Origin of the sequence: Curtobacterium sp. PsM8 (assembly GCF_030433875.1) — a bacterium.
Classification (GTDB): Bacteria; Actinomycetota; Actinomycetes; order Actinomycetales; family Microbacteriaceae; genus Curtobacterium.
In genome coordinates, this window is record NZ_JARUXD010000005.1 from 1 (window position 1) to 84,960 (window position 84,960).

Here is an 84,960-nt window from a genome sequence, read left to right on the forward strand (position 1 = left end):
GCGGGGGGGCGCGTCTTTGTTAAAACCACCCCGCCCGGGGGGGGGGCCCCCCGGGGCCTCCCGTCCGTCCGTTGCCGGGGTCAGCCGGCGGTGCGGAACCGGTCCGGTCGCGTCTGGAACCAGCGGATCAGCTCACGGAGCGCCGGTGAGGCGTTCGAGGGCACCGCGTCCGGGGCGGGGGTCTCGGCGGAGATCGACTCGACGTCGTCGAACGTGGAGCGGTAGCCGGGGACGTCCTGCAGGTCGGTCTCGGAGGTCGGCGCGAACGCCATCGTCCACTGCGGGAATTGCCGCTCCTCGATGACGTCCTCGAGCAGCATCGTCACCTTGGTGTGCCGCGGGTCGGTCTTGATCGTGGCCATCTTGGCGCGCACGGCTGCGTCCGGGCCCTCGAGCAGCTGCAGGAAGTACCCGTTCCGGAACAGCAGCATGCCGGTCACGTCGTTCTGCTCGTTGGCGGTGCGGCTCTGCGAGAGCAGGCCGGCGAGGGCGGCGTCGTCGAACGAGTCCGTCGCGACGCTGGAGTAGATCAGCGACAGCATCAGAGGGCACCGCTTCCGGTCGGGGAGGCCCGACACACCCGCGGAGGACGGGTGAGGAACCGGATGCCAGCGAACTCCGGCGCGGCTGGGAGCCGGGCGTCGCTGTCCGCTGAGCGGCGGTGGGTCAGCTCTGTTCGGGCTCCGCCGGCTCGCCGCCGGAGTCCACGTCGCTGTCCTGCTGCGGGTCCTCGGTGGCGTTGCCCGAGGCGGACCCGTCGGGGAGCTCCTCCGTGCGTCGTGCGTCTTCTTCGCTCACGCCGTCCGGGCCGGTTCCACTCAGTGCATCACTCATGACGGGGACGCTACGCCGACCCGGTGGACGCCCGGTCAGTCCTCGCGTCGGCCGGTGCGCAGGCCGTCGAACTGGTCGTCGCGCCACTCCCCCGCGACCGGCGGACCACCGGCGGCCTCCTGCTCGCGGGCGCGGAGCTCGACCCGGCGGATCTTGCCCGACACCGTCTTCGGCAACGCGCCGAACTCCAGCCGGCGGACGCGCTGCCAGGCCGGCATCGCGGTACGGGCGTGGGCCAGGATGCTCCGCGCGGTCTCGGCCGTCGGTTCCCACCCGGCCGCGAGCGTGACGTACGCCTTGACGACGTTGAGTCGGGACTCGTGCGGAGCGGGGACGACCGCGGACTCGGCGACCGCGGGGTGCTGGAGCAGGGCGCTCTCCACCTCGAACGGCGACACCTTGTAGTCGGAGGACTTGAAGACGTCATCGGTCCGGCCGACGAAGGTCAGCGAGCCGTCCTCGTGCCGGGTCGCGACGTCACCGGTGTGGAAGTACCCACCCCGCAGGGCGTCGTCGGTCCGCTCCGGGGCGCCGAGGTACCCGGCCATCAGGTTGACGGGGCGGGTGGTCAGGTCGAGGCAGACCTCGCCCTCGGTGACGCCGGCTTCGCCCGTGACCGGGTCGAGGAGCTCGATCGCGATGCCGGGCAGCCCGTGGCCCATCGCCCCCGGACGGACGGTGTCACCCGGGGCGTTGCCGACGATCGCGGTGGTCTCGGTCTGGCCGTAGCCGTCACGGATGGTCCGACCCCAGGCCTCCTCGACCAGGCGGATCACCTCGGGGTTCAGGGGCTCGCCGGCGGAGACGACCTCGCGGAGCGCACGGGGCCGGGCGCCGAGGTCGGCCTGGATGAGCAGGCGCCACACGGTCGGCGGGGCACAGAACGAGGTGACCTCGGCCCGCTCCAGCTGGTGCAGCAGGGCGGCCGGGTCGAAGCGCTCCTGGTTGTGCACGAAGACGGTGGCCTCGGCGATCCACGGGGCGAAGAAGCAGCTCCAGGCGTGCTTGCCCCAGCCGGGCGAACTGATCGCCAGGTGCACGTCGCCGGGCTGCAGACCGATCCAGTACATCGTCGTGAGGTGCCCGACCGGGTACGAGGTCTGCGTGTGCACGACCATCTTCGGCTTGTCGGTCGTCCCCGACGTGAAGTACACCAGGCAGGGGTCGTCGGACGCGGTGACGACCTCCGGACGCCATTCGTCAGCCGGTGCCGGTTCGCCGAGGTCGTCCGGGTAGGTCGTCCAGCCGTCCGCGCTGCCGCCGACGACGATGCGCGTGAAGTCGCCCGTGACGTCGGCGTACTTCGGGGTCTCGCGGAGCGTGGTCACCACGTGGGCCACCTGACCGCGGTCGACGCGGTCCTGCAGGTCCGCGGCGCCGAGCATGGTCGAGGTCGGCAGGATCACGGCGCCGACCTTCATCACGGCGAGCATCGACTCCCAGAGCTCGAGCTGGTTGTCGAGCATGAGCAGCACGTGGTCGCCCTTGCCGACGCCCAGGTCGTGCAACCGAGCCGCCAGCCGGTCCGACCGGGCGGACATCTCGGCGTAGGTGGTGTGCGACTCGCGGCCGTCCTCCTCGACGATCACGAGTGCCTCGCTGTCGTTGCCCTGCGCGATGACGTCGAACCAGTCGATCGCCCAGTTGAACGTCTCGCCGACGTCGGGCCAGCGGAAGTCACGCCGCGCGGCCGCACTGTCGGAGCGGGCGTGCAGCAGGACGTCTCGGGCGGCGCGGAAGGCGGAGGCGGGTTCGGTGCGCATCCTCTGACCTTGCCCCATCCCGCTCGTGATGCACAGCAGGACACCTCGAATAGCGCATCGGGACGTCGTGAGTCAACCCCTCGCGGACAGACCGTCGCCATCCGTACGGTCTCCGATGGCGTGCTCCGTCTGCACGCCCGGACGGAGAGGAAGCGGATGACCACGATCGACGACACCGCGCCCGACCGTGCGGCGGACGACGACCGCAGCACCGTCCGGCTCGAGGCCGCCGGCGGGTCCCCGGCCGCGGCCGTCGTGGACCTCAGCGGCTTGTACGCCGGGCGACACTGGGCAGCGCGCAGCACCGGCCGGCCCTTCTCGTACCGCTACACCGCCGTCGGCGACGCGGACGTCACGTTGCGGCGGTCGCAGATCTCCGGCTCGATCCGCGGCCTGATCCCGGTGTCCGACGACTACGTCGTGCAGTGGCTGACGGCCGGCAACGGGATCCCCGACGTCGTCCAGGACCGCGTGCCGATGGTCGACGACGTCCCGATGCTCTTCCCGACCGCCCGCGAGTTCGTGTTCGCGTACGAGGACTACGACCAGCGTCTGGTGCACATGTCCCGCCGCCTGGTGCACGAGGTCGCCGACGAGCTCTTCCACACCGGTCCGGTCCCCGATCTCGGCATCGACCACCTGCGCACCCTCGACCCCGCCGCCGTGACGCGGTGGCGGAACAGTCTGTCGCTGCTCTCGCGTGAGTTGCGTGTCGGCGGTGTGGAGAGCCTCCTGTGGCACACGCTCACCCGTGAGACCGCCGCGGCGTTCCTCCGGATGTACCCGCCGACCGTGACCGCCCTGCCGCCGGCCGTGCTCCTGCCGAGGCGGGCGCGCCTCCGGGCCGCCGTCGAGCACGTGCACGCGCACGCGGCCGAACCCCTCACCGTCGCCGACGTCGCCGGGGCCGCGGGGCTCAGCGTCCGCGCCACCCAGGAGGCGTTCCAGCGCCACATCGGGATGACCCCGCTCCGCTACCTGCAGCACGTCCGTCTCGAGCGGGTCCGCCAGGAGCTGCTGCAGGCCGACCCGACCACCGGGTCCGTGCAGGCGATCGCACGGGCGTGGGGGTTCGCGCACCTCGGTCGGTTCTCGGCGGCCTACCGGAACGCGTACGGCGAGTACCCGCGGAACACCCTGCGCCGCTGACGACCCGTCTCAGTCGAAGTCGTCGAGCCCCTCGGCCTGCAGGTCCGGGTCCTCGTGCACCGGCCGGACGGGTCCGGCCAGCACCGCCAGACGCCGCACCTGCTCGATGAAGCCCGCGTCGTCGACCCCCGCGTCGCGCTCGTCGTCGGTCGCCGGCCCGACGGTGATCAGGCTGGCCGGGCCGAGCAGCAGCGTCTCGACGACGGGCCGGCCCTCGTCGTCGAAGGTCGGCACGTCGATGGTGTCGGTCTTCCCGTTCCCGCCGAGCACGGCGGCGTACCGGATGACGGCGTCGGCAGCGCCGTCGGTGGTCCGGATCGCCCGGCCGGCGTAGTGGATGTCCTTCACCGGCCCAGTGAACGCAGCACCGGATGCGGTCGGTCCCAGACTCGAGCCGACCCGTCGTGGAACACGCAGGGGTTCCTCGGTGTTGCACCCGGTACTGTCGCAGCCAGCGTCACGAACCACGGAGGTACCGATGACCACCACCGAGACCGCGATCCTCGCCGGCGGATGTTTCTGGGGAGCACAGCAGCTGCTCCGCCGACGCCCGGGCGTCATCAGCACACGCGTCGGCTACTCCGGCGGTGACGTCCCCAACGCCACCTACCGCAACCACGGCACGCACGCCGAGGCCGTCGAGATCGTCTTCGACCCGTCGGTGATCTCGTACCGCGAGCTGCTGGAGTTCTTCTTCCAGATCCACGACCCGTCCACCAAGGACCGGCAGGGCAACGACGTGGGCGTCAGCTACCGTTCGGCGATCTTCTTCGCCTCGGACGAGCAGCGTGACGTCGCCCTCGACACCATCGCCGACGTCGACGCCTCGGGCATCTGGCCCGGCAAGGTCGTCACCGAGGTCGCTCCGGTCGGCCCGTTCTGGAAGGCCGAGGAAGAGCACCAGGACTACCTCGAGAAGGACCCCTACGGGTACACGTGCCACTTCGTGCGTCCGAACTGGGTGCTCCCGAAGCGCAGCGAGACGGCCGCCACGGCCTGACGCCCAGCGCGAGCACGGACGAGACGGGAGGCCCGGTACCAGCTGGTACCGGGCCTCCCGTCCGTCGTCCTGCCCAGGGTGAAGCTGGCAGAGTGCCCGGCTGGAGGCTGCAGTCCGCACAGAGGCGATTCCCATGTCATACTCAGCGAAGCAGCCCGATCGGCCGTCCGGCCGACCACTGCTCGCAGGGATTCGTCTCCTGCACTTGCCGCTCCCAGCAGGTCGAGCACCACGTCCACCGGTCGATGCGCCGGTCCCGCAACCACGGGACCAGGCTGCCGTCAGCTCCTCGAGCTGTCAGACCCGGACGCGGTCGACGCAGATCGACGTTCGACGTCGTAGAGGGCACACCATGAAGAAGATCATCACCGCCACCGTCATCGGCGCCGCCGGCGTCGCACTCCTCCTGGGCGGCGCGGGCACCTTCGCGCTCTGGAACTCCAGCGCCGAGACCGCCGGGGGCACGATCGTCGCCGGCGCACTCGCCATCAAGCCCACCACCCAGGCCGCATCGTGGACCGTGAACGGCGGCTCCCCGCTGTCGACGCTCGACGGGTACCCGATCGTCCCCGGCGACGTCGTCACCTACTCGCAGGACATGATCGTGTCAGCGAACGGCAAGGGGCTGACCGCGAAGCTCGCCGTCGACCCGGCCTCGGTCGAGGCGACCTCCACGAGCGCACCCGCCGACGTCGCCCTGGCGAAGTACCTGTCGACGAACGCCGTCCTCACGGCGACCGGTGACGGCGTCTCCGGGACGTCGGCGCCGTACACGGTGACCGGGCAGACCGGCCACGAGCAGGACGTCCGCGTCGGCGTCACCATCACCTTCCCGAAGAGCGACACCGCCGGGGTCGAGGACGGCACGCAGAACGGTTCCGTCGACCTCGACGCCATCGCCGTCACCCTGACCCAGGCGTGAAGCGCGGGCGCCGAGGTGCCGCGATGACCAGCTGGCCGGCGGCGACACTGCTCGCCGCCAGCGTGGTCGGCGTCGCGGCCCTGGTCGCGGTCGCCACCGACGGTGGGACCTTCGCACTCCTCAGCGCCCAGGCCTCGACCGACCCGGTGACCATCACCGCCGGGTCGGCCGACCTGTCCCTGAGCGACATCGCGCTGCCGACCACGGCGCTCTGGCCCGGTGACACCGAGTTCGGGGTGCTGACCGCGCGCAACACCGGGGACGTGCCGCTCGACCTGAGCATCGCGACCGCTCGTGGGACCGCGCCGGCGAGCGGGACCGCTGTGGCCGACCTGCGGGTCGCGATCGGGACGTCCGCCTCGGCGGCCGCCTGCCGCTCCGGTGCCATGCACACCACGTGGACCGGCACCCTCGACTCGAACACCGCGACGACGGCCGGCATCTCCGTCCGCCCGGGCGCCGCCGTGGTCCTCTGCGTCGGGCTCACGATGCCGTCGAGTGCTCCCGCATCCCAGCAGGGCCTCGGCACCGACTTCACCGCGACGATCACCGGGACGCAGGCGAGCTCATGACCGCACGCAGACACCGTGCCCCCACCGATCGTCGACGCCTGGTGCTCCTCGGCTCGACCGCCGTCGCGCTCCTCGCCCTCGGGATCGGCACCGCCGGCACCGCCCGGGCGTCGTGGACCGCGCCCGCCCAGACCGTCGGTGCGCACGCGTCGACCGGTTCGGTCGCCGTCACGATCACCGGCGTCCAGGACCTCGCGAGCACCTACACCTCGAGTGCCCTGGCCCACGCCGCGACGGTCACGATCGTCAACTCCGGGACGGTCCCCGCCGACGTCCGGCTCGCCCTGACCGCTTCCGTCGGCGCGTCCCTGTCCACCGCACAGCGCGTCGACGTGTGGCAGCCGACGGCCGGCAACCCCTGCACGGGCGCCCCGTCCAGCACCGCCCGCTCGGGCTCCGGCTCGTCGATCCCCGACGTCACCGCGAGCCTGGCCGCCGGCGCGAGCACGACCTCCTGCGTGCGGACGTCCGTCACCCAGGGGCAGCGCTTCGACCTGTCGGGAGGCGCGACCACCCTCGACGCGCTCGTCACCGCTCGCCAGGGATCCTGGACCGGCACCGCGCACGCCCAGGCGACCCAGGCCGTCGCCGCCACCGTGACACCGGGCATGCCCACGAAGACCAGCGAGACCGACAGCAGCATCGCGCTCACGTGGAACGCCCCCGCGGACACCAGCGGCATCGGCTCCTACGTGGTCACCCGCGACGGCGTCACGATCGCCACGCTGCCCGCGTCGACCCGCTCGTTCACCGACACCGGCCTGCAGGTCTCCACCTACTACGCGTACGCCGTCCGGGCCGTGCCCACCGGCCCCGCCGGACACTCCTCCCCCGTCTCGACGACCGTCCAGCACGCCACCGGCTGGTTCACCACCACCGGCCGCTACGCGCTGCGGAACCCCGCCACCGGGACATGTGTGACGGCGGGCGGCACGACCTCCGGCAGCCCGATCGCCGCCGCCGGGTGCACCACGAGCACCGCGCAGACCTGGCAGTTCAGCGTCGACGGCGACTGGTTGCGCATCGCGTCGCCGTCGGCCCCGCAGCTGTACTGGGACGCACCGAGCGACCGCTCCGCGGTGCTGCGGACGCTCAACGACATCAGCGCGCAGAAGTGGTCCGCCGAGGCCGTCGGTGCCGGCTCCGGCCTGTTCCGACTGCACAACAAGAACGACCTGTGCCTGACGGCGGCAGCGTCGTCGTCCGCGTCCGCGAGCACCGCGATGAGCGTGGCCGACTGCAGCTCGTCCACGCTGCAGCTGTTCACCCTGCGGGCGACCTCGTGACGAAGGCGAGCACGGCCCCAGCCCACACGCGTGTCTCGGCGGTCGCCCGCCTGCTGGGGCAGACCGCCGCCGTCCTGGTGCTGCTCGCCGTGATCGCCGTCGCCGCCCTGGCGATCGTCGTGCCGAGGCTGACCGGTTCCGTCCCGCTCACCGTGCTCACCAGCTCGATGGAGCCCGGCATGCCGCCCGGCACCCTGGCCGTCGTCCGCCCGGTCGACCCCGACGACATCGGCGTCGGCGACATCGTCACCTACCAGATCCGAGTCGACCGGCCGGGCGTCATCTCGCACCGCGTCATCGCGATCGCGGTCGGCGCCGACGGCCGACGCCTCTTCACCTTCAAGGGCGACAACAACACGGACGCCGACCCGGACCGTGTGGTCGCGGCGCAGATCATGGGGCGCGTCTGGTACTCGATCCCCGGACTGGGCTTCGTCAACACCTCGGTCGCAGGGCACGCCAAGGCCTGGCTCGTGCCGACGCTGGGCATCGCCATGATCGCGTACGCCCTGCTGCTCGTGGTCCGTGCGCTGATCGGCGCGCGACGTGCGCACGCGACGGACGGGAGGCACGGCACCAGCCGGCACCGCGCCTCCCGTCCGTCACCGGTCGCGCCTACCGCGCCCGCGTCGCCCCGATCGCCCACACACGTGGCGGCTGCGCGCCGTTGACGGCGTGGTCCCCGACGATCCGCGCCTTGAACACCCACGGGTTGTGACTGCCCGCGGTCCGGGCGTTCCGCCAGTGCCGGTCCAGGTTCTTCGTCGTGCTGACGCCGGAGGCGGCGAGCGCGTCGAACAGGTGCGAGGTCGCCTGGGTCGCCAGTGACGTCAGCGCGACCTGCGCCTGCGCGGTCGCGAGTTCGGCCCGGTCGTTGCGGCGTTCGTCCTCGGCCTCGTCGAGGGCGGCCCCCTCGTACGCGGCCTGCAGCGCCTCAGCTGCCCGGTCCACGATCGCGGCGGCGGCGAAGCCGGCGGACGAGACCTCGCCCACGACCTGCAGGATCTGCGGATCGGCGGCGAAGGTGTCGGCGTTGCCGTGCGAGAAGACGCGGTTGCGGGTGCGGACGGCGAGCGCGACCTCCCGTTCGGCGGCCAGGACCGAGCCGGCCAGGACCGCCAGCAGCACCCCCTGGTAGAACGCGGTCTGGTACTTGAACCGGTCGTCGAACAGGGTCACCGCGTCCGCCGCGACGCGCGCGTCGACGAAGGTGCTCGTGCCGGAGCCGGTGGTCTGCTGGCCGAAGCCGTCCCAGTCGTCACCGTGCGTGACGCCGTCCTGGTGGGCGTCGACGATCGCGATCACCCGCTCGCCGGTGTCGGTGCGCTCGGCGTAGGTGTCGATCCAGTCCGCGAAGACGCTGCCGGTCGAGTAGTACTTCTGCCCGCTGATCCGGAACGTGCCGTCGGGCTGCGGGGTGACCTTCGTGATGACGTCACCGATCTGCACGGCGCCGACCTCGGTCCACGAGTTGCCGGCGATCTCGCCGCGGCCGAAGCGGTCGAGCCAGCGCGTCCGCTCCCCGGACCGGCCGACCAGGCGGTCCTCGACCAGGGCGAAGTGGCCGCGGAGGGCCTGCGGGATGTTGCTGTCGGCGGCGGCGAGCTCGGTCAGCAGCCGGAACAGCTGCGGCAGGGTCGCGCCGGCACCGCCGTGCTCGACCGGCACCCGCAAGGCCCCGAAGCCGGCGTCGGCGAGTTCGCGGATCTCGGCGGCGGGGAGGGTGTGGGTGCGCTCACGTTCGGAGGCGCCGGCGGCGATCCGGTCGAAGAGCGGGCGGAAGCGGGCGGCGAGGGTCTCGTAGTCCGGTGCGGTGTGCGTGGCGGTGTTCGTCGTCATGGTGCGTCCGTTCTCGTGTGGCGGGCGGTCGGTCAGGAGGCTGTGGTCGCGGCGGGCGCGGGAGCGGCGGTGGGCGAGGTGGCTGCGGCGGGCGCGGGAGCGGCCGCGGGCGAGGTGGCCGGGTTCCGGGGGCTGCGGCGGGTCAGGGCGGCTGCGCCGCCGAACACGACCACCTCGCCCAGGGCCGCGATGCCGGCCCCGGCCGGTCCGGTCGGCCAGTGGCCGGTGAGGGCGAGCAGCGCCGGCACGAGTGCGGTCAGCGGACTCGCCAGCACGAGCGCCCAGCCGGTGTACGTGGCGATCGAGGTCCGGCCGAGGGCCAGGAGCACGAAGAACAGCGACCAGAGCACCGCCCACCCGACCCACAGCACCGCGAGCACCGGGTCGTCCGCGACGTGCACCCCGGCGAACGCCACCGCGGCGACGGCGACCAGGCCGCAGAACCAGCCGAGCCCCGCCGATCCCAGGCCGGCGAGCGCGTCCACCCCGACGTAGAGGTACGTCAGGCCGAACAGGAACGTCCCGGTGATCGCGAACAGCGCCGGGAGGGACCCGTCGGCCGAGATCGCGACGGCGGTGCAGAGCAGCAGTTGCAGCCCGCCGATGAGGACGTTGGAGACCCCGCTGTCACGTCCGGGGACGCGTCCGAGCAGGGTGAGGCCGTTGAGGAGCAGCGCGGCCGCGGACAGGATCAAGCAGATGGAGGCCATGCCGAGAAGGTGCCACGCAGCGTCGACGTGATGGGGAAGATGACCGCCCCTTACGGAATGCTGCGCTCCGTGACGGCGGACGGGACGCAGGACCGTGCACGCCGCTGTGCGAAGATCGTCCGGTGGATGCCCCCCGACGACCCGTAGCCGTCGTCATCGCCGCCATGAGCGAAGAGGTCGCGGCGTTCACCGACCTGCTCGGTGGCGAGCCGGTCCTCGACGGACCGACCGGCGGTCACGACGAGCACCATCTGCTCGACGTCGGCGGTTCCGCGGTCGCCGTCCGCCGGAGCGGCATCGGCTTCACGAACGCCACCGCTGCCGTCGCCCACGCCTTCCACGACTTCGGCTCCGGCATCCCCGTCATCAGCGTCGGGACCGCGGGCGGACTCGCCCGGCACATCCAGCTCGGCGACGTCGTCATCGGCGACTGGTACGTCAACCTCAACGCCGACGCCACCGCCTTCGGGTACGCGCTCGGCCAGGTGCCGGGCATGCCCGCCGGGTTCACCGGTGACGTCGACCTGGTCCGCCGTGCGCAGGCGGTCCCGACCCCCGACGTGGTCCGGCTCGAGCCGATCGGCTCGAGCGAGGTCTTCGTGACCGAGGGACGCGCCCGCGACTTCCGTCAGGCCTTCCCGACCGTCGCGGCGGTCGACATGGAGTCGGCAGCGATCGCCCAGTTCGCGCACGTGCACGCGATGCCGTTCGTGTCGGTCCGGGGCATCAGCGACCTGTGCGCGCCGGACGGGGACGAGTTCCGGCAGCACCTCGACGACGCGGCCGCACGTGCTGCCCGGGTCGTGCACGGGCTCGTCGTGGGGTTGGCGACGGGGGCTGGTTCGCTGCCCGCTGCGTGAGCGGCTACTGCCGCTGCATCCGGGCACGGGTGCGGCGTCAGGACGGGTGGGCGGACCCGTTCACGTCCGTGCTGGTGTCTCGGCAAGCGGAACGCGGTTCGGCGAGCAGCACGTGACCGACCGCTCGTGCCTCAGGCGCCGTGGCCCCGGTGGTGCCCACGTCCCGTCGCGTCGGCGTTGACCAGGTGCAGTTCGTTGCCGTGGCGCTGCAGCACGGGCTTGTACCCGGCGGGCAGGCCGTCGACACGGACCGTGCGGAAGCTCGTCCCCGTGGCGATCCGGTCGGCCCTGATCAGGACGACGTCGTTCGCCAGCGCCGTGCCCTTGGTGACGTGCACCTGCAGCGTCCCGCCGAGCGACGCGGTGCCGGCGACGCGCAGGGCTGGCTGACGACCCTCGACGCTCAACGACAACGTGGCGTGCGAGCGCTGCGTCAGGTCGCCGCCGATGCGGACCGTCCTCGTGCTCGCGTCGGCGAGCGTCCCGGACGCGGTCGTCACCGATCCCTTGCCGAGGGCGGCAGCGGAGTCCGCGGTCAGCGTTCCCCCGCGGACGGTGGTGCCACCGGTGTAGCGGTTCGTGCCGGCGAGTGCGAGGGCGCCGGTGCCCCGCTTGGTCAACGACCCGGTTCCGCCGATGTCGTTGCGCCAGGTGTCTGCAGCGTCCAGGCCCTGCTCGGCGGCGTCCATCGAGACCGTCACCGGGCCGTCGAAGGCTCCGTAGCCCGAGGCTGCCGAGAAGAGGTCGAGTCGCCCCCACCCTTCCGCGTCGTCCAGGAGCGGGTAGCCCGACGGCAGTGCGGTCGTCCGGAGCACCTCCCGGATCTGGTCGTCGCTGAGGTACGGCAGGCGGGTACGGAGGAGCGCTTCGGCGCCCTTCGGCACGGCGGCGGGGATCGCCTTCCCGCCGGACCGGGTAAACCCGTACGTCAACCGCTTGCGGTACTCCGCCTTGTCCGCCGCGTAGTCGGCGTCCTCAGCGACCGCGGTCGGGGTGCCGGCGGCGGCGAGCACCTTCTCCGCCTCCTGGTGGGCCTGCTGCTCGAGCTGCGTGTTGGCCGGGTCGTTCAGTACCGCTGCCGCCAGCGCGGTCGCGAGGACCCGCCCTCCCATGACGTCGAGGGGCGAGTGCATCCCCGCGACGATCCGGCTGTTGCCGATCTCCGACCCCTCGGTGAGGAGCTCGGTGTACTTCTCCGGGTACGCGTACGCGAAGGCCAGGGACGACAGGTAGCCGGCGTTGGTGTGCCCGCTGGGGAACCCGCCGTCGGTCGCGGGGGTCGGCGACTCTTCCGGGACGAGCTGCGGGAGGACCTGCACATCGCCGCTCTGCCGGTACGGCCGCGCGTACTGGTAGTACTTCTTCGCGTTGCTCGCCGACGAATAGTCGCCGCGCAGCGTGTTCACCAGCTGCACGACGTCGCCGAGGTCCGAATCGGTGTCCGCCCACGCGCCGTTCGCGTTGCCCTGGTCGACGTACTGCTTCGTCGTGGCGTCCGCAGGGATCTCGTCGGGGATCGTGGTACCTGCGTTCGTCGCGGTCTTCACCGCGTCGGACAGGTCACCGAACCCCGCGATGGCCGAGTAGCTCTGGTTCCGTCGGTCGATCAGGTACGCCTCGTGCCCCTGCGCCTCCGTGCGGGTGCGCGTGGTCTTCGCTGCCTGTGCGATGTTCGAGTCCAGGATCCGCTGGGCTGCGGCGTCGACGGCGACCCCGTTGTCCCACGAGGATCCAGGGCGCCACAGCTTCCCGAACTGCGACAGCACCCCGATCGCGGCGTTCCCCTCCGGCGTGGTGGCAGCCGGGGTGTTCGTCTTGTAGGTGTCGACGAAGTACCCGTAGGCGCCGGGGTGCGGCGCGGTCCGCGATGGTGCCGCCGACGCTCCCGCGGGAGCGATCAAGGACACGGCGCAGGCCACGGCCAGGACGCCCAGCACCGTACGGGCTCGACGTCTCGGGACAGCGATCAGGAACGGGCGCATAGGTACCTCTCCGCTCGGAGCGTGGTCACCCGGACCGGTGACACAGAGAGGAAGGGTTGCCGAGGCTCGTGAACCCGAGGTGGCACGGACGTGAACCGCTGCCGTACGCCCTACTGCGGGTCTCTCAGCCGAGAGCGACGGGAAGCAGAAGAGGCCTAGTCATCAGAGCTCTCCCGCGGCTCCCGGGAACTCCAACACAGCTCGTCTCAGGAGTTCCCATATGAGAGGCACCGGCACGGAAACCCCATCCGGCATCGCGAACATGCACACGCCGCTTTCAGCGTCCTCGAACACCTCTGCAACGACCTCGTCATCGCTGCCGTGCAGTTCCACTGCCATACCGTCTCGCTCTCCGACGAAGCTCGCGAGGAAGAATGAGTAGTCAGTCATCTTCTTCATTCCTTTGGCTCAGAGAAGCCCGGGTTGATCGGGGCGTCGTGTTCATCGACAAGCTCCGGTTGGGCGAGTCACGCGAAGCGCGCTCGCGCGGCCTCCGCAACGAGGTCATCCTCGCCGAAGAGGAAGTGCTCGCGCCGCAGATTGCACCACCGGTGCGTCGCGCGGAGGTTGTCGAGTTCGTCGCCCCCACCGTCGGTCACGCGAACGATGTGGTCGACCGCCGGCGCGCGATCGTCGAACGGCGGCGCTTGGCGGTCGAGCGGGATCTCGCAGATCTGGCACACCCAGCCGTCCCGCTCAAGAACAGGTCTCGCGGTGTGTACGTCATCGCCGGTCGCTTTCTGAGCCGCGCCCGAACAGCCGCCGAAGCCAGCCGGAGCGCGTCGCGGTCGCGGTACCTGCCTGGGATGAGGTCTCCCCCGATCCCGGAACGGACCGAGGCGCGGGCGCCGGCGCCGGCAAGCCCGGCGAGCTGCAGACGATTTTCAACGCGGAGCTGCGCCTGTTCCCCATCTTCGAGGAAGGTGGGTACGAGGCGTCGTGGTTCTCCGCAGCGCAGGGTGCCAAGGACGCCCAGCGTGCCTACGATGCTGCGAACGGGTTCGGCATCCCCGCCGGCACAATCATCTACTTCGCGGTCGACGTCGATGTCACGGACGACCAGACCAACGCGACTGTCATCCCGTACTTCCGGGGCATCGCGCAGCGGATGGCCCAGCTTGGTGGGAAGTACGCGGTTGGCATCTACGGTGCCCGCCACGTGTGCTCCCTGATTAGTGCTGCCGGCCTGGGCCGCGCTAGCTTCATCGCCGGTCTCTCAACAGGCTTCGCTGGGAACCTCGGCTTCGCGCTGCCGTCGAACTGGGCGTTCAACCAGATCCAGACACTCACCGTCGGCTCTGGGAGCGGGGCCGTCGAGGTCGACAAGAACGTCGCCTCGGGGCGGGACGTCGGTGTCAGCTCGGCTCCACAGCCAAGCGGGCCGTTGGCACCCTTTTTTGCGTGGCTCGATGCCATTCAAGCCCTCGCAGAAGAGTGGGTGGCGTCCGGCCAGGGCAGCCTGGATTTGCCCACAGGTCAGCTGGTGCTGCAGTACATGCGATTCCCGAGCTACGGAGCCGGAGACTCCGTCGGCGGCAACGACGGTGGCGTGGTGAAAGCGCTTGAATGGGATTTGGTTGCTGGAGTCAGCGATGTGCAGTGGATCGAATTCGCCTCGAACCAGGGCGTGGGAAGAATCGACTCCTTCATTGAGCCAAGTCATTTTGGTGCGAAGCTGGATCCGCAGCACCTCGCCGCATCGACCGACTCAGCGCGCAAGTTTGGCATTGAAGAGCACCTGACGCCGAATATCGGCGACGGCGGAGGGTGGGCTGGCGACCTCTACTCCATCGTCGGCCAGTGGCAGAAGGAGACCGGCTCTGTGGGGGACCCCTACGACTGGGCAGTGTCCCAAATTGGAACGCCCGACTCTCGGAACTTCAAGACCGATGACTTTTTTGAGGACATCGATGCCCTTGTTCTCGGAGCACGAATTCGATCTGCACCGGCGTCGCGCACGAGTGACTTGTTCCGCGACTATTACTCGAGCGACGCATCACATCGATTCGCGGCTGCTTACCAGCTGCGCTTCGGGGGTACCCCGACGGTACTGCAGCAGGTGGCTGAATCCGCGATGCTCGACACGTCCAACGCAGTTCTGGTTGGGTTCCGCGAACTGCTTATTGCAAAGTTCCTGGGCAGCTATTCGAAGCTTACGCAGGCGCAGGCTCAGCGTTTTGCGAAAGCCTTCGCTGATGTTTTCTCATCGTTTCTCTCGAAGGAGTAAAACCCAGCCCTAAGATCGATGACGGGACGGCATCAAGCGAGGAGACTCGGGTGATGCCGTTCCGTCATCACGTGAGCGCACGCTGGCAGTCTGTCTTGCCGGGCGTGCTCGTGGCAGCCCTTCTTGCTGTCCTCATCCTCCTCTTCGCTCTCGGCGTCCGCCGATTGGGCGAGACCGTCGCTGACGGTGCACACGCCATCGCGAGCCCGAGTAGTCAACAGTTCGGGCAGTGCGGATACCACCTGCCATGGCCGTGCAAGGACGTTCCCTCGGCAACGATCGCGCAGCACTTCGGGCGGAGCATCCCGCCCGGCGTTGACCTCCTTGCGGCCGAGGCGAACCCGTCCACTCAAATCGGCGCTCACGCGGCTGTGCAAGCGGTGCTCGACTTCCCGCCGGGATCGTCTCCGTCCGACTGGCTTTCACTCGCGGGGGCGGACGCAGCCCGTCCAGCGTCGGACTCCGAGGCATCCGAGTTGACGAACCGGGGAGCAACGCGCATCGTCGGCGGCACGGCCGGCAATCGGTCTGTCTTCGCGGGAACGAGAGGCGGTCACGTGCTGGTTTGGGTCTACGAACGCTTATGAGATTCGGGTGCTGGCGACCACTCCTCAACGGCGAACGGCCCTCCCGCAGTCCTGCGGAAGGGCCGTTGTCGGTCCTCGCATCACATCAACTCGACGTTCCCTGCCGGCATGACGGGAACGTTCGCCAGTGGCTCGCCCTTGCTATCCGCGAGATGGCCAGCTGAGTTGCAGGCATGGGACGCAAGAAAACCCCCGCTTAAACGGGGGTTTTCTGTGGCGGTACCGGTGGGATTTGAACCCACGGTGGAGTTGCCCCCACACATGTTTTCGAGACATGATCCTTCGGCCGCTCGGACACGGTACCGGGAGAGAGTTTACACGATCCGGGAGGCCCCCGGCGACACCCAGCACACCTCCCCCTCCACAGGTGGGCACGTCCGGCGCTCCGTCCACAGAACGCCACGCTGGTGACCTCGATCCGAGGGTCCGCGCGTACCGTCTCCGGCATGAGAACGCGCACCCTCGTCGCCCTGCTGTCCTCCCTCGCCGGCGCCGCCGTCGTCAGCGGAGCAGCGGGCTTCGGCGCGCGGGCAGGGATACGGGGCCAGCGGGCCGCGTCGCAGCGTGTGGTCGACATGCTCCCGGTGCACGCCGACTGGTGGCGCGAGCGGCTGCACCACGAGGGGCAGTTGACCTACGTGGCGATCGGCGACTCGGCCGCGCAGGGCGTCGGTGCGACGGCTCCGGGGCGTGGGTACGTGGGGCTGCTCGCTCGTCGGATTCGGCACCGCTCGCGGATGACCGTGCGGGTCGTGAACCTCAGCGTCTCCGGATCGACGACCTGGGGTGCGAAGAAGGACCAGCTGCCGAAGCTGCAGCACTTCACGCCGGACATCTGCACGGTGTCGATCGGGGCGAACGACATCGCCGACTTCCACCCGGACAAGTTCGAGCGGAACATCCGGGCGATCTACGGCGCGGTGCCCTCCCACGCGGTGGTCGCCGAGCTGCCGTGCATGTTCGTGCCGGACCGCGAGCGCAAGGTCGCCGTCGCGAACGAGATCGTGCACCGGGTCGCCGCCGAACTCGGGCTGACCGTGGCTCCGCTGCACGAGATCACGAAGCGCGTCGGGATCCGGCGGACCTTCTTCAACACGTACGGCGACCTCTTCCACCCGAACGACCGCGGGTACGAGATCTGGGCGAGCGCGTTCGAGCCGGCGGTCGACAACCGCGTGGACACCGTCGCCGCGATCCGGCGCTACCTCTCTGCGCGGGAAGCCGAGGACCTCGGACGCCAGGCCGGTGACGTCGCCCACGCCCGGGCAGAGCAGGACACCGAGGGTGCCGAGACGATCGACACCGCGAACCGCCCGAGCTCGCTCGACCGCCTGCGCCAGCGCGTCACCGGGTCGCTCCCGCTGCCCGGTCGGACCGACGACGGCGAGCCGACCGATGTCGGCGGAGCGGCCTAACCTCGACCCATGGCCCGCCCCCAGTCGTCCTACCGCTGCTCCGAGTGCGGTTGGACCAGCATCAAGTGGGTCGGCCGCTGCGGTGAGTGCCAGTCCTGGGGAACGGTGGAGGACGCCTCCGCTGCGACGGCGAGCACCCGTGGCACCGCATCGATCGCCGTCACCGGCAACCGCATCGCCCGTCCGATCACCGAAGCCCGCAGCGGCTCTTTCCAGCGCTGGCAGACCGGAATCGGTGAGTTCGACCGTGTCCTCGGCGGCGGCATCGTCCCCGGCGCGGCCGTGCTGCTGAGCGGTGAGCCCGGGGTCGGCAAGTCCACCCTGTTGCTCGAGGTGGCCTCGCGGGCAGCCGCGATGGGCAAGCGGGTCCTCTACGTCAGCGCCGAAGAGTCGGTCGACCAGGTCCGGCTCCGCGCCGAGCGCACCGGGGCGATGCACGACGACCTGTACCTGGCGAGCGAGGTCGACCTCGGCGTCATCCTCGGCCAGATCGAGCAGGTGCAGCCGGACCTGCTCATCGCCGACTCGGTGCAGACCATCTCCTCCGCCTCGGTCGACGGCATCGCGGGCGGCACGTCACAGGTGCGCGAGGTCGCCTCGACGCTGATCCGGGTCGCCAAGCAGGCTGCACTGCCGGTCCTCATCGTCGGACACGTCACGAAGGACGGCACCATCGCCGGCCCACGCCTGCTCGAGCACCTGGTCGACGTCGTCTGTCACTTCGAGGGCGACCGGCAGACCGCCCTCCGCTTCGTCCGCGCCCTGAAGAACCGCTTCGGTCCCACCGATGAAGTCGGCTGCTTCGACATGGCCGGCGACGGCATCCACGAGGTCCCCGACCCCAGCGGCCTGTTCATGTCCCGCAACGGCGCCCCGGTGTCGGGCACCTGCATCACCGTTGCGATGGAAGGCCGCCGAGCCCTACCGGTGGAGATCCAGGCTCTCGTCGTCCCGAGCTCGGCACCGCAGCCGCGCCGGGTCGTCAACGGGGTCGACGCGTCGCGGGTGGCGATGCTCCTCGCGGTGCTGGAACGCCGTGCCGGCATCAAGCTGTCCGACGCCGACGTCTACGTGTCGACGGTCGGCGGCATGAAGCTGACCGAACCGGGCGCCGACCTGGCGATCGTGCTCGCCCTCGCCAGTGCCGCACGAGACCGGCCGTACCCGCACACCCTCGCCGCGATCGGGGAGATCAGTCTGGCCGGGGAGATCCGTGCGGCGACCGGGGCGAAGCAGCGGGCCAACGAAGCCGGACGCCTGGGGTTCACGACCGTCCTCGGCGCCGACGCCGAGCACCTGCGCGAAGCGCTGCGGGTCGCGTTCTCGATGACGAGGTCACCACGAGAGCGCGAGCTCGACGCCGCCTTCTGACGGAGGCACCGACACCCCGGAGAACCGGACACAGCCTCCAGGCCGGTCGGTGCCGGTCAGCACCAGACAGCACAGGTCAGCGCCGGTCAGGCGCGCAGCGCCGCCAGCAGGTCCGCCGGCTCCGACTGCATGGTGTGCGGACCGGCGATGTCGAAGAACACACCCTCGAGCGAGTCCAGGTGCGCAGCCAGGAACTCCTCCAGCCGCGCGGCGTCGTAGACCATCACCTGCCGGAGCTTCTCGCCCGGCACCATCGCCGTGTACGCGTCCGCCGACGAGAACAGCAGCAGGATGCGCTTGTCCGAGCCCTCACGGCCGAACACCCGGACCTGCATGTCCTTCTTCCCGGTGACGAGCCGCGGGACGATCACGATGTCGTTGCGCAGCGCGTAGGCCACTGCAGCGACGTCCTGCTTCGCGAGGGCTTCCTCGAGCTGCTCGCTCCGGAAGCGCTGTTCCTTGTCTGCCATCGCCCCTAGTCAAGCAGCACGCGCGTGCGTGCGGCTCCGGTCAGGTGACGAGACGGGAGGCACGGTGCCGGTCAGTGGACCCGGCCGGCCTGGACGGCGTGGGTGCGGATGCGGAGGTCGGCGGCGAACTGGGTGGTCTCCGGACCGAGCTCGTCGTCCGGAGCGGACTGCACCAGGACGCCGATCGCCGGGGCGAGGATGAAGCTCGACGTCGCGGCCATGCCGTAGTCGTCGACCGAGGGGACGTCCACGCGGTCAGCGAGTCCGGACTGTGCCAGTGCCGTTGCGTAGTCGAGCACGGCGTAGGCCGCTTCGTCGCTCGTCATGACCGAGGCGACCCCGTAGATGAGGTACTTCATGGCCCAGCCTTCCGTCGATGTCCGTGACGCTACGCCGCGGTCGCCGTGCCGGAGTCGCATGTCGTCCTGTAGACGCACTCAGCGGGCGCACCTCTGAGCGATGTCCCAGACAACGTCACCAGGGGTGACCGCGTGTGCGATCCGGTCGGTGCCGAGGGCCTCCGCGGGCTGCTCCACCGTCGCCGCTATGCCTCTGGGGCAGCGGTTCTGCCTTCCGCCCGGGCCGGACGGTGGCCGCGCGGGGCCCGTCCGGAGGCTCATCCACACCCGCCGATGAGGGGATTCCGGCGGTCGTCGAGGAGGTCGAGACGGATTCGCTCTCGCGTCAGGACCGATCTTCGCGTAGCATCGCTGGTGGCGTGTGGGTGGACCACCTGCTGGGCGGTCTCGACCACCAGGCAGAACTCCACCTGTTCCCGAGCATGGCGTGGCCAATCCTGCGTTGTGCGAAGGCCCTCGTGTGTGAGCATTGCGAACAACACGGGGTCCCGTACACGAAGACTCCAATCTTCCGCACCTACGGGATCGTCGCCTGGTTTCACAACCGGGTCGATCTCGAAGCGTGCGACCCGTTCACCTGCCCGATGGTGAGTGCACTTCCGATTGCGCTGAACCTCTGATCTCCGTCGCCCCGCTCGATGCCGGGTGCCGCACAAAGCTCGACGGCCATGCCGTCGAAACCCGCGGTGGTGGAATTCTCTCGCCGCGCACGTAAGAAAGTAAGGAACGCCGAAATGGCAACTGGGACTGTCAAGTGGTTCAACAACGAAAAGGGCTTCGGCTTCATTGCGCCGGACGACGGCAGCGCTGACGTCTTCGCCCACTTCTCCGCGATCGGTGGCAACGGCTACAAGTCGCTCGAGGAGAACCAGAAGGTCGAATTCGAGATCACCGAGGGCCGCAAGGGCCCGCAGGCGGAGAACATCACCGTCATCGGCTAACACCGGTCTTCGCGAGCGCCGGGTCTGAGGAGCAATCCTCGGCCCCGGCGCTTCGTCGTTCCCGGGGTCGGACAGCCACCACCGACGGATGCGCACCCGACGGCAGCGCACCCTCAGCTCAGGACGAACTGCACCGACTCCGCCGACGTGATCTCCCCCACCGCGACCTGCAGGTGGTAGCTCGCGCCCCCAGCCGTCACCGAGGCGCGTGCGGCGTCGCACGTCGTCGCGGAGGACCGGGTGCGGTCCCAGGCGATGGCGGGCGTGGTGAGCTGCTGGCCGGCCTTCAGCGTGACGTCCTGGTCGGTGCCGCCGGTCTGGCAGTCCTTCGACGACCAGTACTGCTCCTTGCCGGACGTGATGGTCAGCACCTGTTGGGCGGACCCGAGGTCCATGTGGCAGGAGTTCGACCCGGTGTTCTTGATCGACATCGCGATCTTCGGGTCCTCGCCAGCGGCGTAGACGCGCTTGTCGAGGACCGGCGTCAGTGCGATCTGGTCCGTGGCGCAGGCCGCGCCGTCCTTGCGTGCGGCGGCCGACGGTGTGGGTGAGCTCGACGGCGCGCCCGAGGCAGACCCCGACGCGCCGGAGCTCGCAGACCCCGAGCCCGAACCAGCACCGGCATCGGCAGCTGCCGACGACGCCCCACCACCGGGAGTCGGACCGGCCGCAGGAGCGCCGTTGCCCCGGCCGACGACGATGAGCACGACGACGACCACGACGAGCAGGACCACCCCGAGCACCAGGGCTCGGCGGCGCCAGTAGGTCCCCGGACGCTCGGGGCCGACGGGATGGCGGAACGACGACATGCGCACAGGCTAGACACCCGCGCGGGACCGGCCGAGGTCCCTCGCCGGGCGGCCGGGCAACCCGTCAGAGGATCTTCAGCATGCGGGTGTTGCCGAGGGTGTTCGGCTTGACCCGGGCGAGGTCCAGGAACTCCGCGACCCCTTCGTCCGACGACCGCACCAGTTCGGCGTACACCTCGGGCGGGACGACGGTCTCCCCGATCTCGAGGTACCCGTGCTTGGCGAAGAAGTCGACCTCGAACGTCAGGCAGAAGATGCGGGCGACGCCGAGTTCGCGGGCGTCGTGCTCGAGTGCCTCGAGCATCCGGTGCCCGACGCGCTTGTGGATCCAGTCCTGGTCGAGTGCCAGGGTCCGGACCTCGGCGATGTCGTCCCAGAACACGGCGAGAGCGCCACAGCCGATCGGCGTCCCGTCCGGTCCTTCGGCGATCCGGAACTGCTGGATCGACCCGTACAGAACGACGTTCTCCTTGCCGAGCAGGATCCGCCGGTCGACGTACGGGGCGATGAGCCGCTGGATGTGCGGCACGTCGGACGCCAGCGCCGGACGCACCAGGATCCCGTGGTCGTCGCGTTCCGAGAAGGCGTGCCGTCCGTGCTCAGTCATCCGCCCCAGCCTACGTCGCCGCCGTCACACGGCGTCACGGGGGACATCAGCCAGGACACTGCACAGGCGCACCGGCCTACCGTCCGAGACACACCAGCACGACGAGCAGGAGGAGCAACCATGCCCCAGATCATCGAGACCGTCGACGTCAGCGTCCCCGTCCGCGCCGCCTACGACCAGTGGACCCGCTTCGAGGAGTTCCCCACGTTCCTCGACGAGGTCGAGAAGATCGTCCAGGTCGACGACACCACGACCGACTGGACCGTGAAGGTCGCCGGCCAGGAGCGTTCGTTCCGTGCCCTCATCACCGAGCAGCACCCGGACGAGCGCGTCGCGTGGACCGTCAAGGACGGCGACACCGAGCACGCCGGCGTGGTCACCTTCCACAAGCTCGCTGACGCGGAGACCCGTGTCACCGTGCAGATCGACTGGGAGCCTTCCGGCTTCCTCGAGAAGCTCGGCTCCGCGGTGGGCGTCGGCGGGCACGCCGTCAAGAAGGACCTGCAGAACTACAAGGAGCGCGTCGAGGCGGCCCCCACGGCCGACGGCTGGCGCGGTGACGTCCAGGCCTGATCCGCCGGACCGCACACAGACGGGAGGCCCGGTACCAGCTGGTACCGGGCCTCCCGTCTGTGGTGTGGCTGGCTGACTAGCCCTCGATCTCGCCGGTGGGCGCCTCGGGCGCCTTCTCGAGCGAGGGAGCGCCGGTGAGGACCTCTTCGCGGCCCGGCTGACGCCCGGTCTCGAAGGTGAACGCACCGTCCACGAAGTCGACCTTCACGTGGTCGCCCGCGGTGAGCTCACCCTGCAGGATGTGCTCGGACAGCTGGTCCTCGACCTCGTGCTGCATCGCGCGGCGCAGCGGTCGAGCACCGAGGGACGGGTCGAACCCGACCTTGATGAGCTGCTCCTTGGCCGGCAGCGACAGCTCGACGGTCATGTCGCGGTCGAGCAGACGGTCGGCCAGACGCTTCACGAACAGGTCCACGATCTGCAGCAGCTCGGGCTGCGACAGCTGCGGGAACACGATCGTGTCGTCGACGCGGTTCAGGAACTCGGGCTTGAAGTGCTTCTTCAGCTCCTCGTTCACCTTGCCGCGCATGCGGTCGTAGCCGACGGCCGAGTTGCCCTCGACCTGGAAGCCCACCGGGCCACCCGCGATGCCCTGCGAACCGAGGTTCGTGGTCATGATGATGACGGTGTTCTTGAAGTCGACCACGCGGCCCTGACCATCGGTCAGACGCCCCTCTTCGAGGACCTGCAGCAGCGAGTTGAAGATGTCCGGGTGGGCCTTCTCGATCTCGTCGAACAGGACCACGGAGAACGGCTTGCGGCGCACCTTCTCGGTGAGCTGGCCGCCCTCTTCGAACCCGACGAACCCGGGAGGGGCACCGAACAGACGCGAGACGGTGTGCTTCTCGCCGAACTCCGACATGTCGAGGGAGATCAGTGCGCCCTCGTCGTCGAACAGGAACTCGGCCAGGGCCTTGGCGAGCTCGGTCTTCCCGACGCCCGTGGGGCCGGCGAAGATGAACGAGCCGGAGGGACGGTTCGGGTCCTTCAGGCCGGCACGGGTGCGTCGGATGGTCTTGGAGAGGGCCGAGATGGCCTCTTCCTGACCGATGACGCGCTGGTGCAGCGCCTTCTCCATGAAGACGAGACGCGAGGTCTCCTCTTCGGTGAGCTTGAACACCGGGATGCCCGTGGCCTGGGCCAGGACCTCGGCGATGATGCCCTCGTCGACGGTGCCGGACGCGGCGACGTCACCGGCACGCCACTGCTTCTCGAGTCGGAGACGCTCGCCGAGGAGCTTCTTCTCCTCGTCGCGCAGGCTGGCGGCCTTCTCGAAGTCCTGCTCCTCGATGGCGGCTTCCTTCGACCCGCGAACGGTCGAGATCTTCTCGTCGAACTCGCGGAGCTCGGGCGGCGCCGACAGGATCGACAGACGCAGGCGGGCGCCGGCCTCGTCGATCAGGTCGATGGCCTTGTCGGGCAGGAAGCGGTCCTGCACGTAGCGGTCCGCCAGGTTCGCCGCGGAGACGATCGCCCCGTCGGTGATGGACACCTTGTGGAACGCCTCGTACTTGTCGCGGAGGCCCTTGAGGATGTTGATCGTGTGCGGCAGCGACGGCTCGTTGACCTGCACCGACTGGAAGCGACGCTCGAGGGCTGCGTCCTTCTCGAAGTGCTTGCGGTACTCGTCGAGCGTGGTGGCACCGATGGTCTGGAGCTCACCGCGGGCGAGGAGCGGCTTGAGGATCGAGGCCGCGTCGATCGCGCCCTCGGCAGCGCCGGCACCGACGAGCGTGTGGATCTCGTCGATGAAGACGATGATGTCGCCGCGGGTACGGATCTCCTTCGTGACCTTCTTGAGGCGCTCCTCGAAGTCACCGCGGTAGCGGGACCCGGCGATGAGCGACCCGAGGTCGAGGGAGTAGAGCTGCTTGTCCTTCAGCGTCTCGGGCACGTCGCCCTTGACGATCGCCTGGGCGAGGCCCTCGACGACGGCGGTCTTGCCGACGCCGGGCTCACCGATCAGGACGGGGTTGTTCTTGGAGCGACGGGAGAGGATCTGCATGACCCGCTCCATCTCCTTCTCGCGCCCGATGACCGGGTCGAGCTTGCCGTCGCGCGCTGCCTGGGTGAGGTTCCGACCGAACTGGTCGAGGACCTGCGAACCCTGCTGCGCGTTCTGCTGCTGCTCGCCGCCGACGGCGACCGCTTCCTTGCCCTGGTAGCCGGACAGGAGCTGGATGACCTGCTGGCGGACCCGGTTGAGGTCGGCGCCGAGCTTCACGAGGACCTGGGCTGCGACACCCTCGCCCTCGCGGATGAGGCCGAGCAGGATGTGCTCGGTCCCGATGTAGTTGTGGCCGAGCTGCAGCGCTTCGCGCAGGGACAGCTCGAGGACCTTCTTGGCGCGCGGCGTGAACGGGATGTGCCCGGTCGGCTGCTGCTGGCCCTGCCCGATGATGTCCTGCACCTGCTCGCGGACGGCATCGAGGGAGATACCGAGCGACTCCAGCGCCTTGGCGGCGACGCCCTCGCCCTCGTGGATGAGGCCGAGGAGGATGTGCTCCGTACCGATGTAGTTGTGGTTGAGCATCTTCGCTTCTTCTTGAGCGAGGACGACAACACGACGGGCCCGGTCGGTGAATCTCTCGAACATGTGCTCTCCCTTGGCCCCGAACGAACGGGGGCCGACAGCCGGACTCGTGTGAGTCCGGTCACGTACATCGAGACTAACCAGCGCTCCCCGTCAGGGCTGCCCCTGTTCGCCGTGGGCGTGACCTCGGGTCGTCCGGCGCACTGCGCGGATCGTCACGCCCGTCGCCCGGCTCGGCGGACCGCCCGACGGAGGCGCCGCGGATCGGCTCCGACCGCCTCGAGGACCTCGTGGGCACCACCGAGCAGCGGGTCGTCGACACCGTCCAGGACGGCGAGCAGGACGTGGTGCGGTCGGACCCGCTCGTGGGGTCCGGCGATCTGGGCGGCGTGCGCGAGGATCCGGGCCACGGCGGGCGTGCAACTGATCCGGTCCTCGTGACGGTCGCCCGGCGGCGGCCCGACGATCGCGCGTGCGGCACAGCGCACGGCGTCGACGGACAGCCCGTGGTCGGCCAGCACCGTGCCGAACCGCGGCATGCCGGTACACAGGGCGACGGCGGCGAGGAGCAGGTGCTCGGCGTCGACGAAGCCGTACCCGATGGCGCGGGCTTCGTGCTCGGCCAGCAGGGCGATCTCCCGCCCGCGTCGGACTTCGGGCACGGCGACGGAGAGCACGGCAGTCTGCATCCATGCAGAATACGAGATATGAGTACGAAACGGAAGGGCGGTGAGAGCATCCGCCGACGCCGAGGGGCCACCGGTACGATCCGGTGCATGGAGCAGCCCGTCGTCGGCCTCGTCGTCCACCCGTCGAAGAACGTGCAGGAGTCCGTCGAGGTCCTGGACCGTTGGAACGCGTCCGGTGCCGGCCGTCTGGTCGCCCGGCGGATCGACGCAGCACGCCTGGGCAGCGCGATCGACGCCGTCGACGACGACGAGTTCACCGACACCGTCGACCTGGTCGTGGCACTGGGTGGCGACGGCACGATGCTCGGCGCCATGCGACTCGTGGCCCGCCGCCCGGTGCCGGTGCTCGGGGTCAACTACGGCAACGTCGGCTTCCTGGTCGAGATCGAACCGCCCGAGCTCGAGTCCGCGCTCGAACGGCTCTCCGCCGGCGAGTACCAGCTCGAACCGCACCACGCGCTGGAGGCCCGGCTCTCGTGGGGTGGATCCCGCACGGACTACCTGGCCTTCAACGACATCACGATCGTCCGACGCCCGGGCGCCGGCCAGGTCTCCGCCGACCTCAGCGTCGGCGGGCTCGGGTACGGCTACTACCGCGCGGACGCCATCGTCGCCTCGACCCCGGCGGGCTCCACCGCGTACAACTACGCCGCTGGCGGCCCAGTGCTCTCCCCCGCGCTGTCCGGCTCGGTCGTGACCCCGGTCGCGCCGATGGCCGGGATCGACCGCTCCGTGGTCCTCGCCGCCCGGGAGCGCTACCGCTTCGACATCGCCGAGGGCACCCGCAGCGCCGCCCTCGAGGTCGACGGGCTCGTCGTCGGCGAGGTCGCCACCGGCGCGCAGCTCGAGGTCCGGCTCCGGAAGGACGCCGGCAGCGTGGTCCGCCTGGACGCCGAACGCCACGGCCGGACCGGCCGCCTCAAGCTCGGCCTCCTGGACCTGCCGCTCCGTCCGGACCAGCTCATCGAGCTGATCCCGCACGACCTGCGGCAGAAGCTGCACCGCGAGACCGAGGACTGACGCGATCCGCGCCTCCCGTCCGACGCGTCGCGCGCACCGCCGGACGGGAGGCCCGTGGAACGACGGAAGGCCCGCCCGGTTCACACCGGACGGGCCTTCGCATGTGACCTACTCGGTCAGGTACAGCTGCATGTCCTGCGAGACGGCCTTCGCGAACAGGCGGAGCTTCGCACGCGACTCGACGCGGCTGACGGCCTGACGCGTGGTGTGCACGATCTTCGAGATCTCGTCGAGCGTCATCGGCTTGTCGTCGTCCAGGCCGTAGCGCATGCGGATCACGTTGGCTTCGTCGCTCGGCAGCTCGGCGACGATGGAGCGGATGTCGCGGTGCAGCAGCGTCGTCTCGGTGAGCTCGTTGGGGCTCGCGGCGTCCTCGTCCTCGATGAAGTCACCGAGTTCGCTGTCGTCCGAGTCGCCCACGACCGTGTGGATCGAGACCGGCTCGTGCGAGCGGCCCTTGAGGTCGACGAGTTCCTCGACGCTCATGCTCAGCTCGGCGGCCACTTCCTCCGGCATCGGCGCACGGCCGAGGTCGACGGTGAGGTCACGCTCGGTGCGCGAGATCTTGTTGATCAGCTCGACCGTGTGCACCGGGATGCGGATCGTGCGTGCCTTGTCGGCGAGACCACGCGAGATCGCCTGGCGGATCCACCAGGTGGCGTAGGTCGAGAACTTGTAGCCCTGGGTGAAGTCGAACTTCTCGACCGCACGGACCAGACCGAGGTTGCCCTCCTGGATGACGTCCATGAACGGCAGGCCGCGCTGGGAGTAGCGCTTGGCGATGCTCACGACCAGGCGGAGGTTCGAGGTGATCATGCGCTCCTTGGCACGCTCACCGTCGCGGACGAGCCAGCGGAGTTCGCGCTCGAGCGACTTCTCGAGGCCGGTCTCGGTGTGGAGCTTCTCCTCGGCGAACAGCCCGACCTCGATGCGGCGGGCGATGTCGGCCTCTTCCTCAGCCGTGAGGAGGGCGAGCCGGCCGATGTGACGCAGGTAGTCGCCGACCTGGTCGACGGACGCACCGCGGACACCGGCGAGCTGCTCGTCGGCCTCGACCTCGGCGACGGTGTCGAGCGTGGTGGCCTCGGCGGAGGTGGTCTTGGGCGCTGCCTTCTTGGTGCGGCGCGAGGTGGTGCTGGGTGCGGCCGTTGCGATCGCCATGGTGACTCTCCCTGCCTGTGACGGTGTTGTCCTTCGTGGGCTGAGACCGAGTTTGGCGGGCCGGGGGTGTACCCCACAAACCACCACGATCGATTCTCAGGCTTCTCCGTGCTTCGTCATCGGGGGACATCGGTGCGGGGTACAGCTCGCCCGGGCTGCTCTCACGCTCGATCCGCGCTGTGCTGCCGATCGGCGAGGAATCACAACGGTGTGACTCGTGCTGCGCGCCGAGGGGGACACGTGTACCCCGGGGTGCAACGCGTTCCGGACAACGAAAAAGGGGTACGTCGCACCGGATCCGACGATCCAGCTGACGTACCCCGAAGGAGTACCCGTGCGGGGGTCATGACCCCGCTGTCACCACGACGGCTCGAGCCATCCGTCGCGGTTCTTCGAGACCTCGAGGTCCGGGTCGCGGTCGAACTCGTCGTACTCGCTCTCGATGTCACCGACGAGGCTGCGGGACGCGGTGGGATGCAGGATGGACATGCCGACGATGGTCACACCGTCGGGCGTCGGCGGGGTGAACACGGGCTGTCGGCTCGGTGTCGGCCCCTCCCGGGTCAGCCCCACCCGGGACGGCGTCGGCCGGCAGCCCGGTCCGTCAGGCCGGCGGGTGCAGGACCGCGAACGACGGGGTGCGGTCGCGCTCGATGTGCGAGTAGGCCAGCGCCTCGGCCATCCGCTCGTCGCCCCGGGCGATCGCGGCGGCGAGCTCGACGTGGTCGTGGAAGGCGTCGTGCACGTCGAGCGCACTGGTCAGGTAGAAGAGCCACTGCACGCGGCCGGAGACGGAGCGCATCGAGGCCTGCAGCAGGCTGTTGCCGGTCATCGCGACGATCGCCTCGTGGAACCGGGTGCTCGCCTCTGCGATGCGGTACGGGTCCCCGTCCTCGACGACGCTCTGCGACCAGGCGAGCGCCGCCTCCAATTCGTCTGTCGGGACTCCCCGACCGACCGCACGGGCGGCGTGCCCGGCGGCCCCGACCTCGAGCACCTCACGCAGGTCGAACAGCTCGTGGATGAGCCGGGAGGTCCATGTCGACACCACGGCCCCACGACGCGGTGTGCTGGTGACGAAGCCCTCGACCTCGAGCATCGGCACGGCCTCGCGCAGGGGCACGCGGGACACCGCGAGCTCCTCGGCGATCCGCGTCTCGGCGAGCTTGTGCCCCTGGGGGTACTCGCCGCGGATGATCGCTTCGCGGAGGCGCGCGTGGATCTGCCGCGGCAGCGACAGTGCGGGCTCGGTGGTGGTCATCGGGTCAACCTTCGCAGACTCGGGCGGCGGTCCACCGGGGTTCACGGGGACCAGACGGGGCACCGGGGCTGCTCCCCGGTGCCCCGCGTGTCACTTCTGGAGCCCGAGCTTGCTGAAGTCGAGCTCGTTGGCGCCGATGTTGTGCGCTGCCGCGACGCCGGTCAGCCACTTCTGCGAGACGACCCAGTCCTTGTTGTAGGACAGGTTGTAGTAGCAGCCGGTCGCGGCGTACTGCTGCGCTGCCTTGCCGTAGAGCGACTCGTCGCCGGTCTGCAGCGCCTGGTCCAGGGTCTTGTCGACCGCGGGCACGTCGCACCCGAAGTAGTTGATGCCGCCGGACTTGTCCCAGAACACGTGCCCCCACATGTACGGGGAGCCGCCGTCCGGGCCGTTGTTGCCGTCGAAGAACGCATCCGGTCCGCTCGTCGGGTCGTTGATCCACCCGAAGACCTGCGAGGTCGGGTACGACTTCGCGGTGGCCTTGATCCCGAGACCCTGCAGTGCCGCCGCCTGGATGTTCGCCATCTGCTGCGCGTTGGTGTTGCCGCTGGCGTAGCCGATCGTCATCGTGGTGCCGGCGGGCAGCCCCTTGGCGTAGGCCTTCATCGCCCCGGGCTCGTACGTGGTCTCCTGCTTGTCCGAGCCGTCGGAGAGCATGCCCTTGGCGTACAGGGTGGTCGCCGGCTCGGAGCGGCTGCCGAGGACCTGCTGCACCATCTTCTTCTGGTCGATGCTCTGCAGGAAGGCGATCCGGGCCTCCTTCGTGGCGAAGAACGACTTGGTCGGGTTCACCGTGACCAGCGCGGACTGCAGCGTCGGCAGCATCGTGCTCGAGAACTGCTTGCTGTCCTGGTACTTCGACAGGCTCGACGACGGCAGCGCCGCGACGATGGTCGACACGTCGCCGCGGTCGAACGCGAGCTGCAGCGCGGACACGTCCGAGTAGATCGGCAGCTTGATGGTGGTGAACGGCGACTTGGTGCCCCAGTAGCCGTCGTACCGCTTCATCGTCCACGAGCTTCCGGGGTCCGCGGCGATGATCTCGTAGGGGCCGGTGCCGGCGTCGTGGGTCTGCAGCCAGGTCTGCGCGTCGTCGGAGCCGGCGTGTGCACGGAGCGCGGTCGGCGACTCCATCTTCGGGCCGAACGGTGACGCCAGGTAGTCCAGGAAGGCCGAGTTCGGGCTCTTCAGGGTGACGACCGCGGTCTGCGCATCCGGGGTCGCGACGCTCTTGACGCCCTCGACCATGTAGGCCGCGCCGCCCTTGACGGCGATGCGGCGGTCGAACGCCGTCTGCACGGCCGCCGAGGTGAACGGGGTCCCGTCGTGGAAGGTGACGCCCTTCCGCAGGTGGAACGTGTACTCGGTGTTGTCGTCGCTGACCTGCCACGAGGTCGCGAGCCGCGGCGCGATCTGCACCTTGTCCGTGTCGTTCGCGTACTGCACGAGTCCCTCGTACGCGTTGAGCACGATGGCCAGGCCGTTGTTCGCGTAGTAGATGTCGGGGTCCGGCGGCTGACCGATGTCGCCGAGCAGGCCGACGGTCAGGGTGCCGTCGGTCGGGGCGGCGTTCGGGGCCGCGGCACCGGCACCGGAGCAGGCGGTGAGGACGAGCAACGGCACGGCGGCCGCGGCGACCAGGGCGGCGCGGGTGCGACGCCGGAGGGTGGTGAGCTGCACGGGGGATCTCCTTCAGGGCGGTGGGGCACAGGTGGAGCAGGTGAGGGTGCGGGGTGGTGGGGGGGAGGTCAGGCGAGGCGCGGGTCGGCGGCGGTCTGCAGGAGGTCCGCGACGGTGTTCACGACGACGTAGACCGCGCCGAGCACGAGGGTCACCGCGGCGATCGCCGGGTAGTCCGACGTCGGGATGCTGTTCGCCAGGTAACTGCCCATGCCGGGCCAGCTGAAGACCTGCTCGACGACGACGTCGCCGGCGAACATGAACCCGAGCTGCAGGCCGGACATCGCCAGGGCCGGGCCGACGGCGTTCCGGACGACGTGGCGCGCCAGGATCGTCTCCTCGCCCAGCCCCTTCGACCGGGCGGTGCGGACGTGGTCGGCGACCAGGGTGGTCTCGAAGCCGGAGCGCAGGATCCGCCCGATGGCCAGGGCCGGCGCGATCGCCAGCACGGTGGCCGGCAGGACCAGGTGCGACAGCTCCGACAAGACTCCGCCGTCGCCCTGCCCGGAGGCCGGCAGCCACCCGAGCTGCGCGTAGAACAGGATGATGCCGCCGAGGGCGAGCAGGAACGGCGGCGCGGTCGCCCCGACGAGCAGCACACCGCGGTACACGCCGGAGAACGGCCAGCGCAGGGCACCCGACGCGGCGAACAGCCCGGCGAGCACGAGGGCGATCGCGAACGCCGCGAGCACGAGCTGCACGGTGGCGGGCACCGCCGACGCCAGATCGGTGGCGACCGGGCGGTGCGTCCGGAACGAGGTGCCGAAGTCGCCGTGCAGGGCGCCCCCGACGAACCGCAGGAACTGCACGGGCAGCGGGTCGTCGAGCCCGAGCCGCTGCCGCTCGGCGTCGACGGCGGACCGGGAGGCGTTGGCGCCGAGCGCGGCCCGGGCCGGGTCCCCGGGTGAGACCTGCTGGAGCAGGAACACCACGACGCTGAGGACGAGCAGCACGACGACGAGCGAGCCGATGCGGCGGAGGACGTACGAGACCACGGCGCTACCTCCGGGCGATCAGGGTGCGGACGCCGTCACCGGCGAGGTTGGACACGAGGCTCAGGAGGAGCACGGCGGCACCCGGCACGACCGGGACCCACCAGGCGCTGAGCAGCAGTTGCGTGTTGGCGGCCGTGTCCGCGCCGAGCTCAGCCGCGGGTGCGGGCTGCCCGAGGCCCAGGAACGACAGCCCGGCGAGCAGCAGCACGACGTTGCCGATGTCCAGGCTCGCCGTCACGATCGCGGTCGGGACCGCGCCGGGCAGCACGTGCCGGAGGACGAGCCGGGCACGCCCGACACCGGCGAGCCGGGCGGCCTCGACGTGCGGGCGGGTGACGGTGGCGCGGACCTCGGACCGGATGATCCGGGCGTAGTACGGCCACCAGACGACCGAGATGCCGACGAGGGTGTTCGTCAGACCCGGGCCGAGGGCCGCGACGATCGCGATCGCCACGAGGGTCGACGGCAGCGCGAGGAACAGGTCGGTGACCCGCATGAGCACGCTGTCCAGCCAGCCGCCGGCGACCCCCGCGGTGGCGCCGACGACCCCGCCGACGACGAGCCCGACGGCCACCACGGCGAGCGCCGACAGCCACGACGTCTGCAGGCCGAACAACGTGCGGGAGAGCACGTCCCGCCCGATCGAGTCGGTGCCGAACAGGTGCCCGGGGGTGCCGATCGGCAGCTGGGCCATCGCGACGGGCTGGATGGGGTCGTCGGGTGCGATCAGCCGGGCGACGAGCGCCAGGACGGTGAGCGCGACGAGGAGCCCGACGAGCGCCTTGGCCGTGCGCCGACCGGCGTGCACGCCCGAGGTCGGCCGGAGCGTCCAGCGCGGGGCGACGACGGCGGCGCTCATGCGGGCACCGCGATCTCGGGCACGGACGCGACGAGCGTCCGGGTGTACTGCTCCTGCGGGTCGTGGATCACCGTGTCGGCGGGTCCGGCCTCGATGACCCGGCCGCGTTCGACGACGGCGATGTGGTCGCCCATCAGCCGGGCGACGGCCAGGTCGTGGGTGACGAACAGGACGGTCATGGCGAGCTCCCGACGCATGTCACGGATGGTGTTGAGGGTCACGGCGGCCAGCGAGGCGTCGAGGGCGCTCGTCGGTTCGTCGCAGAGCAGGACCGCGGGCCGGACGATGGTCGCGCGGGCGAGGGCCACCCGCTGCCGCTGGCCGCCGGACAGGTCGGCGGGGCGCAGGCGGGCGACGGTGGCGGGCAGGCCGATCGCGTCGAGCGCCTCGGCGACGCGTCGGTCGGTCTCGGTGCGGCCGAGGCGGGCGGGGACGAGTCGTTCGCGGAGGGTCTCGCCGACCGTCATCCACGGGGTGAGCGAGGACCCGGCGTCCTGGAAGACCATCTGCGCGCCGCCCTCGGCGACGGTGATGCGTCCGGACCGGGCCGGGACGAGTCCGGCGACGGCGCGGAGGACGGTGGACTTGCCCGATCCGCTCTCGCCGACGATCGCGAGGGACCGGCCGGCTGGCACCCGGAAGCTGACGCCGCGGACGGCCTCCACGGTGCGGGCGCGGCGTCCGCGGCCGGTCGTGTAGGTGCAGACGAGGTCCTCGACGACGACCCCGTCCGCGGGCGTGGACGCGGCGGTCGCGCCGGGTGCGACGGTTGCGCCGGTGGTGGATCGGTCTGCCTGCGTGGGCCGGTCCTCCACTGTCGGCCGGGAGGCCCGCCCCGCGTCGTCCGCGCCGGTCACCCCGGGTGCGCTGGCCGCGTCCGGCAGGGCCCCGGTCGCGCGGACCGTGTCGGCGTCCCGCCAGCACGCGGCGGCGTGGTCGGGCGCCGGGACGGAGGCGTCGAGGCCGGGCATCTCGGTGGCGCACCGGGCGACGGCGAGCGGGCACCGGGCGCGGTACGGGCAGCCGACCAGGCGCTCGGCCGGGTCGAGGGTGTCGGCCGGCAGTGCGGGGAGCCGGGCGTCCCGGTCGAGTGCGAGGGACAGCCGCGAGCGGAGCAGACCCGCCGTGTACGAGTGGGCCGGGGTGCCGAGGACCGCGGCAGTGGGTCCGACCTCGGCGAGACGGCCGGCGTACATGACGGCGATCCGGTCGGCGATGCGCGAGGCGACACCGAGGTCGTGGGTGATGAGCAGGACGCTGCAGCCGTGGTCGTCGCGGAGTTCCTGCAGCAGGTCGAGCAGCTGCGCCTGCACGGTGACGTCGAGCGCGGTCGTGGGTTCGTCCGCGACGATCAGGGCCGGGCGACCGGCCATCGCGATCGCGGCCATGACGCGCTGCCGGAGTCCGCCGGAGAGTTCGTGCGGGTAGACGCTGAACCGCAGGTCGGGGTCCGGGACGCCCATGCTGTCGAGGAGCGCGACCGCACCGGCACGGTCGGGGCCGGCCTCGGTGATCTGCCGACCGATCCGCATCGTCGGGTTGAGCGAGGTCATCGGGTCCTGGAACACGGCGCCGAGCGAGGACCGTCGTGCTGCCCGGCGTTCGGCGTCGGTGCCGCGCACCATGTCGGTGCCCTGCACGGTGACCTCGCCGGTGACCTCGGGTCGGGCGGCGTCCGGCAGCAGGCCGAGCAGGCTCATCGCGAGCATGCTCTTGCCGGAGCCGGACTCCCCCACCAGCCCGACGATCTCGCCCGGGGCGACGTCCAGGTCGATGCCGCGGAGCACCTCGGACCGTGCCCCGTCCCGCTCGAGCGAGACGTGCAGGTCGCGGATCGTCGCGGTCGTCATGCGGTCGGCTCCCTGGTCTGGGCGACGGATCCGGCTGCTGTCTCGGCTGCGGCGAGGTGCGCGGCGATCGCCCGGGGCTGGGTGAACCAGACCCGGTCGGCGTGCGCCGTCATGTGCCGGAGCGCCCGGTCGAGGGCCCGCAGCCGGAACGGAGCGCCGGAGATGAAGGAGTGCACGACGACGCTCATCACGAGCGGCTGGTCGGCGGAGCGGTCGAGCAGCTCGTCGAACTCGTCGACCACCATGTCGGCGAACTCGGTGGCCGACGCACCTCGACCGACGACGGTCGTGCTGTCGTTCACCTCGAGCGCGTACGGCAGCACGAGCAGGTCGCCGTTGCGGGTCGGGACGGTGACGGGCCGGTCGTCGAGCCGGAGGTCGAGCAGGTACCGGTACCCGGTGCCGGCCAGGCTGTCGAGCGTGGACGTGGTGTGGCTGAGCCAGGGGCTCGACCACCCGCCCGGGGCGGCGCCCTCCTCGGCGGTGATGCGGGCGGCGACCCCGGCGAGGTACGCGGCCTCGCCGGCTGCGGACATGCCGACCAGGGAGTCCGAGTTCGACGTGCCGTGCCCGATGAACTCGGCGCCGACCTCCCGCGCGGCCCGGATCAGTTCGGGTGCGGTGTCGTAGACGGCGGTGTTGAGGAGCACGGTCGGCGGGATGCCGGCGCGGTCCAGTCGCTCGAGCAGCCGGAACGCCCCGACGCGGTTGCCGTAGTCGCGCCACGAGGTGTTGACGAGGTCGGGGGCGGCGACGTCGGGCACGATGTCCTCGGTCCGGCCGACGCCGAACCGGTACTCCTCGAGCCCGACCGCGACGTAGACGGCCAGGCGCTTGCCGTCCGGCCAGGCCGGTCCGCCGGGAGCGGTGATCGGCCGGTAGGGCCAGAGGTCGTGCCCCGGCGCGGTGGCCCGGAGGGTGTCGTCGGCGCTCATGCGGTCATCCCGTTCGTGGTGGTCCGGTGTGCGGGTGCGATGCCGCGGTCGGGCAGGCCGAGGTCGGTCGTGGCGGCACGGCGGACGACGGCGGCGTAGGCGGGGCGGAGCCGGTCGGCGTCGGCCCAGGTGCGCTCGAGGGCGGGGCGGCGGGCGGCGTGGAGTTCGCGGGCCTCTGCGAGCAGGGCGTCCTCGTCGACCGAGGTGACCCGGCCTCCCTCGGCGACGACCGTCCCGGCGACGACCGTCATCCGGACGCTGGTGCCGGACTCGCAGTACACGAGCTGGCCCCGCAGGTCGTTGAACGGGGTGAAGGCGGGCGCATGCAGGTCGAGGAGCGCGAGGTCGGCCTCCGCCCCGACCGCGATCCGGCCGACCGTGCCGAGCGCGGTCCGGCCGTCACGGCGCATGGCCGCGGCCCCGCCGTCCCACAGTGCCTCGAGCACCTCGGCCGGTCGTGGCCAGCGGTCCGGGTCGTCGCCGGTGACGGTGTGGATGAGACCGGCCTGCTTGACGACGCCCCAGGTGTTCACGGTGTCGTCGCAGATCGCCTCGTCGACGCCGAGTGCCACCCGGATGCCGCGGTCCCGCATCGCGCGGAACGGCATCACGCCGCTGCCGAGCCGCAGGTTCGACACCGGGTTGTGCGCCACGACCGCGTCCGCCGCGGCGATCAGGTCGAGGTCGTCGTCGTCGACCCAGACCGCGTGGATGACGTTCACCCGGTCGCTGAGCAGCCCGAGGTCCGCCGTGTAGCGGACCAGGCTCCGTCCGGCGAACCGCGGCTGGCCGCTCGACGGGTGCGAGAGGGCACGCTGCGTGCGGGTCTCGAGCATGTGGGCGAAGAGCGGCACGTCGTGGGTGCGGCTGAGGTCGTCGAGTGCGCCGAAGTACTCCGGCGAGACCCGCTGCGGAGCGGAGATCGACACGGCCGCGGTGAGTCGACCGTCGGCCGCCCCGTGCCAGGTCCGGAACAGGTGGTCGTAGGCGTCGAGCAGGTCCGCGGCCGATGCGGCGGCGGGGGCGTGCAGCGCGCGGGTCGTCGCCTCGTCGGCGCCGAGGCCGTCGAGCCCGATGTCGTCGAGGAACGGCAGCTTCTCGACGTCGGGCAGCTCCGGCTGGTCGAGCGCGACGGAGGCCCGGATCCCGCTGTCCGCGTACGCCTGCATCACGGCGTCGATGACCTCTGGGTCGGGCGTCGGCATGAGGAACGCGTCGTCCTGCACGCTGGTCGTCCCGGTGCGGAGCATCTCGAGCGCGCCGAGCATCGTCCGGAGGTACGCCTCCCGCGGGGTCGGCGTCAGGGCAGGGTCCGACGGGGACTCGTAGAGCATGAAGGTCTCGAGCGGCCGGCTCGGGAACGCACCCTTGAGGTGGTTCGCCGGCGAGTGGAAGTGCGCGTTGACGAGCCCGGGCAGCACGATGTGGTGCCCGCGGCCGTCCACCACCCGGACGTCGGCGGGCGCCGCGGCCCGCGCGGTCGGCCCCACCACCGCGATGGTCGTGCCGGTGACCAGCAGGTCGGTCGGACCGGTCATGCCGGAGGGTTCCTCGGGCGCCCACAGCAGGACGTCGGTGAACAGGACGCTCATCCCCAGACCTCCCGGGTGGTGGCGGAGCCGACGGGCTCGGCGAAGGTGCCGGCGCGGGACGTCGTGATGCCCTGCGCCAGGAGTCCCTCGACGGCGACGGTCGCCGCGGCCACACCGTCGATCACCGGTACCCCGAGCGAGGTGCGGAGCGCACCGACGAGATCGGTGAGGCCGGCGCACCCGAGCACCACGGCCTCCGCACCGTCCGTCGCCAGGGCGGTGCGGGCCTCCTCGGCGAACGCGGCGTAGGCCGGGCCGGCACCGGACTCGATGTCCGCGACCGCGACGTCGACGGCCCGCACGGTGCAGCGGTGGCCGAGCCCGAGGGCGCGGACGACGCGGTCGGTCATCGCGATCGTCCGCGGCGGCATCGTGATCACGGTGAAGCGGTGGGCGACGAGCGCGGCGGCCTGCAGTGCGGCCTCCGTCATGCCGACGACGGGGCCGGCGGCGCGTTCGCGGGCGGCGTCGATGCCGGTGTCGCCGAAGCAGGCGATGACGTACCCGTCGACGCCGTCCGCCTCGCCGCGCTCGACCTGGGCGAGGACGCCGGCGGCGCCGAAGACCTCGTCGACGGCGGTCTCGACGGACGCGGGGGCGGTGGTCGAGCAGCTGGCGGTGACGGTGGTACCGGGGCGGGCGACGGCGCGGGCCGCGGCCGCGACGGCGTCCGTCATCGGCTGACTCGTGTTCGGGTTGACGATGCGCACCTCGGTCACCGGACCGCTCCCGTCGTCGATGTGGCTGTTGCTGGCGCCGGCGTCGTCGCCGCGCCCGCTCGGGTCGGTTCGGTGTCGGCGAGCAGCCCCGCCACCCCGTGTGCCCCGATCGCGACGCGCGCTGCGGCCGCACCGGCCCGCGCGGCCTCGACCGGGTCGGCGCCACGGACGGTCGCGGCGGCGAAGGCCCCGCAGAACGCGTCCCCGGCGCCGGTGGAGTCGACGGGCTCGACGGCGTCGGTCGGCACCGTGACCACACCGGCGGCGGTCGCGACCAGGCATCCGCGCTCGGCGGTCTTCACGACGACGACGTCGGGGCCGGCCTCGAGGAACCGCCGAGCCGCGGCCTCCAGGTCGGTGGTGCCGGCGAGCCGGACGGCCTCCACCTCGCTCGGCAGGAACACGTCACAGGTGGCGAGCAGCGCGAGCAGCTCGTCCTCGTGGCCGAGCACGTAGTCCTCCTGCAGGTCGAGCAGGACGGTGGCGTCGGTCCGCTCGCGGAGCCACGGCCCCAGCGCCAGCTGCGCGCCGAGCGACATCGCGGAGACCAGGACGCCGTTCGCGGTCAGGGCGTCGGCTCCGACGTCCGCCGGGTACACCGACATGGCGTCGAACGCGGCCTCGCCGTCGAGCAGGTCCCACGTGCGGCTGCCGTCGGGTGCGTAGGTCACGCGGTTCCGGACCGTACGGCCGGCACGCGGGCGGCTCGGTTCGACGCGGATGCCGCGGTCGACGACGGCCTGGAGGAGCGTGGCCGGCAGGTCCGTCCCCACCGGTGCGAGCATGCGGACGTCCGTCAGCTCGCGACGGGCGGCCAGGGCGGCGAAGAGCGCGTCGCCACCGAGTGCGGTCGTCGTCGCCCCACCGACCACGAGGTCGTCGATGGTCAGGTTCCCGATGCAGAGCAGCGAGTCAGCCATGCCGGGCCTCGGCGGTGGTGAACTGCGCCATCGCGAGCAGGTACCCGGTCAGCTGTGCGGGCAGGACGGTGAGCAGCGGGCTGAGTGCCTCGGCGATCGCCGGGACCACGACGACCTCGTCCGCGATCGCGTCGAAGGCGTCGACACCCTCGGTCGTGACGACGTACACCGCACCGCCGAACCGCTTCGCCTCGCTGGCGGTGTGCACGGCCCGGGGCACGGACGGCCCGGCCGGCGCGATGACCCAGATCGGTTCGCCGCGCTTCAGCGAGTTGTAGTGGTGGAACTCCTCGACCTGGATCGCCTCGGCGTGGTCGGGCGTGCACTCCTTGACCTTCGCGGCGCCGATGATCGCGCTGCCCCAGCTCGGGCCGGCGCCGGAGAACAGGAAGGTGCCCGCGCTCTGCTCCCGCTCGGCGATCGCGCGGAGGCGGGGCTCGGTGGTCGCGATGACGTGCTCCATCAGCTCCGGCACCGCCGCCAGCTCACGGCGGAGCCCCTCGGCCGCCGGCACCCCGGCGAGCACACCGACCCGCGTGGCGAGGTCGAGCAGCAGCGCGAGGGCGGTCGTCGAGGACTGGGTCGGCCAGCCCACGCGGGTGGCCCGGAGCCGCAGGGTGCGTGCGGACTCGACGTCCAGGGTCGAGCCCGTCGTGTTCGTGATCGCGACGACGAGGGCACCGGCGTGCTGAGCCATCAGCGCGGCCTCGACGGTGCGGGTGGTCTCCCCCGAGCTCGACAGGGCGATGACGACGCTGCGCTCGGTGACGAGCGGGGCGCCGTAGTAGGCGAGCTCCAGGCTCTGCACCGGCTCGACGGGCACCCGGAGCATCTGCTCGAGCACCTGCCGGGCCGCGATCGCGACGGCGAGCGAGTCCCCGGCGCCGGTCACGAACACGCGGTCGACCTCGGATCGGGCGATGAGGGCGGCGAGTTCGTCCAGGTCCTCGTCGTTCGCGGCGAGGGTCTCGCGGATCCGGTCCGGCTGGGCGATCAGTTCCGGGAGGGTCGCCTCGTCCCGGGCACGACGCTTCGGGTCGAGGGGGTGGTCGGTGGGCAGGGCGACGATCGAAGCGTGCTCGGCGGCGGAGACGCGTTCGACGACCTGCTGCTGCCGGGCGTCGAGCGGGCTGTCGACACCGATGAACGGGCTCGGCGGGGTGGCGGTCATGCGCGGTGTCCTGTCGTGTCGAGGGCCCGGCCGAAGCGGGCGGCGGTCTCCGGGTCGATGCGGGCGTCCGGGGCACTCGAGCGCTTGATGGCGCTGCCGAGCACCACGCCGTCGGACCGGCGGACGGCGTCGTCGATGGTGTCGAGCGTCACCCGGCCACCGACGACGAACGGCACGTCGGCGACGGCTCGCAGTCGTTCGATGTCGTCCAGGGCGTCGGCGACCCCGCTGTCCCGGGTGACGACGAGTACGTCTGCGAGGCCGAAGTCGTGCGCCTCCTTGGCGGCCCACGCAGGGCTGCCGGCCAGGGCGAGACTCGTGGCCTCGTGCACGTCCGCCCAGACCTCGACGTCCGCTCCGAGTCGGCGGCGCATCGTCGCGACGTCGTGGGCGCACCCCTCGATCCAGCCGGTCGGGCCGACCGAGACGCCGGTGAGGACCTTGACCCGCACGAACGTCGCACCGATGGCGTGGGCGATCGCGACCGCGCTCGGGCCGTCGTTGTGGCCGACGACCACGCCGACCGGGACGTCCACGGCCCGGGTGACAGCAGCGCCGACGACCGCGAGGGCGGCGACCGTGGGGGCGTCGACGCGGACCGCCTGGGGCATGTCGCTGGCGTCCTGCACCATCACGTGCGTGAAGCCCGCGGCGACGAGCGCGGCGGCGTCCTCAGCGGCCCGTTCGGCGATCGCGGAGACGGGGACGCCGGCGTAGTTCACGGCGCCGGGCAGGGGCGGGAGGTGGAGGACTCCGACGAGGCGGAACGGGGCGAGAGGCACGAGCGAAACGGTATACAGTTCCGCGTTTCGGTCGCATGAACGCGTGTTTCAGCCAGATGAAGCGCGGCCGTGGACTCTAGTCCAGCAGAGAAAAGCCCTGCTCAGGAGCCGTGTGGCTTGTTCCGGGCTGCGAGCAGTCTCGCCTGGATCAGTCGGGGCAGAACAGCCTGTATACGGTCAGTCCGCAGTCGGAGGTGCGGTCGACGTCACGCCACGCTCACGCTCGAACCGGGCACGCTCTTCGGCCTCGATCTTCGTGTACGCGGCCCGCTCGGTCCGGTCGGCACGGATGATCGCGCGCATGATGAACCAGAAGATGACACCCAGCAGGATCGTCGGGGTCAGGGCGAAGACGACTCCGGAGACGATTCCATGCGGCATGGTCCCATCGTACGTCGCCCCGCTGGGCCCTCCGTGACGAGGGCCCTCCTTCATGAGGGTCCCTACTTGACCAGGGGGAAGAGGATCGTCTCGCGGATGCCCAGGCCGGTGATCGCCATGAGCAGCCGGTCGACACCCATGCCCATGCCACCCGACGGCGGCATCGCGTGCTCGAGGGCCCGCAGGAACTCCTCGTCGACGCGCATCGCCTCGGGGTCGCCACCGGCAGCCAGCGTGGCCTGCTCGACGAAGCGCTCACGCTGCACGACCGGGTCGACGAGCTCCGAGTACGCCGTGGCGAGCTCGAAGCCGCGGACGTAGAGGTCCCACTTCTCGACGACGCCCGGCCGGGTGCGGTGCTGCCGGGTCAGGGGCGAGGTGTCGACCGGGAAGTTCATCACGAACGTCGGGGCGTACAGCTTGTCCCCGTTGAAGTGCTCCCACAGCTCTTCGACGTACTTGCCGTGCGTGGCGTGTGCGACCTCGACACCCTCGGCGTCGGCGAGCGCCTGCAGCGCGGACAGCGGCGTCTCGGGGGTGACCTCGTGACCGGACGCCTCCGACAGGGACTCGTACATGTCGAGTCGTGCCCACTCGCCGCCGAGGTCGTAGTCGCTGCCGTCGGGCAGGGTGACGACCAGGGAGCCGCCGGTGACCGCACGGGCGGCGTTCTGCACGAGCTCCTGGGTCAGGGTGGCCATCTGCTCGTAGTTGCCGTACGCCTGGTACGCCTCGACCATCGCGAACTCGGGCGAGTGCGACGAGTCGGCACCCTCGTTGCGGAAGTTCCGGTTGATCTCGAACACCCGGTCGATGCCCCCGACGACGGCCCGCTTGAGGAACAGCTCGGGTGCGATGCGCAGGAACAGCTCGGTGTCGAACGCGTTCGAGTGCGTGACGAACGGGCGGGCGGAGGCGCCACCGTGCTGGGTCTGCAGCATCGGGGTCTCGACCTCGAGGTACTCGTGCGACGTGAAGGTGTCGCGGAGCGAGGACATCACGGCAGCGCGGGCCCGGACGGTCTTGCGGGCGTCCTCGCGCACGATGAGGTCGAGGTACCGCTGGCGGACCCGGGTCTCCTCGTTGAGCTCGTTGTGCAGGTTCGGCAGCGGCAGGATCGCCTTCGCCGCGATCGCCCAGTCGTCGACCATGATGCTCAGCTCGCCGCGGCGGGAGGAGATCACCCGGCCGTGCACGAACACGTGGTCGCCCAGGTCGACGAACTCCTTCCAGCGGGCCAGGGACTCGTCGCCGACCTCGGCCAGGGACACCATCGCCTGGATGCGTGAGCCGTCGCCGGACTGCAGCGAGGCGAAGCAGAGCTTGCCGGTGTTGCGCGAGAACACGATGCGGCCGGCGACGCCGACGACGTCCTGCGTCTCCTCGCCGGTCTCGAGGTGCTCGTACTGCGCGCGGACCGCGGGGATCGTCGTGGTGATCGGGAGTTCGGCCGGGTAGGCCTCGATCCCGGACTCCAGCAGGCGCGCGCGCTTGTCCAGCCGGACCTGACGCTGCTCGCTGGTCTCCTGCTCGGCCAGTGCGGCGGCGTCGGCGACCGCGGTCTCGGTGGTGGCGGGGGCGGTCTCGTCGGTCATGCGGGTGCGGCTCCGGAGGTCGTGGGGGATCGCGTCGATGCTACCGGTCCGGCCCCGCCCGCCGCCTCCGGCCCACGATCGGTCGCAGAACGTCGGTTCAGCCCGTCCCGAGCGACAGATGGTGACCACTCGACGGACGTGAGCGGGGAGTTGCGACCGGTCGGCCTCGCGGCCGTCGGCGGTGACCGCGGAGCGGGCGCCGCAGCCCGACTCCCCGCGTCAGATCACGGACTGGCCGTCGGCCGCCGTCAGCGCGTTGTCGACGGCGGAGCGGACGAGTGCCCCGAGCACCCGCCCCGGGTGCTCCACGCCGATGCCCGACAGCGTGCCGGCGGACTGGTCGACGATCGCCGTCGAGAAGCTCACCGCCGCCCGGACCGCGTCGGCGTAGGCGGGCCGGTCCCGCTCGGCGACGACGAACGGCTCTGCCCCCATCTCGACCACCAGGGCCTGGGCGATCGGCAGCACCGGCCCGGGCGCGGTCACGGCGCAGTACGCGTCCCGCAGCCGGGACAGGTCGATGCTCGTGCCGGTGAAGGCCATCGCCGGGTGGATCGCGAGCGGGATCGCCCCGGCACGCATCGCCGGCGCCAGGACGTCGACCCCGTGGTCCGGGCTGGTGTGCACGACGAGCTGCCCCGGCTGCCAGATCCCCGCGTCCGACAGCCCCTGCACGAGCGACGGCAGCTGGTCGTCCGGCACGGCCAGGAGCACGAGTTCGCTCCGCTCCACCAGCTCCGGCGTGCCGAGGACCGGCGCACCGGGGAGCATCGCCTCGGCGCGGTCGCGTCCGGCATCGGAGACGGCGGTGATCCCGACGACGGCGTGTTCGGCGTTCGCGAGCGCGGCACCGAGCACGGGGCCGACGCGTCCGGCGCCGATGATCCCGATGCCGAGCCGGCCGGCCCTCATCGCACGGCCTCCGGTGCCGGCACACCGGTCCAGACGGGAGGCCCGTCCTGCGTCAACCACGCCGGTGCGGCGGGCGCGGCACCGGTCCACTGCCCGGGTGCCGACGTGGGCGCCTGCGCGTGGCGACCCGGCGTACCGGCGGTGGGTCGGGCCTCCTGGCCGTCACGCCAGCGGTGCGACGTGTCGGTCGCGGCAGCCTCGACGGCCCGCTCGGTGGTGCCGGACCAGAGGCGCTGCGCGTCCCCGGCGTCGAGCGCCCCGACGCGCGCGGAGACCGGACCGCTGACGGTGTGCACGTGGACCGAGGCCAGGCGGAGCGCGCGCTCCAGCGGACCCTGCGTCACCTTGACGCTCTGCACGCGCGGCAGCGGCACGACCACGAGCGAGCGCCAGACGGCTCCGAGCCGGAGCAGCACGGCGCCCGGCACGAAGCGGTAGCCGTTGCGGGACGCCGACAGCGGGCGCAGCCAGCGGCCCCGACGGGGTGAGTGCACGAAGCCGCCGCGGTCACCGCTCGTGGTGAGGCTGTCGTCGACGACCCCGACCGCTTCGGCGGAGCCCTCGCGCATCCGTTCCATCGACGCCTCCGGGCCGACGACGGCCGATCCGACCAGCTCGGGCAGGATGATCTCGAGGACCTGCCGGACCTCGGCGGCGGTGCCGACCGGCAGCACGATCGACGAGACCTGCTGGTTCGTGGAGGCCCCGTTGCCGGCGTTCGTCGCCCGGTTGATGCGGATGTCCCACCAGCCGAACGGACGCCAGAGCAGCGGCTGCGCGACGCTCACGGCGTGGATGCGGCCGGGCGGCAGGGTCTCGTTCGACGTCGAGAACAGGCCGAAGCCGATCCGGATGCCGTCCCGGGTGTCGGCGATCGTGTACCGCAGCGATTTCGAGAACTTGCGGACGTAGTAGCCGCCGGCGCCGATGACGGCCGGGAACAGCGAGACGAGCAGGAAGTACTGCCCGGTCAGGCTGATGCTGACGATGATCGCGACGACGAGCAGCAGGATCACCACGGTCGTGCCGGAGAGCAGCATCGACCCGATCAGCCGGCCGGGGTGGACGCGGACGACGCGGGTGGCGTGCACCGCGTCCGGGTCGAGCTCGGGTGCCAGGAACTCGTCCACGCGGTCCTGCAGGAGGCCACCGCTCGCACCGGCGTACCGGGGTCGGTCGGTGTCCTTCGCGCCCGAGGCGAGCACCAGGATGCGCTGCCGCAGGTCGTCCGCGGCCTTGGCCCCGAGGTAGGCGAGTTGCACGTTGGCGTCGTTGCCGGCCTGCGCGACCTCGAGCTTGGCGGTGCCGAAGAGCCGCGGGATCAGCGGCCGCGAGATGTTGATGCCCTGGATCCGGTCCAGCCGGGCCTTGCGGTGCGTGCGGAAGACGACGCCCGAGCGGACCTCGACGATCTCGCCCGTGACCCGGAACTCGTGCATCCGCCAGGACAGGTAGAACAAGCCGATCAGCACCAGGAGCAGCACCACGATGCCGAGCAGGACCCAACCGACGACGCCGTGCTCGTACACGTAGCGGACCGGGTCGCCCTCTTCCTGCGGCCCGCCCTCGCCCGGGATGAAGACCTCGACGATCTGGTCACGGAGGTTGTTGAGCACGTAGCCCAGGATCACGACGAGGAAGATGCCGCCCTTGAGCAGCGGCGTCAGCGGGTGCAGCCGGTGCCACTCGCCGTCGGTCAGGGGCGCGGCCGCGGCGGCGTCGCCCTTCCGCGGCGGCGCGGGCATCGAGGCGTCCGGTCGGAACGACACGTGCGGCCTACAGTCCGGCGCGACGGGACTCGGCGAGCTCGACGAGTCGGTCGCGCAACTCGTCGGCCTGGGCGGCGGGGATGCCGGGGATGCGGATGTTCGAGGACGCGGCCGCGGTGACGAACTTCAGTTCGCTCATGCCCAGGACCCGGTCGAGCGGCCCCCGGTTGACGTCCACGAGCTGCAGGCGGCCGTACGGCACCGCGGTGAAGCGCTGCCACATCAGTCCGCGGCGGAGCACCAGGTCGTCGTCGCGCAGGGCGTACCCGATCGACCGGATGCGGCGCGGGGTGAGTGCTGCGGTGACGATCGCGATGACGGCCACCACCGCGGCGATCACGAACCAGACGAGCCCGGCCGAGCCACCCGTCCCACCGCTGGCGACGCCGATGAGCACCAGGCCCGCGGTGACGACGCCGCCGATGACGATCGCCGCGATGAGGTCGGTCCAGACGAGCTTCGCCGAGACCCGCGTCCACGTGATGTCGCGCAGGCCGAGACCTGGTTCGTCGAGTCGGCGGCCACCGCCGGGCCGGCTGTCGGCGGGCCCGTCGTCGATCCGGCCGGGTTCGTCCAGTTGGGTCGGCATCGGGTCTCCTGGTCTGCGCTGCTCGGTCGGCCTGCGCTGCTCGGTCATCGTCGACCGACCAGGCCGGTCACGCCGTGGTGGTGCCCCGTCCGTCGTGGTCGTCGTCGTCCGGCGGCGGCGCGATGCACATCCGCTCGGCGACGAGGGCGCACACGGTGAGCACGATCCCGCCGCCGAACGCCACCGCGTTCGGCAGGGTCGAGCCTAGCGAAGGCAGGACGGACCGGGACAGGAGGTACACGAGCAACCCGAGCGCGAACGCCCCGAACAGCGCCCCGCAGATGCTCGACGCCTTCGCGAGGAACACGACCCGCGTGGCGTACATCGGGTCCACCCGGCGACCGTCGTTCCGACCTCGGGTCTGGCGGCGGATCGGCGAGGCCATGAACAGCAGCGCGATGCCGATGAAGACCAGCGTCAGCCCGAGCGGCACCGACATCAGGAGCGTCGGGGACTGGCGTGCGGTCAGGGCGGTGTCGAGGGCGAACCCGGCGACGGCCGCGACGACCGCGACGCCGATCAGGGTGGAGGCCCGGGTCGGCTTCACGGCGTGGGCTCCGGCTCGGCGGTCTCGAACAGTCGCGGTTCGTCGACCCGCTCGGTGTCGTCGCCCAACGTCTGGAGCAGGGTGGCGACGGACCCGTGGCCCGGCAGCACCGCCTCCGGGTCGGCGTCCGCCCAGGGCGCGAGCACGAAGGCCCGCTCGTGGGCCCGCGGGTGCGGGACGGTCAGCGTGGCGGTGTCGATGCGGCGGTCGTCGACGGCGATCACGTCGAGGTCGAGCGTCCGGTCGCCCCAGCGGACCTCGCGGGTGCGGCCGTGCTCGTCCTCGATGCCGTGCAGGGCGTCGAGCAACTCCTGCGGCTCCAGGTCGGTCTCGACGACCACGACACCGTTCCGGTAGCGCGGCTTCGTCGTGTCGAGGCCGTCCAGGGTCAGGGCGACGGACTCGACCTCACGGCTGGACGCCACCGGTCGGACCCCGGGCAGCGCGGCGACGGCGGCCGCGGCGGCGCGGAGGGTGCTCCCCCGGTCACCGAGGTTCGCACCGAGGGCGATGACGGCGCGCGTCACTCTTCTTCCTCGAGCGGGTCGCTCTCGTCGTCCGTCGTCGGGTCGTCGGTCGGCACCGGGGACTCGCGTCGGATGGTGATCGACACGTCGGTGAACGGCACGGTGATCGGGGCCTGCGGCTTGTGCACCGTGACCTCGGTCGCCAGCGCGGCCCGGTGCGTCAGGACCGCCGCGGCGATCCGTTCGGCCAGGGTCTCGATCAGGTCGACCGGGTCGCGTTCGATCTCGGCGACGACCTGCTCGGCGAGCACGCCGTAGTGCACGGTCTCCGCCAGGTCGTCGGAGTCGGAGGCGGCGGTCGCGTCGACCTCGACGGCCACGTCGACGACGAAGTCCTGTCCGTCGGCGCGTTCGTGGTCGAAGACCCCGTGGTGTCCGCGTGCGCGGACTCCGACGAGGCGGATGGTGTCCCTCATGATCGAGCTGCCCTCCAGGCGTCCCAGACGTCGAGTACGGCGCGGGTCGGCGCCGGGTCGTGCACGCGGACGCCCCAGGCGCCGCGTTCGGCCGCGAGCAGGCTGATCGCCGCCGTGGCCAGGTCTCGTTCGACCGGGGGTGCCCCGGCCGTGCTGCCGACGCCGTCGAGGAACCGCTTCCGAGAGGCGGCGACCAGGACGGGCAGGCCGATCGAGGCGAAGCGTTCGTAGCCCGCCAGGATCTCCCAGTTCTGCTGTCCCCGCTTGGCGAACCCCAGGCCCGGGTCGATGACGACCTGTTCCTGGCGCACGCCGAGGACGATGAGTTCCGCGACCCGGAGTTCGACCTCGCGCCGGACCTCCTCCACCGCGTGGGTGTACTCGGCGTTGCGGTACATCCGGTCGCTGTGGCCGCGCCAGTGCATGACGACGAAGCCGACTCCGGTCTCGGCGACGACCCGCGACATGTCGGGGTCGACGAGCCCACCGGAGACGTCGTTGACGATCACGGCGCCCAGCTCGACGGCACGTTCGGCGGTGCTGGCGTTCATCGTGTCGACGCTCACCGCGATGCCCTCGGACGCCAGCTGCGCCACGACCGGCAGGACCCGCTGCTGCTCGACGTCCACGGGGACCCGCTCGGCACCGGGCCGGGTGGACTCCCCGCCGACGTCGACCAGGTCGGCTCCGGCCGCGACCAGGTGCCGCGCGTGCTCGAGGGCGGCGTCGACGGCCAGGTGCAACCCGCCGTCACTGAACGAGTCGGGCGTGACGTTGAGGATCCCCATCACGCGGGTGCCCTCGGGGGTGGAGCGACCGCGGCGACGGCCGGTCACGATCTCCGGCACCGGTGCGGGTGCTCGGAGGTCGATCGCGACCGTCGCCGGCGCTGCTGCTGCTTCGCGGGCCCGGCTCACCTCGGCGAGCCGACGCGACCGTCTCGTCGGCAGGTCGGTCATGCCGGCCTACGCGGGGGCGATACCGGGGTTGCCGAACGGACGGTGACGACGCGGCTTGGAGGCGTCGATCCCGACGGGCTCCTCGGCCATCGCGGCGGCCTTGCCCGGCACCTCGATCGCCGGCAGGTCGCTCACCGGACGCTTGTCGCTCGAGAGCCACTGCGGGCGCTCGGGCAGCTTGCGGACGTCCTTGAAGATCTCCACGAGCTCCGGGGCGTCGAGCGTCTCCTTCTCGAGGAGCTCGCCGGCCAGGCGGTCGAGGATGTCGCGGTTGGCGTTGAGCACCTGGTAGGCCTCGTCGTGGGCGGCTTCGAGCAGGGCGCGGGTCTCGGCGTCGACGGTCTCGGCGATGTTCTCCGAGTAGTCGCGACCGGTGCCGCCGCTCATGTCACGACCGACGAACGGCTCGCTGGATCCGGAACCGAGCTTGACGGAACCGACGGCCTGGCTCATGCCGTACTCGGTCACCATCTTGCGGGCGGTGCCGGTGGCCTTCTCGATGTCGTTCGACGCACCCGTGGTCGGGTCGTGGAAGACGATCTCCTCGGCGACACGGCCACCCATGGCGTAGGTCAACTGGTCGAGCAGTTCGTTGCGCGTGACGGAGTACTTGTCCTCGAGCGGCAGGACCATCGTGTAGCCGAGGGCCCGACCACGCGGCAGGATCGTGATCTTCGTCACCGGGTCGGTGTGGCGCATCGCGGCGGCCGCCAGGGCGTGTCCACCCTCGTGGTACGCGGTGATCAGACGTTCCTGGTCGGACATGATGCGGGTCCGTCGCTGCGGGCCGGCCATCACGCGGTCGACGGCCTCGTCCAGGGCACGGTTGTCGATGAGCTGCGCGTTCGACCGGGCGGTCAGCAGCGCGGCCTCGTTGAGGACGTTCGCCAGGTCGGCGCCGGTGAAGCCCGGCGTCTTGCGGGCCAGGAGCTCGAGGTCGACGCTCGCGGCGAGCGGCTTGCCCTTCGCGTGCACCTCGAGGATCTGCTTGCGACCCTGCAGGCCGGGCGCGTCGACGCCGATCTGCCGGTCGAAGCGGCCCGGGCGGAGCAGTGCGGGGTCGAGCACGTCGGGACGGTTCGTCGCGGCGATGAGGATGACGTTCGTCTTGCCGTCGAAGCCGTCCATCTCGACGAGGAGCTGGTTCAGCGTCTGCTCGCGCTCGTCGTTGCCACCGCCGATGCCGGCACCACGGTGGCGGCCCACGGCGTCGATCTCGTCGATGAAGACGATGGCGGGCGAGTTCTGCTTCGCCTGGTCGAAGAGGTCGCGGACACGGCTGGCGCCGACACCGACGAACATCTCGACGAAGTCCGAACCGGAGATCGAGTAGAACGGCACGCCGGCCTCACCGGCGACGGCACGGGCGAGCAGGGTCTTGCCGGTTCCGGGAGGGCCGTACAGCAGCACGCCCTTCGGGATCCGGGCGCCGACGGCCTGGAACTTCGCGGGCTCCTTGAGGAACTCCTTGATCTCGTGCAGTTCCTCGATGGCCTCGTCGGCGCCGGCGACGTCAGCGAAGGAGACCTGCGGGTTCTCCTTGTTGTTCATCTTGGCCTTGGACTTGCCGAACTGCATGACCTTCGAGCCGCCACCCTGGGCGCTCGAGAGCAGGAACCAGAACAGGGCGCCGATGAGCAGGAACGGCAGCAGCGTCAGCAGGAGCGACACGAGGACGTTCGACTGCTGGACGTGGTCGTTGTAGCCCTTGGGCAGGTCGGCCTGCGAGACCGCCTCGACGACCTCGGTGCCACGGGGGGTCGAGTAGTAGAACTGCTCGGTGCCGCCGTCGTTGCGGAGGGTCAGGTCGACGCGCTGCTCGGTGGAGTTGACGACGGCCGAGGAGACCTTGCCGTCCGAGAGCTGCTCGAGACCCTTCTGGGTGGAGATCTCCTGGGTGCCGGACTGGGCGATGAACGTCCATCCGACGAAGATCCCCACGACTGCGAGCAGTATCCAGATGTACGGCCCGCGGAGGATGCGCTTGAAGTCCATGTGATCCGGGCCCGACGGCCCGACACCTTTCTGCTGCCTGAAGTGCGTGCCGCTCAGCATACGGCCGCGACTCTGTGGCGAGAATGGGTGTCCTCTGCGGGCGAACTCCACAGATCAGCAGTGACGCCTGGTGGACGACGCCCGTCGCCGCCGGTCAGGGCCGATGCCGGCCCCGGTGGATCAGGAGTAGACGTGCGGCGCGAGGACGCCGATGCCGCGCAGGTTGCGGTAGCGCTCGTCGTAGTCCAGGCCGAACCCGACGACGAACGCGTCCGGGATCTCGAAGCCGGCGTACTTGACGTCGACCTCGACCTTGGCGGCCTCGGGCTTGCGCAGCAGGGCGACGATCTCGACGCTCGCGGCCCCGCGGGACTGCAGGTTCTGCTTGAGCCAGGACAGCGTCAGGCCGGAGTCGATGATGTCCTCGACGATGATGACGTCGCGGTCGTGCAGGTCGGTGTCGAGGTCCTTGAGGATCCGCACCACACCGGACGACTTCGTGCCGGAGCCGTAGGACGACACCGCCATCCAGTCCATCCGCGCCTGCATCTTCAGGTGGCGGGAGAAGTCGGCCATGACCATGACCGCGCCCTTCAGCACGCCGACCAGGAGCGGGTCACGCCCGGCGTAGTCACGGTCCACCGCCGCGGCGAGTTCGGCGATCTTGTCGTCGATCTGCTCGGGGGTGAAGAGCACTTCGGAGAGGTCGGCCTGCACGTCGGAGAGTTCCACCGCTCCAGCCTAACCGCCCGCGTGCGGCTCCCTGGCGGCGAAGGACACCCGTTCACCCGTCCGCGTGGCCCGGACACCGGGCAGGTCGATCGGCCCCTGCCCCCGCCAGTCGGTGACGAGCCGGCAGACCTCGAGCGTCTGCAGCCGGGACAGCGTCACGCCGAACTCGCTCTCGACCGCCAGTCGGACCAGTCGCTGCCGGAGCGCCGGCGGGTTCGCGGCCAGCTGCGGCACGGACAGCGAGATGCCGGCCTCGGAGTGTTCGGCGAGGTCCTCGGCCATCTCCTCGGCGAAGTGGTCGAGCGCCGCGGAGTCCTCGCGGAGCTGGTCGGCAGTCCGGGCCAGTGCCTCGGGGACGCCGGGTCCGAGCTCGCGCTCGAGGACCGGCATCAGCGCGTTCCGCACCCGCACCCGCGTGTACGCCGGGTCGTCGTTCTGCGGGTCGTCCCACGGCACGAGTCCGGAGGCGGCGCACGCCTGCCGCGTGGTCGCGCGCCGGAGCGCGAGCATCGGCCGACCCAGGGACGGCCCCGGCCGGTCCGGTCGCACGAGCGACGCCATCCCCGTCAGGCTGTCCGGCCCGCTCCCCCGGAGCAGTCCGAGCAACACCGTCTCGGCCTGGTCGTCGAGCGTGTGTCCGAGGAGCACGAGGGGTGACCACTCGGCGGCCGCGACCGACGTGACGGAGGCGTAGCGGGCCTCCCGGGCGGCGGCCTCCGGCCCACCGGCGGTGCCGACGTCGACACGGTCCACGACGACGGGTGCCAGTCCCAGCTCGGCGGCCTGCCGGGAGGCCCGTGCCGCGACCGCCTCGGAGCCCGCCTGGAGCGCGTGGTCGACGACGACCGCGCCGGCGCGCAGGCCCTGCTTCGGCGCCTCGAACGCGGTGGCCGCCGCGAGGGCCAGCGAGTCGGCCCCGCCGCTCAGCGCGACGAGGACGAGGTTGCCCGGGCCGACGACCTGTTCGTCGAGCGCACGGGCGAGCATGGTGCGGACCGCCAGACGGACGGCAGCGACGGCGGGGTCCAGCCGGGGACGCTCGGTGTTCACCCGGTAACGTTAGCCGGGCCGTCCCGACGGCCGACAGACCCACCACCTGAGGAAACTAGGAGTGCACATGGCCGCGTACGACGTCGTCGTCGAGATCCCCAAGGGCAGCCGCAACAAGTACGAGGTCGACCACGAGACCGGTCGCGTGTACCTGGACCGCGTGCTCTTCACCTCGTTCGTCTACCCGACGGACTACGGCTTCTTCGAGAAGACCCTGGCCGATGACGGCGACCCCGTCGACGCGCTGCTGCTCCTCGAGTACCCGACCTTCCCCGGCGTGGGCGTCAAGGTCCGCCCGGTCGGCGTCTTCAAGATGAGCGACGAGGCCGGCATCGACGCCAAGGTCCTCGTCGTCCCGGCGAAGGACCCGCGCTGGGCCCACATCCAGGACATCTCGGACGTGGACGACCAGACGAAGGCCGAGATCGCGCACTTCTTCGAGCGCTACAAGGACCTCGAGCCGAACAAGTGGGTCAAGGCCGAGGGCTGGGGCGACGCCGCCGAGGCCGAGGCGATCGTCACGGCCGGCCAGGCCGCGTACGTGCCCGGCGGCCACTGACGCTCGTCTGTTGACGCGCGTCTGCTGACGCGCTCTCGCTGACGCAGAACGGCCCGGTCCCCTCGCGGGGGCCGGGCCGTTCTGCTGCGTCCGGGGCTACATCGAGCCGCTCGGGCGGGCGACGTAGGGCAGGAGCTGGCTCGGCGTCCACACCGCACGCTCGACGACGCCGACGCCCGGACGTGCGGCCTCGACCATCATCCCGTTGCCGGTGTAGATCGAGTCGTGGTACCCACCTGAGGCGGCTCCGTTGCTCGAGTAGAACAGGATGTCGCCGGGCTGACGCTGCGACAGCGGCACCAGACGGCCGATGGAGCCGAAGTAGTTGTACTGCCAGACCACGTTGTGTCCGCCGGTCGTGATGCCCTGGGAGTTGTAGGCCATCATCACCAGGCCGGAGCAGTCCCAGACGTTCGGGCCGGCACCGCCCAGGACGTACGCCTTGCCGAGCTGTCCGCGCGCGTAGGAGATCGCGCCGGCGGCTTTGGACGGGCTGCTGACCACCGGGGCCGGAGCGGGCGCGGGGGCCGGAGCGGGCTTCGGCGTCGAGGGCTTCGGGGCGGGGGCGGCCGGCTGGGGAGCGGGCTGCGGGGCTGCGGGCCTCGGCGCGGACGGCTTCGGCGCTGCCGGGGTGCTGCCCGACGGCGTGGAGTTCGACGGCGTCGACGCGACGGGGTTCGACGCGGGCGGGTCGTCGCTCGTCGAGCCGCCGGAGTCGTCCCCGCCACCGGAACTGCCACCGCTGCCGGAGTCGTCGCTGCCACCCGTCGCGCTGCCGTCGTCGGCCGATGCCGGATGTGCCGCATCGCGCTTCGCCTGCGCCGCGAGCTGGATCTCGGCCTGCTTCGCCTGCTGCGCCGACCAGTACGCCTGCTCGGTGGCGACCGAGGTGCCCTTGAGGAACGCGAGCTGCCTGAGGACCTCGTCCTGCTTCGCCTGCCCGGACGCCAGCGCGGACTCCGCGTTCGCCGCGACGTCGTTGGCGCTGTCGAGCGCGTCCTTCGTCTTGGTGGTCGCGGCGGTCAGGGCCTTCGTCGCCTGGCGCTGCTGGGCGGCGAGGGCGTCGACGGTGCGCTGGTCCGACTGCGCCTTGTCGAGCACGGTCGCGGAGCGCTCCGAGAGGTGCGTCATCGTGCCGACCTGGTAGAGCAGGTCCTTCGCGTCGCGGGAGTCGACGAGCATCGACGTGGACAGGTCACCACCGCCGGAGCGCGAGAGCTCCACGACGAGGGCTGCGACCTGGCCGGCGGACTGCTTCGCCGCCGCCTTGGCACGCTTCGCCTGGCCGGTGAGGGCGTCGAGCGCGTCCTTGGCCTCCTGCTGCTGCGACGCCGCCAGCGAGTACTGCTGGCCGGCTTCCTGCACGGTGGCCCCGGTCCGGTCCACGGCGGACTGGAGGCTCGACATGCGGGCCGTCAGGGCGTCGACGGTCCGCTGCTTGTCGGCCTGGTCGTCCTTCGCCGCCTGCACGTCCTTCCACGACGGGGCGGACGGTGCCGCCTGCGCCGGGACGGCCACCACGAGCGAGAGCCCGAGGCTGAGCATCGAGACGGTGGCGAGACCGCAGACGAGGGAACGTGCAGGCTTCTTCATGCGGGTCAGTGCCTCCTGGCAGTGCTCGTGCTCATACCGAGATCCCCCGCGCTGCCATGAAGGGGACGGGATCGACGGCGGCGCCGTTCACCCGGGTCTCGAAGTGCAGGTGGCAGCCCGTCGACCAGCCGGTGGAACCGACCTGGGCGATCTGCTGTCCGGCGGTGACGTGCTGGCCGGCACCGACCATGATGCCGCCGTTGACGATGTGCCCGTAGGCCGTCGAGATGCCGCCACCGTTGTCGATGATGACCTCGTTGCCGTAGCCGCCGCCGTTGCCCGCGAAGGTCACGGTGCCGGACGCTGCGGCGTAGATCGGCGAGTAGCAGGCCGGGGCGAGGTCCACGCCGGCGTGCAGTGTGTAGACGTGCGTGTACGGGTCGACGCGGAGGCCGTAGGGGCTCGACTGGAAGCCGGCTGCCGGGCGCACCCAACCGGACGCGTTCGCAGCGCCGCCGCCGGAGGCCCCGCCACCACCGGAGGCGGGGACACCCGCGGTCGCTGCCGGCGGGAGCGCACGCGCGGCGGCCGCTGCTGCGGCAGCTGCGGCGGCGGCCCGCTCGCGAGCGAGCCGCGCCTGGCGCGCCTTCTCGACCTGGACACCCTTCTCGTACTGGGCCTCGGTCGTCTTCGTCTTCGACGTCAGGAGGTCGAGCTGGGCCTCCAGACGGTCCTGGTTGTCGGCCTGGGCGGACACGGCGGCCTGGGCCTGATCCGCTGCGCTCTGTGCGGCGCGCATCTTCGTCTGGGCCTGGGCGGCGAGCTTGCCCAGGGCGTCCTCGGCGGTCTTCGACTTGTCGGCGAGGGCCTGGGCGGTCCCGCGGTCCTGGCTCGCCTCGGAGTAGATGCCGTCGGCCTGCTCGGACAGCTTCGACATCGCGCCGAGCTCGTACAGCAGGTCACCGGAGGCCGAGGGCTTGGTGAGGAGGTCCGTGGTGACGTCCTCGGAGCTGGAGCGCCCGAGCTGGGCGGCGAGCTGGCCGGCCTGCGCCTCGGAGGCCCGCGCGGTCTTCTCGGCGTCGTCGGCCTGCGACTGGAGCTTGCGCTGCTCGAGTGCCTTGCGGTCGTAGTCCGTCTGGGCGGTCTGGTACGCGGTACCGGCTGCGGCGGCGGCCTTCTCCTTCGCGGCGGACTGCGACTGCAGCTGCGCGATGAGGCCCTTGATCTCGGTGACCTTGGCGGCCTGGGCGGACTGCGACTGCTTGGCGGCCTGCACGTCGTCCCAGCTCGGGTAGCTGGCGGCTGAGGCGGCACCCGACGGCACGAGGGCGACGAGGGCCCCGGCGGCGAGTACGACAGCGACCCCGGCGGCCAGGAAGCGGCGGCGGGGGCGAGCGGGGAGGAGGGAAGGAGTCGACATGAGTCTCGTTTTCGTCACAGTCCGGCGTGGCGCACGTCACACTGTCAACAGACGTAACAGTAACAACATGGGTCAGCCCAGGAACACCCCGTTCGAGGGTGAGAGGTCAGCAGCGATGCTCCCATCGGTGTCGACCGCCCCTCGGGAGCCCGCTCCGGTCACTCCCTGAGGGTCCGTCGAGGTGGCGCGACACGCCCAAGCGGAGCGTTCGGCGGGCTCGATTTGGCAAGAGGGCCGACCGTCCGTATGCTTGTCCATCGGTAGCGCGATGCACTGCTTGCGGCCCCATCGTTTAGTGGCCTAGGACACCGCCCTTTCACGGCGGCAGCACGGGTTCGAATCCCGTTGGGGTCACTCCTCATCGGGGGACAGCAAGCAGAACAGAACGACACCGAAGCAACACAAGCAATTCCATATGGCCCTGTAGCGCAGTTGGTTAGCGTGCCGCCCTGTCACGGCGGAGGTCGCGGGTTCAAGTCCCGTCAGGGTCGCCACGGCTGGGTAGCTCAGTTGGTAGAGCGTTCGACTGAAAATCGAAAGGTCCGCGGATCGACGCCGCGTCCAGCCACGGTGAAGAGCCCCTTACTTCGGTAGGGGGCTCTTTTGCGTTGCGCCGGCGGGGTCCGCGCGCGGATCCGCGGCGCGGCTCCGCGGCACGGATCGTCCACGCACAACAGGAAGCGGCTCGAACCACGCACTCCCGTGGTTCGAGCCGCTTCCTGTTGTGCGGCAGCCAGCCGGGAGGCTCGTCCCGGCTGGGCAGCGCGGCCTACGCCTCGCGGGTCTTCGGGCTGCTGTCGTTCGTCTTCGCCGGGTCACGCTCGACGACAGCCCCGAGGGCGTCGTCGATGCGGGACATCAGCTCGGCGGGGATCTGCACTCCGGCAGCGCCGGCGTTGTCGTGCACCTGCTCCGGTCGCGAGGCACCGATGATCGCGGACGCCACGTTCTCGTTCTGCAGCACCCAGGCGACGGCGAGCTGCGCCATCGACAGGCTGAGCTCGTCGGCGATCGGCTTGAGCTCCTGCACGGCGGTGAGCACCTCGTCGTTCATGAAGCGGGAGATCATCTTCGCGCCGCCCTTGTCGTCGGTCGCGCGGGACCCCTCGGGCAGCGGCTGACCGGGCTGGTACTTGCCGGTGAGCACACCCTGCGCGATCGGGGACCAGACGATCTGAGAGATGCCGAGTTCCTTCGAGGTGGGGACGACCTCTTCCTCGATGACCCGCCAGAGCGCCGAGTACTGCGGCTGGTTCGAGATGAGCTGGAAGCCGAGGTCCTTCGCCAGTGCCGCACCGGCGCGGAGCTGGTCCGCGGTCCACTCCGACACGCCGACGTACAGGACCTTGCCCGCACGGACCACGTCGGCGAACGCCTGCATGGTCTCTTCGAGCGGGGTCTCGTGGTCGTAGCGGTGCGCCTGGTACAGGTCGACGTAGTCGGTCTGCAGGCGGCCGAGCGAGCCGTCGATGGACTCGAGGATGTGCTTGCGCGACAGCCCGGTGTCGTTGTGGCCCTTGGGACCGGTCGGACCGAAGACCTTCGTCGCGATCTCGAGGGACTGGCGACGCTCGCCCTTCAGCGCTTCGCCGAGGACTGTCTCGGCACCGGTGTTCGCGTACACGTCGGCGGTGTCGAACGTCGAGATGCCGACCTCGAGGGCGGCCTTGACGCAGGCGATCGCCGCGTCGTTCTCGACCTGGGAGGCGTGGGTGAGCCAGTTGCCGTAGGTGATCTCGGAGACCTTGAGGCCCGAGTTGCCAAGGTAGCGGTACTCCATGTGTCTGTCACTCCTGTCGTGGCCGCGTCGATGCGGCACGCCCGTGACGGTAGTCCCCTGACCGCTCGCACTGCCCCAGCCCACCAGCAGCCGAGGGCGTCGGTACTCTGATGTATCAGACTGCACTCGGCAAAGACGAAACCCCGGCGATGTGGCCGTGGCCAGTGATCGTTCCGGGGTCTTCGGGTCCATCTTGCCACGGACGCATCACTCCGCCGCCGACGCGCGGCGAGACCGGGACGCGGTGCATAGGTACTCTGTGTGGACCTGACAGCGCATGTACTATCTGCAATATTGACCGCAGCGACCAATGAAGCTGCGAACGCGATCGTCGCCGAACTCTTCGGCATACTCCGGCGCCGACGCCGCGACATCGCGCATCGCCGCCACGGAAGCCTTGCCGCCGCTACCGCCCGTGACGGTACGCGGCCCCGACGGTGCAGGATCGCAAGAGGCGCGGTGCGCGGACGCACCGCCGGGAGCAAGGGAGCATCCATGACCGGATCCAGCGTGCTGTTCATCGGCGGGAGCGGCATCATCAGCGCCGCCTGCGTGCGCGAGGCGGTGGACCAGGGCTTCGACGTCGCGGTGCTCAACCGGGGCACGACGGAGAAGCGGGCGTTGCCGGATGCGGTGACGCGCCTCCAGGCCGACGTCGCGGACCGGGACGCCCTGGCGGCGGCGATCGGCGACCGCACCTTCGACGTGGTCATCGACTTCGTCGCGTTCACCCCGGACCAGGTGCAGGCCGACATCGACTTCTTCACCGGCAAGACCCGCCAGTACGTTTTCATCAGCTCGGCCTCGGCGTACCAGACCCCGCCGACGCACCTGCCGGTGACGGAGTCGACGCCGCTGAAGAACCCGTACTGGCAGTACTCGCGGGACAAGATCGCGTGTGAGGACCTGCTGGTCGCCGCCTACCGGCAGGACGACTTCCCGATGACGATCATCCGGCCGTCGCACACCTACGACGAGACGCTGCTGCCGTTCGACGGCGGCTGGACGGTCGTCGCGCGGCTCCGTGCGGGCAAGCCCGTCATCGTGCCGGGCGACGGGACCTCGCTGTGGACGATCACGCACGCGCGGGACTTCGCGGTCGCGTTCGTCGGGGTGCTGGACCGGGCCGAGGCGATCGGCGAGGCGTTCCACATCACCGGCCAGGAGTCGCCGACGTGGGACCGCATCCACCAGGAGGTCGCCGCCGCCGCGGGCGCTCCGGAACCCCGGATCGTGCACGTGCCGGCGGACGCGATCATGGCCGCGGACCCGGAGTGGGGCGCCGGCGTGGTCGGCGACAAGGCGAACAGCATGGTGTTCGACAACAGCAAGGTGCGGACGCTCGTGCCGGGTTGGGCGGCGCGCACCTCGTTCCGCGAGGGCGCCCGCGAACTGGTCGCCTGGTACGACGCGCACCCGGAGGCGCAGGTCGTCGACGAGGAGAAGGACGCCCTGATGGACCGGCTCGCCGAGGCGTACGCGCCGGGTCGCGTCTAGCACCGCCTGTCGGACGGGAGGCGCGGGGCGGCCCCGCCACGAGCCTCCCGTCCGCCCCGCCGTGCGGCTGGCCGCCGCGTGGCGCCGTCGGGACGGGCACAACAGGAACCGGCCCGAACCACGGGAGTCCGTGGTTCGGGCCGGTTCCTGTTGTGCGCAGGCGGCTCGCGCCGGCCGACGGCCGGCGCGCCGCCGCGCGGCGCGCCGCCGCGCCTACGCCAGGTCGCGGAGGACCGCGCCGAGGGCCTGCATCGCGGTGGCGATCTCCTCGTCCGTGACGACGAGCGGCGGCGCGAAGCGGATCGTCGACCCGTGCGTGTCCTTCACGAGGACCCCGCGCGCGGCGAGCTCCTTCGCGACCTGCTTGCCGGTGCCGAGCGCGGGGTCGATGTCGATCCCGGCCCAGAGTCCGGCGACCCGGTGGGTGAGGACGCCGTGCCCGACGAGCTCGTCGAGGAACCCGCGGAGGACCGGTTCGCCGTCGAGTGCCCGCTGCTGGAACGTGCCCTCGGCGAGCATCGAGACGACCTCGGACCCGACGGCCGCGGCGAGCGGGTTGCCGCCGAAGGTCGAGCCGTGCTCCCCGGGGCGCAGGACGCCGAGCACGTCCGCACGACCGACGACGGCCGACACGGGGACGATCCCGCCGCCGAGCGCCTTGCCGAGCGTGATGAGGTCCGGCGTCACGCCGACCCGCTGCACCGCCAGGGTGTGGCCGGTGCGACCGAGGCCGGACTGGATCTCGTCGGCGATGAACAGCGCGCCGAACTCGTCGCAGACCTCGCGGACGGCGGGCAGGTAGTCGGCCGGTGGGATGACGACGCCGCCCTCGCCCTGGATGGGCTCGAGCAGGACGGCCACGACGGTGTCGTCCATCGCCTCCCGCAGTGCCGCTGCGTCGCCGTACGGCACGGTGCGGAACCCGGGCGTGTACGGCCCGAAGTCGTTGCGCGCGTCGGGGTCGTCTGAGAACGAGATGATCGTCGTCGTGCGGCCGTGGAAGTTCCCGCTCGCGACGATGACCGTCGCCTGTCCGGCGGGGACGCCCTTGACGCGGTAGCCCCAGGCGCGGGCGACCTTGATCGCCGACTCGACCGCCTCGGCGCCGGTGTTCATCGGCAGCATCATCTCGGTGCCGGTGAGCTCGGTCAGACCGGTGGCGAACGGGCCGAGGCGGTCGTTGACGAACGCCCGGCTCGTCAAGGTCACGCGGTCGAGCTGGTCGCGGGCCGCGGTCAGGAGGCGCGGGTTGCCGTGTCCGAAGTTGACCGCCGAGTAGGCGGCGAGTCCGTCCAGGTAGGTGCGGCCGTCGACGTCGGTGACGGTCGCCCCGTGGCCCGAGGCGATGACCACCGGGAGCGGGCTGTAGTTGTGGGCGAGGGCACGGTCCTCCACGGCGAGCGCCGCAGCCGTGGCCACCCCGAGCGTGGCGGTCATCAGGAGCGCGCCACGGAGGTGCCGGTGCCGATCGGGTGCAGGTCGAGCGTGCAGCACTTCACGCCGCCGCCGCCCAGGAGCAGCTCGGACAGGTCGACGCCGATCGGGTTGTAGCCCTTCTCGCGCAGCTGCTCGGCGAACGTGGTGGCACGTGCGGCGATCACGACGTTGTACCCGTCGGAGTACGAGTTCAGGCCGAGGATGGCGGCGTCCTCCTCGGTCGCGATGATCGCGTCCGGGAAGCGCTCGCGGAGGATGGCCAGGGACGGCTCGTCGAAGGCGCTCTCGAGGTAGGCGATGTTGGAGCGACCGGACGCGTCGGGCACCGGGTCGAGGGCCGCGATGGCGGTGTCCAGGTGGTAGAAGTTCGGGTTGATCAGCTTCAGCGTGACGACCTCGCGGCCGTACACGCGGGCGAGCTCCTCGTGCGAGGTGCTGTCGGAGCGGAACCCGGTGCCGGCGTAGATCGTGTCGCCGATGAGCAGGAAGTCGCCCTCGCCCTCGTTCGTCTCCTCGGGCTCGGCGACGGTCAGGCCGGCCTGGCGGAACCAGTCCATGTACGCGGGGCCCTCGGGCTGGCGCTCCGGGTACTGGAACTTGGCGCCGTACGCGACTCCGTCGAGGACGAAGCCGCCGTTGGCCGCGTAGACCATGTCCGGCAGGCCCTCGATGGGCTCGATCTGGTGGATCGCGAAGCCGAGCTGCTCGTAGACGTCGACCAGGCTCTGCCACTGCGCGACGGCCTTCGCGGTGTCGGTCGGCTCCTCCGGGTGCATCCAGGGGTTGATCCGGTAGCTGACCGTGTAGTGGGTCGGCTTGCACATCAGGACGGTGCGGTGTGTGGCCGTGCGCTGCAGGGCGGTGGTGGGCTGGGGTGCGGTGTTCGACACGAGGTCCTCCAGGACCGGGGCCCGAGCCTGCCAGGAACCACCACGGTGAGAGCTCCGACGAGATGCAGGCTCACTCGCCGGAGGCGGACCAGGTCGACGCCTGAGCGAGAGTCAACCACAGGATGGGAACGGAGCACAGCACCGCACCCCCGCACTGGGCGCACGTTTCATGCGTCGAGCCGGGTCTGCTCGCAACGACCACGCGTAAGATCGGCACAATGGATTCGCTCGACCACCGCATCCTCGACCAGCTGCGGGAGAACGCCCGCGCCGGCTACGGCGACATCGGCTCGGTCGTCGGGCTCTCCGCCTCCGCCGTGAAGCGCCGCGTCGACCGACTCGTGGCCGACGGCGTGATCCAGGGCTTCACGATCAAGGTCGACCCGGCCGTCGACGACCGCGGCACCGAGGCCTGGGTCGAGCTGTACTGCCGCGGCACGGTCTCCCCCGACGAACTGCGCACCCTGCTCGACGCCGTGCCCGAGGTGGTCGACGCCGGCACGGTCACCGGCAGCGCCGACGCGGTCGTGCACATGCGGTCACGGGACCTGCCCGCGCTCGAGGAGGCACTGGACCGCGTCCGCCTCGCCCCGCAGGTCGACCACACCCGCTCCGCGATCGTGCTGTCGAAGCTCGTCAGCCGCGGCTCCGACTGACCTCCTCTCCCGCGGAACGCAACGTGGGCGTCATCGCACAGCGGTGTCCCCGTGCGCGCAGCCGCCCGGGTTGCGTGTCGCGGGCGGGTAGGTTCGCGTGCATGGCACGTGGGACGACGGCCGGGAGGCGCGGCGGGCCTCCCGGGTCGGTGGCCGCCCGGCGGCTGGTCACCGCTGCGACCGCGTCGTACGTCGTCAACTGCCTGTGGGGTACCGCGGTCGCGGTGCGCCTGATCCGCACCCGCAAGCTGCGCGTCGTGCACCACGGCCTGTTCGTGACGACCGCCGTCCTCACCGGAGCAGCGGCGACCACCCCGCTCTGGACGCGGTCCCGCGACGCCCTGTTCCTGCTGCCGGCACTGGTCCCGCTGGCCCTTGCTCCACGGACGAACCCCCGCACCGGAGCACACTGGAAGACCGCGGTCGCCGCAGCGCCGTCCTACCTGGGGGCGGTCCTGGCCCGGCGCTGACCGCTCGACGCCGAGGCGGAAGGACACCCGTGGAACTCATCGAGGCCATCCGGCGCCGACGCACCACGAACGGGGCGTTCCTGCCGGACCCGGTGTCCGAGGAGCACCAGCGTCTGCTGGTCGAGCTGGCCGGTCGGGCGCCCTCGCAGCTGAACAGCCAGCCGTGGCGCTTCGTCCTGGTCGAGGAGCGGGAGACGATCGACCGCGTCGCGGACATCAGCGGACGGGCGATGACGCAGACCATGGCGGCGGGCAGCTTCTTCGAGCGGTACCGGCCGTACTTCCGGTTCTCGCAGGCCGAGATGGACGAGCGCCGGGACGGCATGCTGTTCGACAAGCTGCCGAAGCCGCTGCGGCCGTTCACGAACCAGGTGTTCACGAAGCGGGGGCAGTTCCTCATGAACGCCCTGCGGGTGCCGCAGACCCTGGGCGAGGAGAACCGGAAGCTCGTCGCCGGGTCACCCCTGCTGCTCGGCGTGATGCTCGACCGCGACGAGTACCGGAAGGAGGCCCGCAACGCCTTCTACTCGGTGTTCAGCATGGGTGCCGCGATGGAGAACATCTGGCTGACCACGACGGAGCTCGGCCTCGGCATCCAGTTCGTGTCCTTCCCGATGGAGATCGAGGAGTCGTGGCACGAGGTCGAACGGCTGCTCGAGGTCCCGCCGGAGCTGGAGCTGATGGCCGTGTACCGGATCGGGTACCTGCCGCCGGAACGACGACGACCCGCGATCGACTGGGTGTCGAACGAGCGGAAACGACCCTCGCAGTACGTGTTCCGCGGCACGTGCGCGACGCCGCAGCAGGGCTGGGACGACCAGCCCGCGGTCGGGTCGGCGGGGTCGACGGGGTCGGGCACAGCGGGGTAGGACCCAGCTGGGTAGGACCCAGCGGGGCAGGGCACAGCGGGAGCAGGGCACGATGGACCGGACCACGACGACGGACGGGACCACCTGATGACCGCGACGCTGCCCGACGGGGGTGCTCCGAGCCTCCAGGCTGTGACGCCCACCGCGCCCGCCCTGCCGGGGCGACCCTGGATCGAACAGGCCTGGCGCGACGTCGTCTTCGTGCACTGGCGGGTGGACGTGTCCGCGGTGGCGCCGCTGTTGCCCACCGGCACCCGGCCCGACACGATGGCGCCCGACGGCACCGACGACGGCGTGACCACGTGGGTGGGCCTCATCGCGTTCAGCTTCGAGGACACCCGGTTCCCGCCGTTCGGCCCGCTCGGCCGGACCGGCAGCGTCGGCGACTTCCTCGAGGTCAACGTCCGCGTCTACACCCGCGACGACGCCGGCCGTCGCGGGGTGGTGTTCCTGTCGCTCGACGCCGGGAAGTTCCTGCCCGCCGCCGCTGCCCGTGTCGTGACCGGCACGCCGTACCACTGGGCGCGGGTCGCCCGGCGGCAGCACGGCGACCGGATGGCGTACGCCGTGCACCGGCACGGCTCCCGCCTGCGGTCCCTGCTCGAGGTCGAGGTCGGCGAGCCGATCACGGAACCGACACCGCTCGAGTCGTTCCTCACCGCACGGTGGGGCATGCACGTGGGGCGGGTCGGTCGGACCTCGTGGTGGCCGAACGAGCACGACTCGTGGGTGGTGCACCGGGCGTCCCTGACCCGGCTGCGGGACGACCTGATCGGTGCGGCGGGGCTGCCCCTGGCGTTGACGGAGCTCGAGCCGGACTCGGTGCTGTACTCCCCCGGTGTCGTGACGCGCTTCGCGGGCCCGCGCGCCTGACGGCAACGGCCTGCAGGCCCGAGGCCTCCCGTCTCGGACCGAGGCGGGGCCGAGGCTCGGCTCTGGGGACACTCTGCGGCCGCGGGACGCCGCGAACTGTCCGCCCAGCCGAGGCTCGGCCCCGGCCCCGTCCGCCCGGCACGGCCGCCGCCGGCCGCCCGGCGGGGGACAGCGGCTGACCGCCGGGGCACCCGCACCGCGTAGAAGGGGTGCATGACTCGTGTGGCTGTGGTGACCGGTGGTTCGGCTGGACTGGGACGGGCGACGGTCCGTGAACTGGCGTCCCGCGGCTGGGACGTGGCCGTCCTGGCACGTGGTGCGGACGGCGTGCACGCGGCCGTCGCCGAGGTCGAGGCCGCCGGTCGTCGTGGCCTGGCCCTCGTCGCGGACGTGTCCGACCGCCAGGCCGTCGAGGACGCCGCCGACCGCGTCGAGGCCGAGCTCGGCCCGATCGACCTGTGGGTGAACGGCGTCATGGTCGGGGTGTTCGGCAAGTTCCTCGACACCGCGCCGGAGGACTTCGAGCGCGCGACGCAGGTCGACTACCTCGGGGTCGTGAACGGCACGCGTGCAGCACTGTCGCGCATGGTGTCGCGGGACTCCGGGCACGTGATCCAGGTCGGTTCGGCGTTGGGCTCGCGGGGCATCCCGCTGCAGGGCGCCTACTGCGGGTCGAAGCACGCGATCGTCGGGTTCACCGAGTCGGTCGTCTCGGAGCTCATCGAGCAGGGCAGCAAGGTCCGGATCAGTCGGGTCGACATGCCCGCGCTCAACACGATCCAGTTCGGCTGGGTCAAGTCGACGCTCCCCCACCACGCGCAGCCCGTCGCGCCGATCTACCAGCCCGAGGTCGGCGCCCGCGCGATCGCGGCCACCGCGGAGCACCCCCGCCGTCGGACCTGGGTCGGTGAGTCGACGGTGTACACGATCCTCGGCAACCGGATCAGCGGCCGGTTCGCGGACTGGTACGCCGCGAAGACCCTGGTCGGCGGGCAGCAGATCCCGGAGAAGGACGGCGAGGAGATCGGCGTCAACCTGTACGAGCCGGTCCCCGGGGACCACGGCGCGCACGGTGCGTTCGACGAGCAGGCCCACGAGTGGTCGCCGCAGACCTGGTGGGTGGAGCACCGTCGACTGGGCAACGGGATCATCGGCGCGGCGCTCGGCGTCGCCGGGCTCGCGGTCGCCACGGCTGCCGGCCGCCGCCGATGAGCCGCGGGAGCCGCAGCGGCCGGCAGCAGCGGGCGCTGGCCGTCGAACTGCTGCGCGCCGGCATCGGGGTCGCCCACCTGCTCGGATCCCGACGCGCGCTCGGCCGTCCGGCCGTGCTGGCACGGGTCCTCGGCGTCCGACAGCTCACCCAGGCGGGCCTCGTGCTCCGCGCGAGCACGGCGGACGCCAACACGGTGAGCGCCCTGGTCGACGCCACCCACGGCGTGACGATGGTGCCGCTGGCCCTGGTCGACCGGCAGTCCCGTCGGTTCGCGGTCCGCCAGCTCTTGATCGCGATGCTCCTCACCGTGCTCGAGGTCGCCCTCGTCGGCCGGGGCGGGAAGCGCTGACCAGCAGGAACACTGACCAGCAGGAACGACGAACGCCCCCGCTGACCGGATGGTCGGCGGGGGCGTTCGTCGTGCTGCTGCTACTCGACCTCGGAGGCCGGGTCCTCGGCCTCGACACCGGTCTCGTCGAGACGGTCACGGAGGTGGTCGGCCATCACGCCGGCACCCTCGTCGCCGTGGTCGTGCTGGACCTGCTGCACGAGACCGTGCAGCTTCTCCTCGTTGGTCGCGTCGGTCGCACCGTCCATGACCGGCTCGGACTGGACCCCGTTGTCACGCTCTGCTGCACTCATGTCCGGAACGCTACGCCGCGCACCGGGTCGCCTCACGGGTGCACCCCAGGTCGTGCGGAGAACGGACGGGAGGCCCGCATCACGTCGGCCGCACACCGGACGCGGGCAGAGCCTCCTGTCCGGCACGCCGGCCCGGCGTCAGAGGCGCAGGCGCGCGAACTCGGGGTCGAGGTCCCCGTGCCGGTGCGCCGTGACGACGACGGTCTGCTCTCGGAGGTAGTGCGCCATCTCGACGACACCGGCCTCGACGACGGGGGCGTCGTGGATGGCGGTGTCGATGCCGGCGCCGAGCGCCTCCTCGAGTGCGAGCGGGTCACCGCCGAGCAGGCGGATCCGCGAGCCCGGGCCGCCGAAGGCGCTGTGCGGCCGGGGCTCGAAGCCCTGCGACAGCACCAGGTCGATGGCGTCCTGCGGTTCCGCAGTGCCGCCCGACCACTGCTCGTGCAGGAGCGCACCGGACGCCGCACGGTCGAGGAACTCGGCGTCGGTCTCCACCAGGTGGTCGACGACGTCGAGGGGGGAGCGGCCGCTGGCGAGCAGCTGCGTCAGGGGGCCGGGCAGCGCCCGGGCGGTGCTGAGCAGCACGTGGGCACGTGCTGCGGTCGCCGCGACGAGGGTGCGGACGAGGTCCCCGGTGCTGACGTCGGCGGACTGTCGGACCACGACGGACTGCGGTCGGTACCGGAGCACGTTGCGCTCGACGCCGAGCTCTGCGGTGTCGCGGGACCGGCCGAAGCGCTCCTCCCGAGCCTGCGCGTCGCTCGTGGCGCCGGCCCGGACCTGGTCGAACTCCTCGAAGGACAGCCCGCTACGGGACGCCTCGATGAGCGCGGTGACCCGCGGCGGCAACCCGTGCAGCTGGATGCTCTTGTGCACGGTGCGCGGGACGGGTTCCCAGTGCCCGAGCATCGCGACCGAGTCGGGGCCGCCACGCTTGGCCCCGGCGCCGACCGCGGAGCTCCCCCAGCCGCCGGCGGGCTGCCGGACGACCGTGGTTTCCGTGGTGGCCCGGTTCACCACGAGGGTGCCGGCGGCGACCTGGTCGGTCCAGCGGGCGACCTCGTCGACGTCGAGGGTGTGCAGCGCCTCGACCAACCCGTGGTCGCCGCCGTTCTGGAGCGCGATCGCCTGCTCGAGCGTCTCGACCTGCACCACCCCGAGGACCGGGACGCCGGCCTCCGGGTGGGTGGACGCGCTGCCGGGACGGACGCCGACGCGGACGCCCGGGGTCCAGAGGCGGCCGGACTCGTCGAGCAGCCGCGGTTCGACGAGCCAGGACTCCCCCGGTGCCAGCTCGGTCAGGGCTGCGCGTGCGGCCCCGGTCGGCTCGACGACCAGCGGCCCGACCTGCGCCGCGGGGTCGGTGGGCCAGGCGACCCGGAGTGCTCGGGTGGCGTCGGCGAGCTGGCGGAGGAAGCGGCTGTCGGCACCGTCCTCGCCGACCGAGCCGACGAGCACGACGAGCGAGATCGCCGCGCCCGCCTGCCCGGACTGCGTGAACGCCGAGGCGACGACGTCGCGGACGGCCTGGTCGACGTCGGCCGCGGGGGTGACGACGGCGGCCGAGACCGCACCGGTGTCGGCGAGGAGGGGCAGGCCGGCCCGCCACCACCGGAACGACCGAGCGGTGTCGGGCGAACCGGTGAGCAGCACCCGGTCGACGGCCGGGTGGGCCACCAGGTCGCGGCCGAGTTCGCTGACGTCGAGGTCGACGAGCTGGAGCAGCGAGTGCGGGACCCCGGCGTTCCACAGGACGTCGGCGAGCACCGCACCGGACCGCTTGGCGAGCGGCGACGGCTTGAGGACGACCCCGCTGCCGGCGGCGAGCGCCGAGAGCACGCCGTCCGCCGGGGTGGTGAGCGGCGAGTTCCACGGGGCGACGACGACGGTCAGTCGTGGCGGGACGAAGGTGGCCCCGGCGACGTCGACCAGGTGACGTGCCCGATCGGCGGCGTGGTGGGCGGCGTCGACGGCACCGCTGACCTGACGGTCCGCCTCGGTCAGGGTCATCGCGGTCTCGGCGACGACGACCTCGACCAGGTCGGCACGGCGGACCTCGAGCTCGTGCGCGACGAGGTCGAGCAGTTCGGCGCGGTCCTGCGGGTCCTGCCGACCCCAGTTGACGCCGGCCTGCGCGGTGCGGGCGATGGTGCGTTCGAGGCGGGGACGGTCGGTGACCCGGGCACCGCGGATGGTGGCGGTGCCGAGCTGCGAACGGGGCACGCGACGGAGCAGGTCCGCGGCCCACTGCCGGTTCGCGTCGACCCCGGCGTCGGTGTCCACGGCGGGCGGGTGCACGGCCCGGATCTCCGGGGCGCCGAGGGGTGCCCGGCGGTCCTGGGAGCGGAGGGTGACCGGCGCGGGGTCGTCGAGCACGGCGACGGCGACGGCGAGCCGGTCGCGTGCGCGCTGCACGGCGGCGGACCGGTCGTCGTCGCTGCCGCCCGGAGTGGTCGGCGACGCTGCCGCACCCTCGCGCAGCCGACGGGCGAGGTACGGGATCGCGGCGTCGAACTGGTCGGGGTGCACGACCGGGGTGAGGAGGGTGACCGTGCCGGCGTCGGCGCGGACGGCGTCGAGGAGGGTGCCCGTCATGCCGAGGAGCATCTCGACCTCGAGCGCCTCGGTCACCCCGCGGCGGTCGGCGAGCACGCGGGCGGCGGCGAGCAGCACTGGGTCGAGTCCGGCGAGCGCGATCCGGACGGCGTCGGTGTGCTCCGGCGTGAGCGCGGCGTCGAGCAGGCGGAGGATCGCGGTGTCGATCTGCTGGCGGGTGGCGAGGAGGGCCGACGGGCGGGCGTGCACGAGGGCGTCGGCGCGTTCCTCGGCCAGGTGGGCGCCGTCGACGAGCCGGACCCGGATGGGTGCGCCGCCGCGGAACCGTCGCGCGGCCGCCCACTCGGTCAGGGACGCCAGGACGCCGAGGCTGTCCGGCAGCGACGCGGGCAGCGTGATGCCGGCGGTGGTGTGGGCGAACTCGTCCGCATCGAGCAGCGTCCGGAACACCGCGACGCTCAGGTCGAGGTCGTCCGGGCCGTCGACGAGCAGCGTGACGGCGCTGCCCCCGGCGACGGCTGCGCGGAACACCGGGACGAGTCGGTCGACCGCCTGCACAGTGGCGTCCTCGAGCGACCACGGCGAGGTGGGCGGGACGACGTCCGCGACCGCGAAGGACACCGCGGGCACGTCGTCGCGTCCGACCAGGTCGGTGATCCACGCCAGTCGACGATCGCTCTCGGCGGGACCGAACACGGTCGGGCCGAGGGGCAGGACGTCGAGGCGGGTGCCCGTGCCGGCGAGCTTGCCGAGCGCGGAGCCGAGTCGGGCCTGCGGGGCGTCGACCACCAGGTGTCCGGCGAGTCGGCGGAGCACCCGCCGCGCGGACGGGATGACCGCCCAGGGCGCCATCGTGGCGAAGCCCCCACCGACGGTGACCGCTCCGCGGAGGTACCAGGCGAGGAAGTCCGGCACGGCACGGCTGGCCTTCTCGAGGTTGCGGGCGGCGACCTTCGGGTCGTCGGGTCGGATCACCTTGTCGATGAACCCGCGGGCGAAGTCGAGGCCGCGCTCGTCACGCAGGACCTCGGCGAGCCGGGCCGCTCCGGCGTCGGGCTTCACCCCGCGGGAGGCGTCCAGCCAGCGTCCGACGAGGGCAGATGCGTCGTCGGTGCAGTCCTGGAGGCGTGCGGGCGGCATGGACTCGATCGTAGGCCGCTCCCCCGACGTCTCCTCGGAGGCGGCGGTGTGCCGTCCAGGAGTCAGCCGAACGGATGATCCCGAGCCGACGAGCTGTGCTCACGGATACGCTGGCCGGATGGTGGAGCACGGCGCTGACGGCCACGACTGGGCCACGTGGGACGCGTTCCACGACGTCTGGCGCGGGCTGGACCGGGCGCTGGACGTGGCCGTGCAGCGGGACGCCGGCATCTCCATCCCCGAGTTCGAGATCCTGATCGGCCTGCACCGCGACCCCGACCACCGGCTGCGCGTCCGCGACATGGCCGCCGGGATCGGCTGGGAGAAGTCCCGCGTCAGCCACCAGGTCACCCGCATGGTCTCCCGGGGGCTGGTCGCGCGTGCCGACTGCCCCAGTGACGGCCGCGGCAGTTGGATCGTGATGACCGCGGACGGTCGCCGCGCGGTCCTCGCCGGCATCCGAGCACACACGGCGGCGCTGGAACAGCTGTTCTGGAGGCCCGTGGCCGGTGACGCGGACACCCTGCGGGCCGTCTCGCACCGGGTCCTCGACGCCCTCGGTCCGGTGGACACGGGCGCGGACGTTGTCCAGGGGGACGCCTGACCTGACAGCCGCGCCGCCCGTCGTGGGAGGATGCCGAGGACCGATCTGTGGGGGGAGAGCGCATGGACACCGACGGTTCACGCTCGGCGCGGGCGGCCCTCGTCGCCGCGCTCGACATCGTCGGACTCGCGCCGTCCGAGCGCTTTGACCGGATCGTCCGCATCGCCCGCGAGGTCTTCGACGTCCCGTTCGCGTACGTCAACCTGCTCGACGACACCCTGCTGCACACGCTGACGCCGAACCTGGCCGGCGAGCCGACGTCCGGGCCGCTCGAGTGGTCGTTCTGCCAGCTCACCGTCCAGCGCCCCGGGCCCACGGTCGTGCCGGACACGCTCGCCGACCCGCGCACCGCCGACCTGCCCGGCGTCACCAGCCGCGGCATCCGCTCCTACGCCGGTGTCCCCCTGACCATGCCGGGCGAGCTGACGATCGGCAGCCTGTGCCTGATGGACGTCCGGCCGCGGGAGTTCACTCCGCAGGACGAGGCCGCACTGATCGACCTGGGGCGGTGGACGGAGCAGGCCCTGGCGAAGGGGCTGCAGCACGACCGGCTGCTCGAGGTCGTCGAGGCCCTCACCCCGCCACCCGTCCACGTCCCCGGCTACACGCTGGCCGGACTGAGCGTGCCGTACGGCGACCTCAGCGGTGACGTCCACGACTGGACGGTCGCCGACGACGCCGTGACCTTCACCCTCGCCGACATCATGGGGAAGGAGCAGCCCGCCGCGCTGCTCGCGGCCGGACTGCGGGCCGCGCTCCGGCAGCACGAGGACCTGCCACCGGTCGCGGCCGTCGGGGCCGTCGAGCCGCGGATGAGCGAGGACCTCGGTCGGGCCTCCGCGTTCGCGACGCTCTTCCACTCGCGCCTGACGCCGAGCACCGGGCGGCTCGACTTCGTGGACGCCGGACACGGGCTCGTCGTGCACCTGCACGCGGACGGCACGTCGGAGATCCGGCGCTCGCGGGACCTGCCGCTCGGCCTGCACCCGCAGGGGGTCCCCTTCCGCCTCGGGTCCCTGGTGCTCGAACCGGGTGCCGCACTGCTCGTGGCCAGCGACGGCGCACTCGACCTGGGCGACGGGACGATCGACACCCTGACGGACATCGGGCGGACCTACCGTCGGGCGCCGAGCACGGCCGCGTTCCTCGAGACGGTCCGACTGCGGGCAGCCGAGCAGGCGGAGGACGACGTCACCGTGACCGTCCTGGCACGCGACGCGCCCTGACCGTCCTGGCTCGCGACGCACACTGACCGGCCGACGTGCAGGTGCTGGTACCCGAGACCAGGCACCAGCACCAACGCTCGTGCTCCTGACCCGAACAGGTACAACGAACTGGCGTCAGCCTGCCCCGCTCAGCTGGGAGGCGTGGTGTCCGTCCACGATCAGGCCCCGAACTGTCCGCGGAACGCGTTGGTCGTCCCCGCCCGGGTCAGCGCACCTCGAACGCGAAGAGCGAGTAGCCGTACCCGGTCGCCCGGTGCACGCCCTGGAGGCGCACGTGCCGCCAGGTGCCGGACAGGTCGACCGTGTCGGTCCCGCCGTCGCCGTCGCTGACGGTCGCGATCGTGGTCCAGGCGTCGTCGGCGCTGTTCCGCGCCTCGATCCGGTAGGCCGAGCCGTACGCGTCCTCCCACTGCAGGGTCGCGCGGTGCAGGGACTCCGCCGAGCCGAGGTCGACGTCCAGCCACTGGTCGTCGGTGTGACCGCTCGCCCAGCGGGAGCCCGGGTCCCCGTCCGTGGCGTTCCGCGCGGTGACACCGACCGCCTCGTCCGCCGACGAGGTCGTCGGGGCGTTCCGCGCCAGGTCGGGGGTCGGCACGCCCTCGGTCGAGTCCACGCGGAACTCGTGGAGCGAGTACCCGAACTCCGTGTGCCGTTGCACGCCGAGCATCCGCACGTACCGCGCCCGGACGCCGTCGAGCTGGTGGACCGCGGTCCCGCCGGCCCCGTGGTCCTCGGTGGCGACGGTGCGCCAGACCTCGTCGGTCGTGGAGCGCACCTGGACCTGGTAGCGGTCGGCGTACGCGGCCTCCCAGTCGAGTTCCACCCGGTCGACGGGGACCACGGCGCCCAGGTCGACCGCGATCCACTGGTCGTCGGAGGCGCGGCTGGCCCACCGGGTGGTCCGGCTGCCGTCGACCGCCTGGTCACCGGACAGGTCACCGCGCTCGTCGGAGGACGTCGTCACCGGCTTGCCGACCGCGATGTCCCGCGAGGCGTGCCCACCGTCGCCGGGCTCCGTTCCAGGGTCGGAGGCGCCGGGGTCGGAGGCACCGGCGTCACCGTCCGCCACGGTCGTGACCGTCGCCTGACCGGACGCGCCGCCGAGCGTGGCGTGCACGGTGGCGGTGACACCGTCGGCCGCAGCGGCCGTGACCGTGCCGTCGCCCGCGACCGAGCCGCCGCCGTCGATCGTCCACGTCGGCGCACCGTCGGTGCCGGCTGCCGCCGTCACCGGTCCGCCGTTGCCGTCCGCGTCGAACGCGTACGCCGTCAACGTGGTGCTGCCGCCGGCCGGGAGGCGCGTGGCACGCGGTCCGACCAGCACCGTCGACGGGGTGATCGCCGAGACCGACGGGGTGCCGTGGACCTCGAACGACCAGATCGAGTAGCCGTACTGCGTGAGTCGGTGGAGGCCGTGCACCCGCACGAACCGGGCGGTGCTGCCGACCGTGACGTGGTCGGCTGCCGCCGTCGTCTTCGTCACGTCCCGCACGGTGTGCCAGGGGCCGTCGGCGGAGTCGGCGACCTGCAGGTCGTACTCCGCCGCGGCGGCGCCCTCCCACGTGACGTCGACGTCGGTGACGTCGGTCGCACGGCCGAGGTCGACGGTGTAGTCGACGGCGTCCTGCCCGTGCGCGCTCTCCCACCGGGTCGTCGGGTCGCCGTCGAGCGCCTTGCCCGGGGTGTTCCCCCCGTCGCTCGACGTCGCGGTGGCGGTGGCGTGGAGCGCCTGGTCCGGGACCGTGGTGACCGCCGAGACCACGGCGCTGCCCTCCACCCCGCCGCTCGTGGCGGTGACGTGGCCGGCCCCGCTGCCGGCCGCGCGGACGCTGCCGGCGTCCGTCGTGCCTCCCGGCAGGGTCGTGGCCCAGGTGACCGGACCCGACAGCTCGATCGGGTCGCCGTACTGGTCGCGGCCGGTGGCTGCGAACTCGGCCGGGGTGCCGACCACCAGCTGCTCGAACCCGGGCGTCACCGCGATCGACGTGAGCTCGGGAGCGGGCGCGACCCGGAACCGGTACGTGTCACGGACCGACCCGACCGAGGCGGTGACCGTGGCACTGGCGGCGCGTTCCGTGGCCTCGTACGTGCCGTCGGCCGCGATCCTGCCGGTGCTGGCGTCCCAGGTCAGTCCGTCGAGCGGCATGGTCGCGCCGTACTGGTCGTACCCGGTGGCCGTGAACCGCGTGGTGGAACCGGGGACGAGCGTCGTCGGGCTGTCCGCCGTGTCGACGACGATCTCGGCCAGGTGGGCGTCGAGGTGGGACGTGATCTGGGTGTGCGCGGGGACGGCGATCTGGCCGATGACCCGCTGGCCGTCGTACACGTCGTACGAGTGCTGGACGTCGTCGGTGTTGTCGAGCACGTACGAGTAGGTGCCGTCCGCCGCGCGGAACACCTGGCTGAGCGGGTCGGAGGTGTGCCGGTCGGTGACCTCGGTGCCCACCGTTCGGTTCGACACGGCCTGGTGGTAGACCAGTCCGGCCATCGACTGGCCGGTGACCGCCGGGTCATCCGCGGCCCAGAGCGCCTGGTGGATGTCGAGGTACGTGTCCGGGTCGTACTGGGCGAGGAAGCCGAGCACGACGTTGCCGAGGGCGTCCCCCATGTCGCTGAACACGGCGGCCGCGTGGGCGGTGTCCGTGCCGGGCCGGTAGTGGGTCAGGTCGACCGAGTACAGCCGGTCGATCGTCGTCGTGTCCGCCGTGTAGTCCGTGGACAGGAACGACAGGAGCGGCGACTTCGTCGGCCAGTCCTTCGGCTGCTCGTCCGCGGTCGGCCCGTCGAGCTCCGCGGGGACGAGGGACGCGGGCAGGGTCGTCGGTGTCCAGTACTCCGCCGGGAAGACGACCCCACCGTCCGCGTCGGTGCTGACGACGAGCGTGCCGGTCGCCGGGTCGTACAGCGGGTTGGCGGCCGTCTTCGCCGTGACGTAGCCGGGGTGGTTCCGCTCGGCGGCGCGAATCGCGTCCTCGAGCTCGCCGATGGCGGCGTTCCGGTCCTGCGCGATCGCGTCGTTGCCGTAGGTCCCGACGCCCCACCACTTCTTGGTGAGCATCTGGATGTGCGCGGCGTTGCCGCCCACGACGCCGTCCTGCCCGACGACCTCCGGGCGCGCCTGCATCATCTGCCGCATGATGGCCTTCGAGAAGTCCGGGTCCCAGCCGAAGTAGTCGAACCAGGGAGCGGTCGGCATCCACTGGATGCCGTAGATCCACGCCGGGTCGCCGGAGAAGTACGTGGCCTCGGCCTGGCCGGAGTCGAACAGGATGCCCGCCTGGCCGTGCCGGTAGGCGTCCGGGAAGGCGCCGTTGCCGTCGTACGCCTTCGAAGCCGGGTTGCCGTGGGCGTTCTGGTAGTAGTCGCGGACCGCGGCCCGTTCGGTGACGTACTCCATCGCGCCGGTGGCCTGCATCTCCTCGTTGCCGAGGACGGTGCCGAGCAGGAACAGCCCCGCCTCGGACTGGATCGCCTCGGAGGACGACTCCTGGTTGTTGCCGCCCGGGGACGAGACACCGCCGGCGTTCGAGTGCCCCTCCCACACGCCGAAGGTGCGCAGGTGCGGGAACCGGTCGTCGTCGCGGTCCCAGTTGGCGTACTGCTTCGTCACCAGGGTGGCCATGCCCTCGTACCGCTTCGCCCAACCGGGATCGACCGCCCCGAGGAGCGCCGTGGCGACGGCGAAGTACCCGTAGTGGAAGTGGTTGTCGTTGAACTGCGCGGACCCGTACGAGTCGCCGAAGCCGATCAGAGCCTTCCACGTCGGGTACATCGCGAAGAAGTGCTCGCTCTCCCCCGATGAGTAGGTGTACCAGTCGGTGAGTGCCTTCGTGAGCGTGGCCTGAAGCTCCTGCTCGTCGGCGGTGTCGCCGATCTGCTGCGCCACGGTCATGTACTCGGCGAGCTGCTGGAGGTCCTTGCCGCCCCAGTAGGTGTCGCCGCCGTACGTGGTCTTCTCCGCGTAGTCGGAGAGGTACTGCCGGAGCACGTCCCGTTCGTCCTGACCCTGCGGCGGCGCACCGGTCGGGGTGAGGCCGGTGAAGGCGTAGTCGAGGGTCCAGCCGTCGTGCCCGATCGTGGTCTGCATCGTGCCGCGCGGGGTGGGGTAGGTCGCTCCGGTGAAGTGCAGGTCGTTCGTCGACTCCGCGTACTGGTGCTGCAGCCAGCCCTGCACGGTGTCGTGGTCCGAGCCCTGCAGCGTGTCCGTCTGCACGGACCACCGCTGCTCGACCTGCCCCGCCGCGGGGTCGTACGAGTAGTCCATCGTGGTGTTCCGTGGCACGGCGAACGCGGTCCGCTGTAGGTCGTCGAGGCTCAGCCCGCTCTCCGGCACTGCACTGAGCACGAGGTACCGGGTCCCGGCGGAGGCGTCGATGGCGGTGCCGCTCCGCGTGAAGGTGGTCTCGTCCGGTGCGTGCACGCCGTACACGTGGTCGCCCTGCCGGATCTCGAACCGGTCGCCCGTGAACGGGAAGCTGATCGGCTCCCCGTCACCGTCGGTGATCGTCGCGCCCGACTGCACCGTCAGGCGTGGGGTCATGCCGTGGTACTCGAACCACTCGTACGGGTTGCCCTGCACGCTCGTGACGTCCATGTACTGGCCGCCCGATCCGGCCTGCGGCATCCGCCAGCTGACGTTCCAGTCACCCCAGCGGAGCGCGTCCGCCTCGGTCGCGGAGAACGCCGTCGAGAACCGCTGCGCGACCCCGTCCGGCTCGTCCGTCAGGAGCACCTGGTCGACCATCACGTGCGCCCAGCCGGCGCTCAACGAGTCGACGACCCGGAGCTGCGCCTGCTGCCCCGCCCACCTGCTGACGTCCCAGTCCACCCAGCGGAACTGCTCGCTGTCCGTGCCGGTGGCGGAGGCGACGACCTGCCCGCCGACGACGAGCTGCACGGCTTCCTGGTCGGCGTGCTGGCCCCCGGCGATCGTGAAGGCCAGGTGCGCGTGGTCGATCGCGAACGACCCGGACGTCAGGGTCCCCGTGGCGCTGTCGCCGCTGGCGGCACCCCAGGAGGTCAGGTAGCCGTTGCCGAGCCACCCCGACACCTCGCTCTGCCCCGACGGGGTCCCGGTCGCCCGGCTGAATGCCGTGCCGGTGCTCGTCCACCCGTCGGGCACACCCTGCTCGAAGTCCGCGAGGAGTTCGTCCGAGGGGTCCGCCTCCGGCGTCACCGTGCCGCTCACCGTCACCGGCGACTCGAGCTGCATGGCGGTGCCGTCACTGTTCCACGTCGTCGGGGCCGTCAGCTTCGTGCCCTCCTTGCTGTTCGAGGAGACGAACGGGTACGCCCACATGTCGCCGGAGTACTTGCTCACGAGCAGGTCGGTCCACCACTGGTTCGTCGGTACCGGCTTCCCCGCCTGCGACGGGTCGATGTACAGGTGCTGGTCCACCGTCTTCTGCACGTCGGCGCTGTCGCTGATCGTCGCGGGCGGGGTGGGTGCGAACGACCCGGAGCCGACCCGGGTGCCGTCGGCGGGCGGAGCCGGGACCGCGGCCGGGCTCGGCAGCGCGGTGCGGGCCGGCCGCGCCGCCGGGGTCGACTGCGCGGTGCCCGACGCTCCGGCCGGCCGGTCAACGGCGTGCGCAGCGGTCGCGGGTCCGGTGAGCGCGATGACCGCCGCGACCACGAGGACCGCGGACGTCGCGATGGAGCGGGGCGAGGAGCTGCTTCTGCGCGGTCGTTCCGCGTGGCGTCGTGGCACGGAACGACCGTACTGACGGGGTCGCCGGCCGTCAGTCGGCGGAAGTGCGGACCTGAGCCGGATTCACGACCCCAGTTCGGGGGAAGGTCGGCGGAGGTGACAGCGGGGGCTCAGGCGTCCGCGGCGAGCGCCGCCGCGACGAACGCCGCCACCGCGTCCGCCCCGGCGTGGTCGTCGGCCGTGACGGTCACGACGGCACTCCGGGCCTCGTCGAACAGCAGCATCTGCCCGTACGCGCCGTGCAACCGCCACAGCTGCGCGGGACCGTCCCACCCGGCGAGCGCGTACCGCTCGTACCCGGCGTTCCGCCCCGCGACGACCCAGTCGGTGTGCAGCGCGTCGACCCATCGGGACGCCACGAGCCGTCGGCCGTCGACCTGGCCGCGGTCGCGGACGAACCGGCCGAGGCGCGCGAGTTCGGCGGTGTCCAGCCACAGTCCACCCCCGGCCGCGACGAAGCCGAGCGGGCAGCGCTCCCACTCGGCGTCGGCGACGCCGAGCGGAGTGAGCAGCCGGTCCTGCACGAAGCGGCCGACGTCACCGACCCGGGTCTCGAGCACGCGCATCGCCGTGTAGGTGCTGGCGTTCGCGTACTGGAACACCCGACCGCGGGAGGGCCGCCCGAGGAACTCGACGGCCAGGTCCGGCCAGTCGGTCAGGAGCGTCGGCGTCCACGGCAGGTCGACGCCGCTCGTCATGCTCAGCAGGTGCCGGAGGGTGACGGCGTCCGTGCCGTCACCGGACCGCCAGCCGGGCAGGAGGGCCGACACCGGTTCGTCGAGGTCGACCAGCCCGTCGTCCGCCGCGATGCCGGCCGCCAGAACGCAGACGCCCTTCGCGACCGACTGCACGTCGCGGCGGACGTCGGGCACCCAGTGGTGCTCCGCCACGTCGTCACCGAGGCGCACGTGCAGCCCGTGGGCGACGAAGCCGGTGCGGGCGACCTCGTCGACGACGGCGTCCCGGACGGTCTGCGCACGTGTCACCGGACCATCCTCCCGCGTCGGGAGGAGGTGCCGGTGTCAGCGGTCGGGGCCGGTCAGAGGTCGGTCCGCGCCAGCGTCCCCGTCTCGCCACGCAGCCGGACCTCGACGCTCGCGATGTCGGCGCGGGGCACGTCGGTCGTGGCGGACAGCCCGTGGGCCTCCCGCCCGGACGCCGTCCACGACGCGATGCGTTCGTCCGTCCCGTCGGTGCGGACGACCACCAGGTCGTACATCACCGAGCCGTCCGCCGACCAGTCGCGGCCGCCGTACGAGCAGCCCCAGTCGAACCGGGTGCCCCAGGCCTCGTTGCGCACCGCCAGGTCGACGTCGAACCCGGACTTGCCGGTCAGCGCGTAGCGGTCCGCGGTGGATCCGGTCGACACGGTCGGCGCGGCCGCCTCGGTGCCCGGTGCGTCGGCACGCAGGCCGACCCCGAGCCCCGCGACCACGGCGACGACGACGGCGAAGCCGGCGCTGACGGACACGATCGCGCGGCGCCGACGCCGACGACGCCGGACGCGGTGCGCGACCGAGGCGAGGGTGCTCTCGTGGCCGGCGACGGGCCTCCCGTCCGGTTCCGCGATCTCCACCGCGGCGTCGGCCGGGAGGCGCCCCAGCAGCCCCGGCAGACCGGCCAGCTCGGCGACGGCCGAGCGACACGCGTCGCAGTGCTCCAGGTGGCGCTCGTACTCCAGGCGTTCGGCGGGCGGCAGTGAACCGAGGACGTAGGCCGCGTCCCACTCGGCGTAGCGGTCGTCGCTCATCGGGTGACGCCTCTCTCCTGCAGGGCCAGCCGCAGTGCTCGGAGCCCGTAGTGCAGCCGTGACTTCACGGTGCCCTCCGGGAGGTCGTGTCGCCGGGCGATCTCGGGCACGGTGTGCCCGAGCCAGTACGCGTCGACGACCACCCGGCGGTGTTCCGACGACAGCGACGCCAGGGCGTCGGCGACGACGATGCGGTCGAGGACCGCGTCGGTCCGGTCCGCCTCGACCCGGTCGACCGGGTGCTCGGTGCCGTGCTCCCGGCGGTTCCGGGCGGACCGGGCGTCGTCGACGACCAGGTTGCGCGCCACCGTGAACAGCCAGGCGCGGGCGGCGTCCGGTTCCCGTTCCAACACGGTGGGCCGCTGCCACGCGCGGACCATCGTCTCCTGGACGATGTCGTCGACGTGGGCGGCGTCGCGGGTGAGGTGCCGCACGTACCGGAGCAGTGCGTCGCCGTGCTCGCGGTACAGCGCGCCGAGCAGCTCGTCCGGTCCCGATGCGGCCATCGTCACTTCGCGAGGTCGAGCGAGAACTCGACCGAGCCCTTCGGGTCCACCGTGACGAAACCGAGCGACGGTGCCGTGACGCCGTAGTCCTGGAACGTGACCGGGACCTTGCCGGCGACCTGGACGTCGCCGTCCTTGCCGACCGCGACCTGCGCGTCGGCGCTCACGGACTTCGTGACGCCGTGCATGGTGAGGTCGCCGCTGAGGGTGACGCTCTGGGTCGAGCCGCCCAGGGCGGTCGAGACGTCAACCGGCTTCGTGACGCGGAACGTCGCGGTCGGGAACTGGTCGGTCTGCAGGGCCTTGTCACGGAAGTAGGCGTCGCGCGCGGCCTCCGGCGTGCTGATCTTGCCGACCTGCACGGTGACGGTGGCGTCGGAGAGCTTGCCGTCGGCGACGGTCGCCGTGCCCTCCACCTGCTTCGTCCGTCCGACCACGGTGACATCCTGCCCCTGCAGGACCTCGTGCACCCGGTACCCGGCGTAGGAACCGGTGCCGGACTTCCACGTGCCGTCGGCGGAGGCGGCGTCGAGCTTGCCCGCGGCGCTCGGGGAGAGCGACGGGGCGGCGGCGGCGGAACCGTTGACGGCGTCCGCGTAGAGGCGCGGGCCGACGACGACGCCGACCCCCGCGATGACGACGACGCCCGCCGCGATGCCGATGATGACCTTGGTACGAGTTCGCATTCCCATACCCAGGACACGAGACCGGCGTCGGGATCGTTCACGGATCGGTCGGCTCATCGGGAACGCTCACCTGGGGGCCACTACTCTGAGCGATCGGACAGCCTGCCCCGACGCTGTCCGGACACCGCGCGGACGCTCGAGGAGACCACCCATGTCAGTCGGACTGCTCGCCGTCGTGGACGACATCCTCAGCGCAGCCCTCAAGGCCAGCGCGAAGACCGCGGGCGTCGTCATCGACGACGCCGCCGTCACCCCGCAGTACGTGCAGGGCCTGGACCCCGCACGCGAACTGCCCGTCGTGGGCCGGATCGCCCTCGGCAGCCTGTTCAACAAGTTCGTCATCATCATCCCGCTGGCGCTGCTGCTGTCGGCGTTCGCGCCCTGGGTGCTGCCGTGGCTGCTCGTCATCGGCGGCACCTACCTGTGCTTCGAGGGGGCCGAGAAGGTCACCGAGTGGTTCGGCGTGCACCACGAGGCCGCCGCGGACGGTGCGGCGAGCGAACCGAAGCTGGTGTTCGGCGCGATCCGCACCGACCTGATCCTCAGCACCGAGATCATGCTCATCGGGCTCGCCAGCCTGGACACCGACCTGGGCTTCTGGCAGACCCTCGGGGCGCTCGCGGTGATCGGCCTCGGCATGACCCTGCTGGTCTACGGCGCCGTCGCGCTGCTGGTGAAGATCGACGACATCGGCCTGCAGATGATGAAGAACCCCGTCCGCCGCACCCGTCGTGCCGGCGCCCGGATCGTCCGCGCGATGCCGGCCGTGTTCCGCGTGATCAGCATCGTCGGCACGGTCGCGATGCTCTGGGTCGGTGGACACCTGGTGATCGCGAACCTGGCCGAGACGTTCTGGGCGGGGCCGTACGAGCTGCTGCACCACGTCGAACACGCGGTCGAGGGCGCCGGACCGGTCGTGACGTGGGTCGTGGACACCGCGGTCTCGGCCGTCGCGGGGCTCGTGCTGGGCATGGTCGTCGTCGGGATCGTCCTGGGGATCGGACGGCTGCGGGGCCGCTCGCACTGAGCCGGACCGCGGCGCCGGGTCAGTCCGCGGCGGGTCAGTCCGCGGCACCGCCGGAGCCGCGGACGGTCAGCTGCCAGGCACTGTCGGCCGTGCTGTCACCGGCTCCGAAGGAGACGCGGTCGACGTGGTGGCGCCAGGTCGCCGGGACCCGCAGGCGGTGCGGACCGTCGCCGCACTGCAGTGGTTCGAGTCCGAGGGACCGGGAGGTCGACCGGGCGTCGAGGAGCAGCATCCCGGACATCGTGCCGTCCCCGAAGCAGGAGAACTCCACCGCGTCGACCTCCGCCGGCGCCGCGAAGGTCATCGCGACCGACCCACGCTCGCGCTCCTCGGTCTTCCCGGCGCCGACCTGGGCACTGAGCACCGCGAGCACGTCGTCGTCGTGCTCCACCGCCGCGTCACTCGAGGCGCTCCATCGATCGACGGCGGCCGGGTCGACCGGCTCCGGGGTGCAGCCGGCGAGGGCCAGCACACCCACCGCGGCGAGCAGCGCCACCACCGGTCGTCCGACAGACAGCTCATGAGACATGCGCGACAACGTAGCGAGCGACGCTCGTGTCCGTGCGGGAGCGCGGGCGCGGGAGGCGGAACGTTGCCGGATCGAGATGGATGCCGTCCGACGTGGCCTCGGCCCGCGACGACGACCGCGGGGGGGCGGGGGGACCACGGGAGGGGTGGGACGAGGTGGCGGATCAGGAGCCACCCCGCCCCACGGACGCCTCGCCCGAGGGCCAGGACGTGACGCCGACGGTAGCACCTGGACACATCGGGCATGCGGTGCGCGCGATCGGTTCCTCGGGTGGACGAACACCCCGCGACGCCGTCGCCCTGCTGGCACGATGGGCATGCCCCAGGGGTCGGATCAGGGTCCTGGGACGAGAGGGCGGGGGCCTCACCGACCCCCGCCCTCAGCGCATCAGCGTCCGACGCGGCGGCTCGCCGTACGTCTGCCGGTACAGCGCCGTGAAGCGGCCGGCGTTGCTGAACCCCCAGTCGGCCGCGATGCCCGCGACGGTGTCCCCCCGCGTCGGGTCCCCGGCGACCAGGTCCGCCCGGGCACCGTCGACGCGCGCCAGCCGGACGTACTCCATCGGCGTCTGTCCACGCTCCCGCCGGAAGGCCAGCGAGAGCCCCCGGGGCGACAGCCGTGCCGCGGCGGCGATGTCCGGCACGGTGATCGGCTCCCGCCGGTGCTCGTCCACCCAGGCGGTCGCGCGGCGGACGGCAGCACTCACGGACGCCTCCCGCCGGGGTTCGGTGACCAGACCGAACGCCGAGATCGCACTCACGACGACGAACCGTGACGCCTCGGCGCGGAGCAGCTCGTTGCCGTAGACGTCCGGCGTCTCGAGCACCTGACGGCGGTACTCCTGCACGGTCCGGCGCCAGAGCCAGTGTCGACCGGCGTCCACCGGTCGCAGGGTGCCCTCCGCCAGGCAGACGCCCTCGTCGTCCCAGACCTCCCGGGCGACCCGGCGGAGCAGCTGCGCCGAGAACGAGCAGGTCGAGGCGACGGCGTGGTCGACGACGAACTCGAGCTCCTGGTCGGGCGGCATCACGAACGCATCGCCCTCGCCGATGACCTCGTCACAGCCCCAGGGGTTGAACGCGAACGCACCCGATCGCACCTCGACGAACATGAGCTCGTCGGTGGCGTCGACCGCGAGTCCGACCTCGGTGTCCCACTCGAGGTCGGCGACGGTGACCGGGTCCCCGACGATGACACGCTGCCGGTGCGAGACCAGGTCGGAGGACGCAGCGACGCGGTACCCGAACCCCGCACTGATCGCTTCGGTGAGTTCGTCGGCATTCGTCGTCTCCACATCGAGGAACGAAGGACTGCTCATGGTGAGGGGTCTACCACAGGCCCGCGATGGACGGCGGGACAGGATCATCCGCACAACGAAGACGCCCGGATCCGTCCCCTGTGCAGTGCCTCGACGGCGTTACGCTCTCGCCACCCCAACCAGCGCGGCCGTCGGCGTCCGCCCCGGTGACAGCGACGTCGCCCCGGGCCCGGCGCTGTCCGCACATCTGCAAGGAAGCAGGTCACGGTGAACCCCTTCTCCCCAGCGCCCCTCGGACGGGCCCGAACCCGCCGACGCGTCATCGGCGCGACGGTGGCGGTGGCGGTGGGCGCAGCAGCGCTCGGCGTCCTCGCCACGACCCAGACCGCCGTCGCCGCACCCCCGGCCGCTGCACCGACGACCGACCTCGGCCCGAACGTCCTCGTCTTCTCCCCGGACATGCCCCAGGCGGACATCCAGGCGAAGGTCGACACCGTCTACGAGCAGCAGGTCGACAACGAGATGGGCACCGCACGGTACGCGCTGCTCTTCAAGCCCGGCACCTACGGCTCGGCGGCGAACCCGCTCGACATCCGGGTCGGCTACTCCACCGAGGTCGACGGCCTCGGGCAGGACCCGAGCGGCGTGACGATCAACGGCGGTGTGACCGCGACCGGCCGCAACGGCAGCGGCTCGCTCGACACCTTCTGGCGGTCGGTGTCGAACCTGACCATCCACGTGGTGCCGACCGCCGACGCCTGCCACACCGGCAACGAGATGTGGGCCGTCTCGCAGGCCGCGCCGATGCGACGCGTGGACGTGCAGGACTACACGTCCTTCATGCCCTACTGCGAGGACCCGAACTACGCCAGCGGCGGCTTCGTCGCGGACTCGGAGCTCGAGGGCGGGGCACTGAACGGCTCGCAGCAGCAGTTCTACGTCCGGAACACCGACCTGGGTGCCGGATGGTCGAACGGCGTCTGGAACCAGGTGTTCTCCGGCGACCTGAACGCCCCCGCGCAGTCCTTCCCGGTGCCGCCGTACACGACGCTGACGGCGACCCCGGTCTCCCGCGAGAAGCCGTACCTCTACGTCGACGACAGCGGGGCGTACCGCGTGTTCGTCCCGAGCGCCGCGACGAACTCGGTCGGAACCAGCTGGGCGAACGGGCACACCCCCGGTCGTTCGCTGCCCCTCAGCGACTTCTTCGTCGCGCACCCCTCGGACTCGGTCGCGACGATCAACGCCGCCCTCGCGAAGGGCAAGCACCTGCTCGTCACACCCGGCGTCTACGACGTCGCGAAGAGCATCTCCGTCACGCGTGCCGACACCGTGGTGCTCGGTCTGGGGATGGCGACCCTGACCGCGCAGGCCGGTGCCGTCCCGATGGTCGTCGGTGACGTCCGGGGCGTCGACATCGCCGGGCTGACCTTCGACGCCGGCCCCGTCGACTCCCCGACGCTGCTGCGGATCGGCAGTGGTCACCACAAGGTCGACCGCAACCCGGCCACCGCCGGCAGCGCCGCCGACCCGACCGCCCTGCAGGACGTGTTCTTCCGCATCGGCGGCCCGCACGTGGGCAAGGCCACGACGAGCCTCGAGGTCAACAGCAGCCACACGATCCTCGACGACATCTGGGCCTGGCGTGCCGACCACGGTGTCGCCGGTTCCGTCGGCTGGACGGTGAACACCGCCGACACCGGCGTGGTCGTGAACGGGGACGACGTCACCGCCACCGGCCTGTTCGTCGAGCACTACCAGAAGTACAACGTGGTCTGGAACGGCGAGCGCGGGCGGACCGTGTTCTTCCAGAACGAGCTGCCGTACGACGCTCCGGACCAGGCCTCCTGGCGCCACCAGAAGGTGAACGGCTGGGCCGCGTACAAGGTGTCCGACAAGGTGGAGACGCACGAAGCGTGGGGTCTCGGCAGCTACATCTTCACGAACGTCAACCCGTCGCTGCACGCGACGCAGTCGTTCGAGGTGCCGGACCGACCGGGCGTGGTGCTGCACGACATGACCACCGTCGCGCTCAACACCAACGCCGGCACGATCGACCACGTCGTCAACGGCCAGGGCTCCGCCGCCACCGGCGCGGTGTCCGGGCAGCCGCAGACCGTGACGCGGTACTCGAACAGGGCGGTGCAGTAGCGGACGCACGCCGACCCACACGACGCGAGCCGAGCCTCCCGTCCGTCATCACGACGGACGGGA

Annotated in this window: 80 protein-coding genes and 4 tRNA genes; 29 read left to right on the top strand and 55 right to left on the bottom strand. The window is 71.6% G+C overall.

Annotated elements, in window-relative coordinates; all coding sequences use genetic code 11:
- Positions 1-80: 80 nt before the first annotated feature.
- The 3 genes from QCD68_RS01745 to QCD68_RS01755 form a co-directional block, all read right to left on the bottom strand.
- On the bottom strand, positions 81-542 hold the full coding sequence (locus QCD68_RS01745) for a BLUF domain-containing protein (protein WP_221849758.1): 462 nt from the start codon (positions 540-542) through the stop codon (positions 81-83).
- Positions 543-666: 124 nt separating this feature from the next.
- Positions 667-834, bottom strand: a complete 168-nt coding sequence (locus QCD68_RS01750; protein WP_181439277.1) for a hypothetical protein — start codon at positions 832-834, stop codon at positions 667-669.
- 35 nt (positions 835-869) lie between these two features.
- Positions 870-2,597, bottom strand: coding sequence for an AMP-binding protein (locus QCD68_RS01755; RefSeq protein ID WP_290156242.1), 1,728 nt, complete (start codon positions 2,595-2,597; stop codon positions 870-872).
- 156 nt (positions 2,598-2,753) lie between these two features.
- Here QCD68_RS01755 and QCD68_RS01760 point away from each other — a divergent pair, with 156 nt between their 5' ends.
- The gene (locus QCD68_RS01760) at positions 2,754-3,746 is read left to right on the top strand and encodes a helix-turn-helix transcriptional regulator (protein WP_301221792.1); all 993 of its coding nucleotides are present in this window, start codon (positions 2,754-2,756) and stop codon (positions 3,744-3,746) included.
- A gap of 9 nt (positions 3,747-3,755) precedes the next feature.
- Here QCD68_RS01760 and QCD68_RS01765 read toward each other — a convergent pair whose 3' ends face one another.
- Positions 3,756-4,094 carry a hypothetical protein gene (locus QCD68_RS01765; protein WP_301221793.1) on the bottom strand — a complete coding sequence of 113 codons (339 nt, stop codon included), beginning with the start codon at positions 4,092-4,094 and terminating at the stop codon, positions 3,756-3,758.
- Between the two features lie 130 nt (positions 4,095-4,224).
- Between QCD68_RS01765 and msrA the strand changes: the two genes are divergently transcribed.
- From msrA to QCD68_RS01790, 5 genes are all read left to right on the top strand, one after another.
- Positions 4,225-4,746, top strand: coding sequence for a peptide-methionine (S)-S-oxide reductase MsrA (gene msrA, locus QCD68_RS01770; protein WP_301221794.1), 522 nt, complete (start codon positions 4,225-4,227; stop codon positions 4,744-4,746).
- 352 nt (positions 4,747-5,098) lie between these two features.
- Positions 5,099-5,668 (top strand): alternate-type signal peptide domain-containing protein, encoded by a 570-nt coding sequence (locus QCD68_RS01775; protein ID WP_301221795.1) that lies wholly within the window; start codon positions 5,099-5,101, stop codon positions 5,666-5,668.
- A 23-nt stretch (positions 5,669-5,691) separates the two neighbouring features.
- On the top strand, positions 5,692-6,240 hold the full coding sequence (locus QCD68_RS01780) for a hypothetical protein (protein ID WP_301221796.1): 549 nt from the start codon (positions 5,692-5,694) through the stop codon (positions 6,238-6,240).
- On the top strand, positions 6,237-7,526 hold the full coding sequence (locus tag QCD68_RS01785; protein ID WP_301221797.1) for an RICIN domain-containing protein: 1,290 nt from the start codon (positions 6,237-6,239) through the stop codon (positions 7,524-7,526). The genes QCD68_RS01780 and QCD68_RS01785 overlap by 4 nt, the downstream gene beginning before the upstream one ends.
- Positions 7,523-8,197: a signal peptidase I gene (locus QCD68_RS01790; RefSeq protein WP_301221798.1), complete on the top strand. Its 675-nt coding sequence runs from the start codon at positions 7,523-7,525 to the stop codon at positions 8,195-8,197. The genes QCD68_RS01785 and QCD68_RS01790 overlap by 4 nt, the downstream gene beginning before the upstream one ends.
- Here the strand turns inward: QCD68_RS01790 and QCD68_RS01795 are convergent.
- Both QCD68_RS01795 and QCD68_RS01800 read right to left on the bottom strand, forming a co-directional pair.
- A complete protein-coding gene (locus QCD68_RS01795; RefSeq protein WP_301221799.1) occupies positions 8,142-9,365 on the bottom strand; it encodes an acyl-CoA dehydrogenase family protein in 1,224 nt (407 codons plus the stop codon). The two genes, QCD68_RS01790 and QCD68_RS01795, sit on opposite strands and share 56 nt — an antisense overlap.
- Before the next feature lie 32 nt (positions 9,366-9,397).
- Entirely contained in the window at positions 9,398-10,075 is a 678-nt protein-coding gene (locus QCD68_RS01800) for an AmiS/UreI family transporter (protein WP_301221800.1), read from the bottom strand.
- A gap of 122 nt (positions 10,076-10,197) precedes the next feature.
- Here QCD68_RS01800 and mtnN point away from each other — a divergent pair, with 122 nt between their 5' ends.
- A complete protein-coding gene (mtnN, locus tag QCD68_RS01805) occupies positions 10,198-10,935 on the top strand; it encodes a 5'-methylthioadenosine/S-adenosylhomocysteine nucleosidase (protein ID WP_301221801.1) in 738 nt (245 codons plus the stop codon).
- A 131-nt stretch (positions 10,936-11,066) separates the two neighbouring features.
- Here mtnN and QCD68_RS01810 read toward each other — a convergent pair whose 3' ends face one another.
- The 3 genes from QCD68_RS01810 to QCD68_RS01820 form a co-directional block, all read right to left on the bottom strand.
- Positions 11,067-12,917 carry an acid phosphatase gene (locus tag QCD68_RS01810; RefSeq protein WP_301221802.1) on the bottom strand — a complete coding sequence of 617 codons (1,851 nt, stop codon included), beginning with the start codon at positions 12,915-12,917 and terminating at the stop codon, positions 11,067-11,069.
- Positions 12,918-13,079: 162 nt separating this feature from the next.
- Positions 13,080-13,307 (bottom strand): hypothetical protein, encoded by a 228-nt coding sequence (locus QCD68_RS01815; RefSeq protein ID WP_146248160.1) that lies wholly within the window; start codon positions 13,305-13,307, stop codon positions 13,080-13,082.
- Between the two features lie 77 nt (positions 13,308-13,384).
- A complete protein-coding gene (locus QCD68_RS01820; RefSeq protein WP_111075216.1) occupies positions 13,385-13,600 on the bottom strand; it encodes an HNH endonuclease in 216 nt (71 codons plus the stop codon).
- Between the two features lie 188 nt (positions 13,601-13,788).
- Here QCD68_RS01820 and QCD68_RS01825 point away from each other — a divergent pair, with 188 nt between their 5' ends.
- Positions 13,789-15,144 carry a glycoside hydrolase domain-containing protein gene (locus tag QCD68_RS01825; RefSeq protein WP_301221842.1) on the top strand — a complete coding sequence of 452 codons (1,356 nt, stop codon included), beginning with the start codon at positions 13,789-13,791 and terminating at the stop codon, positions 15,142-15,144.
- A gap of 801 nt (positions 15,145-15,945) precedes the next feature.
- On the opposite strand, the gene QCD68_RS01830 is transcribed toward QCD68_RS01825, so the two are convergent.
- A tRNA-Ser gene (locus QCD68_RS01830) sits at positions 15,946-16,035 on the bottom strand.
- Between the two features lie 142 nt (positions 16,036-16,177).
- Between QCD68_RS01830 and QCD68_RS01835 the strand changes: the two genes are divergently transcribed.
- Both QCD68_RS01835 and radA read left to right on the top strand, forming a co-directional pair.
- Positions 16,178-17,146, top strand: a complete 969-nt coding sequence (locus tag QCD68_RS01835) for an SGNH/GDSL hydrolase family protein (RefSeq protein ID WP_290156229.1) — start codon at positions 16,178-16,180, stop codon at positions 17,144-17,146.
- A 9-nt stretch (positions 17,147-17,155) separates the two neighbouring features.
- Positions 17,156-18,517: a DNA repair protein RadA gene (radA, locus tag QCD68_RS01840; protein WP_204610204.1), complete on the top strand. Its 1,362-nt coding sequence runs from the start codon at positions 17,156-17,158 to the stop codon at positions 18,515-18,517.
- An 86-nt stretch (positions 18,518-18,603) separates the two neighbouring features.
- Here radA and QCD68_RS01845 read toward each other — a convergent pair whose 3' ends face one another.
- Both QCD68_RS01845 and QCD68_RS01850 read right to left on the bottom strand, forming a co-directional pair.
- Positions 18,604-18,987, bottom strand: coding sequence for an SseB family protein (locus QCD68_RS01845; RefSeq protein WP_111075220.1), 384 nt, complete (start codon positions 18,985-18,987; stop codon positions 18,604-18,606).
- 71 nt (positions 18,988-19,058) lie between these two features.
- Entirely contained in the window at positions 19,059-19,346 is a 288-nt protein-coding gene (locus QCD68_RS01850; RefSeq protein WP_111045024.1) for a hypothetical protein, read from the bottom strand.
- Between the two features lie 359 nt (positions 19,347-19,705).
- Here QCD68_RS01850 and QCD68_RS01855 point away from each other — a divergent pair, with 359 nt between their 5' ends.
- Positions 19,706-19,966, top strand: a complete 261-nt coding sequence (locus QCD68_RS01855; protein ID WP_367316820.1) for a hypothetical protein — start codon at positions 19,706-19,708, stop codon at positions 19,964-19,966.
- 114 nt (positions 19,967-20,080) lie between these two features.
- On the top strand, positions 20,081-20,287 hold the full coding sequence (cspE, locus tag QCD68_RS01860) for a transcription antiterminator/RNA stability regulator CspE (protein ID WP_065963953.1): 207 nt from the start codon (positions 20,081-20,083) through the stop codon (positions 20,285-20,287).
- Positions 20,288-20,400: 113 nt separating this feature from the next.
- Here cspE and QCD68_RS01865 read toward each other — a convergent pair whose 3' ends face one another.
- Entirely contained in the window at positions 20,401-21,096 is a 696-nt protein-coding gene (locus QCD68_RS01865; RefSeq protein ID WP_111075223.1) for a hypothetical protein, read from the bottom strand.
- Positions 21,097-21,160: 64 nt separating this feature from the next.
- Positions 21,161-21,703: an amino-acid N-acetyltransferase gene (locus QCD68_RS01870; RefSeq protein WP_181439282.1), complete on the bottom strand. Its 543-nt coding sequence runs from the start codon at positions 21,701-21,703 to the stop codon at positions 21,161-21,163.
- 120 nt (positions 21,704-21,823) lie between these two features.
- Between QCD68_RS01870 and QCD68_RS01875 the strand changes: the two genes are divergently transcribed.
- Positions 21,824-22,276: an SRPBCC family protein gene (locus QCD68_RS01875; RefSeq protein ID WP_111075225.1), complete on the top strand. Its 453-nt coding sequence runs from the start codon at positions 21,824-21,826 to the stop codon at positions 22,274-22,276.
- Between the two features lie 76 nt (positions 22,277-22,352).
- Here the strand turns inward: QCD68_RS01875 and QCD68_RS01880 are convergent, their stop codons facing one another.
- Both QCD68_RS01880 and QCD68_RS01885 read right to left on the bottom strand, forming a co-directional pair.
- Entirely contained in the window at positions 22,353-24,872 is a 2,520-nt protein-coding gene (locus QCD68_RS01880; RefSeq protein ID WP_111075227.1) for an ATP-dependent Clp protease ATP-binding subunit, read from the bottom strand.
- 152 nt (positions 24,873-25,024) lie between these two features.
- Complete coding sequence (locus QCD68_RS01885) at positions 25,025-25,498, bottom strand: Clp protease N-terminal domain-containing protein (RefSeq protein WP_301221804.1); 474 nt, start codon at positions 25,496-25,498, stop codon at positions 25,025-25,027.
- 87 nt (positions 25,499-25,585) lie between these two features.
- Between QCD68_RS01885 and QCD68_RS01890 the strand changes: the two genes are divergently transcribed.
- The gene (locus QCD68_RS01890) at positions 25,586-26,518 is read left to right on the top strand and encodes an NAD(+)/NADH kinase (RefSeq protein ID WP_111075231.1); all 933 of its coding nucleotides are present in this window, start codon (positions 25,586-25,588) and stop codon (positions 26,516-26,518) included.
- Positions 26,519-26,626: 108 nt separating this feature from the next.
- On the opposite strand, the gene QCD68_RS01895 is transcribed toward QCD68_RS01890, so the two are convergent.
- The 25 genes from QCD68_RS01895 to tilS form a co-directional block, all read right to left on the bottom strand.
- Complete coding sequence (locus QCD68_RS01895; RefSeq protein WP_301221805.1) at positions 26,627-27,679, bottom strand: sigma-70 family RNA polymerase sigma factor; 1,053 nt, start codon at positions 27,677-27,679, stop codon at positions 26,627-26,629.
- A 357-nt stretch (positions 27,680-28,036) separates the two neighbouring features.
- Positions 28,037-28,168 carry a hypothetical protein gene (locus QCD68_RS01900; protein ID WP_258366217.1) on the bottom strand — a complete coding sequence of 44 codons (132 nt, stop codon included), beginning with the start codon at positions 28,166-28,168 and terminating at the stop codon, positions 28,037-28,039.
- A 115-nt stretch (positions 28,169-28,283) separates the two neighbouring features.
- Positions 28,284-28,940 carry a GntR family transcriptional regulator gene (locus QCD68_RS01905; RefSeq protein ID WP_221849022.1) on the bottom strand — a complete coding sequence of 219 codons (657 nt, stop codon included), beginning with the start codon at positions 28,938-28,940 and terminating at the stop codon, positions 28,284-28,286.
- Positions 28,941-29,030: 90 nt separating this feature from the next.
- Positions 29,031-30,620, bottom strand: coding sequence for an ABC transporter substrate-binding protein (locus QCD68_RS01910; RefSeq protein WP_301221806.1), 1,590 nt, complete (start codon positions 30,618-30,620; stop codon positions 29,031-29,033).
- A 68-nt stretch (positions 30,621-30,688) separates the two neighbouring features.
- On the bottom strand, positions 30,689-31,615 hold the full coding sequence (locus QCD68_RS01915; protein ID WP_301221807.1) for an ABC transporter permease: 927 nt from the start codon (positions 31,613-31,615) through the stop codon (positions 30,689-30,691).
- Between the two features lie 4 nt (positions 31,616-31,619).
- Positions 31,620-32,474, bottom strand: a complete 855-nt coding sequence (locus QCD68_RS01920) for an ABC transporter permease (protein WP_301221808.1) — start codon at positions 32,472-32,474, stop codon at positions 31,620-31,622.
- Entirely contained in the window at positions 32,471-34,324 is a 1,854-nt protein-coding gene (locus tag QCD68_RS01925; RefSeq protein WP_301221809.1) for an oligopeptide/dipeptide ABC transporter ATP-binding protein, read from the bottom strand. Before QCD68_RS01925 ends, QCD68_RS01920 begins: the two co-directional genes overlap by 4 nt.
- Positions 34,321-35,259 (bottom strand): polysaccharide deacetylase family protein, encoded by a 939-nt coding sequence (locus QCD68_RS01930; RefSeq protein WP_301221810.1) that lies wholly within the window; start codon positions 35,257-35,259, stop codon positions 34,321-34,323. Before QCD68_RS01930 ends, QCD68_RS01925 begins: the two co-directional genes overlap by 4 nt.
- Positions 35,256-36,851 carry an amidohydrolase family protein gene (locus QCD68_RS01935; protein WP_301221811.1) on the bottom strand — a complete coding sequence of 532 codons (1,596 nt, stop codon included), beginning with the start codon at positions 36,849-36,851 and terminating at the stop codon, positions 35,256-35,258. Before QCD68_RS01935 ends, QCD68_RS01930 begins: the two co-directional genes overlap by 4 nt.
- A complete protein-coding gene (locus QCD68_RS01940) occupies positions 36,848-37,570 on the bottom strand; it encodes an aspartate/glutamate racemase family protein (RefSeq protein ID WP_301221812.1) in 723 nt (240 codons plus the stop codon). Before QCD68_RS01940 ends, QCD68_RS01935 begins: the two co-directional genes overlap by 4 nt.
- Positions 37,567-38,490, bottom strand: coding sequence for a carbohydrate kinase family protein (locus QCD68_RS01945; RefSeq protein ID WP_301221813.1), 924 nt, complete (start codon positions 38,488-38,490; stop codon positions 37,567-37,569). The genes QCD68_RS01940 and QCD68_RS01945 overlap by 4 nt, the downstream gene beginning before the upstream one ends.
- The gene (locus tag QCD68_RS01950) at positions 38,483-39,661 is read right to left on the bottom strand and encodes an SIS domain-containing protein (RefSeq protein WP_301221814.1); all 1,179 of its coding nucleotides are present in this window, start codon (positions 39,659-39,661) and stop codon (positions 38,483-38,485) included. Before QCD68_RS01950 ends, QCD68_RS01945 begins: the two co-directional genes overlap by 8 nt.
- On the bottom strand, positions 39,658-40,443 hold the full coding sequence (locus QCD68_RS01955; protein WP_221849032.1) for a BtpA/SgcQ family protein: 786 nt from the start codon (positions 40,441-40,443) through the stop codon (positions 39,658-39,660). Before QCD68_RS01955 ends, QCD68_RS01950 begins: the two co-directional genes overlap by 4 nt.
- 177 nt (positions 40,444-40,620) lie before the next feature.
- Positions 40,621-40,824 carry a hypothetical protein gene (locus QCD68_RS01960; protein WP_301221815.1) on the bottom strand — a complete coding sequence of 68 codons (204 nt, stop codon included), beginning with the start codon at positions 40,822-40,824 and terminating at the stop codon, positions 40,621-40,623.
- Between the two features lie 62 nt (positions 40,825-40,886).
- On the bottom strand, positions 40,887-42,419 hold the full coding sequence (gene lysS, locus QCD68_RS01965; protein ID WP_301221816.1) for a lysine--tRNA ligase: 1,533 nt from the start codon (positions 42,417-42,419) through the stop codon (positions 40,887-40,889).
- 219 nt (positions 42,420-42,638) lie between these two features.
- A complete protein-coding gene (locus tag QCD68_RS01970; RefSeq protein WP_111075252.1) occupies positions 42,639-43,331 on the bottom strand; it encodes a Rossmann-like and DUF2520 domain-containing protein in 693 nt (230 codons plus the stop codon).
- Positions 43,328-45,100 (bottom strand): PH domain-containing protein, encoded by a 1,773-nt coding sequence (locus QCD68_RS01975; protein WP_301221817.1) that lies wholly within the window; start codon positions 45,098-45,100, stop codon positions 43,328-43,330. Before QCD68_RS01975 ends, QCD68_RS01970 begins: the two co-directional genes overlap by 4 nt.
- A gap of 7 nt (positions 45,101-45,107) precedes the next feature.
- Positions 45,108-45,689, bottom strand: coding sequence for a PH domain-containing protein (locus QCD68_RS01980; protein WP_301221818.1), 582 nt, complete (start codon positions 45,687-45,689; stop codon positions 45,108-45,110).
- Between the two features lie 67 nt (positions 45,690-45,756).
- Entirely contained in the window at positions 45,757-46,236 is a 480-nt protein-coding gene (locus tag QCD68_RS01985; protein WP_301221819.1) for a DUF3180 domain-containing protein, read from the bottom strand.
- Positions 46,233-46,763 (bottom strand): 2-amino-4-hydroxy-6-hydroxymethyldihydropteridine diphosphokinase, encoded by a 531-nt coding sequence (gene folK / locus QCD68_RS01990; protein ID WP_301221820.1) that lies wholly within the window; start codon positions 46,761-46,763, stop codon positions 46,233-46,235. Before folK ends, QCD68_RS01985 begins: the two co-directional genes overlap by 4 nt.
- A complete protein-coding gene (folB, locus tag QCD68_RS01995; protein ID WP_221849038.1) occupies positions 46,760-47,179 on the bottom strand; it encodes a dihydroneopterin aldolase in 420 nt (139 codons plus the stop codon). The genes folK and folB overlap by 4 nt, the downstream gene beginning before the upstream one ends.
- Positions 47,176-48,138, bottom strand: a complete 963-nt coding sequence (folP, locus tag QCD68_RS02000; protein ID WP_301221821.1) for a dihydropteroate synthase — start codon at positions 48,136-48,138, stop codon at positions 47,176-47,178. The genes folB and folP overlap by 4 nt, the downstream gene beginning before the upstream one ends.
- A 6-nt stretch (positions 48,139-48,144) precedes the next feature.
- Positions 48,145-50,133: an ATP-dependent zinc metalloprotease FtsH gene (gene ftsH, locus QCD68_RS02005; protein ID WP_110904451.1), complete on the bottom strand. Its 1,989-nt coding sequence runs from the start codon at positions 50,131-50,133 to the stop codon at positions 48,145-48,147.
- Positions 50,134-50,313: 180 nt separating this feature from the next.
- On the bottom strand, positions 50,314-50,865 hold the full coding sequence (gene hpt / locus QCD68_RS02010) for a hypoxanthine phosphoribosyltransferase (protein ID WP_111075264.1): 552 nt from the start codon (positions 50,863-50,865) through the stop codon (positions 50,314-50,316).
- Positions 50,866-50,874: 9 nt separating this feature from the next.
- Entirely contained in the window at positions 50,875-51,915 is a 1,041-nt protein-coding gene (tilS, locus tag QCD68_RS02015) for a tRNA lysidine(34) synthetase TilS (protein WP_301221822.1), read from the bottom strand.
- 67 nt (positions 51,916-51,982) lie between these two features.
- Here tilS and QCD68_RS02020 point away from each other — a divergent pair, with 67 nt between their 5' ends.
- Complete coding sequence (locus QCD68_RS02020) at positions 51,983-52,474, top strand: inorganic diphosphatase (protein WP_111075268.1); 492 nt, start codon at positions 51,983-51,985, stop codon at positions 52,472-52,474.
- Between the two features lie 96 nt (positions 52,475-52,570).
- Here QCD68_RS02020 and QCD68_RS02025 read toward each other — a convergent pair whose 3' ends face one another.
- On the bottom strand, positions 52,571-54,067 hold the full coding sequence (locus tag QCD68_RS02025) for a C40 family peptidase (RefSeq protein ID WP_301221823.1): 1,497 nt from the start codon (positions 54,065-54,067) through the stop codon (positions 52,571-52,573).
- 31 nt (positions 54,068-54,098) lie between these two features.
- The gene (locus QCD68_RS02030; protein WP_301221824.1) at positions 54,099-55,427 is read right to left on the bottom strand and encodes a M23 family metallopeptidase; all 1,329 of its coding nucleotides are present in this window, start codon (positions 55,425-55,427) and stop codon (positions 54,099-54,101) included.
- Between the two features lie 281 nt (positions 55,428-55,708).
- On the opposite strand from QCD68_RS02030, the gene QCD68_RS02035 reads away from it, so the two are divergent.
- The 3 genes from QCD68_RS02035 (at position 55,709) to QCD68_RS02045 (ending at position 55,995) form a co-directional block, all read left to right on the top strand.
- A tRNA-Glu gene (locus QCD68_RS02035) sits at positions 55,709-55,781 on the top strand.
- A gap of 63 nt (positions 55,782-55,844) precedes the next feature.
- Positions 55,845-55,921, top strand: a tRNA-Asp gene (locus tag QCD68_RS02040).
- Position 55,922: 1 nt separating this feature from the next.
- Positions 55,923-55,995, top strand: a tRNA-Phe gene (locus tag QCD68_RS02045).
- A 201-nt stretch (positions 55,996-56,196) separates the two neighbouring features.
- Here the strand turns inward: QCD68_RS02045 and QCD68_RS02050 are convergent.
- Positions 56,197-57,207 carry an aldo/keto reductase family protein gene (locus tag QCD68_RS02050; RefSeq protein ID WP_221849045.1) on the bottom strand — a complete coding sequence of 337 codons (1,011 nt, stop codon included), beginning with the start codon at positions 57,205-57,207 and terminating at the stop codon, positions 56,197-56,199.
- Positions 57,208-57,702: 495 nt separating this feature from the next.
- On the opposite strand from QCD68_RS02050, the gene QCD68_RS02055 reads away from it, so the two are divergent.
- Entirely contained in the window at positions 57,703-58,704 is a 1,002-nt protein-coding gene (locus QCD68_RS02055) for an SDR family oxidoreductase (protein WP_301221825.1), read from the top strand.
- A 213-nt stretch (positions 58,705-58,917) separates the two neighbouring features.
- On the opposite strand, the gene rocD is transcribed toward QCD68_RS02055, so the two are convergent.
- Positions 58,918-60,141 carry an ornithine--oxo-acid transaminase gene (gene rocD / locus QCD68_RS02060; RefSeq protein WP_301221826.1) on the bottom strand — a complete coding sequence of 408 codons (1,224 nt, stop codon included), beginning with the start codon at positions 60,139-60,141 and terminating at the stop codon, positions 58,918-58,920.
- Complete coding sequence (gene ddaH / locus QCD68_RS02065) at positions 60,141-61,031, bottom strand: dimethylargininase (protein ID WP_221849048.1); 891 nt, start codon at positions 61,029-61,031, stop codon at positions 60,141-60,143. Before ddaH ends, rocD begins: the two co-directional genes overlap by 1 nt.
- 218 nt (positions 61,032-61,249) lie before the next feature.
- On the opposite strand from ddaH, the gene QCD68_RS02070 reads away from it, so the two are divergent.
- From QCD68_RS02070 to QCD68_RS02095, 6 genes are all read left to right on the top strand, one after another.
- Complete coding sequence (locus tag QCD68_RS02070; protein ID WP_111076413.1) at positions 61,250-61,687, top strand: Lrp/AsnC family transcriptional regulator; 438 nt, start codon at positions 61,250-61,252, stop codon at positions 61,685-61,687.
- Positions 61,688-61,788: 101 nt separating this feature from the next.
- Positions 61,789-62,157, top strand: a complete 369-nt coding sequence (locus tag QCD68_RS02075) for a hypothetical protein (protein ID WP_301221827.1) — start codon at positions 61,789-61,791, stop codon at positions 62,155-62,157.
- Positions 62,158-62,186: 29 nt separating this feature from the next.
- Positions 62,187-63,026, top strand: a complete 840-nt coding sequence (locus tag QCD68_RS02080; protein ID WP_301221828.1) for a nitroreductase family protein — start codon at positions 62,187-62,189, stop codon at positions 63,024-63,026.
- A 132-nt stretch (positions 63,027-63,158) separates the two neighbouring features.
- Positions 63,159-63,899: a YqjF family protein gene (locus QCD68_RS02085; protein ID WP_301221829.1), complete on the top strand. Its 741-nt coding sequence runs from the start codon at positions 63,159-63,161 to the stop codon at positions 63,897-63,899.
- A 213-nt stretch (positions 63,900-64,112) separates the two neighbouring features.
- Positions 64,113-65,111 (top strand): SDR family oxidoreductase, encoded by a 999-nt coding sequence (locus tag QCD68_RS02090; protein ID WP_301221830.1) that lies wholly within the window; start codon positions 64,113-64,115, stop codon positions 65,109-65,111.
- A complete protein-coding gene (locus tag QCD68_RS02095; RefSeq protein ID WP_301221831.1) occupies positions 65,108-65,461 on the top strand; it encodes a hypothetical protein in 354 nt (117 codons plus the stop codon). The genes QCD68_RS02090 and QCD68_RS02095 overlap by 4 nt, the downstream gene beginning before the upstream one ends.
- An 80-nt stretch (positions 65,462-65,541) precedes the next feature.
- Here QCD68_RS02095 and QCD68_RS02100 read toward each other — a convergent pair whose 3' ends face one another.
- Entirely contained in the window at positions 65,542-65,754 is a 213-nt protein-coding gene (locus QCD68_RS02100; RefSeq protein ID WP_301221832.1) for a hypothetical protein, read from the bottom strand.
- A 138-nt stretch (positions 65,755-65,892) separates the two neighbouring features.
- Positions 65,893-69,450, bottom strand: a complete 3,558-nt coding sequence (locus tag QCD68_RS02105; RefSeq protein WP_301221833.1) for a proline dehydrogenase family protein — start codon at positions 69,448-69,450, stop codon at positions 65,893-65,895.
- Positions 69,451-69,568: 118 nt separating this feature from the next.
- On the opposite strand from QCD68_RS02105, the gene QCD68_RS02110 reads away from it, so the two are divergent.
- Complete coding sequence (locus tag QCD68_RS02110) at positions 69,569-70,054, top strand: MarR family winged helix-turn-helix transcriptional regulator (protein ID WP_301221834.1); 486 nt, start codon at positions 69,569-69,571, stop codon at positions 70,052-70,054.
- Between the two features lie 62 nt (positions 70,055-70,116).
- Positions 70,117-71,280 (top strand): PP2C family protein-serine/threonine phosphatase, encoded by a 1,164-nt coding sequence (locus QCD68_RS02115; RefSeq protein WP_111076402.1) that lies wholly within the window; start codon positions 70,117-70,119, stop codon positions 71,278-71,280.
- 205 nt (positions 71,281-71,485) lie between these two features.
- On the opposite strand, the gene QCD68_RS02120 is transcribed toward QCD68_RS02115, so the two are convergent.
- The 5 genes from QCD68_RS02120 to QCD68_RS02140 form a co-directional block, all read right to left on the bottom strand.
- Positions 71,486-76,990 (bottom strand): discoidin domain-containing protein, encoded by a 5,505-nt coding sequence (locus tag QCD68_RS02120; protein WP_301221835.1) that lies wholly within the window; start codon positions 76,988-76,990, stop codon positions 71,486-71,488.
- Positions 76,991-77,100: 110 nt separating this feature from the next.
- The gene (locus tag QCD68_RS02125) at positions 77,101-77,976 is read right to left on the bottom strand and encodes a serine hydrolase domain-containing protein (RefSeq protein WP_301221836.1); all 876 of its coding nucleotides are present in this window, start codon (positions 77,974-77,976) and stop codon (positions 77,101-77,103) included.
- Positions 77,977-78,029: 53 nt separating this feature from the next.
- Positions 78,030-78,740 carry an anti-sigma factor family protein gene (locus QCD68_RS02130; protein ID WP_301221837.1) on the bottom strand — a complete coding sequence of 237 codons (711 nt, stop codon included), beginning with the start codon at positions 78,738-78,740 and terminating at the stop codon, positions 78,030-78,032.
- Positions 78,737-79,246, bottom strand: coding sequence for a sigma-70 family RNA polymerase sigma factor (locus QCD68_RS02135; protein WP_253466101.1), 510 nt, complete (start codon positions 79,244-79,246; stop codon positions 78,737-78,739). The genes QCD68_RS02130 and QCD68_RS02135 overlap by 4 nt, the downstream gene beginning before the upstream one ends.
- A gap of 2 nt (positions 79,247-79,248) precedes the next feature.
- A complete protein-coding gene (locus QCD68_RS02140) occupies positions 79,249-79,932 on the bottom strand; it encodes a YceI family protein (RefSeq protein WP_301221838.1) in 684 nt (227 codons plus the stop codon).
- Positions 79,933-80,083: 151 nt separating this feature from the next.
- Between QCD68_RS02140 and QCD68_RS02145 the strand changes: the two genes are divergently transcribed.
- Positions 80,084-80,959 (top strand): DUF808 domain-containing protein, encoded by an 876-nt coding sequence (locus QCD68_RS02145; protein ID WP_301221839.1) that lies wholly within the window; start codon positions 80,084-80,086, stop codon positions 80,957-80,959.
- Positions 80,960-80,993: 34 nt separating this feature from the next.
- Here QCD68_RS02145 and QCD68_RS02150 read toward each other — a convergent pair whose 3' ends face one another.
- Together QCD68_RS02150 and QCD68_RS02155 are read right to left on the bottom strand one after the other, a co-directional pair.
- On the bottom strand, positions 80,994-81,488 hold the full coding sequence (locus tag QCD68_RS02150; protein WP_146248266.1) for a hypothetical protein: 495 nt from the start codon (positions 81,486-81,488) through the stop codon (positions 80,994-80,996).
- 379 nt (positions 81,489-81,867) lie between these two features.
- On the bottom strand, positions 81,868-82,806 hold the full coding sequence (locus QCD68_RS02155) for a helix-turn-helix transcriptional regulator (RefSeq protein ID WP_301221840.1): 939 nt from the start codon (positions 82,804-82,806) through the stop codon (positions 81,868-81,870).
- 207 nt (positions 82,807-83,013) lie between these two features.
- Here QCD68_RS02155 and QCD68_RS02160 point away from each other — a divergent pair, with 207 nt between their 5' ends.
- The gene (locus QCD68_RS02160; RefSeq protein WP_301221841.1) at positions 83,014-84,897 is read left to right on the top strand and encodes an adenylyl cyclase; all 1,884 of its coding nucleotides are present in this window, start codon (positions 83,014-83,016) and stop codon (positions 84,895-84,897) included.
- Positions 84,898-84,960: the final 63 nt, after the last annotated feature.

Bases quoted from the DNA above. Each gene is read 5' to 3' on its own strand.
- QCD68_RS01750 (WP_181439277.1), bottom strand. From the start codon at position 834: ATGAGTGATGCACTGAGTGGAACCGGCCCGGACGGCGTGAGCGAAGAA.
- QCD68_RS01970 (WP_111075252.1), bottom strand. From the start codon at position 43,331: ATGAGGGCCGGCCGGCTCGGCATCGGGATCATCGGCGCCGGACGCGTC.
- QCD68_RS01880 (WP_111075227.1), bottom strand. From the start codon at position 24,872: ATGTTCGAGAGATTCACCGACCGGGCCCGTCGTGTTGTCGTCCTCGCT.
- QCD68_RS01950 (WP_301221814.1), bottom strand. From the start codon at position 39,661: ATGACCGCCACCCCGCCGAGCCCGTTCATCGGTGTCGACAGCCCGCTC.
- QCD68_RS02075 (WP_301221827.1), top strand. From the start codon at position 61,789: ATGGCACGTGGGACGACGGCCGGGAGGCGCGGCGGGCCTCCCGGGTCG.
- QCD68_RS01900 (WP_258366217.1), bottom strand. From the start codon at position 28,168: ATGTCCATCCTGCATCCCACCGCGTCCCGCAGCCTCGTCGGTGACATC.
- QCD68_RS01945 (WP_301221813.1), bottom strand. From the start codon at position 38,490: ATGGCTGACTCGCTGCTCTGCATCGGGAACCTGACCATCGACGACCTC.
- QCD68_RS01780 (WP_301221796.1), top strand. From the start codon at position 5,692: ATGACCAGCTGGCCGGCGGCGACACTGCTCGCCGCCAGCGTGGTCGGC.
- QCD68_RS01760 (WP_301221792.1), top strand. From the start codon at position 2,754: ATGACCACGATCGACGACACCGCGCCCGACCGTGCGGCGGACGACGAC.
- QCD68_RS01865 (WP_111075223.1), bottom strand. From the start codon at position 21,096: ATGTCGTCGTTCCGCCATCCCGTCGGCCCCGAGCGTCCGGGGACCTAC.
- QCD68_RS01885 (WP_301221804.1), bottom strand. From the start codon at position 25,498: ATGCAGACTGCCGTGCTCTCCGTCGCCGTGCCCGAAGTCCGACGCGGG.
- QCD68_RS02025 (WP_301221823.1), bottom strand. From the start codon at position 54,067: ATGAAGAAGCCTGCACGTTCCCTCGTCTGCGGTCTCGCCACCGTCTCG.
- QCD68_RS02155 (WP_301221840.1), bottom strand. From the start codon at position 82,806: ATGAGCAGTCCTTCGTTCCTCGATGTGGAGACGACGAATGCCGACGAA.
- QCD68_RS02150 (WP_146248266.1), bottom strand. From the start codon at position 81,488: ATGTCTCATGAGCTGTCTGTCGGACGACCGGTGGTGGCGCTGCTCGCC.
- QCD68_RS01870 (WP_181439282.1), bottom strand. From the start codon at position 21,703: ATGACTGAGCACGGACGGCACGCCTTCTCGGAACGCGACGACCACGGG.
- QCD68_RS01925 (WP_301221809.1), bottom strand. From the start codon at position 34,324: ATGACGACCGCGACGATCCGCGACCTGCACGTCTCGCTCGAGCGGGAC.
- QCD68_RS02030 (WP_301221824.1), bottom strand. From the start codon at position 55,427: ATGTCGACTCCTTCCCTCCTCCCCGCTCGCCCCCGCCGCCGCTTCCTG.
- QCD68_RS02105 (WP_301221833.1), bottom strand. From the start codon at position 69,450: ATGCCGCCCGCACGCCTCCAGGACTGCACCGACGACGCATCTGCCCTC.
- QCD68_RS01980 (WP_301221818.1), bottom strand. From the start codon at position 45,689: ATGCCGACCCAACTGGACGAACCCGGCCGGATCGACGACGGGCCCGCC.
- QCD68_RS01775 (WP_301221795.1), top strand. From the start codon at position 5,099: ATGAAGAAGATCATCACCGCCACCGTCATCGGCGCCGCCGGCGTCGCA.
- QCD68_RS01795 (WP_301221799.1), bottom strand. From the start codon at position 9,365: ATGACGACGAACACCGCCACGCACACCGCACCGGACTACGAGACCCTC.
- QCD68_RS02100 (WP_301221832.1), bottom strand. From the start codon at position 65,754: ATGAGTGCAGCAGAGCGTGACAACGGGGTCCAGTCCGAGCCGGTCATG.
- QCD68_RS01835 (WP_290156229.1), top strand. From the start codon at position 16,178: ATGAGAACGCGCACCCTCGTCGCCCTGCTGTCCTCCCTCGCCGGCGCC.
- lysS (WP_301221816.1), bottom strand. From the start codon at position 42,419: ATGACCGACGAGACCGCCCCCGCCACCACCGAGACCGCGGTCGCCGAC.
- QCD68_RS01875 (WP_111075225.1), top strand. From the start codon at position 21,824: ATGCCCCAGATCATCGAGACCGTCGACGTCAGCGTCCCCGTCCGCGCC.
- QCD68_RS02145 (WP_301221839.1), top strand. From the start codon at position 80,084: ATGTCAGTCGGACTGCTCGCCGTCGTGGACGACATCCTCAGCGCAGCC.
- QCD68_RS01960 (WP_301221815.1), bottom strand. From the start codon at position 40,824: ATGCCGCATGGAATCGTCTCCGGAGTCGTCTTCGCCCTGACCCCGACG.
- QCD68_RS02140 (WP_301221838.1), bottom strand. From the start codon at position 79,932: ATGCGAACTCGTACCAAGGTCATCATCGGCATCGCGGCGGGCGTCGTC.
- QCD68_RS02130 (WP_301221837.1), bottom strand. From the start codon at position 78,740: ATGAGCGACGACCGCTACGCCGAGTGGGACGCGGCCTACGTCCTCGGT.
- QCD68_RS01895 (WP_301221805.1), bottom strand. From the start codon at position 27,679: ATGGCGATCGCAACGGCCGCACCCAGCACCACCTCGCGCCGCACCAAG.
- QCD68_RS01800 (WP_301221800.1), bottom strand. From the start codon at position 10,075: ATGGCCTCCATCTGCTTGATCCTGTCCGCGGCCGCGCTGCTCCTCAAC.
- QCD68_RS01815 (WP_146248160.1), bottom strand. From the start codon at position 13,307: ATGACTGACTACTCATTCTTCCTCGCGAGCTTCGTCGGAGAGCGAGAC.
- QCD68_RS02020 (WP_111075268.1), top strand. From the start codon at position 51,983: ATGGCCGCGTACGACGTCGTCGTCGAGATCCCCAAGGGCAGCCGCAAC.
- QCD68_RS01890 (WP_111075231.1), top strand. From the start codon at position 25,586: ATGGAGCAGCCCGTCGTCGGCCTCGTCGTCCACCCGTCGAAGAACGTG.
- cspE (WP_065963953.1), top strand. From the start codon at position 20,081: ATGGCAACTGGGACTGTCAAGTGGTTCAACAACGAAAAGGGCTTCGGC.
- QCD68_RS01930 (WP_301221810.1), bottom strand. From the start codon at position 35,259: ATGAGCGCCGACGACACCCTCCGGGCCACCGCGCCGGGGCACGACCTC.
- folB (WP_221849038.1), bottom strand. From the start codon at position 47,179: ATGAGGGACACCATCCGCCTCGTCGGAGTCCGCGCACGCGGACACCAC.
- QCD68_RS02090 (WP_301221830.1), top strand. From the start codon at position 64,113: ATGACTCGTGTGGCTGTGGTGACCGGTGGTTCGGCTGGACTGGGACGG.
- QCD68_RS01935 (WP_301221811.1), bottom strand. From the start codon at position 36,851: ATGAGCGTCCTGTTCACCGACGTCCTGCTGTGGGCGCCCGAGGAACCC.
- QCD68_RS01905 (WP_221849022.1), bottom strand. From the start codon at position 28,940: ATGACCACCACCGAGCCCGCACTGTCGCTGCCGCGGCAGATCCACGCG.
- QCD68_RS01845 (WP_111075220.1), bottom strand. From the start codon at position 18,987: ATGGCAGACAAGGAACAGCGCTTCCGGAGCGAGCAGCTCGAGGAAGCC.
- QCD68_RS02070 (WP_111076413.1), top strand. From the start codon at position 61,250: ATGGATTCGCTCGACCACCGCATCCTCGACCAGCTGCGGGAGAACGCC.
- QCD68_RS01745 (WP_221849758.1), bottom strand. From the start codon at position 542: ATGCTGTCGCTGATCTACTCCAGCGTCGCGACGGACTCGTTCGACGAC.
- QCD68_RS02110 (WP_301221834.1), top strand. From the start codon at position 69,569: ATGGTGGAGCACGGCGCTGACGGCCACGACTGGGCCACGTGGGACGCG.
- QCD68_RS02095 (WP_301221831.1), top strand. From the start codon at position 65,108: ATGAGCCGCGGGAGCCGCAGCGGCCGGCAGCAGCGGGCGCTGGCCGTC.
- radA (WP_204610204.1), top strand. From the start codon at position 17,156: ATGGCCCGCCCCCAGTCGTCCTACCGCTGCTCCGAGTGCGGTTGGACC.
- QCD68_RS02055 (WP_301221825.1), top strand. From the start codon at position 57,703: ATGACCGGATCCAGCGTGCTGTTCATCGGCGGGAGCGGCATCATCAGC.
- QCD68_RS02115 (WP_111076402.1), top strand. From the start codon at position 70,117: ATGGACACCGACGGTTCACGCTCGGCGCGGGCGGCCCTCGTCGCCGCG.
- QCD68_RS02050 (WP_221849045.1), bottom strand. From the start codon at position 57,207: ATGGAGTACCGCTACCTTGGCAACTCGGGCCTCAAGGTCTCCGAGATC.
- msrA (WP_301221794.1), top strand. From the start codon at position 4,225: ATGACCACCACCGAGACCGCGATCCTCGCCGGCGGATGTTTCTGGGGA.
- QCD68_RS01920 (WP_301221808.1), bottom strand. From the start codon at position 32,474: ATGAGCGCCGCCGTCGTCGCCCCGCGCTGGACGCTCCGGCCGACCTCG.
- QCD68_RS01785 (WP_301221797.1), top strand. From the start codon at position 6,237: ATGACCGCACGCAGACACCGTGCCCCCACCGATCGTCGACGCCTGGTG.
- ftsH (WP_110904451.1), bottom strand. From the start codon at position 50,133: ATGGACTTCAAGCGCATCCTCCGCGGGCCGTACATCTGGATACTGCTC.
- folP (WP_301221821.1), bottom strand. From the start codon at position 48,138: ATGACCGACCTGCCGACGAGACGGTCGCGTCGGCTCGCCGAGGTGAGC.
- rocD (WP_301221826.1), bottom strand. From the start codon at position 60,141: ATGACCGCCACGCTCGGGGTGGCCACGGCTGCGGCGCTCGCCGTGGAG.
- QCD68_RS01850 (WP_111045024.1), bottom strand. From the start codon at position 19,346: ATGAAGTACCTCATCTACGGGGTCGCCTCGGTCATGACGAGCGACGAA.
- QCD68_RS01810 (WP_301221802.1), bottom strand. From the start codon at position 12,917: ATGCGCCCGTTCCTGATCGCTGTCCCGAGACGTCGAGCCCGTACGGTG.
- QCD68_RS01755 (WP_290156242.1), bottom strand. From the start codon at position 2,597: ATGCGCACCGAACCCGCCTCCGCCTTCCGCGCCGCCCGAGACGTCCTG.
- QCD68_RS02135 (WP_253466101.1), bottom strand. From the start codon at position 79,246: ATGGCCGCATCGGGACCGGACGAGCTGCTCGGCGCGCTGTACCGCGAG.